The organism is Micromonospora sp. NPDC050187 (assembly GCF_044459745.1).
GTDB lineage: Bacteria > Actinomycetota > Actinomycetes > Mycobacteriales > Micromonosporaceae > Micromonospora.
Genome location: NZ_JBITJH010000015.1, coordinates 1 through 112888 on the forward strand (window position 1 = coordinate 1; position 112888 = coordinate 112888).

At 73.0% G+C, this 112888-nt stretch carries 102 protein-coding genes, 8 tRNA genes and 3 pseudogenes (1 of these 113 cut by a window edge); 47 read left to right on the plus strand and 66 right to left on the minus strand.

The features are described from left to right. Nucleotides 1-300: 300 nt before the first annotated feature. Nucleotides 301-1239: a hypothetical protein gene (locus tag ACIBJE_RS21695; protein ID WP_396751020.1), complete on the plus strand. Its 939-nt coding sequence runs from the start codon at nt 301-303 to the stop codon at nt 1237-1239. Between the two features lie 117 nt (nt 1240-1356). On the opposite strand, the gene ACIBJE_RS21700 is transcribed toward ACIBJE_RS21695, so the two are convergent. From ACIBJE_RS21700 to ACIBJE_RS21725, 6 genes and pseudogenes are all read right to left on the minus strand, one after another. Further along, complete coding sequence (locus ACIBJE_RS21700; RefSeq protein WP_396751022.1) at nt 1357-3051, minus strand: S8 family peptidase; 1695 nt, start codon at nt 3049-3051, stop codon at nt 1357-1359. Nucleotides 3052-3139: 88 nt separating this feature from the next. After that, nucleotides 3140-3829, minus strand: coding sequence for an HAD family hydrolase (locus ACIBJE_RS21705; RefSeq protein ID WP_396751024.1), 690 nt, complete (start codon nt 3827-3829; stop codon nt 3140-3142). 45 nt (nt 3830-3874) lie between these two features. Next, nucleotides 3875-4456: a GNAT family N-acetyltransferase gene (locus tag ACIBJE_RS21710; protein ID WP_396751026.1), complete on the minus strand. Its 582-nt coding sequence runs from the start codon at nt 4454-4456 to the stop codon at nt 3875-3877. A 162-nt stretch (nt 4457-4618) separates the two neighbouring features. Continuing rightward, nucleotides 4619-5014 (minus strand): pyridoxamine 5'-phosphate oxidase family protein, encoded by a 396-nt coding sequence (locus ACIBJE_RS21715; RefSeq protein WP_396751028.1) that lies wholly within the window; start codon nt 5012-5014, stop codon nt 4619-4621. A 1-nt stretch (nt 5015) separates the two neighbouring features. Further along, complete coding sequence (locus ACIBJE_RS21720) at nt 5016-5198, minus strand: DUF397 domain-containing protein (RefSeq protein ID WP_396751030.1); 183 nt, start codon at nt 5196-5198, stop codon at nt 5016-5018. After that, nucleotides 5189-5611 (minus strand): annotated as a pseudogene (locus tag ACIBJE_RS21725) (DUF5753 domain-containing protein); the annotation flags it as partial. The pseudogene ACIBJE_RS21725 and the gene ACIBJE_RS21720, both read right to left, overlap by 10 nt. Before the next feature lie 152 nt (nt 5612-5763). On the opposite strand from ACIBJE_RS21725, the gene ACIBJE_RS21730 reads away from it, so the two are divergent. After that, on the plus strand, nt 5764-5907 hold the full coding sequence (locus ACIBJE_RS21730) for a hypothetical protein (protein ID WP_396751032.1): 144 nt from the start codon (nt 5764-5766) through the stop codon (nt 5905-5907). On the opposite strand, the gene ACIBJE_RS21735 is transcribed toward ACIBJE_RS21730, so the two are convergent. Beyond that, nucleotides 5888-7288, minus strand: a complete 1401-nt coding sequence (locus ACIBJE_RS21735; RefSeq protein ID WP_396751034.1) for a class II fumarate hydratase — start codon at nt 7286-7288, stop codon at nt 5888-5890. The genes ACIBJE_RS21730 and ACIBJE_RS21735 overlap by 20 nt on opposite strands. A gap of 215 nt (nt 7289-7503) precedes the next feature. Between ACIBJE_RS21735 and ACIBJE_RS21740 the strand changes: the two genes are divergently transcribed. From ACIBJE_RS21740 to ACIBJE_RS21790, 11 genes are all read left to right on the plus strand, one after another. Further along, nucleotides 7504-7635, plus strand: coding sequence for a hypothetical protein (locus tag ACIBJE_RS21740; RefSeq protein ID WP_396751036.1), 132 nt, complete (start codon nt 7504-7506; stop codon nt 7633-7635). A gap of 74 nt (nt 7636-7709) precedes the next feature. Then, nucleotides 7710-7782, plus strand: a tRNA-Trp gene (locus tag ACIBJE_RS21745). A gap of 149 nt (nt 7783-7931) precedes the next feature. Continuing rightward, nucleotides 7932-8375: an HNH endonuclease gene (locus ACIBJE_RS21750; RefSeq protein ID WP_396751038.1), complete on the plus strand. Its 444-nt coding sequence runs from the start codon at nt 7932-7934 to the stop codon at nt 8373-8375. A gap of 36 nt (nt 8376-8411) precedes the next feature. Beyond that, nucleotides 8412-8484: transfer RNA gene (locus ACIBJE_RS21755), tRNA-Gln, on the plus strand. Between the two features lie 6 nt (nt 8485-8490). Further along, nucleotides 8491-8564, plus strand: a tRNA-Leu gene (locus tag ACIBJE_RS21760). A gap of 128 nt (nt 8565-8692) precedes the next feature. Further along, nucleotides 8693-8768, plus strand: a tRNA-Met gene (locus ACIBJE_RS21765). 1 nt (nt 8769) lies between these two features. After that, nucleotides 8770-8853 (plus strand) — tRNA-Leu (locus ACIBJE_RS21770). Between the two features lie 5 nt (nt 8854-8858). Further along, nucleotides 8859-8934, plus strand: a tRNA-Ala gene (locus tag ACIBJE_RS21775). Nucleotides 8935-8936: 2 nt separating this feature from the next. After that, nucleotides 8937-9007: transfer RNA gene (locus ACIBJE_RS21780), tRNA-Asp, on the plus strand. A gap of 15 nt (nt 9008-9022) precedes the next feature. After that, nucleotides 9023-9096: transfer RNA gene (locus ACIBJE_RS21785), tRNA-Arg, on the plus strand. A 322-nt stretch (nt 9097-9418) separates the two neighbouring features. After that, complete coding sequence (locus ACIBJE_RS21790) at nt 9419-11236, plus strand: hypothetical protein (RefSeq protein ID WP_396751040.1); 1818 nt, start codon at nt 9419-9421, stop codon at nt 11234-11236. A gap of 68 nt (nt 11237-11304) precedes the next feature. Here the strand turns inward: ACIBJE_RS21790 and ACIBJE_RS21795 are convergent, their stop codons facing one another. The 3 genes from ACIBJE_RS21795 to ACIBJE_RS21805 form a co-directional block, all read right to left on the minus strand. Next, on the minus strand, nt 11305-12972 hold the full coding sequence (locus ACIBJE_RS21795; RefSeq protein WP_396751042.1) for a fumarate hydratase: 1668 nt from the start codon (nt 12970-12972) through the stop codon (nt 11305-11307). Between the two features lie 112 nt (nt 12973-13084). Further along, nucleotides 13085-14482, minus strand: coding sequence for a PQQ-binding-like beta-propeller repeat protein (locus tag ACIBJE_RS21800; RefSeq protein WP_396751283.1), 1398 nt, complete (start codon nt 14480-14482; stop codon nt 13085-13087). A 112-nt stretch (nt 14483-14594) separates the two neighbouring features. Further along, nucleotides 14595-15923 carry an MFS transporter gene (locus ACIBJE_RS21805; protein ID WP_396751044.1) on the minus strand — a complete coding sequence of 443 codons (1329 nt, stop codon included), beginning with the start codon at nt 15921-15923 and terminating at the stop codon, nt 14595-14597. A gap of 71 nt (nt 15924-15994) precedes the next feature. Between ACIBJE_RS21805 and ACIBJE_RS21810 the strand changes: the two genes are divergently transcribed. Next, a complete protein-coding gene (locus ACIBJE_RS21810) occupies nt 15995-16993 on the plus strand; it encodes a helix-turn-helix domain-containing protein (RefSeq protein WP_396751285.1) in 999 nt (332 codons plus the stop codon). An 11-nt stretch (nt 16994-17004) separates the two neighbouring features. Here the strand turns inward: ACIBJE_RS21810 and ACIBJE_RS21815 are convergent. Beyond that, nucleotides 17005-17496: pseudogene (locus tag ACIBJE_RS21815) on the minus strand (Lrp/AsnC family transcriptional regulator); the annotation flags it as partial. 156 nt (nt 17497-17652) lie between these two features. On the opposite strand from ACIBJE_RS21815, the gene hppD reads away from it, so the two are divergent. The 3 genes from hppD (at nt 17653) to hisC (ending at nt 21090) form a co-directional block, all read left to right on the plus strand. After that, nucleotides 17653-18858: a 4-hydroxyphenylpyruvate dioxygenase gene (gene hppD / locus ACIBJE_RS21820; RefSeq protein ID WP_396751046.1), complete on the plus strand. Its 1206-nt coding sequence runs from the start codon at nt 17653-17655 to the stop codon at nt 18856-18858. A 103-nt stretch (nt 18859-18961) separates the two neighbouring features. Next, nucleotides 18962-19990 (plus strand): RDD family protein, encoded by a 1029-nt coding sequence (locus ACIBJE_RS21825; RefSeq protein ID WP_396751048.1) that lies wholly within the window; start codon nt 18962-18964, stop codon nt 19988-19990. Next, complete coding sequence (gene hisC / locus ACIBJE_RS21830; RefSeq protein WP_396751050.1) at nt 19987-21090, plus strand: histidinol-phosphate transaminase; 1104 nt, start codon at nt 19987-19989, stop codon at nt 21088-21090. Before ACIBJE_RS21825 ends, hisC begins: the two co-directional genes overlap by 4 nt. Nucleotides 21091-21159: 69 nt before the next feature. Here hisC and ACIBJE_RS21835 read toward each other — a convergent pair whose 3' ends face one another. From ACIBJE_RS21835 to ACIBJE_RS21865, 7 genes are all read right to left on the minus strand, one after another. Beyond that, a complete protein-coding gene (locus ACIBJE_RS21835) occupies nt 21160-21561 on the minus strand; it encodes a hypothetical protein (protein WP_396751052.1) in 402 nt (133 codons plus the stop codon). Further along, nucleotides 21558-21980 carry a hypothetical protein gene (locus tag ACIBJE_RS21840; protein WP_396751054.1) on the minus strand — a complete coding sequence of 141 codons (423 nt, stop codon included), beginning with the start codon at nt 21978-21980 and terminating at the stop codon, nt 21558-21560. The genes ACIBJE_RS21835 and ACIBJE_RS21840 overlap by 4 nt, the downstream gene beginning before the upstream one ends. A 199-nt stretch (nt 21981-22179) precedes the next feature. Beyond that, entirely contained in the window at nt 22180-22725 is a 546-nt protein-coding gene (locus ACIBJE_RS21845; protein ID WP_396751056.1) for a hypothetical protein, read from the minus strand. Nucleotides 22726-22756: 31 nt separating this feature from the next. After that, complete coding sequence (locus tag ACIBJE_RS21850) at nt 22757-24061, minus strand: PQQ-binding-like beta-propeller repeat protein (RefSeq protein ID WP_396751058.1); 1305 nt, start codon at nt 24059-24061, stop codon at nt 22757-22759. A 170-nt stretch (nt 24062-24231) separates the two neighbouring features. After that, on the minus strand, nt 24232-24441 hold the full coding sequence (locus tag ACIBJE_RS21855) for a DUF397 domain-containing protein (protein WP_396751060.1): 210 nt from the start codon (nt 24439-24441) through the stop codon (nt 24232-24234). 130 nt (nt 24442-24571) lie between these two features. Continuing rightward, on the minus strand, nt 24572-25768 hold the full coding sequence (gene fahA / locus ACIBJE_RS21860; protein ID WP_396751062.1) for a fumarylacetoacetase: 1197 nt from the start codon (nt 25766-25768) through the stop codon (nt 24572-24574). Then, entirely contained in the window at nt 25769-26737 is a 969-nt protein-coding gene (locus tag ACIBJE_RS21865) for a hypothetical protein (protein ID WP_396751064.1), read from the minus strand. Nucleotides 26738-26831: 94 nt separating this feature from the next. Here ACIBJE_RS21865 and ACIBJE_RS21870 point away from each other — a divergent pair, with 94 nt between their 5' ends. Next, on the plus strand, nt 26832-28028 hold the full coding sequence (locus ACIBJE_RS21870) for a homogentisate 1,2-dioxygenase (RefSeq protein ID WP_396751066.1): 1197 nt from the start codon (nt 26832-26834) through the stop codon (nt 28026-28028). 31 nt (nt 28029-28059) lie between these two features. Here the strand turns inward: ACIBJE_RS21870 and ACIBJE_RS21875 are convergent, their stop codons facing one another. The 4 genes and pseudogenes from ACIBJE_RS21875 to ACIBJE_RS21890 form a co-directional block, all read right to left on the minus strand. Continuing rightward, nucleotides 28060-29073: a tetratricopeptide repeat protein gene (locus tag ACIBJE_RS21875; protein ID WP_396751068.1), complete on the minus strand. Its 1014-nt coding sequence runs from the start codon at nt 29071-29073 to the stop codon at nt 28060-28062. Between the two features lie 140 nt (nt 29074-29213). Continuing rightward, nucleotides 29214-29678 (minus strand): annotated as a pseudogene (gene ispF, locus ACIBJE_RS21880) (2-C-methyl-D-erythritol 2,4-cyclodiphosphate synthase); the annotation flags it as partial. 16 nt (nt 29679-29694) lie between these two features. After that, a complete protein-coding gene (gene ispD, locus ACIBJE_RS21885) occupies nt 29695-30390 on the minus strand; it encodes a 2-C-methyl-D-erythritol 4-phosphate cytidylyltransferase (RefSeq protein ID WP_396751069.1) in 696 nt (231 codons plus the stop codon). Between the two features lie 54 nt (nt 30391-30444). Further along, nucleotides 30445-30930, minus strand: a complete 486-nt coding sequence (locus ACIBJE_RS21890) for a CarD family transcriptional regulator (RefSeq protein ID WP_007073334.1) — start codon at nt 30928-30930, stop codon at nt 30445-30447. A 355-nt stretch (nt 30931-31285) separates the two neighbouring features. On the opposite strand from ACIBJE_RS21890, the gene ACIBJE_RS21895 reads away from it, so the two are divergent. Next, the gene (locus tag ACIBJE_RS21895; RefSeq protein ID WP_396751071.1) at nt 31286-31993 is read left to right on the plus strand and encodes a hypothetical protein; all 708 of its coding nucleotides are present in this window, start codon (nt 31286-31288) and stop codon (nt 31991-31993) included. A gap of 120 nt (nt 31994-32113) precedes the next feature. On the opposite strand, the gene ACIBJE_RS21900 is transcribed toward ACIBJE_RS21895, so the two are convergent. From ACIBJE_RS21900 to ACIBJE_RS21910, 3 genes are all read right to left on the minus strand, one after another. Beyond that, entirely contained in the window at nt 32114-32776 is a 663-nt protein-coding gene (locus ACIBJE_RS21900; protein WP_396751073.1) for a hypothetical protein, read from the minus strand. 71 nt (nt 32777-32847) lie between these two features. Beyond that, a complete protein-coding gene (locus ACIBJE_RS21905; RefSeq protein ID WP_396751075.1) occupies nt 32848-33897 on the minus strand; it encodes a type III polyketide synthase in 1050 nt (349 codons plus the stop codon). Nucleotides 33898-34001: 104 nt separating this feature from the next. Further along, nucleotides 34002-34772 (minus strand): methyltransferase domain-containing protein, encoded by a 771-nt coding sequence (locus tag ACIBJE_RS21910; RefSeq protein ID WP_396751077.1) that lies wholly within the window; start codon nt 34770-34772, stop codon nt 34002-34004. A 45-nt stretch (nt 34773-34817) separates the two neighbouring features. Here ACIBJE_RS21910 and ACIBJE_RS21915 point away from each other — a divergent pair, with 45 nt between their 5' ends. From ACIBJE_RS21915 to disA, 4 genes are all read left to right on the plus strand, one after another. Continuing rightward, nucleotides 34818-35657 (plus strand): UbiA family prenyltransferase, encoded by an 840-nt coding sequence (locus ACIBJE_RS21915; protein WP_396751079.1) that lies wholly within the window; start codon nt 34818-34820, stop codon nt 35655-35657. A 139-nt stretch (nt 35658-35796) separates the two neighbouring features. Beyond that, complete coding sequence (locus ACIBJE_RS21920) at nt 35797-36537, plus strand: hypothetical protein (protein ID WP_396751081.1); 741 nt, start codon at nt 35797-35799, stop codon at nt 36535-36537. Between the two features lie 92 nt (nt 36538-36629). Next, nucleotides 36630-38081 carry a DNA repair protein RadA gene (radA, locus tag ACIBJE_RS21925; protein ID WP_396751083.1) on the plus strand — a complete coding sequence of 484 codons (1452 nt, stop codon included), beginning with the start codon at nt 36630-36632 and terminating at the stop codon, nt 38079-38081. 119 nt (nt 38082-38200) lie between these two features. Next, nucleotides 38201-39391: a DNA integrity scanning diadenylate cyclase DisA gene (gene disA / locus ACIBJE_RS21930; RefSeq protein WP_377661663.1), complete on the plus strand. Its 1191-nt coding sequence runs from the start codon at nt 38201-38203 to the stop codon at nt 39389-39391. Between the two features lie 145 nt (nt 39392-39536). On the opposite strand, the gene ACIBJE_RS21935 is transcribed toward disA, so the two are convergent. The 3 genes from ACIBJE_RS21935 to ACIBJE_RS21945 all read right to left on the minus strand — a co-directional run bounded on the left by ACIBJE_RS21935 (nt 39537) and on the right by ACIBJE_RS21945 (nt 41439). After that, nucleotides 39537-40280, minus strand: coding sequence for a hypothetical protein (locus tag ACIBJE_RS21935; RefSeq protein WP_396751085.1), 744 nt, complete (start codon nt 40278-40280; stop codon nt 39537-39539). Between the two features lie 89 nt (nt 40281-40369). Then, entirely contained in the window at nt 40370-40930 is a 561-nt protein-coding gene (locus tag ACIBJE_RS21940) for a peptide deformylase (protein ID WP_396751087.1), read from the minus strand. After that, entirely contained in the window at nt 40927-41439 is a 513-nt protein-coding gene (locus tag ACIBJE_RS21945) for a glycine cleavage system protein R (RefSeq protein ID WP_396751089.1), read from the minus strand. Before ACIBJE_RS21945 ends, ACIBJE_RS21940 begins: the two co-directional genes overlap by 4 nt. A gap of 97 nt (nt 41440-41536) precedes the next feature. Between ACIBJE_RS21945 and ACIBJE_RS21950 the strand changes: the two genes are divergently transcribed. Then, on the plus strand, nt 41537-42445 hold the full coding sequence (locus ACIBJE_RS21950) for an A/G-specific adenine glycosylase (RefSeq protein WP_396751091.1): 909 nt from the start codon (nt 41537-41539) through the stop codon (nt 42443-42445). 275 nt (nt 42446-42720) lie between these two features. Here ACIBJE_RS21950 and ACIBJE_RS21955 read toward each other — a convergent pair whose 3' ends face one another. The 3 genes from ACIBJE_RS21955 to lysS all read right to left on the minus strand — a co-directional run bounded on the left by ACIBJE_RS21955 (nt 42721) and on the right by lysS (nt 47870). Further along, a complete protein-coding gene (locus ACIBJE_RS21955) occupies nt 42721-45258 on the minus strand; it encodes an ATP-dependent Clp protease ATP-binding subunit (protein ID WP_396751287.1) in 2538 nt (845 codons plus the stop codon). 649 nt (nt 45259-45907) lie between these two features. Further along, nucleotides 45908-46258, minus strand: a complete 351-nt coding sequence (locus tag ACIBJE_RS21960) for an Lsr2 family protein (RefSeq protein ID WP_088981769.1) — start codon at nt 46256-46258, stop codon at nt 45908-45910. Between the two features lie 103 nt (nt 46259-46361). Next, a complete protein-coding gene (gene lysS, locus ACIBJE_RS21965; protein WP_396751093.1) occupies nt 46362-47870 on the minus strand; it encodes a lysine--tRNA ligase in 1509 nt (502 codons plus the stop codon). A gap of 91 nt (nt 47871-47961) precedes the next feature. Between lysS and ACIBJE_RS21970 the strand changes: the two genes are divergently transcribed. Next, nucleotides 47962-48702: a class I SAM-dependent methyltransferase gene (locus ACIBJE_RS21970; protein ID WP_396751095.1), complete on the plus strand. Its 741-nt coding sequence runs from the start codon at nt 47962-47964 to the stop codon at nt 48700-48702. A gap of 45 nt (nt 48703-48747) precedes the next feature. On the opposite strand, the gene ACIBJE_RS21975 is transcribed toward ACIBJE_RS21970, so the two are convergent. From ACIBJE_RS21975 to ACIBJE_RS22005, 7 genes are all read right to left on the minus strand, one after another. Continuing rightward, entirely contained in the window at nt 48748-49506 is a 759-nt protein-coding gene (locus ACIBJE_RS21975; RefSeq protein ID WP_396751097.1) for a type III pantothenate kinase, read from the minus strand. 29 nt (nt 49507-49535) lie between these two features. Further along, nucleotides 49536-50432, minus strand: a complete 897-nt coding sequence (nadC, locus tag ACIBJE_RS21980; protein WP_396751099.1) for a carboxylating nicotinate-nucleotide diphosphorylase — start codon at nt 50430-50432, stop codon at nt 49536-49538. Between the two features lie 91 nt (nt 50433-50523). Next, complete coding sequence (locus ACIBJE_RS21985) at nt 50524-52218, minus strand: L-aspartate oxidase (protein ID WP_396751100.1); 1695 nt, start codon at nt 52216-52218, stop codon at nt 50524-50526. Nucleotides 52219-52426: 208 nt separating this feature from the next. Beyond that, complete coding sequence (locus ACIBJE_RS21990; protein WP_396751102.1) at nt 52427-53323, minus strand: septum formation family protein; 897 nt, start codon at nt 53321-53323, stop codon at nt 52427-52429. 138 nt (nt 53324-53461) lie between these two features. Then, nucleotides 53462-53887: an aspartate 1-decarboxylase gene (gene panD / locus ACIBJE_RS21995; protein ID WP_396751104.1), complete on the minus strand. Its 426-nt coding sequence runs from the start codon at nt 53885-53887 to the stop codon at nt 53462-53464. A gap of 59 nt (nt 53888-53946) precedes the next feature. Beyond that, complete coding sequence (gene panC / locus ACIBJE_RS22000; protein ID WP_396751106.1) at nt 53947-54789, minus strand: pantoate--beta-alanine ligase; 843 nt, start codon at nt 54787-54789, stop codon at nt 53947-53949. Next, nucleotides 54786-55751, minus strand: coding sequence for a Rossmann-like and DUF2520 domain-containing protein (locus ACIBJE_RS22005; RefSeq protein WP_396751108.1), 966 nt, complete (start codon nt 55749-55751; stop codon nt 54786-54788). Before ACIBJE_RS22005 ends, panC begins: the two co-directional genes overlap by 4 nt. 206 nt (nt 55752-55957) lie before the next feature. Here ACIBJE_RS22005 and ACIBJE_RS22010 point away from each other — a divergent pair, with 206 nt between their 5' ends. Further along, nucleotides 55958-57046: an SAM-dependent methyltransferase gene (locus ACIBJE_RS22010; RefSeq protein ID WP_396751289.1), complete on the plus strand. Its 1089-nt coding sequence runs from the start codon at nt 55958-55960 to the stop codon at nt 57044-57046. A 17-nt stretch (nt 57047-57063) separates the two neighbouring features. Then, nucleotides 57064-58227: an NADH-quinone oxidoreductase subunit D gene (locus ACIBJE_RS22015; protein ID WP_396751110.1), complete on the plus strand. Its 1164-nt coding sequence runs from the start codon at nt 57064-57066 to the stop codon at nt 58225-58227. A 20-nt stretch (nt 58228-58247) separates the two neighbouring features. Here the strand turns inward: ACIBJE_RS22015 and ACIBJE_RS22020 are convergent, their stop codons facing one another. From ACIBJE_RS22020 to ACIBJE_RS22035, 4 genes are all read right to left on the minus strand, one after another. Beyond that, a complete protein-coding gene (locus ACIBJE_RS22020; protein WP_396751112.1) occupies nt 58248-60224 on the minus strand; it encodes a hypothetical protein in 1977 nt (658 codons plus the stop codon). Nucleotides 60225-60341: 117 nt separating this feature from the next. After that, complete coding sequence (locus ACIBJE_RS22025) at nt 60342-61349, minus strand: glycine betaine ABC transporter substrate-binding protein (protein ID WP_396751114.1); 1008 nt, start codon at nt 61347-61349, stop codon at nt 60342-60344. 282 nt (nt 61350-61631) lie between these two features. Further along, a complete protein-coding gene (locus tag ACIBJE_RS22030; RefSeq protein WP_396751116.1) occupies nt 61632-62354 on the minus strand; it encodes an ABC transporter permease in 723 nt (240 codons plus the stop codon). After that, nucleotides 62351-63037 carry an ABC transporter permease gene (locus ACIBJE_RS22035; RefSeq protein ID WP_396751117.1) on the minus strand — a complete coding sequence of 229 codons (687 nt, stop codon included), beginning with the start codon at nt 63035-63037 and terminating at the stop codon, nt 62351-62353. The genes ACIBJE_RS22030 and ACIBJE_RS22035 overlap by 4 nt, the downstream gene beginning before the upstream one ends. 2 nt (nt 63038-63039) lie before the next feature. Here ACIBJE_RS22035 and ACIBJE_RS22040 point away from each other — a divergent pair, with 2 nt between their 5' ends. Beyond that, complete coding sequence (locus ACIBJE_RS22040) at nt 63040-64059, plus strand: ABC transporter ATP-binding protein (protein WP_396751119.1); 1020 nt, start codon at nt 63040-63042, stop codon at nt 64057-64059. A gap of 136 nt (nt 64060-64195) precedes the next feature. Here ACIBJE_RS22040 and ACIBJE_RS22045 read toward each other — a convergent pair whose 3' ends face one another. The 7 genes from ACIBJE_RS22045 to folP form a co-directional block, all read right to left on the minus strand. After that, entirely contained in the window at nt 64196-64696 is a 501-nt protein-coding gene (locus tag ACIBJE_RS22045) for a hypothetical protein (protein ID WP_396751121.1), read from the minus strand. A gap of 70 nt (nt 64697-64766) precedes the next feature. Further along, the gene (locus ACIBJE_RS22050; protein ID WP_396751123.1) at nt 64767-65072 is read right to left on the minus strand and encodes a hypothetical protein; all 306 of its coding nucleotides are present in this window, start codon (nt 65070-65072) and stop codon (nt 64767-64769) included. 41 nt (nt 65073-65113) lie between these two features. Beyond that, nucleotides 65114-66325 (minus strand): ABC transporter permease, encoded by a 1212-nt coding sequence (locus tag ACIBJE_RS22055; RefSeq protein WP_396751125.1) that lies wholly within the window; start codon nt 66323-66325, stop codon nt 65114-65116. Between the two features lie 134 nt (nt 66326-66459). Beyond that, nucleotides 66460-66993, minus strand: coding sequence for a DUF3180 domain-containing protein (locus ACIBJE_RS22060; protein WP_396751127.1), 534 nt, complete (start codon nt 66991-66993; stop codon nt 66460-66462). Between the two features lie 19 nt (nt 66994-67012). Next, entirely contained in the window at nt 67013-67540 is a 528-nt protein-coding gene (gene folK / locus ACIBJE_RS22065) for a 2-amino-4-hydroxy-6-hydroxymethyldihydropteridine diphosphokinase (RefSeq protein WP_396751128.1), read from the minus strand. After that, nucleotides 67537-67902 carry a dihydroneopterin aldolase gene (gene folB, locus ACIBJE_RS22070; RefSeq protein WP_396751130.1) on the minus strand — a complete coding sequence of 122 codons (366 nt, stop codon included), beginning with the start codon at nt 67900-67902 and terminating at the stop codon, nt 67537-67539. Before folB ends, folK begins: the two co-directional genes overlap by 4 nt. Then, a complete protein-coding gene (gene folP / locus ACIBJE_RS22075) occupies nt 67899-68801 on the minus strand; it encodes a dihydropteroate synthase (protein WP_396751132.1) in 903 nt (300 codons plus the stop codon). The genes folB and folP overlap by 4 nt, the downstream gene beginning before the upstream one ends. A gap of 399 nt (nt 68802-69200) precedes the next feature. Here folP and ACIBJE_RS22080 point away from each other — a divergent pair, with 399 nt between their 5' ends. Genes ACIBJE_RS22080 through ACIBJE_RS22110 form a run of 7 tightly spaced genes read left to right on the plus strand, consistent with a single transcriptional unit; the run spans nt 69201 to nt 77574 of the window. Continuing rightward, complete coding sequence (locus ACIBJE_RS22080; protein ID WP_396751291.1) at nt 69201-69467, plus strand: hypothetical protein; 267 nt, start codon at nt 69201-69203, stop codon at nt 69465-69467. A 13-nt stretch (nt 69468-69480) separates the two neighbouring features. Then, a complete protein-coding gene (locus tag ACIBJE_RS22085; RefSeq protein WP_091649219.1) occupies nt 69481-69843 on the plus strand; it encodes a hypothetical protein in 363 nt (120 codons plus the stop codon). Between the two features lie 49 nt (nt 69844-69892). Next, nucleotides 69893-73267, plus strand: coding sequence for an ATP-binding protein (locus ACIBJE_RS22090; protein ID WP_396751134.1), 3375 nt, complete (start codon nt 69893-69895; stop codon nt 73265-73267). A gap of 4 nt (nt 73268-73271) precedes the next feature. After that, nucleotides 73272-75236: an MFS transporter gene (locus ACIBJE_RS22095; RefSeq protein WP_396751293.1), complete on the plus strand. Its 1965-nt coding sequence runs from the start codon at nt 73272-73274 to the stop codon at nt 75234-75236. A 4-nt stretch (nt 75237-75240) separates the two neighbouring features. Continuing rightward, nucleotides 75241-75789 (plus strand): hypothetical protein, encoded by a 549-nt coding sequence (locus ACIBJE_RS22100; protein ID WP_396751136.1) that lies wholly within the window; start codon nt 75241-75243, stop codon nt 75787-75789. After that, the gene (locus ACIBJE_RS22105) at nt 75786-76961 is read left to right on the plus strand and encodes a M23 family metallopeptidase (protein WP_396751138.1); all 1176 of its coding nucleotides are present in this window, start codon (nt 75786-75788) and stop codon (nt 76959-76961) included. The genes ACIBJE_RS22100 and ACIBJE_RS22105 overlap by 4 nt, the downstream gene beginning before the upstream one ends. Before the next feature lie 13 nt (nt 76962-76974). After that, a complete protein-coding gene (locus ACIBJE_RS22110) occupies nt 76975-77574 on the plus strand; it encodes a hypothetical protein (RefSeq protein WP_396751140.1) in 600 nt (199 codons plus the stop codon). 5 nt (nt 77575-77579) lie between these two features. Here the strand turns inward: ACIBJE_RS22110 and ACIBJE_RS22115 are convergent, their stop codons facing one another. Further along, nucleotides 77580-78140: a hypothetical protein gene (locus tag ACIBJE_RS22115; RefSeq protein WP_396751295.1), complete on the minus strand. Its 561-nt coding sequence runs from the start codon at nt 78138-78140 to the stop codon at nt 77580-77582. 506 nt (nt 78141-78646) lie between these two features. Here ACIBJE_RS22115 and ACIBJE_RS22120 point away from each other — a divergent pair. Together ACIBJE_RS22120 and ACIBJE_RS22125 are read left to right on the plus strand one after the other, a co-directional pair. After that, the gene (locus ACIBJE_RS22120; RefSeq protein ID WP_396751297.1) at nt 78647-81376 is read left to right on the plus strand and encodes an FtsK/SpoIIIE domain-containing protein; all 2730 of its coding nucleotides are present in this window, start codon (nt 78647-78649) and stop codon (nt 81374-81376) included. Between the two features lie 51 nt (nt 81377-81427). After that, on the plus strand, nt 81428-82150 hold the full coding sequence (locus tag ACIBJE_RS22125; RefSeq protein ID WP_396751142.1) for a hypothetical protein: 723 nt from the start codon (nt 81428-81430) through the stop codon (nt 82148-82150). A 19-nt stretch (nt 82151-82169) separates the two neighbouring features. Here ACIBJE_RS22125 and folE read toward each other — a convergent pair whose 3' ends face one another. The 4 genes from folE to ACIBJE_RS22145 form a co-directional block, all read right to left on the minus strand. Then, nucleotides 82170-82835 carry a GTP cyclohydrolase I FolE gene (gene folE / locus ACIBJE_RS22130; protein WP_088981739.1) on the minus strand — a complete coding sequence of 222 codons (666 nt, stop codon included), beginning with the start codon at nt 82833-82835 and terminating at the stop codon, nt 82170-82172. Nucleotides 82836-82873: 38 nt separating this feature from the next. Next, nucleotides 82874-84934: an ATP-dependent zinc metalloprotease FtsH gene (gene ftsH / locus ACIBJE_RS22135; protein WP_396751144.1), complete on the minus strand. Its 2061-nt coding sequence runs from the start codon at nt 84932-84934 to the stop codon at nt 82874-82876. 452 nt (nt 84935-85386) lie between these two features. Further along, entirely contained in the window at nt 85387-85962 is a 576-nt protein-coding gene (gene hpt, locus ACIBJE_RS22140; RefSeq protein ID WP_088981737.1) for a hypoxanthine phosphoribosyltransferase, read from the minus strand. A 117-nt stretch (nt 85963-86079) separates the two neighbouring features. Then, a complete protein-coding gene (locus ACIBJE_RS22145) occupies nt 86080-86217 on the minus strand; it encodes a hypothetical protein (protein WP_170107860.1) in 138 nt (45 codons plus the stop codon). A 149-nt stretch (nt 86218-86366) separates the two neighbouring features. On the opposite strand from ACIBJE_RS22145, the gene ACIBJE_RS22150 reads away from it, so the two are divergent. Then, nucleotides 86367-87329: a GlxA family transcriptional regulator gene (locus ACIBJE_RS22150; RefSeq protein WP_396751147.1), complete on the plus strand. Its 963-nt coding sequence runs from the start codon at nt 86367-86369 to the stop codon at nt 87327-87329. A 7-nt stretch (nt 87330-87336) separates the two neighbouring features. Here ACIBJE_RS22150 and ACIBJE_RS22155 read toward each other — a convergent pair whose 3' ends face one another. The 4 genes from ACIBJE_RS22155 to dacB all read right to left on the minus strand — a co-directional run bounded on the left by ACIBJE_RS22155 (nt 87337) and on the right by dacB (nt 92750). Next, a complete protein-coding gene (locus tag ACIBJE_RS22155) occupies nt 87337-88980 on the minus strand; it encodes a gamma-glutamyltransferase family protein (RefSeq protein ID WP_396751148.1) in 1644 nt (547 codons plus the stop codon). A gap of 61 nt (nt 88981-89041) precedes the next feature. Then, nucleotides 89042-90073, minus strand: a complete 1032-nt coding sequence (gene tilS / locus ACIBJE_RS22160; protein WP_396751150.1) for a tRNA lysidine(34) synthetase TilS — start codon at nt 90071-90073, stop codon at nt 89042-89044. Nucleotides 90074-90083: 10 nt separating this feature from the next. Next, nucleotides 90084-91151, minus strand: a complete 1068-nt coding sequence (locus tag ACIBJE_RS22165) for a zinc-dependent metalloprotease (protein WP_396751152.1) — start codon at nt 91149-91151, stop codon at nt 90084-90086. 114 nt (nt 91152-91265) lie between these two features. Further along, on the minus strand, nt 91266-92750 hold the full coding sequence (gene dacB / locus ACIBJE_RS22170) for a D-alanyl-D-alanine carboxypeptidase/D-alanyl-D-alanine-endopeptidase (protein WP_396751300.1): 1485 nt from the start codon (nt 92748-92750) through the stop codon (nt 91266-91268). A gap of 465 nt (nt 92751-93215) precedes the next feature. Between dacB and ACIBJE_RS22175 the strand changes: the two genes are divergently transcribed. Continuing rightward, nucleotides 93216-93722 carry an inorganic diphosphatase gene (locus tag ACIBJE_RS22175; RefSeq protein WP_088981731.1) on the plus strand — a complete coding sequence of 169 codons (507 nt, stop codon included), beginning with the start codon at nt 93216-93218 and terminating at the stop codon, nt 93720-93722. 41 nt (nt 93723-93763) lie between these two features. On the opposite strand, the gene eccD is transcribed toward ACIBJE_RS22175, so the two are convergent. Next, a complete protein-coding gene (eccD, locus tag ACIBJE_RS22180; protein ID WP_396751155.1) occupies nt 93764-95164 on the minus strand; it encodes a type VII secretion integral membrane protein EccD in 1401 nt (466 codons plus the stop codon). A 95-nt stretch (nt 95165-95259) separates the two neighbouring features. On the opposite strand from eccD, the gene eccCa reads away from it, so the two are divergent. The 3 genes from eccCa to ACIBJE_RS22195 all read left to right on the plus strand — a co-directional run bounded on the left by eccCa (nt 95260) and on the right by ACIBJE_RS22195 (nt 101843). Next, complete coding sequence (gene eccCa, locus ACIBJE_RS22185) at nt 95260-99231, plus strand: type VII secretion protein EccCa (protein WP_396751157.1); 3972 nt, start codon at nt 95260-95262, stop codon at nt 99229-99231. 100 nt (nt 99232-99331) lie between these two features. Further along, nucleotides 99332-100702: a type VII secretion-associated serine protease mycosin gene (mycP, locus tag ACIBJE_RS22190; protein WP_396751159.1), complete on the plus strand. Its 1371-nt coding sequence runs from the start codon at nt 99332-99334 to the stop codon at nt 100700-100702. 208 nt (nt 100703-100910) lie between these two features. Beyond that, a complete protein-coding gene (locus tag ACIBJE_RS22195) occupies nt 100911-101843 on the plus strand; it encodes a hypothetical protein (RefSeq protein ID WP_396751161.1) in 933 nt (310 codons plus the stop codon). Nucleotides 101844-101919: 76 nt separating this feature from the next. Here ACIBJE_RS22195 and ACIBJE_RS22200 read toward each other — a convergent pair whose 3' ends face one another. From ACIBJE_RS22200 to ACIBJE_RS22225, 6 genes are all read right to left on the minus strand, one after another. Further along, on the minus strand, nt 101920-103098 hold the full coding sequence (locus tag ACIBJE_RS22200; protein ID WP_396751163.1) for a MarP family serine protease: 1179 nt from the start codon (nt 103096-103098) through the stop codon (nt 101920-101922). A gap of 63 nt (nt 103099-103161) precedes the next feature. Further along, nucleotides 103162-103854 carry an NUDIX hydrolase gene (locus tag ACIBJE_RS22205; RefSeq protein WP_396751165.1) on the minus strand — a complete coding sequence of 231 codons (693 nt, stop codon included), beginning with the start codon at nt 103852-103854 and terminating at the stop codon, nt 103162-103164. Beyond that, nucleotides 103851-104525 carry a TlpA family protein disulfide reductase gene (locus ACIBJE_RS22210; protein ID WP_396751167.1) on the minus strand — a complete coding sequence of 225 codons (675 nt, stop codon included), beginning with the start codon at nt 104523-104525 and terminating at the stop codon, nt 103851-103853. The genes ACIBJE_RS22205 and ACIBJE_RS22210 overlap by 4 nt, the downstream gene beginning before the upstream one ends. Next, the gene (nth, locus tag ACIBJE_RS22215; RefSeq protein ID WP_396751169.1) at nt 104522-105310 is read right to left on the minus strand and encodes an endonuclease III; all 789 of its coding nucleotides are present in this window, start codon (nt 105308-105310) and stop codon (nt 104522-104524) included. Before nth ends, ACIBJE_RS22210 begins: the two co-directional genes overlap by 4 nt. Before the next feature lie 41 nt (nt 105311-105351). After that, nucleotides 105352-106515 carry a CapA family protein gene (locus ACIBJE_RS22220; protein ID WP_396751171.1) on the minus strand — a complete coding sequence of 388 codons (1164 nt, stop codon included), beginning with the start codon at nt 106513-106515 and terminating at the stop codon, nt 105352-105354. A gap of 11 nt (nt 106516-106526) precedes the next feature. Next, nucleotides 106527-107252 carry an adenosylcobinamide amidohydrolase gene (locus ACIBJE_RS22225; protein ID WP_396751173.1) on the minus strand — a complete coding sequence of 242 codons (726 nt, stop codon included), beginning with the start codon at nt 107250-107252 and terminating at the stop codon, nt 106527-106529. 217 nt (nt 107253-107469) lie between these two features. Between ACIBJE_RS22225 and ACIBJE_RS22230 the strand changes: the two genes are divergently transcribed. Continuing rightward, nucleotides 107470-108147, plus strand: coding sequence for a Crp/Fnr family transcriptional regulator (locus ACIBJE_RS22230; RefSeq protein ID WP_088981720.1), 678 nt, complete (start codon nt 107470-107472; stop codon nt 108145-108147). A gap of 103 nt (nt 108148-108250) precedes the next feature. Then, nucleotides 108251-109000: a metallophosphoesterase family protein gene (locus tag ACIBJE_RS22235; protein WP_396751176.1), complete on the plus strand. Its 750-nt coding sequence runs from the start codon at nt 108251-108253 to the stop codon at nt 108998-109000. 169 nt (nt 109001-109169) lie between these two features. Here ACIBJE_RS22235 and ACIBJE_RS22240 read toward each other — a convergent pair whose 3' ends face one another. Next, on the minus strand, nt 109170-109442 hold the full coding sequence (locus ACIBJE_RS22240) for a hypothetical protein (RefSeq protein WP_396751178.1): 273 nt from the start codon (nt 109440-109442) through the stop codon (nt 109170-109172). Between the two features lie 264 nt (nt 109443-109706). On the opposite strand from ACIBJE_RS22240, the gene ACIBJE_RS22245 reads away from it, so the two are divergent. The 3 genes in view from ACIBJE_RS22245 to ACIBJE_RS22255 are tightly spaced (at most 59 nt apart) and all read left to right on the plus strand, a layout consistent with a single transcriptional unit that may run on beyond the window. Then, nucleotides 109707-110312 (plus strand): TetR/AcrR family transcriptional regulator, encoded by a 606-nt coding sequence (locus tag ACIBJE_RS22245; protein ID WP_396751180.1) that lies wholly within the window; start codon nt 109707-109709, stop codon nt 110310-110312. Nucleotides 110313-110371: 59 nt separating this feature from the next. Next, nucleotides 110372-112099 (plus strand): acyclic terpene utilization AtuA family protein, encoded by a 1728-nt coding sequence (locus ACIBJE_RS22250; protein ID WP_396751182.1) that lies wholly within the window; start codon nt 110372-110374, stop codon nt 112097-112099. Then, a protein-coding gene (locus ACIBJE_RS22255; RefSeq protein ID WP_396751184.1) for an acyl-CoA carboxylase subunit beta crosses the window boundary here: on the plus strand, nt 112096-112888 show its 5' portion. The gene runs 809 nt beyond the window's last position; the window shows 793 of its 1602 coding nt (coding positions 1-793); the start codon lies at nt 112096-112098; its stop codon lies off the right edge, out of view. The genes ACIBJE_RS22250 and ACIBJE_RS22255 overlap by 4 nt, the downstream gene beginning before the upstream one ends.

Here is a 112888-nt window from a genome sequence, read left to right on the forward strand (position 1 = left end):
TGCGCCCGCTCCGCGGACGACAACCGTCTCCCTGGCATGAACCCTCATCCTCACGAGAATCCACCCCGTTGCAACAACCACTTGAACCCAAGCCGGGAAAGAGGCCGACATGCCGCAATCCGAGTCGATCACGCGGGCCGGGGCCGAGTCGATCACGCGGGCCGGGGCCGCACGGTTATGCCGCCGCCTAGCACAGTCGTCGGGCGCGGGGGAGGTTGTCCACAGGAGGCAGCCGGACGGGCGGGGCTGGTTGTCCACAGGGGTGTCGCCGAGCGCAGGCCGACCGGCACCCTGACCGACATGCCTCCACCCGCCTACCGACCGCCGGCCCTGGCCTGGCAGGTCTTCCGCGGCTCGGACGCGGTCCGCCGTGGTCTTCTTACCGCAGACCACCTCCGCAGCTCGGCCTGGGTTCGGCTGCGCCACGACGTCTACGCCGACGCCCGGCTCGACCGCGACCACGCACTCGCCTGCCGGGCGGTGGCCTGCCGACTTCCCGCTGGTGCGGCGTTCGCCGGCCCGTCGGCGGCGTACCTGCACGGCGTCGAACACGCCGCCGACTTCACCGACGACGTCCATGTCGTCGTCACCGGACCGGCCGGGCTGCGCAGTCAGCGGGGACTACGGGTGCACACGACCACCCTGGTCGCCGACGGATTCGCAGTCGGGGCTACGGCCGGCCTGGAGCCGGGCTGGACGGGTGCACCGCCGCGCTCCGACCCGACCCGATCCGCGTGGGAGACCGCAGCGTGGGTGGAACCGGTCCGGGCGGTCGGCATCATTGACGGCCTACTCGGGCGGGGCCTGACCAACCGGCATGCGCTCGCCGACATCGCCGGCCGGAACGCAGACCGGCGGGGCGGCAGGCGGGTGATCCGCGTGTTCGGCCTGGCCGATCCGGGTGCGCAGTCGCCACCGGAGTCCCACCTGCGGGTCAGACTGGTGCTGGCCGGGCTGCCCCGCCCGGTGACCCAGCATCCGGTCCGGGTGTCGTCCGGGCTGGTCCTGCACCCGGACCTGGCCTGGCCGGAGTTCAAGGTCGCCGTCGAGTACGACGGCCGGTGGCACGCCGACCCGGAGCAGTTGCACCGCGATCGCCGCCGGCTCAACCAACTCGTCGGTGCCGGCTGGCTGGTGCTGCACGTGACCGGTCGCCGCCTGCGTCACGATTTCACCGCGCTGCTCCGCGAGATCCGGGCGGCTCTGGCCGGCCGTGGCTGGCGCAGTCGACCGGTGTAGGCGGCGCATCCCCCGTCACCGCGGCGGTACCGGGGTCGGCCGTGGGGGAAGACGGAACTGCGGCACCCGGGGGACCCGGATGCCGCAGCTACGCCGATCAGGAGACGGACGCGGGCCCTACGGGCGGGCGTTCGGCTTGAGCGGGGTCTTCACGGCGGCGTAGGCGTCGACGATGCCGTAGCCGTAGAACCCGTTGAAGTTGAGACCACCGGCGCAGTAGGCGTCGTAGGTCTCGTCCCGGCCCTCGTTGCGGTACTGCTGGAGCCGGGGCTCCGGGCAGGCCCGCTCGGCGGCCGTACGGTAGAGGTGCTGCTCGACCAGGGCCGGGTCCATGCCGAAGCCACCCCGGCGCTCGTTCTTGCCGAACTTGCTGACGATCAGCGCGGTGACGCCGGCCGCGTGCGGCGCGGCCATCGAGGTGCCCTGAAGGTAGGTGTAGTAGCCGCACTCACCGTTGGTCTTGCACTCCTTGAAGACGAAGGTCTCGGCACCGGGGACGATGTTGCCGTCCGCGTCGACCGAGCCCTCCTCCTGGAGCACGTGCTTCGGGTACGCCGAGAGGATCATGTTGGCGTCGGTGCGGTGCGTGTCGGTGCCGAAGCCGTCCCGGAACCAGCCACCCGGCGCGGCGACGGAGATCTGCTCGGTGCCCCAGTTCGAGAAGTCCGACTTCTTGTACGACGGGCCGAGCGAGGAGACACCGATCACGTGCGGGCCCTCGGCCGGCAGGTCCCAGCAGCTCTCGTTGTCGATCGGCCGGGGGTACGGCTGGGTGGGGCCGTAGTTCGGGCTGCCCACGTCGGTGCGCGGGGCACCGAGGTCCTCGTTGTTGTTGCCGAGCGCGCCGACCAGGGTGACACCCTTGCGGTGCGCGTAGGTCAGGGTCCGCTTCATCGCCGCGATGGTGGCCCGCTGCGCGGCCTGGTTCTCGGGCGAGTCGGCCGGGTTGGCGGTGCAGTTGTACAGCCACGGGTCGACGTAGAACGACATGTTCACCACGTCGAGGCCGTTGTTGGCGGCGTGCACCAGCGAGTTGACCACCGGCTCGAGGAAGAAGTAGCCCGAGTCCTGGCCGCCCTTGAGCTGCACCAGGCTGACGTTCGGGGCGACCCCGGAGATGCCGAAGCCGTTGGCCGCCGCGCCGATGGTGCCGGCGACGTGGGTGCCGTGCCCGTTGTCGTCGGTGCCGACCGGGTCGAGGCAGCTCGCCACCTCGCACGGGCCGTCGACCTCGGCGATGTCGGGGGCGAAGTTGCGCGACAGCGACCAGTCGAAGTTCGGGGCGATGTCCGGGTTGCTGGCGTCGACACCGGTGTCCAGGACACCGACCTTCACCCGCCGGTCACCGGGCTCGATCTTGCGGGACTTGTCGGCCCGGATCATCTCCAGGCCCCAGAGCTTGTCGTCAAGCGGGTCCATCTTGGTCCCGCGCTTCTTGGCGGAGTCCTTCGCCGCCTTCTTCGTCGCGGCCAGCAGGTGTTCCTGCTCGATCCGGTCCAGCTTGGGCTTGCGGCCGATGGCCTTCTGCTGGGCCGCGCCGACCAGGGCGGCGGCAGCGGTGGCCCGGGCGGCGAAGTCCACCCGCTCGCTGGTGACCTGGAAGATACCGACCTCGTCGGTACGGGAGACCACCGTGCCACCGGCGGACCGGATGGCGGCGATCGCGGCGTCGACGGAGACACCCTCCTCCGCGACGACGGTGAACGTCCGGGACACGGTCGGTTCGGCATTGGCCGGACCGACCGGGCCGGTCACCGTGAGTGCCAGCGCCGTTGCGGTAGCGACGGCACCGGCGGTGAAGCGCTTGCTCACCACATCAGATCCTCTCGTTGAGGGACGTGGCAGACATCAGACAACATCAACGCTGGTTTCGCCAGAGGTGGCAGCAGATCAGAGGCGTTCACAGCGGCTGTCGCACCGACCGGTCGATGACGTCGAGCAGTTCAGCCATTGTGGACACCTCACCGTCCGGTACCACGCCGGGCCGGCATACCGCTCCGGTGCGGTTCAGCCAGATCGCCCGCAGGCCCGCGAGTTGCGGCGCGATCACGTCGTGGTCGAGGGAGTCCCCGACGTAGAGCACCTCTGTCGGCGGCACCCCGGCCGCCGCCACCACCGCCGCGTAGAACTCGGGTGCGGGTTTCTTCGGCAGCCCGTTCTCGTGGGCGTACAACTCGAAGGCGAACTCGCCGGCCAGTCCGCAGCGTTCGGTCCGACTGTTGCCGTTGGTGGCGTAGCCGAGCACGAAATGCCGGCGCAACTCGGCGAGCGCCGGGAGCACATCCGGAAACGGCCTGGTCAATGCGAACCGGTGGGCGAAGAACAGTTCGAGCATGCGGTCGAGTTCGGCATCCAGACCGGCCCTGGCCAGTGACAGGGCCAGCCCGGCGCGACGGACCTCCTGCACCGGCGCGGCACTGCGTACAGCCCAGACCGCCGCCCAGTCCGCCTCCAGGTCCGCCAGGGAGACCGTGGCCGCCGCGGGGCTCAGCCGCCGCATCTCCTCCAGTACGGCCGCCAGACTGGTGGTCACCGCCGGTCTCAGGTCCAGCAGCGTCTCGTCCGCGTCGAACACGACCACACTCACCATGAGACGAAAGCCCCCGTTGTCGATCCTGCCGGCAAAGCTCCCTTCCTAGCATCCGGGGTGGAGAATCTCGTATTCCACCTCCCCTTGTTCATATCCCGGAATCGGGTCGTCCCAGGTGAGGTGAAAGGTACGGACGTAATGCAGTCCCGTCTTCTCCAGGACCCGCCGGGATCGCACGTTGACGGCCATGGTCTCCGCCCAGATCCGGCGTAGTCCGAGCCGCGTGAAGGCGTACCGGACGAGGGCCCGGGACCCCTCTGTGGCGAGTCCGCTCCCCCAGGCGGACCGTCGGAGGCGGTAGCCCAGCTCGGCCTGCGTCGGACCGGATGCCGGAGGATCGCCGGGCGGCGGGGCGAGGGCGAACCAGCCGAGGAAGGTGCCGTCGACCCGGTCGACCGCCGCCCAGTGGCCGAGGCCCGGCCAGCGGTCGTACTGGTCGAGCAGGTGGGGCAGCAGTTCGTCCCGCACCACCGGCAGCGGCGTGGGCCGGCCGTTGGTGAGGTGGCGCATGACCTCCGGGTCGGAATCCAACTCGACGAGGTGGTCGAGGTCGGCCGGGGTCAGCCGGCGAAGCCGGAGGCGTGCGGTCTCCAGCAGGGTCGCGCTCTGCTCTGGTAGGGCGCTCATGCCCGTATGGTGCCGGGCGGCCCGCCGGCCGGGCCACGCCTTTTGACCGCCGGCCCCGGTTCTGCCGGGTCGGCTGACGCCCGGCCCGCCCCGGTCCCGCCAGGCCATCCGACGCCCGGCCATCGGACGCCAGGCCGCCACGGGTCGGGGCGGTGACGGCGGTCAGTCCGTCGGACCGGCGAGGAGCCAGCGGGAGACGGTGACCTGGAGCAACACGTTGCCGCCCTCCGGCCCGTCCGAGCCGGTGACGTCCCAGCCGTACTTGGCACGGAAGGCCGCCACGACGCCCGAGGGGAAGAACTCGCGGTGCATCGTCACCGTCCCCTCCGCGACGACCGGGGCACGCCCGTCCTCCAGAGCCAGCGAGACCCGGGGGTCGGCCGCCACGTTGCGGACCTTGCGGTTGCGGGCGGCGGTGCAGATCCACCACTGGTCGTCCAGGTAGACGAACCAGACCGGCGTCAGGTGCGGTGAGCCGTCGGGGCGGAGGGTACAGAACCAGACGTTACGTTCCCGGCCGAGCCGGGCCAGCACCTCGCCGTCGGGAACCACCGGCACGTCAGCGCGGCAGCGCTGCGAGGAAGACCCGCCAGGTGTACGGGTCGAAGGTCAGCGCCGGGCCGGAAAGGTCCTTGCTGTCGCGCACCCCGACCAGGCCGGGCAGGTTCGTCGCCACCTCGACGCACATGCCGTTCGAACCACTCCGGTTGCTTTTGCGCCAGCGCGCACCGGTCAGCTCCATGACTCTGCCACTTCCCTCATCAGCTCGATGGACTCCTGCGGGGGCAACGCCACGCCGAGGGTAATCTCCCAGATTCGTTGCAGCCGCGACAGATCCGCCGGCCGGTCCAGTTCCTGGTCGCCGATCTGCCCACCCAGGAACGCCAGGTCGGTGCCGTCGCGCAGGGTCGCCAGGACGAACGGTCCGCTGAGCCCCGGGTACTCCTCGGCGGTGCGGGGCACCGTGTGCAGCCGGACCTTGGGATGCTCGATGGCGAGCCGGGCCAGGTGCAGCGCCTGGTCGGCTACCACCTTCCGCCCGCCGACCCGCCGCCGCAGCAACGACTCGTCCAGCACCGCCGCCTCCTGCGGGGGCCGGTCACCGTAGCGGATGCCCTGGCTCTCCATCCGGTCGGCCAGCCGCCGGTCCATCTCTCCGGGTCGAGCAGGTCGTCCGCCAGGCTGCCGCCACCTGCGGGAGTGCCGATCGCAACGGCTCACCCGCAGTGCCGCCGAGCACTTCCCAACGTATCCGTCCGATCAGCACGCGCGGCTCACCCTCCTCCGGGAAGTACGCCGACGAGCGGGTGAACGTCAGCGTCCACCTCTGCGCGCTGCTGCACGAGGCGACCGCCGACCTGTACCGGCTGAACCCGGACGACGGCCCCGGTCCGGCAGCTCTCTTCGCCCGGTTCCTCGGCTGGGCACGGGTCAGGGGTGGGTCATCCTGAGCACGTCCAACGCCTCGTCGAGCTGATCCTCACTGAGCTTGCCGCTGTCCACGTGCCCCCGGGCGAGCACCACCTCCCGGATGGAGATCTCCTTCGCCAGCGCCTCCTTGGCGATCGACGCGGCCTCGTCGTACCCGAGATAGCGGTTGAGTGGGGTGACGATCGACGGCGAGCCCTCCGCGTACGCCAGACAGACATCGGCGTTCGCGGCGAGGCCGGCCACGCAGCGGTCCGCGAAGAGACGGCTGGACGCGGCGAGCAGCCGGATCGACTCCAGCAGGTTGCGGGCCATCACCGGGAGCATCACGTTCAGCTCGAAGTCGCCCTGCGAGCCGGCGAAGGCGACCGTGGCGTCGTTGCCGATCACCTGGGCGCAGACCTGCCGGACCGCCTCGGCGACCACCGGGTTCACCTTGCCCGGCATGATCGACGAACCGGGCTGGAGGTCGGGGATGCGCAGCTCGCGCAGGCCGGCGCGGGGGCCGGACCCCATCCAGCGTACGTCGTTGGCGATCTTGTAGAGGCCGACCGCGACGGTACGGAGCTGGCCGGACGTCTCCACCAGCGCGTCCCGGGCGCCCTGCGCCTCGAAGTGGTTGCGGGCCTCGGTCACCGGCAGCCCGGTGGACTCGCGCAGCTGCTCGATCACGCGGCCGGCGAAGCCGAGCGGGGTGTTGATGCCGGTGCCCACGGCCGTGCCGCCCAGCGGCAGCTCGGCCAGCCGGGGCAGCGCCGCCTCCAGCCGCTCGACGCCGTAGCGGATCTGCGCGGCGTATCCGCCGAACTCCTGACCCAGAGTGACCGGGGTGGCGTCCATCAGGTGGGTCCGCCCGGCCTTGACCACCGTCTCGAACTCGACGGCCTTGGCCTCCAGAGCCTCGGCCAGGTGGATCAGCGCGGGCAGCAGGTCGCGCGCGACCGCCTCGGTGGCGGCCAGGTGGATCGAGGACGGGAAGACGTCGTTGCTGGACTGCGAGGCGTTGACGTCGTCGTTCGGATGCACGTCCCGGCCCAGTTCCCGGCCGGCCAGAGTGGCGATCACCTCGTTGGTGTTCATGTTGGACGAGGTGCCCGAGCCGGTCTGGAAGACGTCGATCGGGAACTGGTCGTCGTACCCGCCGTCGGCCACGTGCGCGGCAGCGGTGGCGATCGCGGCGGCCACACCGGAATCGAGCACGCCCAGTTCGGCGTTGACCTGGGCGGCCGCGCCCTTGATCTGGGCCAACGCCCGGATTTGGGCGGGCTCGATCCCCCGGCCCGAGATGGGGAAGTTCTGCACGGCTCGCTGGGTCTGTGCCCGCCACAGCGCGTCGGCGGGCACCTCCACCTCACCCATCGAGTCGCGTTCGATCCGGTAGCCCACTGCCTCTGGATTCGTCACGCGTTCCATCCTGCCGCGCCCGCCGCCGGCCCGCAGATGATCGCGGGTCATCGAGGGGGTCGTACTCGGTGAACCTCACCGGCACACCGACGATCTGGTGGGCCTCACCCGCGACGCACATGATCGTATCTGGGGAATATCCATTGCCGATGACGCACCGCTGCCCTTACCTTGAACGGGCAATGCAGGACCGAGATCAACCCAAGGAGCTCCCCGTGTCGCAGTACGCCTCCACCAAAACCACGCGGTGTATGCCGCGCGGCGGTGTCGTGCTGCCCTCGATCGGGCGAGCCCACGACCTGCCGGTCAACGAGCAGAACTGGAAGCCGGGGTGGCGGCGCGAGTAGCGCCAGCGCAAGCTGCGAAGCCGCCCACCCCGCCAGGGAATGGGCGGCTTTTTCGTTGTCCGACAAAGGCTCACAGGGGCGTAGCTCAACTGGTGGAGCACCGGTCTCCAAAACCGAAGGTTGCAGGTTCAATTCCTGTCGCCCCTGCTTACTCGTCACGGCTGCGGCCGGCGGCGTCGCTAATTCTCAACTCCACAGTGGATGGCAATCAAGCAAGACCCCGGCCGGCGCCATCACGGGCCGGCCGGGGGCAACACCGCTCTCACCACCGACAGCCAAAGAGAAGGGAGGGCCCGGTGGACGCCGTTCTCGTACTCAACGCCGACCTGGGACCGCTGCACCGGGTCCCGGTCCAACACGCGATCCGGATGCTCCTGCGCCGGGTCGCCGAGATCCACGAAGCCGAACCCGACCGGCACCTCGGCGTCTTCCCGATGCCCCGCGTCCTGCGCCTGGTCCGGTACGTCGTCACGAGGTGGCGGTACACCAGCGGCCCCGGCTGGTCGAAGTCCGGCGTGCTGCGCCGCGACGGCTACCGGTGCGCGTACTGCCCGTCGGCGGCCACCACCGTCGACCACATCCTGCCCCGCTCGCGCGGTGGCCGGAACAGCTGGAAGAACACGATCGGCGCGTGCTACGCCTGCAACCAGCGCAAGGGTGACCTGACCCCCGCCGAGGCGGGGATGGAACTGCGGTTCCCGCCGTCGGTGCCCACCTGGTCGAGCATGGTGCACCGCTGATCACCGGCCGGCGGGGCCAGTGCCCGCCGGCCGCGATGGGAGCTGGTGCAACTGGCAGCACACCCGGTTCTGACCCGGGCGGTTGGAGGTTCGAGTCCTCCGCTCCCAGCTCAATGCCCTCGTAGCCCAATGGCAGAGGCGCTGTCCCGAGATGGCAGTCATGTGCGCGTTCGACTCGCGCCGAGGGCACTCACACCGGCGCGTGGGTTCCAATCGACCAGTGCGGGTCCTCGGAGGTCCGCCTTCGCATCGATAAGGCCCACGGCGGCTCGAAGTGCGCGATCAGATGGAGGCGCGACTACGGGTTGCAGTCACCCGCCGGTATAGCTCAAGTGGCAGAGCGGCCGGCTCATGACCGGCAGGCTCCCGGTTCGACACCGGGCGTCGGCACCACGCGCTCGTGGTGGAACTCAGGTAGACACGCCGGCCTCAGAAGCCGGTGCCGAGAGGCGTGGGGGTTCGACTCCCCCCGAGCGCACGCATGGGGACGTGGCCCAGGAGGTAGGGCGCTGCTTTCGCACTGCAGAGGTCAGGGGTTCGACTTCCCTCGTCTCCACCATTCCGACGTAGCTCAGGGGTAGAGCATCCGACTGTCGATCGGAGGGCCTCGGGTTCGATTCCTCTCGTCGGCACGTAGAACAATCATTGCCCCCGTGGCGCAGTTGGACAGCGCGCGACACTACGAATGTCGAGGTCGCAGGTTCGAATCCTGCCGGGGGCACACATCGGGATATGGCCCAGTTCGGTGGCGCGTGCCCCCGACTTTCAATCCGGACATATGCGGGTTCGGATCCCGTCGGCTCCACCCATTCCGGTGTCGCCCGACCGGCAGGGGGCGTTCTGCGAGACCGCAGGGGTTCGCTTCGCCGCACGGCCTCGATGCCATCCACTGTTGGGTGGGGTCCAGACCGGCCTCGATGCCGCGAACGTCAGCCGAAAACCCGGGGGTACGAGCGGCCGGAGGCAGTTACGATCATGAAACTCCTACCCTCACCTCGGAGGATCTCACCTTGCCAAATTCACACGGGGGCACCACGACCAGAGTGTTCGATCTCAGTCGATCGACATGGCGTCGTTTCCTCGGTGGCGGGCTCGCCACCCTCCTCGCCGCCGGTGGCGCTCTGCTCGCCACCGGCCAGCCCGCCACCGCAGCCCTGACCTACGTCGCACCGACCAGCGCCAGCTTCACCGACTCCGCCCGCCCCACCACCGCGTTCCCGGTGACCGACGGCACCGCGCCGGTCGGCACCTGGCAGGACGCCGACGGGAAGCACACCTCCCGGGCCTACTTCACCTTCGACCTGACCCCATACCGGCACAAGCAGGTCATCAAGGCGGTGGGGATGACCGGGGAGACGTCCGTCAGCGACTGCGACAAGCCGCGTGCGCTGGAACTTTGGCGTACCGACACCCCGGCCACCATGCCGACCTGGCAGGATGCGCCCACCGTCCGGGAAAAGGTCGGCGACGTGGCTCCGACCGCGCCCTGCGGCATCGACTACCTGGAGATGCTGCTCACTCCCGCGCTCCAGCAGGCGGTCGACGCCGGGTGGGACTCCGTCACCTACCTGGCCCGGATCGGCGGGGACCTGGAGGAGAACAAGCACCACGCTCGCCGGATCAAGACTCTCGGCATCTCCCTGGAGGCCAACGGCGCACCGAACGCGCCTGGTGCGTCGAGCATCCTCGGCATGCCCTGCACGACGGACATGTTCGTTCCGGAAGCAACCCCGTACCTCACCACCGTTCTGACGGACCCGGACCACGATTCGGCCCACGCCGAGCGGTTGACTGCGACGTTCGCCTGGTGGCCGGCGGACCGGCCAGCGGACCGGACGGAGCGGACGACCAGCTGGCAAAGCTCGGGCTTGTCCTTCCGCTACGACGTGCCCGAAGGGCTGCTGGCCGACGGCGAGACGTACGTCTTCGTGGTCCGGGCGACCGACCCGAACGGGGCCGTCTCGATCTGGTCGCCGGAGTGCCGGTTCACCGTCGACACGACCTCGCCGGTGACGCCGACGGTCAGCTCGACCGACTACCCGGACGAGAACGACTGGTATGGCGGGCCGGGCATCCCGGGCGAGTTCACCTTCGGCGCCAACGGCAGCACCGACACGGTGCGCTATCGCTACTCCCTGCCCAGCGGGGCGTTCGCCGAGGTGGCCGCCGACGAACCGGGTGGTTCGGCCACCGTTTCCATCGCGCCGCTACGTGACGGGCCGCAGTATCTCTCCGTCCAGGCTCTGGATCGGGCCGGCAACATCTCGGCGGTCACGAACCACTACTTCCGAGTACGGACCACCAGCCCGACGATCGTCGACGGCAACCCGACCGCCGGCTTCGGCGAGGCCCGCACGTTGACCTTCCAGCCACGAATGGAGAACGTCGTCGAGTACACATACCGGCTCAACGACGGGCCGGAGCAGACCGTTGCCGCCGGGACCGACGGTACGGCCACGGTCACCATCACCCCCACCAAGCCAGGCTGGAACGACGTCGACGTGCGCAGCCGCACCGTCGACAACCTCCCGTCCGGCGAGGCAAACCATCGCTTCTACCTGGCGACCAAGCCGACCGTCAGCTCCGTCGAGTACCCGCTCAACACCCCGCTGACAGGGGCACCTGCCGGAACGCCCGGCACCTTCGTCTTCCAGCCGGGCATGCCCGGTGTGACGGAGTACGTCTACTCGATCGCCTTCGGCCCCGCGCAAACGGTCGCGGCCGGACCTGACGGCTCGGCTTCGATGAGTTACACGCCGCCGACTTCCAAGATCTACCGAATCACCGTCTACGGCCGCACCGCTGACGGAATCGTCTCGGAGACCTTCACTGGAACGTTCTACGCCGGTAAGGCGAGCTGACCACGACAACGACGACGGGGCGCCCGGCTGCGGCCGGGCGCCCCGTCGTCGTTGCGGTGAGCCGGGGGTCAGCGGCGGCCGACGGTGAGGACCGGCTTGGTGACCTCGGCGAAGAAGTCGTTGCCCTTGTCGTCGACCACGATGAAGGCCGGGAAGTCCTCCACCTCGATCTTCCAGACCGCCTCCATGCCCAACTCCTGGTACTCCAGGACCTCGACGTGCTTGATGCAGTCCTGGGCGAGCCGGGCGGCGGGGCCGCCGATGGAGCCGAGGTAGAAGCCGCCGTGCTGGTGGCAGGAGCGGGTGACCTGGCCGGACCGGTTGCCCTTGGCGAGCATCACCATCGAGCCGCCGGCCGCCTGGAACTTCTCCACGTAGGCGTCCATCCGGCCGGCGGTGGTCGGGCCGAACGAGCCGGAAGCGTACCCCTCGGGGGTCTTGGCCGGGCCGGCGTAGTAGACGGCGTGGTCGCGCAGGTACTGCGGCATCGGCTCACCCGCGTCCAGCCGCTCGGCGATCTTGGCGTGGGCGATGTCCCGGGCGACGACCAGGGGACCGGTCAGCGAGAGCCGGGTCTTCACCGGGTACTTCGACAGCTCGGCGCGGATCTCGTCCATCGGCCGGTTCAGGTCGACTCGAACGACCTCCTCGGTCTCCAGGGTCTCGTCGGTGACGTCGGGCAGGTAGCGGGCCGGGTCGGTTTCGAGGCGCTCCAGCCACACGCCCGACGGGGTGATCTTGGCGACCGCCTGCCGGTCGGCCGAGCAGGAGACCGCGATCGCCACCGGGCAGGACGCGCCGTGCCGGGGCAGCCGGACCACCCGTACGTCGTGGCAGAAATAGCGTCCGCCGAACTGCGCGCCGATGCCGAAGTTGCGGGTCAGCTCCAGCACCTCGGCTTCCAGCTCCAGGTCCCGGAAGCCGTGCGCGGTCATCGAGCCCTCGGTCGGCAGCGCGTCGAGGTACTTGGCGGAGGCGTACTTGGCGGTCTTCAGCGCGTACTCGGCCGAGGTGCCACCGATCACGATCGCCAGGTGGTACGGCGGGCAGGCGGCGGTGCCGATCAGCCGCAGCTTCTCCTCCAGGAACTGCATCATCCGCGTCGGGTTCAGCAGCGCCTTGGTCTCCTGGTAGAGGTACGACTTGTTGGCCGAGCCGCCACCCTTGGCCATGAAGAGGAACTTGTACGCGTCCGGGTGGCCGTCCGGGTCCTCGGCGTAGATCTCCACCTGCGCCGGCAGGTTGCTGCCGGTGTTCCGCTCCTCCCACATGGTCAGCGGGGCGAGCTGGGAGTAGCGCAGGTTGAGTTTCGTGTACGCCTGGAAGACGCCCCGGGAGATGGCCTCCGCGTCGGTGCCGTCGGTGAGCACGTGCCGGCCCCGCTTGCCCATCACGATGGCGGTGCCGGTGTCCTGGCACATCGGCAGCACACCGCCGGCCGCGATGTTCGCGTTGCGCAGCAGGTCCAGCGCGACGAAGCGATCGTTGGGCGAGGCCGCCGGGTCGTCGATGATCGACCGGAGCTGGGCCAGGTGGGCCGGGCGCAGGAAGTGCGCGATGTCGTGCATCGCCTCGGCGGTCAGGGCGGTGAGCGCGGCCGGGTCCACGGTGAGGAACCGACGGCCACCCGGACCGTTGACGACGTCGACGCCCTCGTCGGTGACCAGCCGGTACTCGGTCTGGTCGGCACCGACCGGGAGCAAGGGGGCGTAGGTGAACGCGGCGGCACTGCTCATGAGCGGAAAGCCTAGGGCAGTCGGGCCGCGTCGTCGTACCCGCCGGGTGAGTCGTGCGACACCGCTCTCATCCGTGCCGGTCCCCGTCACGCGTCCCGGTGGTCACCCCGGCTCATCCGTCCTTGCCGCCGTCCGGCTCCGGACAGCTCTCGCCCTTCGGGCCGCAGCTCGCGGCCGGGTTCGGGCCGCGCCCCGGGCCGCCGCCCGATTCCCGGCCGGATCCGTCGTCGCCGGCCGGCGGCGCGCCGCCGGAGGCACCGGCGAACCGGACGTACCCGATCTCCCGCCCCTCGCCAATCACCATGCCACCGGGCCCGACCGCCAGCACGTTCGCCGAGGTACGCAGATTCGCCAGTTCCCGCCCGGTACGCGGGTCGAGGGCGACCGCCCGGGAGGGACCGTCCTCGCTGAGCACCGCCGCGTACGGGGTGAGCGCCCCGGCCGTCTTCTCCGCCGACCGCCGGGTCCAGCGCGGACGGTCGACGCCGAGTTCCCGTCCGACGATCGAGCGTTTGTCCGCGGAGCGGGCCAGCAGGTGGCGGTCGTCGACGGCGACGAGTTTCTCCCCGGCCGCGCCGACCCAGAGCAGCCGCCCGTCGTAGGCGTCCACGACCGTCTCCCGGGCATCCGGGGCCACCCCGACCACCACGTTCCGCGCGCCCTGCGGGTCCTCCCGCTGCACGCACCCGGCGTTGTCGGCGGTGCGCAGGTTGATCCCGGCGCGTCGCCACACCTCCCGCCCGGTGTTCGCGTCCCGGCCGGAGATGGTGAAGTAGCAGGTGCCGTCCTCCGACCTCGCCTCGATCCGCAGCAGCCGCCCACCGACGGCGACCAGCCGTTCCTCCCGGCCGGGCTCGAGGTCGCGCACCACCCGGCCGGTCGCGGTGTCCAGCACGTGCACCCGGCCGTCGACTGGGAAGCCGAGCAGGGCGGGCACCGCCTCCGGGCCGGCCACGCCGGGGTCGATCCGGAGGCCGGTCAGTCGCCGGGTGCCGAGCAGCTCAGGGTTGTCGGCGAAGAAGCCGCTCTCCACGCCGGGCAGGAAGGCCGTCCAGAGCGGACGGCTGCCCCGCACGTCCCAGGCGCTGATCGTGCAGTCGGTGGCCTGGGCGCAGCGGGCGTCCAGCACCATGTTCCGGTACGTCCAGACGGCCACCGCCTCGTTGTCCCGGCGGCGCACCGCGCCGGTCGCCGGGTCGAGCAGCTCGTACCCCTTCACCAGCAGCTTGCCGACCGCGACGACCGCGTCACGACCGTTCCCGGCGACCGCCGCCCAGTCCGCCTTGCGCTCCCACAGCGGCGCGCCGGTGGCGAGGCTGAGCCCTTCCACCCGGGTCCGCTGCTCTACGACGACGGTGTCCCCGGCGACGGTGACGCTCTTCGGGGTGCCGCCGATGCGGCGCTGCCAGGTCACGTCCGGCTCGGAGATGGGTCGGCTGCGGTTGACCGCATCCCACACCCCCGGCCAGGGATTCCACACCCCGGTCAGGGTCAGCACGACGACCGCGATCAACGCGAGGATCACGTAGCAAATGACGCACCGGCCGCCCTGCTGAGCCACAACGGACACCGTAGCCAGGTCGACGCGGCCCCGGTGCCCTCCGTACGGCCGTGTCGGTGAACTAATCCGGACGGTCGGGCGACGGCTCCGGGGTGAGGACCCGCCACAGCGCCCCGGTGGCGGCGAGCGAGGCGACCCCGGCGAGGGCCATCGCCACCGCCGGGCCGGTCACCTCGGTCACCGCGCCGCCACCGGCCGCGGCGAGTCCCTGGGCGGTCATCAACCCGGTGCTGGTCAGCCCGAACGCCTGGCCGCGCCGGGACTCGGGCACCGCGTCGAGGAACCGGCGGGCCAGTCCGAGCTGGTAGGCGAAACCGGCGGCGGCCACCGCGAAGAGCAGCGCGGCGACGACCAGGCCGGGCCGGAACAGGAACCCCAGCACCGGTACGCCGAGCAGCAGCGCGAGCCACGGGCTGAGCCGCTCCCGGGCGGCCGGCGGCACGAACCGCCCCACCACCAGGTCCCCGACGAGCATCCCGAACGCCCCGGCCATCAGCAGCACGCCCGCGCTCGCCCCAGGCCCGAGTTCGGCGGCGTACGGCACGGCGACCGCCTCGGCCCCGACCAGCATCGAGCCGGGCAGCCACTGGGCCAGCAGCAGGCCCCGGATCCGCCGGTCGGCGAGGAGTTCCCGGTTGCCCCGCCAGGTCTCCCGCACCGCGCCGAGGCGGACCGGGCCGGCGGGAGCGGTCCCGTCGAGGCCAGCCGGACCGGCGGAAGCGGCCCCGTCGGTCCGGGCCGGACCGGTGGGTTCACGCCGGGTCCGGCCGGGGCGGGCCCGCAGCCCGACCCGGACGAGCAGGGCCGAGAGGGCGCAGGTGGCGGCGGTCAGCCAGAGGGCCCCGTACGGCCCGACCACGCCGAGCAGGAGACCGCCGACGGCGAATCCGACGACCTGGGTGCCGCCGGACGCCACGGTGAGCAGGGAGCGGCCCAGCACGTACGCGTCGCCGTGCAGGATCTCCGGCAGCAGCGCGGTCCGGGCGGCGCTGCTGACCGGGCCGAACAGGCCGACGACGAAGACCAGCCCGAGCATGCCGGCCGGGGGGAGCACCCCGACCGCGAGCACCGCCACGAGGGCCAGCCGGACCAGTTCGTAGCCGACGATGACCGCGCGGGGCGGCCACCGGTCGGCGAGGGCGAGCAGGAACACCCCGCCGAACGCGTGCGGCAGGAACCCGGTGACGTACGCGAGGGCGGCGATCAGGCCGGATCCGGTGCGCTCGTACACCAGCACGGAGAGGGCGAGCATCTTGACCGTCTCGCCGATCAGGAACACGCCGTAGCTGGCGAAGATCACCCGGAACTCGGCGACGGCGAAGACGTCCCGGAAGGTGGCCGGCCGATCCGGCGCGGCAGGTGGTGCGGTGGTGGTGCGGGCTGAGGTCACGAGACGCCATCCTGTCCGGACCGCGTCGGGCGCTCTATCCTTTCGCCTGAGGACGAAAGGTGGACCGGTACGTGCGGATCCAGGTGACCCCCTCCGACATCGCGGCCAGCCGGTACGCCATCTCGCCGTTGGGCGAGGCGATGTCGGCGCTCCGGTTGTGCGCCGGTCAGCACAGCGTGCCGGGGCTCGCGCCGTGGACGGCCCGCGTCCGCCCGGCGTACCAGCGGCTGCGCCGGGAGGTGCCGGCGGTGGGGGCGCTGCTGGCCCTGTTGCGGCGGGGCGGCTACAACGCCGACTTCATCCAGCCGCCGCCGGCCGGCACCGGACGGAGCTTCGCCGACGAGATCGCCACGGTCCGGGCCACCCCGCGCGAGCGGGCCCGCTACGAACTGGCCCGTAATCTCGCCGGGCACCGCACCCCGCCGGCGTACGCGCTGCGGATCTTTCGCTCGCCGGACGTGGTGGACCGGCTCGCGGACGCGGTCGAGGCGGTCTGGGCGACCCTGGTCGAGCCGGAGTGGCCCCGACTGCGGACCATCCTGGAGCGGGACGTCGTCCAGCGCGCCGGCCGGCTGGTCACCTACGGTTGGGGTGCCGCCGTAGCCGGTCTCGACCCCCGGCTGAGCTGGGATCCGGGTGGCCCGTTCGGCGCCATCGTGGTGGCCGACCGGCAGCCGGACGTCTACTCGCTCGGCGGCAAGGGGCTGCTCTTCGTGCCGACCGTCTTCGGCATGATGATCAACTATGTCGAGCCGCCATGGCCGTTCGCGCTGGTCTACCGCGCTTCCGGCGTGGTGGACCTGCTCGGCCCGCCCGACCCGGACCGGCCGCCGGACGCCCTGGACCGGCTGCTCGGCCGTACCCGGGCGGCGGTGCTGCGGGCCCTGGCCGCACCCGCCACCACCAGTCAGCTCGTCCGGCAGCTCGACCTGACCCTGGGCGGGGTCGGCGGGCACCTGGCGGTGCTGCGGGACGCCGGGCTGGTGACCCGCACCCGCACCGGGCGGGCGGTCCGGTACGCCCGCACCACGCTCGGCGACGCCCTGGCCCGGGACGCCCGGCCCGGGTAGGCGGTGGGTCAGGGCCGGCCGGTGGCCGCCGAGCGCACCAGTGGCAGTACGCGGTACGGGATCTGCTCGGCCAGCGCGATGATGGTCGAGGCCCGGCGGATGCCCTCGTACGAGACGATCTGGTCGATGACCCGCTGGAGGTCGGCGTTCGACCGGGCCACGATCCGGCAGAGCACGTCGCTGGAACCGGTGATGGTGTGCGCCTCCAGCACCTCGGGGATCTCGGCGAGGTGGGCGGTGACCGGGTCGTGCCCCTGCCGCTGGCTGATCTCCAGGGTGACGAAGGAGGTCACCCCGAACCCGATGGCCGCCGGGCGGACGTCCGGCCCGAAGCCGGTCACCACCCCCCGGTCGACCAGCTTGTCGAGGCGGGCCTGGATGGTTCCCCGGGCCACGCCCAGGCGGCGGGAGCACTCCAGCACCCCGATCCGCGGCTCGGCGGCGAGCAGCTCGACCAGGCGCGCGTCGAGCTGGTCGAGCTGGACAATCTGACCACTGGTCATGGGTGAACACCATACCGAATGCGCAACCTGACCAGCCGATCGGCTGACTGTTGCCCACCGGTGTGCCGGCCGCGATCCTCGCCTCAGGAGCACCGCGCGGTGCGACGTCACACCGCCGCCGGGGCCACGGGCGGCACCGTACGGAGGGAGTCCACGATGACCCAGGCGATCGACCGACCCATGTCGACCGAAGAGGTCGACGTCGACGCGCTCGTCGGCGCCGTCGACCACGACATCAGCCACGACCCGTTCCCGGTGCGCGGACTCGACCACATCGGCTTCCTGGTCGGCAACGCCAAGCAGGCCGCCCACTACTACTCCACCGCGTTCGGGATGACCTGCGTGGCGTACCGGGGGCCGGAACAGGGCCACCGGGACTACGCCGAGTACGTGCTCACCAGTGGTTCGGCCCGGTTCGTCCTGCGGGGCGCGGTCCGCCCCGACGCGCCGGACGCCGCCCTGGTCGCCAGGCACAGCGACGGCGTCGCCGACATCGCCCTGGAGGTCCCGGACGTCGACGCGGCGTACGCGCACGCCACCGCCCAGGGCGCGACCGGCCTGCTGGAGCCGCACGAGGTCACCGACGAGCACGGCACCGTCCGGGTCGCCGCGATCGCCACCTACGGCGACACCCGGCACACCCTGGTCGACCGGTCCCGCTACACCGGCCCGTTCCTGCCCGGCTTCGTCGCCCGGGGGCCGATCGTCGACCGGCAGCCCATGATCGACGCCGGGGTACAGCCGAAGCGCTTCTTCCAGGCGGTCGACCACGTGGTCGGCAACGTCGAGCTGGGCCGGATGGACGAGTGGGTCGAGTTCTACCGGCGCGTGATGGGCTTCACCAACATGGCGGAGTTCATCGGCGACGACATCGCCACCGACTACTCGGCGCTGATGAGCAAGGTGGTCGCCAACGGCACCCGGAAGGTCAAGTTCCCGCTCAACGAGCCGGCCGTCGCCCGGAAGAAGTCGCAGATCGACGAGTACCTGGAGTTCTACCAGGGGCCGGGCGCCCAGCACATCGCGGTGGCCACCAACGACATCCTGGCCAGCGTCGACGCAATGCGGGCCGCCGGTGTCGAGTTCCTGGACACCCCGGACTCGTACTACGACGACCCGGAGCTGCGCGCCCGCATCGGCAACGTACGGGTGCCGATCGAGGAGCTGAAGGCCCGCAAGATCCTCGTCGACCGGGACGAGGACGGCTACCTGCTCCAGATCTTCACCAAGCCGGTGCAGGACCGGCCGACGGTCTTCTTCGAGCTGATCGAGCGGCACGGCTCGCTCGGCTTCGGCAAGGGCAACTTCAAGGCCCTCTTCGAGGCGATCGAGCGTGAGCAGGAACGGCGCGGCAACCTCTGAGTCGTCGACCGGGCCGGTCGCCGTCCACCGGGTGGACGGTGACCGGCCGAACCCCGTGCCACAGGTGGCTGGCCGCTGGCGAAGGCGTCGTTAAGGTAGCTGCGTGAGTGTGCAACCCGGCTGGTACGTCGACCCTGCCGACCCCGAGACCCAGCGCTACTGGGATGGCGAGGGGTGGATCGGCGCGCCGATATCCGCCGACGCCACCCCACCCGAGGGACCACCGCCGGCCGAACCGGCACCCGCCCCGACCCCGACCGAACCGGCACCGGCCACCCCGGCGGCCGGTCCGGGCCCAGCCGCGCCGACCTCCGCGCCGCCCCCGGCCGGTCCGGTCACCGGCCCCCCGTGGCCCGGCCCCACCGGGCAACCGACGCACCCGTCACCGGCCCCCGGGGCGCAGCCGACGGGGCCGTGGCCGCCGCCCGGGTACGCTCCCCCACCCGGCCACCACCCCCCGCCGCCGTACGTCTTCCCGCCCGGTCACGTCCCGCCGCCCGGCTGGCCGCACCCCGGGTACCCGGTACGGCCGCCCGAGCCACGCCCGCACGGCCTGGCCCTGGCCGGGTACGGTCCCCGTTTCCTCGCCCGCCTGATCGACTTCGGCATCGTGTTCCTGCTGAACGCGGTGGTGAACGGCTGGTTCGTCTGGCGGTTCATGCAGGAGATGTCGCCGGTCTGGCGGGAGTTCTGGGCCCGGGTGTCGAGCGGCTCCACGTCCACCGAACCGCTGCCCCAGCCGGGCGACCAGGCCGGTGGTCTCCAGGTGGCGATCCTGCTGCTCGCGACCGCCCTCTGGTTCGCCTACGAGGTTCCGTCGATGGCCAGCGGGGGGCAGACCTTCGGCAAGCGGGTGATGGGCATCCGCGCGGTGCCGGTCGCCGGTGACCAGCCGCTCGGCTTCGGCCGGTCCTTCCGGCGCTGGAACACCCTCGGCCTGCCCACCCTGCTCTGGTACTGCTGCGGCCTCGGTCTGCTGCTCCAGCTCCTCGACGCCCTGTCCCCTCTCTTCGACCATCCGCTGCGCCAGGCGCTGCACGACAAGCGTGCGCAGACCGTGGTCGTCCAGGTGCCTCGTCCCACCCCCACCCGTGCCGACGCGCACGACCGCCCAGAGGGAGATGCCGAATGACCGACACCGGCCGCCGCGAGCCCCCGATCCGGCTCACCCGCGCCGACCTCGACGCGCTGCCCAACTACGTCCCCGGCCGCAGCCCGGCCGACCTGGCCCGGGAGCTGGGCATCCCGGAGGCCATCAAGCTGGCGAGCAACGAGGTGCCCTACGGCCCGCTGCCCGGTGTGGTGGAGGCGATCGCCGAGGCCGCCGCCGGGTCGCACCGCTACCCCGACATGGGCGTGGTGGCGCTGCACTCCGCCCTCGCCGAGCGGTACGGCGTGGCACCGGAGCAGGTCGTCACCGGTTGCGGTTCGGTGGCGCTCGCCGAGCACCTGGTGCGGGCCACCTGCCTCCCCGGTGACGAGGTGGTCTACTCGTGGCGCTCCTTCGAGGCGTACCCGATCGTCGTGGCGACCAGCGGGGCGACCAGCGTGCCGGTGCCCAACCTGCCGGACCACGGGCACGACCTGGCCGCGATGGCGGCGGCGGTGACCGACCGGACCCGGATGGTGGTGGTCTGCAACCCGAACAACCCCACCGGCACCTTCCTGCGCCGACGCGAGTTGGAGCGCTTCCTCGACGCCGTGCCGGACGACGTGCTGGTGGTGGTCGACGAGGCGTACCGGGAGTTCGTCACCGACCCGGAGGTGCCGGACGGTCTCGGCTACGTCGACCGGCCCAACGTGGCGGTGCTGCGCACCCTGTCGAAGGCGTGGGGGCTGGCCGGGATGCGGGTGGGTTTCATGGTCGCCCAGCCGGCGGTGGCCGCCGCCGTGCGGAAGGTGGTCACCCCGTTCTCGATCAACGCGCCCGCCCAGGCCGCCGCGCTCGCCGCGCTGGCTCAGGCCGACGAGGTCGAGCGTCGGTGCGCGCTGGTCGTCGCCGAGCGGGACCGGGTCACCGAGGTGCTGCGCGCGTTCGTACCGGACCTCCCGACCAGCCAGGGCAACTTCGTCTGGCTGCCGCTGGGCGAGGGGGCGATCACGTTCGCCAAGGCCTGCGAGGCGCGCGGCGTGATCGTCCGCCCCTTCCCCGGTGACGGCGTCCGGATGACCATCGGCACCCCGGCGGAGAACGACGCCTTCCTGGCGGTGGCCCGGGCCGAGCTGGCCTGAGCATGGCGGACGGCGGGCGGCGGACGCGCCGCCCGTCGTCTCAGCCGGCGTGCCGCACCGTCCGCCGACTCAGCCTGCGTGCAACGGCGGTGTCGTCCGGTTGCGGCGGTGCACGAGCCCGAGGAAGCTGGCCAGCACCAAGGCGGAGACGACCAGCCCACCGGCGAGCACCGAGGCCGTCTGGTCCCGGTCCTGGCTGGCGTGCGCGGAGACGGGCCGCCCGGAGAAGGTGACCGTGCCGGAGGCCGTGCGCTTGGTCCAGCCGCTGGCCAGCGCCAGCGTCGCCGACCAGGGACCGTCCGGGAGGCGGTGGTCCAGCGGTATCCGCACGGTGGTGGTCCCGCCCAGCCCGAGGGTGACGGTCTCCGTCCGGACCGGGCCGGCCGACAGACCGCCGGGTCCGTCGGCGAGGGACAGTTCTCCAGCCAGGTCGAGGGCCCGTTGCCCGGTGTTGCGCACCTCGGCGGTCACCGTGGGCCGACCGTCGGCGTCCCGCCCTCCGACGAGGGCCCCACCTCGAAGGCCGAGGGAGGCTCCCCACCAGGCCCCACCGAGAGGTAGATCCGGATGCCGGCCCGGCCGACGTTGCGCACCGTCTGCTTGCCGGTGCCGGAAACCTCGGCCCAGACGACGCCGTACCGCTCTCCGGCGGATGCCTTACGGGGCACGTCGATGGTGACCCAGAGGGTCTCCTCCTCGTCGGGGTCCAGGGGGACCTCGGTGCGTTCGACGGAGATCCAACTGGTCAGCTCGTTCGGCGTCCGGCCCGGGGCGAACACGAACCCGTCCGGACCCACCTCGGCGGCGGCCGGGTAGACCGCGACCGGCCGGCGGACCTCGGCCTTGTTCTCCACCACGATGCGACGCTTGATCGTCGTCCCGGGTTTCACGTGGTCGACGATGTACCGGTGGGCCCGGCTGTCCTCACGACGGTTGACCGGGGCGTCCAACAGACGGATGCCGGCCCCCGTCACCGTTCGTGGGGAGGGCTGAGGGCTGGGGCTCCGGGTAGGGGTGGACCGGTCCGCCGTCGCCGGCGTCCCGGCGGCGGCGACGAGCGTCAGCACCAGGGCGACCACGCGGGCCGGATCACGCCACCGAATGGGTCACCGTCGCCGAGTAGGTGCCAGCCACTGCGGTCGCCGGCACGTTGATCCGGATCGTCGGGTTCCAGGTGGCCGTGTTGTTGCCGTTGCCGGCGGTCTTCTGGAAGGCAACCCGGGTCGCACCGAGGGTCACCGCCTGCGCGGCGGTCGGCTGGCCGGGCACCAGCGTGCCCCCGCCGGTGCTCCGGACCAACGGACCGGACCAGTACGCCACCTGCGAGGCGGCGATGGCCCGGCCGCTGCCGCCCGCCCCGGCGACGAAGACCGTCGCGGAGACGGTGGCCGTCCAGGTGTTCGGGTTCAACGAACCCCGGTGGTCCTCGACGACGACCGTGCCGAGCGAGCCGCTGATCGTACCGCCGGCGGTGGTGGCACCGATGTGGACCGACTCCGGCACCGTGATGTCGAGGCCCACGACCTGCGGGACCGGCGCGGTGGCCGGGGCCACCCCACCCCACGCCGGCTCGCCGGAGAACGGAACCCCGCCGACTCCGAGCAGCAGCCCCAACAGGAACGGTAATACGCGCACGTTACCTGCCATAGGGTGACATTTGCCCGTTTTACTTACCGACTCCCCGGTCGACCACCGCGAGGACCACCGGCTCGGCCATCGCGTAGTAACGCTGGTCGTCCCCGGCCGCGTCGACCGGGGTGCGCAGACGTTCCAGCCCGACGTACCCGCCGGCCGCATAGCCGAGCCCCGGCGTCCAGCCCGTCCCGTCGCGTCCGACCGTGAACCGGAAACGGGTCCGTTCGACACCGTCGGTCGGATCAAGGGTGACCAGGTCCTTCTCCCCGGTCAGCAGGTGTACGCGGCCCGGCTGCGCGGCGACCACCGTGGTCCCCGGGCCGAGGTCGCCCCGGCGCCACACCTCGTCGCCGGTGAGCGCCGACCGGGCGACCACCGTCCCGTCGACGACCGAGACGCCGACCTCCCCGACGAGCACCGTGCCGGCGCGATCGAGACCCAGGGCGGCCACGGGTGACCTGGCGTCGACCAGCCAGCCCCGGCCACCGTCCTCGTCGGCCGCGCCCCCGGCGCCCGGGTCGGCGCTCCCCGTCTCGGCGATGTGCAGGCCGCCGCAGTTCGATCGGGCGGTGGTGCATCCGGTCGGGGTCACGACCACCTCCGTACCCGCCCCCGGCGGACTCCAGCGCTCGACCACCGTGCCGGTGGTGGCATCGCGGAACTCGACGACCGGGCTGCCGGCGCACCGGTCCAGCGTGGCGAGGAAACCCGCGGCGGTGGTCCCGACATCGGCACGGCACCCCGGGTCGACGTCGACCCGCCAGAGCCGCCGCCCGCTGGTCAGGTCGGTTCCCTGCATCTGCCGGTCGCCGACGACGACCACCGTCCCGCTGCCCGAACCGGTGGCGGTGTACAGGCCGGGGGGCTGCCAGACGGTCTTCGCACCGGTACGCCGCCCGGTGTAGCCCTCCTGCGGAGTGGGGGCGTCTGCCTGCCAGGCGACCCGACCGGTGTCGGCGTCGAGGGCCACCAGCCGCCCGTCCGACCAGCGGCTCACCACGGTCGTCCCGGCGGCCACCACCCCGCTGAGCTGGGCCGGCCACCGCCGGTAGGACCAGTACGGGGTGTTCCGCTGGCGGTCGTCGACCGGCTCGTCGGCCCAGACCTGCCGGGTCGTCGCGTACACCCGCAGTCGACCGTCGACGACCAGCGGGGCGGTGGAGAAACGGCCGACCGGACCGACCTTCGGGTCGACGGTCGGCGGCCGTTCCCCACGGGCGACAGTGACGACCTCGGCCGGGGCGAGCACCCGGTACACGGTGGCGGCGGCCAGCCCGGCGACCAGCAGCGCCGCGACCGTGACGACGATCCGTCGCCGGTCCTTCGGGATCCCCATGACCCACCTCCGCCCGGCACCCTACCCAGCGGAGGTGCCCCGCACCGGCGCAGGTGGCGCTCGACCGGCCCGGCACCGGGTGTCGGAGCCGATGGGCGGCGGTCGGAGGTTCACGTCCCGCCCCGGGTGGTGGGCGACGCCGGACCTCTCGACCGCCGGGTCCACCCGGCTCAGGGCCGCAACTGCCCCTCCCGCAGCCCGGCGACGAACGCCGACCACCCCAGCGGGCTGACCGCGAGCGTGGGACCGGTCAGGTCCTTGGAGTCACGCACGCCGACCACGCCGAGGGTGCCGACCAGGTTGTCCGCCACCTCCACGCAGAGCCCCTGGTCGTTGGAGCGGCTGCTCTTGCGCCAGACGGCGCCGACGAGATCGTTCATCTCGCTTACCTCCCTGTCCGGTGGGACGTCCCACGACTGCCGCCGCCCGGCGGGCGGCGGGATCCGGACGATCAACGGAGGAGGCGGAGAGGCCGGTCGGACCGATTGTGCGACCGGGGCCGGCCGGCGGTCAGGTGGCGGGGAGGATGGTGCCCGTCACCTCGCCGAGGGCGATGACGGTGCCGTCGGGGCCGGGCGCGGTGGCCGTCACGGTGACGGTGTCCCCGTCCTCCAGGAAGGTGCGGGTGCCGTCGCCGACCCGGACCGGCTCGGTGCCACCCCAGGTCAGCTCCAGGAACGAGCCGGCCTGGCCGCGTTCCGGCCCGGAGACCGTGCCCGAGGCGTACAGGTCGCCGGTCCGCAGCGAAGCACCGTTGACGGTCAGGTGGGCGAGCTGCTGGGCCGGTGTCCAGTACATGCCGGCGAAGGGCGGCTCGCTGACCCGCTCGCCGTTCCACTCCACGGCCAGCCGCAGGTCCAGCCCCCGGTGCGGAACGTCGCGCAGGTAGTCGAGCACGGCCGGGTCCTGCTCCGGGGCCGGCACGAAGGCGTCGGCGAGCGCGTCCAGCGGGGTGACCCAGGCCGAGACCGAGGTGGCGAAGGACTTGCCGAGGAACGGGCCGAGGGGCTGGTACTCCCACGCCTGGATGTCCCGCGCCGACCAGTCGTTGACCAGCACCACGCCGAAGACGTGGTCCGCGAGGTCGTCGACGGGGACCCGGTGACCCAACGGCGACCCGACGCCCACCACGAAGCCCACCTCGGCCTCGATGTCGAGGCGTACCGAGGGGCCGAAGACCGGGCCGTCGGCGCTGGCGCGCTGCCCGCAGGGGCGGACCACCGGCGTACCGGAGACCACCACCGTGCCGGCCCGACCGTGGTACCCGACCGGCAGGTGCTTCCAGTTCGGCAGCAGTGGCGGCTGGCCGGGCCGGAAGATCTGCCCGACGTTCGACGCGTGATGCTCCGACGAGTAGAAGTCGACGTAGTCGGCGACCTCGAACGGCAGGGCCAGCTCCACCTCGGCCAGCGGCACCAGCAGTGGCTCCACCGCCGGCTGGTGCTGCGGGTCGGTGAGCAGCTCGACCAGGCGCTGCCGGACGGCCGTCCACTGTGGCCGACCGAGCGCCATGAAGTCGTTCAGCGTGGGCCGGCCGAACGCCCCGGCGGCCAGCACCAGCCCGGCCTCCTCCGCGCCGGCCAGGTCGAGCACGAGGTCGGCGACGCGTACGCCGATCCGGGGCTCCCGCCCGCCGTGCCGGAACACCCCGTACGGCAGGTTCGTCACGCCGTACGGCGACCCCTCGGCACCCGTCACCCAACTCATCTAGCTCCAGCCTCCGTCCACCAGCCCCAGCCGGATCAGGTCGGTCAGGGGTTCCTGCACGCTGCACGAGCCGAAGCCCACCCACAGCGGGCGCGCCTCGTCGCGTCCGGGCTCCACCTGCTGGAGCAGCGGACGCGGATCGGTCCTGGTCAGCACCTCGGCGACCTCCTTCACCCCGGCGCCCTCGGCCGCCGCGCCCACGGCGGCCAGCACGTTGACGAAGCCGTGGTGGGTGAACCCGGTCTCCGGGTCGAGATGGCGGGTCGCGTGGTGCAGCCCGGCGGTGAGTTTGAAGGGCAGCTTCCGGTCGCGGCAGGCGCAGACCACCGTGGCCAGCTCGCCGGGCGTGGGGAAGAGTTCGGCGGCCAGTCCGCCGGTGCGGAACTTGGCCGCGATCCGGGCTCCGGCGGACCGCTGCTCGGCGAGTTGGTCGAGAGCGTTCATCAGGCCCCAGGCCAGCGGGATCTCGGCGTACACGTCGAGGTCGGGGTGACCGGCGGCGAGTGCGGTCAGTTCGGCGAGACCGGGCAGTGGGTCCTCGCCGCGCCGGGCGACCGCCGCCTCCACCTGCCGGACCCGCAGCCGGGGGTCGGCCGCCGCACGGGCCGCACCGAGCCGGTCGAGCGGAATGTTCCCGATCACGCCGACGTCCAGCCGCACGGTGGGCGCCGACCGGGAGCCGGTTTCCTCGACGCCCGCCGGTCGGGAGCCGTTCCCGCCGGTGCCCACTGACCGGGCAGCGGGGTCGCCTGCGCCGGTGGCTGCCGCCTGCTCCGACGCGTCGAGGAGGCGGGCCAGGTCGGGCAGGGCCGAGGCCGGCACGAGCAACGGGCCGACCAGGTCGGCGTACCACGAGGCGCGGTGCCGTCGGTGGGCGGCGAGGGCGTCGGGCAGGGACGCGCTGCCGGGCGGGAAGACTGCGGCGTCGTCGACGAGTCCGGCGAGGAACCGGGGCACCTGCGTTGACACGAGACAAGAATCTACGGGACGCTACGAGTAACGGACAACAGCGTCCGACTATCGGACACACTCGGCCGGTGCCTGGGACTGATCAGGAGGCGAGATGCCGTACTACCGCAGCGTCGGAGAGGTGCCGCGCAAGCGCCACACCCAGTTCCGTCAGCCCGACGGCAGCCTGTACGCCGAGGAACTGATGGGCCAGGAGGGCTTCTCCTCCGACTCGTCCCTGCTCTACCACCGGTACGCGCCCACCGCGATCGTCGCCGCCGAGGAGTTCACCCCACCGGCCGTGACCCGGGTGCCGAACCTGCCGCTCAAGCCCCGCCACCTGCGCACCCACAAGCTCGACAGCGGCCCCGCCGACCCCGTGCTGGGCCGGCGCTACCTGCTCGCCAACGACGACGTGCGGATCGCGTACGTGGTCGCCGACCGGCCGTCGCCGCTGTTCCGGGACGCCACCGGCGACCACTGCCTCTACGTCGAGTCCGGCTCGCTGCGCGTGGAGTCGCCGTTCGGCGTGCTCGACGCGGTCGCCGGCGACTACGTCGTCATCCCCACCTCCACCATCCACCGCCTGGTGCCCACCGGCGACGAGCCGGCCCGACTGTTGGCGATCGAGGCGGCCGGACACGTCGGCCCGCCCAAGCGCTACCTCTCGGTCCGGGGGCAGTTCCTGGAGCATTCGCCGTACTGCGAACGCGACGTCCGGGGGCCGGACGCGCCGCTCCTGGTCGACGGCGAGGAGGTGGAGGTGCTGGTCCGGCACCGTTCCCGGGCCGCAGGCCCGAACGGTAGCGGCACGGCCTGGACGCGTCATGTCTATGCCCACCACCCGTTCGACGTGGTCGGCTGGGACGGGCACCTCTACCCGTGGGCGTTCTCCATCCACGACTTCGAGCCGATCACCGGCCGGATCCACCAGCCGCCCCCGGTGCACCAGACCTTCCAGGGGCCGAACTTCGTGATCTGCTCGTTCGTGCCGCGCAAGGTGGACTACCACCCCGACGCGATCCCGGTGCCGTACAACCACCACAACGTCGACTCCGACGAGATGCTCTTCTACACCGGCGGCAACTACGAGGCCCGGCGCGGTTCCGGCATCGAGCAGGGGTCGATCTCGCTGCACCCGTCCGGCTTCACGCACGGCCCCCAGCCGGGTGCGGCGGAACGCTCGATCGGCGCCGACTACTTCGACGAACTCGCCGTCATGGTCGACACCTTCCGCCCGCTGGACCTCTGCGACGCGGCGGCCGAGTGCGAGGACCCGGGTTACGCCTGGACCTGGGCTCGCCGCCCCTGACCGGGGTTTCCTGGCCTCGCCGGTAACCGCCTCAGCTCACCGGGCGGGTGAACGCGGCGAGCTCGGCGACCGCCGTCGCCACGATCGCCAGCACCAGCGGCCAGGGAGTGCCGACCAGGGCATAGAGCAGGATCAGGGCCGGGGCGGCGGCCACCGCGTACACGGCTAGGGCCAGCGTCCGGTCGGTGCGCAGCAGGCCGGGGAGGATGCTGCTGGTGAGGCTGGGGACCTTCGCGGCGTACCGCCACACCACCAGCGCCCCGCCGAACGCGGCGACCGCCGCGAAGACCCGGGATCCCCCGCCGCTGCCGGCGGCCAGGCAGGCGACCAGGACGGTGGCCACCAGCGACCAACCGGCGCCGTAGAGCACCAGCCGGCGCAACCCGTCGGAGATGGTCCGCCCCGAGTCGACCCGGCCGGGGCTGATCGCCGCCGCGTCGGCCAGGTGCTCCAGCGCCTCGGCGTAGCGCCGCTGCTCCAGTCGGATGACACCGATGTCGTGCTGCGCCTCACCCAGCTCCGGGTCGAGGCGAAGCGCCTCGGAGTACGCCCGCTCGGCCAGGTCGAACAGCTCCATCCGGGCCGCGACCAGGCCGAGCACCAGATGCGCCTGCGGCTCCTCCGGGGCCAGTTCCACCCCACGCCAGGCCGCGTTGAGCGCCGGCTGCCCGTTGCGCGCGCCGGCCAGGATCGCCGCCGCGCTGCGCTGGGCGTAGGCGTCGTCCGGCCCGAGCGCCAGGATCTCGTCGGCGGTACGGGCGGCCTCGGCGTACCGCTGGAGGTCGGACAGGGCCAGTCCCCGCGCGACCAGAGGTTCGACCACGCCGGGCGCGGCTGCCGCGGCCGACTCGGCGGCGGTGAGCGCCTCGGCGCCCCGGTCGGCCGCCAGGTGCACCCGGGCCAGCATGGTCAACGCCGGGGCGTGCGTCGGGTCCCGGGCGAGCAGGTGGGCGAGTTCGCCCGCCGCCTCGTCGTAGCGGCCCAGCTCGGCGAGGAGTTGGGCCCGCTGGAGGTAGCTGTCCGGGGACTCGGTTTCCTCGGTCATGCCGGATCGCTCTCTCCGCCGTGGCCAGCCGAGGCGGATGGGGCCGGTGGGGTGTAGGCCGGTGGAGGGGATGAGGCCGATGGGGCGTAGGCCGGTGGGGCCGGAACGGACGGGGCCGGTGGAACGGGTGGGTCGAGTGGGTACACCAGGGCCACCGCGATGCCGGTCAGCCCCTCGCCCCGACCGGTGAAGCCGAGCCCGTCGGTGGTCGCGGCGGTCAGTGACACCGGTGCGCCGACCGCCTCGGTGAGCACCCGCTGCGCCTCGTCCCGGCGGGGGCCGATCTTCGGGCGGTTGCCGACCACCTGCACCGAGACGTTGCCGATCTCGAAACCGGCAGCGCGCACCCGGCGGGCGCTCTCGGTGAGCAGCGTGATCCCGGAGGCGCCCGCCCACTCCGGTTCGGCGACGCCGTAGTTGGCGCCCAGGTCGCCGAGGCCGGCGGCGGAGAGAAGCGCGTTGCAGGCCGCGTGGGCGACCACGTCGGCGTCGGAGTGACCGGCCAGCCCCACCTCGCCGGGCCAGTGCAGCCCGGCCAGCCAGCAGGGGCGACCGGGCGCGAAGGCGTGGATGTCGGTGCCGACGGCCACCCGGGGAACGATCATGGAGTCAGGGTACGCGTCAGGCGCGTACGGTCAGCAGATGCTCGGCCAGCGCCAGGTCGAACGGCCGAGTGATCTTCATGGCGTACTCGGAACCGGGCACGCAGACCACCGGGACGCCCTGCTTCTCGACCAGTCCGGCGTCGTCGGTCAGCGGGTCGACGGCGGCGGCGTGCGCGGCGGCCAGCACCGCCCGGCGGAAGCCCTGTGGCGTCTGCACGGCCCGCAGGACGGACCGGTCGACCGTGCCCCGCACCACCTCGTCGGCGGAGACCTCCTTGACGGTGTCCACCACCGGCAGGACGGGGATGACCGCGTCGTGCCCGGAGCGGACCGCCGCAGCGACCGACTCGACGAGTTCGGCGGGGACGAGAGCACGGGCCGCGTCGTGCACGAGGACGATCCCGGGTCCGGCCGGCACGGCGGCCAGCGCGGCGGCGACCGAGTCCTGCCGCTGCGCCCCACCGGGAACGACGGTGACCTGGGCGACCGGGGCGAGCAGGTCCCGGACGGCGGGGACGTCGGCGACCGGCGCGGCGACCACGATCGTGTGCACCGACGGCGCGGCGGCGATCCGGCGTACCGCGTGCACGAGCAGGGGTTCACCGGCCAGCGGCCGGAGCGCCTTGGGAGCGCCGGGGCCGAGCCGGATCCCGGCACCGGCCGCAGGCACGAGGACCGCGACGTCACCGCACGGATTGAGCTGCGCGGTCACGTCGCGGTCCTCGTTTTTCTTTGCTACGGGGTGGGTACGACGATGCTGTGGGAACTAGGCCTCGGTCAGGACCTTGTCGAGCAGCGTCTCCGCCTCGTCCTTGGTGCTCTTCTCGGCCAGCGCGACCTCGCCGACGAGAATGTCCCGGGCCTTGGCCAGCATCCGCTTCTCGCCAGCGGAGAGGCCCCGCTCACGCTCACGCCGCCACAGGTCGCGGACGACCTCGGCCACCTTCAGCGGGTTACCGGAGGCCAGCTTCTCCAGATTCGCCTTGTAACGCCGCGACCAGTTGGTCGGCTCCTCGGTGTGCGGAGCGCGGAGGACGTCGAAGACCTTGCCCAGGCCCTCTTCGCCGACCACCTCGCGCACGCCCACGATCTCGGCGTTCTCAGCGGGCACCCGGACCGTGAGGTCACCCTGCGCAACCCTCAGGACGAGGTACTGCTTAGGCTCACCCTTGATGACCCGGGTCTCGATTGCCTCGATGAGTGCGGCCCCGTGGTGGGGGTAAACAACGGTCTCGCCGACACTGAAAACCATAGGTTCGAAACCCCTTTCGCTGTGTCTAGGGTAACACGCTCAGGCACCGATGTCTCACTGCAGTCCTGACCGTAAGCGCAGCTCAGGGGCCATGTGAGAGGCATTTCTTCGGCTTGACATGCAGTCAAACCAATGATTTGAACACGCTCCGTAACAATCGGAACACGTCCCGGTGCGGGTGTCCGGGCCATCCGCCACGGGGCTGTCCCGCGAGGGGCGGGGTCCGGGGGGATGCACTCGTTCGATGGTACCGGCCGGTACAAGGACGCGCCCGGGTGTAGCGCCGGGCGGCCCGGTTGGAGGACATTGGAGGCACCCCGCCTTCCCCACCACCACCATGGCTCCCGGAGGTCTCATGGGCATGCCTGAACCCAACGGCCACTGGTCCACCGACGGCCTGCCCGACCTGCCGCCCGAGTGGGGACGGGTGGTCGTCCCGGACGACGCCTCCGCGCTCGCCCAGGAGGCCGCACAGGTCCGTCGTGAGCTGCACGAGGCCCACCGGGACGCGCGACGGCGGTCGTTCCGGCCCACCCTGAGCCTGCCGGCGCTGATCCTGGTGGTGGCGGTGCTCGCCACCCTGGCCGGGCTGGTCACGGTCACCTGGCCCCGGGCCGCACCCTCCACGGCCCGGTCCGCCCCGGCCCCGGCGCGGGACCCACTGCCCGACCCGGCCGGACGTCCGCTGCCGGCCCTGGACCTGGTCGACGAGGCCCAGGCGCCGGTGCCACTGCGCAGCCTCCTGCCAGCGGTGATCCTGCTGGTCGACGCGTGCCCGTGCCCGGAACGGGTGACCGAGGCGACCACCGCCGTCCCGCCGGGGGTACGGGTGGTAACCGTGGTCAGCGGACGTACCGTGCCCACCGCCGAGACCGGTTCGGCACCCGGCGTCCGACGCCTAGCCGACCCGGCCGACGGGCTGCGCGCCCTGACGCACGCCAACCCCGTCCCCGGCACGGTCGACGTGATCCTGGTGGACCGGACCGGCACCGTCGTCCGGGTCGCCCCAGCGGTCGGATCGGTCGAGGAGTACCGGGCGGACCTGAACCGTCTGAACGGCTGAGGCACCGCCCGGGACGCGGTACCCGAGGGCGGACCGTACTGCTCCCGCCCGTCCCGACGCGGAGGTCACCGAACCCGACGGTACGCGGCGGGCACCGGTCCGCCCCGGACGCGGCGGAGGTCAGTCCAGGGCCACCAGCATGGCGGTGAGTTCCACCGCGCCGACCTGCGGGTGCGCGATCCGGACGGAAAGCGTGCCACCGGACGCGACGACGCCCATCGAGTACAGCGACCCGTCGCACCCGGCGGACCGCCAGCCGTCCCAGCGTCGCCCGCTGCCGATCCGGACCTGCAGGTCACCGACGTCGCCCCCGTCGCAGATCACCAGAAGTTGGTACGGGACACCCGGATTGGTGGCGGACTGCCGGCGCACCTCGCGGACGTTGTCGGTCAGCAGCCGGTGTTCCCGCCACACCACCGTGCCGAGCCGGGACGAGCCGCGCTCGGAATCGCCGGGGCCGACCCCGAGGACCCGCCCGGAGGAGGGGTCGATTGAGACCCGGGTGCCCGACGGATAACGCTCCGGCCGGAAGAGGACCGCACCGGTCGCGGGGTCGACCATGGCCGGGACGCCGTCGCCACCACGGGGCGGCTCCGAGCGGACCACGGCGGCACCGGAGACGGTGCCGGCACGCAGCACGATGTCGGCCCGGGGCGCCATCGCGGCACCCGGCGTGGCCTCGGGGTCGGCGGCGGTCCACCAGCCGGCGCTTGCCACCAGCGCGACCACGGTCAGCCCGGCCAGCCACGCGGTACGGAACCGGCCCTCGGCGTCGGAGTCCACCAATCGAGCCTAACCGTCGGCGGGACCGCGCGCCGCACCCGTCGGCGTCCGGAATGCCGACCGGTCGACGTTCAGTCCCGGCGATCCAACAGGGCGGCGTAGAGGGTCAGGCCGGGGCCGAAGGCGAGCATGACGACCCGCTGCGGCGGTACGGGCCGCCGGAGCAGCCGGTCGAGGATCAGCAGCACCGTCGGCGAGGAGCAGTTGCCGTGCCCGGCCAGGGTCTCCCGGGAGGCGGCCAGGGCCTGCTCCGGCAGCGCCAGCTCCCGCTGCACCACGTCGAGGATGCGTGGGCCGCCGGGGTGCACCGCCCAGCCGTCCACCCCGGACCGGTCGGTCCCGTGCCGGGCCAGCAGACCGTCGGCCAGCCCCCGGACGTGCTTCGAGAGCACCTGCGGGACCTTCGGGGAGAGTCCCATCCGGAACCCGGTGTCGGTGACCTCCCAGGTCATGTGGTCGGCGGTGGAGGTGTCGGTCATGGCGGTCACCTCGCGCAGCGCGTACCCCGGACCGTCGGGCACGAGCACGGCGGCGACCGCGGCATCCGAGAAGAGCGCGTGGGAGACGATCTGCTGGGTGTCCACCCGGGACGTGGCCGGCTGGATGTGCAGGCTGGTCAGCTCGGCGCAGAGCAGCAGCGCCGGTCGGCCCCGGGCGGCCACGAAGTCGCCCGCCGCGCCGAGCCCGGGCAGCGCCGCGTAGCAGCCCATGTGCCCGACGAACATGCGCTGCGTCCCGGGGGCCATGCCGAGGTCACGGGCGAGCATGATGTCCAGCCCCGGGGTGGCGTACCCGGTGCAGGAGCAGACCACGAAGAGTCCGATGTCACCGGCGGCGAGGCCGGCGGCGGTCAGCGCCCGACCGACCGCCTCCTTGCCGAGCGGCAGCGCCTCGATCTGGTAGCGGCGCATCCGGCGCTCGGTCGGCCACTCCGAAACGTCCTCCAGCAGCGGGTTGACCGCCGCCTGCCGGCGGCTCACGCCGGAGTTGGCGAAGATCCGCCGGGCCAACGCCCGGGTGGTGCCGGAGTAGTGGCCGGCGAAGAACCCCGTCCAGAGCTCGTCCTGGCCGGCGGACGACGGCTGCGCCGTACCGAGACCCGCGATCACCGGCACGGCCATGTTCCCACCTCTCGTCGCGCACCAACTGCCTCAGGACCCAACGAGGAACCCGGTCGTCCCGGTCCGGCCCGCCCGGGTTCCCCTCTACCCCTGCGCCACGCCGGCTACCCCTGGCGGACCCCCCGCCCCTGGTAGAGCACGGCGGTGGACCGGGTGGGCACGATCCGGGGCGTCCGGCCGGCGAGGGGCGCGCGGGGGGCCAGCCCGGGCACGGCCCGGCGGAGCAGCCAGGCGGCCGTGCCGGCGACCTGCGGACGGATCCCGCGTACCCGCAGCTTCACGCCGTGCCGCGCGCACTCGCGCACCAGTTCGCGGTCGTCGACGAAGAGCCGGGGGTCGTGGATGCCGCGCGGCACCGCCGGCAGCCGCTCGCCGATCCGGACCGCGACCAGGCGGCTCAACGCCGTGTCGTTCAGCGTGTCCAGCACGAGCAGCCCGCCGGGGCGCAGCAGCCGGCACGCCTCGGCCACCGCCCGCCGCCAGTCGGGCACGTGCTCCAGGACCTCGCCGGCGGCCACCACGTCCGCGCAGCCGTCCGCCAGCGGCACCGCCGTGACGTCGGCGTTGACCGCCGTGACGCCGTGCGCGGCGGCCTGCTCCAGCGCGGAGCGGGTCAGGTCCACCCCCACGTGCCGGTAGCCCTTGCCGGCCAGGTGCGGGGCGAGCAGCCCGGCCCCGCAGCCCAGGTCGACCAGGATCGCGCCGGGCCGCCGGGCGGGCGGTACCAGCGCAGCGCGGGCCTCGGCGAGCCAGTGCAGCATCGCGAACGCCCCGTCCGGCCGCCACCACTCGCCGGCCAGGTCGTCGTACTGCCGGGGGTCGTTGGGCGGCAGCGCGGGCGGGCGGGTGGACAGCGGTGCCGAACCGTCTCGCATGGAACGAGCGTGGCACGACCGGCCGGTAACGACCAGACTTCTTTTATGTGGCGAACGGTGTTAGGGCTGGTCAGAGCGTGTCATCCGGAACCGGCCGCCGTGGTGACGGTGGTGGCCGGGCTGCTCGCCTGGGGCGTCGGGCACCGACCCGCCGGCATCGCCTCGGTGGTGGCCACCGTGCTCGCCAGCCAACTCGCGGTCGGCTGGTCCAACGACCGGCTCGACGCCGACCGGGACAAGCTGGTCGGCCGGGCCGACAAGCCCGTCGTCGTCGGTACGGTCAGCCGCCGGACGCTCGGCACGGGCGCGGTGCTGGCCGCGCTGGCTGCCCCGCTGGTGGCGCTGACCACCAACCCGGTGGCGGCGCTGTGCGCGACGGTCGGTCTGGTCTCCGCCCTGCTCTACAACTGGCCGTTGAAGTCGACTCCGATCTCCGTGCTGCCGTACGCGGTCTCGTTCGGGTCGCTGCCGGCGTTCGTGGTGCTGGCGCTGCCGGGCGCGCCGGCCCCGCCGGTCTGGCAGGTGGCCGCCGGGGCGCTGCTCGGCGCGGGCGCGCACTTCGCCAACGTCCTGCCCGACCTGGCCGACGACGCCCGCACCGGGGTGCACGGCCTGCCGCACCGGCTCGGCGCCGTCGGCAGCGGGGTGGCCGCCGCCGGGCTGCTGCTCGCCGCCACCGTCGCCCTGGTCCTGGGGCCGGCCGGGCCGCCGTCCTGGGCGGGCCTGTCGGCGGTCGCGGCCGCCGCCGTGGTCCCGCCGCTGAGCTGGTACGGCGGCCGTCGCGCGGTGCGCCTCGGAGCCCGGCCGGTCGGCGCGTTCCGAGGCGTGATCCTCGTCGCCCTGATCGACGTGGCGCTGTTGGTGGCGAGCGGCCGGGTGCTCTGAACGTGTTCGGCCGGCCGGCATTGCCGGGTCGCCGTGCACGGCTCGATCAGGTCCAACTACGCTGGAGCGCGGTCTGCGCGGGTATGGCCACCACACCGGGCGTACGTCCCGGTGGGGATCGCAACGAGGAGGACGCGACGTGACGCGCTCGATCAGGGGCTCCCGACGGGCGGCCGTGCTGCTGGCCGGTGCGGCGGCGACGGGCCTGCTGGTGTCCGGCTGTGGGACCGGGCAGATCGCCGAGACCGCGGTCAAGGAGCCGTCGGTCCAGGGCGTCAACACCGGCACCCCGGACGGCACCTACCTCGTCCGCGGCCTGGTGGTCGACTTCCCGGGCGGCGAGGGCTACCCGGCCGGCGGCGACGCGCCCCTGAGCGTGGTGCTCTACAACGACACGCCGGACCCGGTCACGGTCACCGTCAGCACCGACAGCGCGCGGGAGATCGTGCTGGCCGGGGCCGGCGCGTCCCCGTCCGCGAGCCCGGCCGGCCCGAGCGAGCCGGTCACTCCCAGCCCGTCCGCCCCGGCCAGTCCCTCGGGTCCGGCGAGCCCGACGCCGGCGGACCCGGCGAGCCCGACGCCGACCGGCCAGGTCAGCCCGTCGCCGACCGAGACGGCCCCGGCCGGCGCGCCGCCCACCGTCGAGATCCCGCCGTTCGGCTACGCCCAGCTCAACCGGCAGGGCGGCCGGTTCCTCCAGCTCGTCGGTCTCAACGAGCAGCTGCGCGCCGGGCAGCAGGTCAACCTGATCTTCGACTTCGGCAACGGCAAGCGGGTCACCACCCCGGCCCCGGTCGGCGTGCCGCTGTCGCCGCAGGCCCCGCCGTCGCCGATCATCGAGCGGCACGGCGGCGAGGGCGGCGAAGAGGGCGGCCACTGAGCCTCTCCCGAGACGAACACCGACAACACCGTCGGCGTGGCGCAGACCACGCCGGCGGTGTTCTCGTCGTACGGGTTGGCTAACGTCCTGGTGTGACGACCTCCCGAGCGACCCCGCGCGGCGCGACCGGTTCCGCCCGCACCCGGGCGGCCCGTGAGCCCCGCCCGGCGTACGAGTGCGACGCCTGCGGCCACCAGCCGCCGAAGTGGGTGGGCCGCTGCCCGGAGTGCGGCGAGTGGGGCTCGGTGGTCGAGTGCACGCTCACCGGGCCGACGGTCGCCGGCCGCGTGGTCAGCTCCCGGATGCCGGCCGAGCCCGCCCGACCGATCGCCACCATCAGCGCCGCCCCCGCCAAGGCCCGCCCGACCGGGGTGGCCGAGTTGGACCGGGTGCTCGGCGGCGGCCTGGTGCCCGGTGCGGTGGTGCTGCTCGCCGGCGAGCCCGGGGTCGGCAAGTCCACCCTGCTGCTCGACGTGGCCCAGCAGTGGGCCGCCGGGGCGGGCAGCCCGTCGCTCGTCGTCAGCGGCGAGGAGTCGGTCAGTCAGGTCCGGCTGCGGGCCGAGCGGATGGACGCCCTGCACGACCAGCTCTACCTCGCCGCCGAGAGCGACCTCGGCGCGGTGCTGGGGCACCTCGACGCGGTCAAGCCGGGACTGCTGGTGCTCGACTCGGTGCAGACCATCTCCACCCCGGGCACCGACGGCGTGCCCGGCGGCGTGACCCAGGTGCGGGCGGTCACCGCCGCGCTGGTCTCGGTGGCCAAGGAACGGGGCATCGCGACCGTCCTGGTCGGTCACGTCACCAAGGACGGCCAGGTCGCCGGCCCCCGGGTGCTGGAGCACCTGGTCGACGTGGTGCTCCACTTCGAGGGCGACAAGCACTCCTCGCTGCGGCTGGTCCGGGGCGTGAAGAACCGTTTCGGCGCGGCCGACGAGGTCGGCTGCTTCGAGATGCACGAGCGGGGCATCAGCAGCCTCGCCGACCCGTCCGGGCTGTTCCTGACCCGCTACGCCGAACCCGTGCCCGGCACCTGCGTGACCGTGGCGATGGAGGGGCGGCGCGCGCTGGTCACCGAGGTCCAGGCGCTGATCGGGGCGACGGTGGCCGGCTCGCCGAGGCGTACGGTCTCCGGGTTGGACGGTGCCCGGCTGGCGATGGTGCTCGCCGTGCTCCAGCGCCGCACCGAACGGCTCACCCTGCACGACCGGGAGGTCTTCGCGGCGACCGTCGGCGGCATCCGGGTGGTCGAGCCGGCCGCCGACCTGGCGGTGGCGCTCGCGGTCGCCTCCGGCGGGCTCAACCTGGCGATCGCCCCGCACCTGGTGGCGATCGGCGAGGTCGGGCTGACCGGCGAGGTGCGCCGGGTCGGCGCGGTCCCGCGCCGGCTGGCCGAGGCGGCCCGGCTCGGGTTCCGGCTGGCCCTGGTGCCCACCGGCTGCGGGCCGGGGGCCTCGGGGGTCGGCGCCCCGGAGAACATGCAGGTGATCGAGGTGGCCGACGTCCGGGCGGCGTTGCAGTGCGCCGCTCGTGCCTCGGCCGAGTGACCACCGACCGGACCGGTGGTCCGACCGTCTTCCGGCAGGTGGGGAGGGGAATCGGACACTGTGACACATCACAGTAACCACGGCAGCACCCAACGCATGCCAGTCCGTAGACTGTCCGCGTGCCGATCGACCGCGATGCCAGCAAGCCAGCCGGCGCGACGCCCCACGCCCGTAGCGGCCCCCTGGGCTCGCCGGCACGACCGATCAGCGTCAGCGTGACCGGCGTCGCGAGCACCATCGGTGCCGGGGGTGACCCGCTCCGGGCGAACCTCGCCCTCATGGCGCCCGGCACCGCGCTCCGCGACGGGCTGGAGCGCATCCTGCGGGGCCGGACGGGCGCGTTGATCGTCCTCGGGTACGACAAGACCGTCGAGACGCTCTGCACCGGCGGCTTCCCGCTGGACGTGGAGTTCTCCGCCACCCGGATCCGGGAACTCTGCAAGATGGACGGTGCGGTCGTGCTCTCCAGCGACGGCACCCGCATCGTCCGGGCGGCCGTGCACCTGATGCCCGACCCGTCCATTCCCACCGAGGAGTCGGGCACCCGGCACCGCACCGCCGAACGGGTGGCCCGGCAGACCGGTTACCCGGTCATCTCGGTCAGTCAGTCGATGCGGATCATCAGCCTCTACGTCAACGGCCAGCGGCACGTGCTGGACGATTCGGCGGCCATCCTCTCCCGGGCCAACCAGGCGCTGGCCACGCTGGAGCGCTACAAGCTGCGGCTGGACGAGGTCTCCGGCACCCTTTCCGCGCTGGAGATCGAGGATCTGGTCACCGTCCGGGACGCGGTGGCGGTGGTCCAGCGCCTGGAGATGGTCCGCCGGATCGCCGACGAGATCGCCGGCTACGTGGTCGAGCTGGGCACCGACGGCCGGCTGCTCGCCCTCCAGCTCGACGAGCTGATGGCCGGGGTGGACGCCGACCGCACCCTGGTCATCCGGGACTACCTCCCCAGCGGGCGAAAGTCCCGCACCCTGGACGAGGCTCTGGTCGAGCTGGACCTGCTCGGGGCGACCGAGCTGATCGACCTGGTCGCGGTGGCCAAGGCCATCGGCTACCCGGGCGCGTCCGACGCGCTGGAGGCGGCGGTCAGCCCGCGCGGCTTCCGGCTGCTGGCCAAGGTGCCCCGTCTGCCGGTGGCCATCGTCGACCGGCTGGTGCTGCACTTCGGCAGCCTCCAGCGCCTGCTCGGGGCGACCGTGGAGGATCTCCAGGCGGTCGAGGGGGTCGGTGACGCCCGGGCCCGCGGCGTCCGGGAGGGCCTGTCCCGCCTGGCCGAGGCGTCGATCCTCGAGCGCTACGTCTGAGCACCCGCTCCAACCCCGCTCCACCCCCGTCAGGTGGTAGCAGGGGACCCCTGTTACTCATTTCTGGCGTGCAGGGGTCCCCTGCTACCACCTGAACGTGGGGTATCCCTCCCGCAGGGGGGAGAGGGGGGCTGAACCGGGGGGGTCAGTTGGTGATGGTGAGCTTCGCCGGGGCGCTGAGCTTGGTGTCGAGCCGGCCGAAGACCTGGTACGTCCCGGCGGGTGCCGGCTCACCGTCGGCCAGACCGTTGGCGCACCGCGTGGTGTCCTGCCCGTTCCAGGTGACCTGGTACGACCGCTCGAAGCCGGGGGTGAAGGACTGCACGTCCGAGCCCTTGGCGGTGCCACAGGTGTCGGAGGACCACACCTTCTCCGCGCCGGACTTGACGAAGAGTTCCTGGAGGTCGGCGCCGACGTCACGGGTGCACGTCCGGTCCGACGTGTTTCTGATCCTGAGTTGCAGGTCGACGGGGCGGCCGGAACGGACCGAGGTGGGCGCCACCACCGGGGTCACCGAGATCTCGGCGTCGGTGCACCCGGCGGTACCGCCGGCCGGCACGATGGGGCCCCCGGGTGCCGGCGGCGCGCCGCTGGTCGTCGCCGGACCGCCCCCGCCGGGGCCGCCGCCGGCCGGGCCACCATCACCCGGTGCGTCGGGTCCGGCGGACGCCGGCGGCTCGCCGGACTGAGGCGTCAGCACCGAACCGCTCGGGGCCGGGTCACCCGCCGACGGGGTCGGGGTGGACGACCGCTCCGGGCTCGCGGTGTTGTCGCTCGACCCGCTGCACGAGTAGAGCACGACGATGAGGAAGAGAATCCCCGCTCCGAGTACGACGGCACGACGCCGCCAGTACACGGCGGGCGACAGGGGGCCAACCGTCAGACGCATGATGCCCCCACGGTAACGGCGCGGCGGTCACCGACCGGGCGCGACGCGCCGGGGCGAGAACGGCTCACCGTACCAACTCCCTCGGACGGTCAGAGGTAGACCTTGCGTTGGTAGATCGCGTGCGCGCCAGCCACCCGGTCGAGGAAGAGCAGACCGGCACAGTGGTCGATCTCGTGTTGCAGGGCGCGTGCCTCGAAGCCGTCGGTGGCGATCCGCACGGGCCGGCCCGAGCCGGGCAGTACGCCCTCCACCACCAGCCGGCTGGCCCGCTTCACGTCACCGGTGAGGTCGGGCACCGACATGCACCCCTCCCGCCCGGCCTTCCACCGGCTGGCCTCCACCACCCGGGCGTTGCAGAGCACGAACGTGCCGTGCACGGTCACCGACTTCGGGTGGCCGGTCACGTCGACCGCGAAGACCTGGGCACCGACCCCGAGCTGCGGCGCGGCCAGCCCGACGCAGCCCGGGGAGACCCGCATCGTCGCGACCAGGTCGGCGGCGAGGCGTACCACCTCGTCGGAGGTGGCGTCGACCTCGCCACCCGTCCGGCTGAGCACCGTGTGCGGCGCGGCCACCACCGGGCGTACCTCGCCCGGCACGCCGAGCGCCTCCGGCGTCCAGCCCTCCAGGCCGGTGATCTGCGCGGTCACAGCAGATCCGGGTCGGCCGGCCGGAGTGTCACCTCGACGCCCAGCTCGGCAGCCGTACGGGCGAGCTTCTCCCGCAGCCGCTCCGCCGCGCCGCCCGGCAGGTCGACCTCGGCGACCACCACGTAGAGGTCCCCGGTCAGCCGGGTGGTCAGATCCGTGACGTTGCCGCCGACGTCGGCCAGCGCCCGCGTCGTCGCCGCGACGATGCCGAGCCGGTCCGCGCCGTGGACCGCCATCACGTACGGCTCTCCGGGGGGCGTCGTCGTACCGTCTGGGGTGACCGCCCGTACGCTCGCCAGCAGTTGGCCGTCGGCGGCGAGCGGGGCGAGTGCGGCCTCGACCTCGGCCGCGGCCGGGCCGACGCAGACCAGGGTCATCGCGAAGTGACCGCGTAGCCGCGTCATCGTCGAGTCGGTGAGGTTCGCGCCGAGCCCGGAGAGCACCTCCGCGACGTCGGCCACGATGCCCGGCCGGTCCCGACCGATGACGGTGATCGCGAGCTCGTTCATGCCGGCATTCTCCCCGACCAGCGAAAACGGACGGACGGCAACCGCCCGGACCGCCCACGCTGCGGGACATGCCGGACATGGCATCATCGGCGACGCGATGACAGAACAGAGTTTCGCCGACCGGGTCAGCCGGTGGTACGAGCAGAACGCCCGCGACCTGCCGTGGCGCGGCCCCGACGTCAGCCCCTGGGCGATCCTGGTCAGCGAGGTCATGTTGCAGCAGACCCCGGTGGTACGGGTGCTGCCGGCCTGGGAGGCGTGGCTGGCCCGGTGGCCGGTGCCGGCCGCCCTGGCCGCCGAAAGCCCTGCGGACGCGATCCGGATGTGGGGACGCCTCGGCTACCCGCGCCGGGCGGTACGCCTGCACGAGTGCGCGGTGGCCCTGGTGGACCGGCACGGTGGCGAGGTGCCGGACCGGCTGGACCAGTTGCTCGCCCTACCCGGCGTGGGGACGTACACCGCGCGGGCGGTGGCGGCCTTCGCGTTCGGGCAGCGGCACCCGGTGGTGGACACCAACGTCCGTCGGGTGGTGGCGCGCGCCGTGGCCGGGGAGCCGGACGCCGGCCCGACCACCCGTCCGTCCGACCTGGTGGCGACGGAGGAGCTGCTGCCGGTCGAACCGGCCGCCGCCGCGTTGGCGAGTGCGGCCTTCATGGAACTGGGAGCGGTGGTCTGCACCGCCCGGTCGCCGCGCTGTGCGGTCTGTCCGGTGGAGCCGGTCTGCGCCTGGCGGGCCTCCGGACAGCAGGCCCCGGCCGGGCCGACCCGCCGCCCGCAGCGGTACGCCGGCACCGACCGACAGGTACGTGGGCTGCTGCTCGCGGTGTTGCGGGAGGCGACCGGCCCGGTGCCCCGGCCCCGGTTGGACCAGGTCTGGCCCGACGACGTGCAGCGGTCCCGTGCGTTGGCCGGACTGGTCACCGACGGGCTGGTGGAACCAGCCGGCGAGGCGACCTACCGACTCGTCGGCGACGCCCCCGCACCAGCCGGCCAGCCTCTCCCCTGATCCTGCTACCCGAGGACACCATCGCAACGCGGCGTACGAGCAGGGCGGCGCGCCAGAAGGGCCGCGTGGTGGCAGGGCGGCGGGCAGCGTGGGAGAGGGCGGCGTGGTAGCAGGGGTCCCCTGCTACCACCCAACAACCCCGTGCAGGACGGCACGTTGCGCCCGCTGCGACTGGGCAGGAAACAGGGCGAGGGCCCGGCGGCTTTCGCCGCCGGGCCCTCGCTCCGGTTGTCGTCGGTTCCGCAGGTGGTGAGACCTGTCGGGAGGTCCGACCGTTACGCCGCCTCGTCCGCGCCCGTGGCGGCAGTGCCGCCGAGGTCCGCCGGTACGGCGTCCGGCACGTCGACCGGCCGGTCCGCGCCCCGGAAGACGAGCTTGGACTTGTCGATGTTCTCCGGGTCGCCCTCGCAGTCCACCACCACGATCTGACCGGGGGTCAGCTCGTTGAAGAGGATCCGCTCGGAGAGGTTGTCCTCGATGTCGCGCTGGATCGTGCGACGCAGCGGACGGGCACCGAGAACCGGGTCGAAGCCCTTGACTGCCAGGTACTTCTTGGCGCTGTCGGTCAGCTCCAGGCCCATGTCCTTGTTGCGCAGCTGGGTCTCGATCCGGGCGATCATGATGTCCACGATCGAGAGGATCTCCAGCTGGCGCAGCTGGTGGAAGACGATGGTGTCGTCGATCCGGTTGAGGAACTCGGGCCGGAAGTGCTGCTTCAGCTCGTCGTTGACCTTCTGCTTCATCCGGTCGTAGTTGGACTCGGAGTCCTCCGACGCCTGGAAGCCCAGCGAGACCGCCTTGGCCACGTCCCGGGTGCCGAGGTTGGTGGTCAGGATGATGACCGTGTTCTTGAAGTCCACGATCCGACCCTGACCGTCGGTGAGTCGACCGTCCTCCAGGATCTGGAGCAGCGTGTTGAACACGTCCGGGTGGGCCTTCTCGATCTCGTCGAAGAGGACCACCGAGAACGGCCGACGCCGCACCTTCTCGGTCAGCTGGCCGCCCTCGTCGTAGCCGACGTAGCCGGGAGGCGCACCGACCAGCCGGGAGACGGTGTACCGGTCGTGGAACTCGGACATGTCGAGCTGGATCAGCGCGTCCTCGCTGCCGAAGAGGAACTCGGCGAGCGCCTTGGACAGCTCGGTCTTACCGACACCGGACGGGCCGGCGAAGATGAACGAGCCGGACGGGCGCTTCGGGTCCTTCAGGCCGGCCCGGGTACGCCGGATCGCCTTCGAGACCGCCTTGACCGCGTCCTCCTGGCCGATGACGCGCTTGTGCAGCTCGTCCTCCATGCGCAGCAGGCGGGAGGTCTCCTCCTCGGTCAGCTTGTAGACCGGGATGCCGGTCCAGTTGCCGAGGACCTCGGCGATCTGCTCGTCGTCGACCTCGCTGACGACGTCCAGGTCGCCCGCCTTCCACTCCTTCTCCCGCTGGGCCTTCTGGCCGAGGAGCTGCTTCTCCTTGTCGCGGAGCTGGGCGGCCCGCTCGAAGTCCTGCGCGTCGATCGCGGACTCCTTGTCCCGGCGGACCTGGGCGATCCGCTCGTCGAAGTCGCGCAGGTCCGGCGGCGCGGTCATCCGGCGGATCCGCATCCGGGCCCCGGCCTCGTCGATCAGGTCGATCGCCTTGTCCGGCAGGAAGCGGTCGGAGATGTACCGGTCGGCCAGGGTGGCAGCGGCCACCAGGGCGGCGTCGGTGATGCTCACCCGGTGGTGCGCCTCGTAACGGTCGCGCAGGCCCTTGAGGATCTCGATGGTGTGGGCCAGCGAGGGCTCCCCCACCTGGATCGGCTGGAACCGACGCTCCAGGGCGGCGTCCTTCTCCAGGTGCTTGCGGTACTCATCGAGGGTGGTGGCACCGATGGTCTGGAGCTCGCCCCGGGCCAGCATCGGCTTGAGGATGCTGGCGGCGTCGATCGCCCCCTCGGCGGCACCCGCACCCACCAGGGTGTGAATCTCGTCGATGAAGAGGATGATGTCGCCGCGGGTGCGGATCTCCTTGAGCACCTTCTTGAGGCGCTCCTCGAAGTCACCGCGGTAGCGGGAGCCGGCGACCAGGGCACCGAGGTCGAGGGTGTAGAGCTGCTTGTCCTTCAGCGTCTCGGGCACCTCGCCCTTGATGATCTTCTGGGACAGCCCCTCCACCACGGCGGTCTTGCCGACGCCGGGCTCACCGATCAGGACCGGGTTGTTCTTGGTACGGCGGGACAGCACCTGCATGACCCGCTCGATTTCCTTCTCGCGCCCGATCACCGGGTCGAGCTTGCCCTCGCGGGCCGCCTGGGTCAGGTTGCGGCCGAACTGGTCCAGCACGAGGCTGGTCGACGGCGCGGCCTCGCCGGTGGCGGTGCCTGCGGCGGCGGGCTCCTTGCCCTGGTAGCCGGAGAGGAGCTGGATCACCTGCTGGCGGACCCGGTTGAGGTCGGCGCCGAGCTTGACCAGCACCTGGGCGGCGACGCCCTCGCCCTCGCGGATCAGGCCGAGCAGGATGTGCTCGGTGCCGATGTAGTTGTGGCCGAGCTGAAGCGCCTCGCGCAGCGACAGCTCCAACACCTTCTTGGCCCGGGGCGTGAACGGGATGTGCCCGCTCGGCGCCTGCTGGCCCTGGCCGATGATCTCCTCGACCTGCTGACGGACGCCCTCCAGGGAGATGCCGAGGCTCTCCAGGGCCTTGGCCGCGACGCCTTCACCCTCGTGGATCAGGCCCAGCAGGATGTGCTCCGTACCGATGTAGTTGTGGTTGAGCATCCGGGCCTCTTCTTGGGCCAGGACGACAACCCGTCGCGCTCGGTCGGTGAACCGCTCGAACATGCCCTCGTGCTCCTCACGTGCCGTGCGCACTCGATCTTGATGGTCAAGACTCTTGGCGGGGCCGGTGCGCGGACGACCGGGGTGGGCGTCCGTGCCTCCTTACTCTATCGCCGCGAACCGACTTCGCTGAGGTCGTGTGTCCCCGCTGGGCGCCGGGTTCGCGTCGTTTTACCCAACCGTCCGCGCTCAGGAGGTGTTCCGGGCACCTGTCCTGTACGCGCAGAGCGAAATTCGATGGGTCGGTGGACGGGGCTGGACGGGCCTCCGGGACTCCGGACGGCTCTCCACAGGCTGTGGACAACTCTTCCACCGGTTGTGGACAACGTCCGTTCCGCCGGATTCCTTCCCGCCGTTGCGGGTCGCCACCACGACGGCCCCGTGTACCGCCACGGGCCGCCACCCGGCGGTCCCGTCAACCGCCACGAGCCGCGTCGGCGGAGCCGTGAGCCGCCGCGGGCCGCATCGGCGGTCCCACGAACAGCCACGAGCCGTGCCGGCGGTCCGCCAACCGCACGGGCCACCCCGGTGGGCCCACCAGCCGCCACGGTCACGCCGGTCGCCCGGAAACCGCCGGCCCGATGACGAACCGACGCCGGCCCGGAGCGGGTGCTCCGGGCCGGCGTCGGTGTCGCTCGGTCGAGGGTCGGCGTCAGTGGCCGGCCTTCGCGTGGAACTCGTCGACGATCTCCTGCGGGATGCGGCCCCGGTCGGAGATCTCCCGCCCCTCCCGCTTCGCCCAGTCCCGGATCGCCTTGTTCTGCGCCCGGTCCGCGGTGGCGCCGCCCCGGCCGCGCGCGGCCCGGCCGCCGACCACCACGCCTCCTCGACCGACCTTCGAGCCGGCCGCGACGTAGGGGGCGAATAGCTCCCGCAATTTGTCGGCGTTCTTGTTGGAGAGGTCGATCTCGTACTGAACGCCGTCGAGCGCGAACTTGACGGTCTCGTCGGCGTCTCCGCCGTCCAGGTCATCGACCAGCTTGTGAATGATCTGCTTGGCCACGTGCCATTCCTTTCGAGCAGGTTCTCCTGCTAACAAGAGCACAATAGCGGGCACGATGCTGACCCCGTCAATAGGACGGCGGATTCACCCACGGGTAGCCTCGCTACTCTGGGCGCACCAAGGGGAACAGGATGGTTTCCCGAATTCCCAGGCCGGTCAGGGCCATCAAGAGCCGGTCGATTCCCATTCCCATACCCCCGGCGGGCGGCATTCCGTACTCCATGGCCCGCAGGAAGTCCTCGTCGAGGCGCATGGCCTCGTCGTCGCCACGGGCCGCCAGCGCTGCCTGGGCGACCAGCCGCTCCCGCTGGACCACCGGGTCGACCAGCTCGGAGTACGCGGTGGCCAGCTCGAAGCCGAGCACGTAGAGGTCCCACTTCTCGGCCAGGCCGGGCTCGTGCCGGTGCCCCCGGGTGAGCGGGCTGGTCTCCTCCGGGTAGTCCCGCACGAAGGTGGGTTCCTGGAGGCCCGGCACCACCAGTTCCTCGAAGAGTTCCTCGGCGAGCTTGCCCGGACCCCACTTCGGGTCGACGGAAAGACCGACCTTCTCCGCGTACTGCACCAGCCGGGCGTGCTCGGTGCGGACGGTGACCTCCTCACCGAGCGCCTCGGAAAGGACACCGAAGAGCGTCACCGAGCGCCACTCGCCACCGAGGTCGAACTCCCGGCCGTCGGCGTGGGTCACCGTGGTCGACCCGGCCACCGCGACGGCCGCCTGCTGCACCAGATTCCGGGTGAGCGCGGCCATCGTGTCGTAGTCGCCGTACGCCTCGTACGCCTCGAGCATCGCGAACTCGGGCGAGTGCGAAGAGTCGATGCCCTCATTACGGAAGTTACGGTTGATCTCGAAGACCCGGTCGACGCCGCCGACCACCGCCCGCTTGAGAAACAGTTCCGGGGCGATTCGCAGATAGAGATCCGTACCCAACGCATTGCTGTGCGTCACGAATGGGCGCGCGGCGGCCCCACCGTGCAGGAGCTGGAGCATCGGGGTCTCGACCTCGATGAATCCCTTGCCGTGCAACGAGTCGCGCACGCTGCGCACCGTCGCCGCCCGCGTCCGCACCATCTGCCGGGCCTGCGGACGGACGATCAGGTCGACGTAGCGCTGCCGGACCCGGGCCTCCTCGCTGAGCGGCTTGTGCGCCACCGGCAACGGACGCAGGGCCTTGGCGGTCACCGCCCACTGCTCGACCAGCACGGACAGCTCACCCCGCCGGCTGGTGATCACCTCGCCGGTGACCCCGACGAGGTCACCCAGGTCGACCTGGCGCTTCCAGTCCTCCAGCCGCTCGGGGCCCACCCGGTCCAGGGAGAGCATCGCCTGCAACTCGGTGCCGTCCCCGTCCCGCAGCGTGGCGAAGCAGAGCTTGCCGGTGTTCCGTACGAAGATCACCCGGCCGGTGACCGCGACCCGGTCGCCGGTGGCAGTGTCGGTGGGCAGGTCGGCGTACTTCTCGCGGACCGCAGCCAGGGTGCTGGTCCGGGGGTAGCCGATCGGGTAGGGCTCGACGCCGTCGGCGAGCATCCGGTCACGCTTCTCCCGGCGGACCTTCATCTGCTCGGGAAGGTCGTCGGCGGGATCGATCGGCACGGGGTTCTGCTCGGTCACGGCATGCGTCCTCAGCGGGAGAAATCGGGTGGGTCCAAGGCACGAGCCTACTCAAGCCCCTCCGACGGCCGGCACTCGATAACCTGCCGGCATGGTCGATCCCACCCACGCGCTGTCGTTCGGCACGGCCGCCGCCGAGTACGACCGGTTCCGGCCCCGCTATCCGGACACGGCACTGCGCTGGGCACTCGACGGGCTCGCCCCGTCCGCCCGGATCGTCGACCTGGGCGCGGGCACCGGCATCCTGACCCGGGGCCTGCTCGCGCTCGGGCACCCGGTGACCGCCGTCGAACCCGACCCCGGGATGCGGGCCCGGTTCGCGGACACCACGCCCGGCGTCGCCGCCCTGGCCGGCACCGCCGAATCGGTGCCGCTGTCGGACGACCACGCCGACGCGGTGCTCGCCGGCCAGGCGTACCACTGGTTCGACCGCGAGCGCGCGCACCCGGAGATCGCCCGGGTGCTGCGGCCCGGCGGTGTCCTCGCCCTGGTCTGGAACCTGCGCGACGACCGCACGCCGTGGGTGACCGAGCTGAACCGGATCGCCGAGATCGGCGACACCGTCGACCACCTGCTCGCGAGCCTGACCGACCTCGGCCCTGAGTTCGCCGCCCCGGAGTGGGCCGAGTTCCCGCACACCACCGTGCTCACTCCGGACGAACTGCTCGGCATGGTCCGCACCCGCTCGCACTACCTGACGGCGGAGCCGGAGCACCGGCGAAGGGTCGACCGGGAACTGCGCGAACTGCTCCGCTCCCATCCCGACCTGGCCGGTCGGGGGACCCTCGCCCTGCCGTACCGGACGTTGGTGCTCCGTGCCCGCCGGCGCTGAACCCGACCGGCCCCGCGAGAGCCGGCCCTGCGGACCCGGGCGGCCTCAGACGTTGCGTTCGTAGACCATACGGAGACCGATCAGGGTGATCATCGGTTCGTGATGGGTGATCGTGCGGCACTCGTTGATCACCAGCGAGGCCAGCCCACCGGTCGCGATCACCGCCTTGACCTCGCCCAGCTCCTCGGTCATCCGCTCGACGATCCGGTCCACCTGGCCGGCGAAGCCGAAGTAGAGACCGGACTGGAGGCACTCCACGGTGTTCTTGCCGATCACCGACCGGGGCTTCGTCGCCTCGACCTTGCGGAGTTGGGCCGCCCGGGCGGCGAGCGCGTCGAAGGAGATCTCGATGCCCGGGGCGAACGCGCCGCCCAGGAACTCGCCCCGACCGCTGATCACGTCGAAGTTGGTGGTGGTGCCGAAGTCCACCACGATCGACGGCCCGCCGTAGAGGGTGTACGCGGCGAGCGTGTTGACCACCCGGTCGGAGCCGACCTCCTTGGGGTTGTCGATGGCGAGCTGCACCCCGGTGCGCACCCCCGGCTCGACGACGACACTGGGCAGGTCGTCGTAGTAGCGCGCCAGCATGGTCCGGAGCGAGCGGAGCGCGGCGGGCACGGTGGAGCAGGCGGCGACCCCGGTGATCTCCACCGCGTCCCCGGCGAGCAGGCCACGGAACATCAGCCCCAGCTCGTCCGCGGTCGAACGGGCGTCGGTCTTGATCCGCCAGGAGTGCACCAGCCGGTCACCGTCGAAGGTCGCCAGCACGGTGTTGGTGTTTCCGATGTCGATGCAGAGCAGCACGCACGCAGCCTAGACAACGTCCGGGGCGGTCACTCCGCGCGCAGGTCCAACGCGATGTCCAGGATCGGCGAGGAGTGGGTCAACGCGCCCACCGAGAGATAGTCGACGCCGGTGCTGGCGTACTCGGCGGCGACGTCCAGCGTCAGCCCACCGGTCGCCTCCAGCTCGGCCCGGTCCCCCACCGCGGCCACCACCTCGGCCAGCGTCGCCGGGGACATGTTGTCCAGCAGCAGGAAGTCCGCGCCGGCCTCGACCGCCTCCACCGCCTCGGCCAGCGTGTCCACCTCCACCTGCACCGCCACGTCGGGGAAAGTCTCCCGCACCCGCCGGTAGGCGGCGGCGATCCCGCCGGCCGCGAACTTGTGGTTGTCCTTGATCATGGCGACGTCGTGCAGGCCCATCCGCTTGTTGGTGCCGCCGCCGGCCCGCACCGCGTACTTCTCCAGGGACCGCAGCCCCGGGGTGGTCTTCCGGGTGTCCAGCACCATGGCCTTCGTGCCGGCCAGCACGTCCGCCCAGGCCCGGGTGTGGGTGGCCACCCCGGACATCCGGCACAGCAGGTTGAGCGCCGTCCGCTCGGCGGTGAGCAGCGACCGGGTCGGGCCGGTGGCCGTGGCCAGCACGTCGCCGCGCGCCACCCGCGCGCCGTCGGCGGCCACCAGGGACACCTCGACCGTACGGCGGTCGCCGGTCACCGGACCGACCAGCTCGAACACGGCCGCCGCGACGGCCAGCCCGGCGACCACCCCGTCCGCCCGAGCCACCAGGTCGGCCGTGTCGGTCTGCTCGGCCGGGATGGTGGCGAGACTGGTGACGTCCCGGAACTCCGGGCCGAGGTCCTCACGCAGGGCGGTCTCGACGATCCGCCGCACCTCCGCCGGGTCGAGCCCGGCCTCCCGCAGCGCTTGCTCCGTCCACTCTTTCACCGAACCTCCTCGATTCGCGACTGCCGGGTTCGCAGGATCGGCTCACTCCACAAGCGGCCTCCTCCGTTCGCGACCGCGCGCCACCTCAGGCTCACGCGGACGCCGCCCACCGGTGGGTCAGCCGGCCGCCCGTTCCGATCGACCCGACCAGGTGGCCGCGCCACGTCTCGTCGGCCGTCGGGAAGTCCTCCCGCCAGTGGCAACCCCGGGTCTCCCGACGGGCGTACGCGGCGGCGACCAGCGTCGACGCCACCGTGATCAGGTTCGTCGCCTCCCAGCTCGCCGTGCGGGGTTCGCCCCGGCCCGCGCCGAGTTCGGTCAGCGTTCCCGCCGTCGCGGCCAGGGTCTCCGCCGAGCGGAGCACCCCGGCCCCCCGGGTCATCGCCCGCTGCAGCACCGGAGTCACCTCCGCCGGCACCACCCAACCGCTCCCGCCCCGCCACGCGCCGGTCGGCGCGGGCTGGGCCTGCTCAGGCAGCCCCCGGGCGATGTCCTCGGCGATCCGTCGGGAGAAGACGAGCCCCTCCAGCAGCGAGTTGCTGGCCAACCGGTTGGCCCCGTGCACACCGGTGCAGGCCACCTCGCCACAGGCGTACAGGCCGGAGATGGAGGTCTGGCCGCGCAGGTCCGTGCGGACGCCGCCGGACGCATAGTGGGCGGCCGGCGCGACCGGGATCAGGTCGGTCGCCGGGTCCACCCCGATGGCCAGACAGGAGGCCACGATGGTCGGGAACCGGCGGGCCAGGTGCGCGCCGCCCAGGTGCCGGGCGTCGAGGTAGACGTGGTCCGCCCCGGTGGCCAGCAGCACCCGGTGGATGCCCTTGGCCACCACGTCACGGGGGGCCAGCTCGGCCAGCTCGTGCTGCCCCACCATGAACCGCTTGCCGTCCGCGTCGACCAGGTACGCGCCCTCGCCCCGCAGCGCCTCGGAGACCAGCGGCTGCTGGGCGTGTCCAGCCCCGGGCACCCGGGCCCGCTCCGGGACGATCAGCGCGGTCGGGTGGAACTGCACGAACTCGACGTCCGTGACGGCCGCCCCGGCCCGCAGGGCCAGCGCGACACCGTCCCCGGTCGACACGGCCGGGTTCGTGGTCGCCGCGAAGATCTGGCCCATGCCGCCGGTGGCCAGGACGACCGCGCGGGCCAGGATCGCGCCGACGCCGTCCTCGCTCCCCTCGCCGAGCACGTGCAGGGTGATCCCGCAGGCCCGGCCGAGCCCGTCGGGGCCGTCCCCGGGAGCCCGGAGCAGATCCAACACCAGGGCGTGCTCCACCAGGCGGATCCACGGGTCGCGGCGCACCGCCGCGTGCAGCGCCCGCTGCACCTCCGCCCCGGTGGCGTCGCCTCCGGCGTGCACGATCCGGTCCGCCCGGTGTCCGCCCTCCCGGGTCAGCATCAGCGACCCGTCCGGGTGCCGGTCGAACTCGGCCCCGATCCGCATCAGCTCCCGCAGCCGGGTCGGCCCCTCCTCCACCAGCACCCGCACCGCCGCCGGGTCACAGAGCCCCACCCCGGCGACCTCGGTGTCGTACGCGTGCGCGTCCGGCGTGTCCGCCGGGTCGAGCACGGCGGCGATGCCCCCCTGCGCCCAGCGGGTCGAGCCCTCGTCGATGTTCACCTTGGTGACCACGGTGACGTGCAGCCCCGCCTCCCGCAGGTGCAGCGCGGCGGTCAGGCCGGCGACCCCGGATCCGACCACGATCACGTCGGTGGTCTCCACCCAGCCGGGCGCGGGCGCGGCCAGCAGCTCGGGAACGCCGGGCAGCGCGACGGTCGACAGCTCCATGGGCACAGTCAACCGCGTCTGCCCCGGTAGCGCAGCGGCGGGGCCGCACCGAGTGGCGCGGCCGACCCTCCAGCCAGGCTGCCGCGCTCGCCGGGGGCGGCAGCGGAGGCCGGTGGTTGCAGGGGGCCTTCCTACTCAGAAAGCGTGAGGAGGGGACCCCTGCAACCAAACCTGGGCGGGCAGCTGCAACTCCCCGGCGAGGAGGCGGTCAGCGGGTGCGGACGGGCAGGACGGTCGGGCCGGCGCCCTTGAGCGAGCGGGTCACCGTGCGGTCGCTGAGCCAGAGGTAGCAGCGGACCCCCCGGTCGCCGGCCTTCCAGCGGGCCGCGCCGGGCGGGCGTACCACCAGGTCGGTGCGGAACTGCAGGTAGCCGTCGACCGGCAGGCCGGCGTAGCGGGCGAGGACCGACCGGCAGCCGCTGTAGAGCGGGGCCCAGTCGCCGGGCTTCACCGGGTACGGGCTCTCCGGGGCCTTCCACACCCCGACGAACTCCGCGTTGTGCGCCTTCACGCAGTCGGCCGGGGTGACCGTCTGTACGCCCAGCTCCGGGCCGGTACGCGCGTTCTGGCAGCCGAGTCGCAGTGGGGAGGCCCCCTTCAGGGCGTCACGCAGGCTGCCGGTGCGCAGCACCGTCCGGGCGGCCCGTTCGACGGTGTCGACCTCGGTCAGGTCGCACCGGTACCAGCGGGCACCGGCCGCCCAGCCGACCTTGGACGGCAGCGCCACGCCGAGCCGCAACCGACCGGCCCGCCACTCGTCACCCACGTACGTCGAGGTGCGGGTGTCGCAGTCGGCGAAGGCGGCCCGCATCGACGGCGAGTCGACGGCCGGAGGGGCGGTGACCGTAGCGGGGAAGGTGCCCACGTGCGCGGTCTCGACCCGGTGCGGGACGCCGCAGTCCACCGGTTCGAAGGTGGCGGGCGTGACCACGTCGGCGAAGTCGGCCACCTGGCAGGCCCCGGCCGGTGGCACGAACGGCCCGGGGGCGGCCAGGGCGGCCCAGTCGTCGACCAGGTCACCGTCCAGCCCACCGGCGTCGGCACAGCCGGCCAGCAGGGTGGCCGTCAGCAACGCCGCAGCCAGGGTGCTCCTCGCACGGCGCATCGCGGCCTCCCCCAGCCAGCGGCCGTCGCCCCCGACGGCGCGCGGTAAGGGTAACCAGAAATGACCCTCCGGTAACAGACCGGATTCGTGGGCCGGAACCGGACGACCCGCGCCGACGGGCCGACAGCGGCCGGGTGGTCAGCGGGCGGCCAGCAGGTCCCCGCGTACCGGGTCGCCGACCATTCCAGGGGCCACCCCGGCCGGATCGGCACCCAGCTCGATGACGCGGTTGTCGGCGTCGACGTGCACCACCCGGGGCTGGTACGTCCGCGCCTCGGCGTCGTCCATCTGCCCGTACGAGATGAGGATGACCAGGTCACCGGGGTGCACCAGATGCGCTGCGGCACCGTTGATGCCGATCACGCCGCTGCCCCGCTCGCCGGGGATGACGTAGGTCTCCAGCCGCGCGCCGTTGGTGATGTCCACGATCGCCACCTGCTCGCCGGGGAGCAGGTCGGCGGCGTCAAGGAGATCCTGGTCCACCGTCACCGAGCCGACGTAGTGCAGATCGGCCTGGGTCACCGTGGCCCGGTGGATCTTCGACTTCAGCATCGTGCGGTACATCGGGGTCGCCTTTCGCGCATCGGGTGCCGGACCGGGCCGGCCAGGCCCGGGTGGGATGGTCATCGGGGGTCGAGCCGGATCGCCATGTTGTCGATGAGCCGCGTCGTGCCGACCCGGGCCGCGACCAGCAGTCGGGCCGGGCCGGTGACCGGGCCGGGTTCGAGGTCCGGGTCGGTGAGCACCAGGTAGTCCAGTTCCACGTCCGACCGGTCGTCGAAGACGGCGTTGGCGGCGACCAGCACGTCGGGGGCGGTCGCGCCGTCGGAGGCGGCCAGCGAGCCCGCGTGCAGCGCCGCCGACAGGCTCCGCGCGGTGACCCGCTCGGCCGGGGACAGGTAGCGGTTCCGGCTGGACAGGGCCACCCCGTCCGGCTCGCGGACCGTCGGTACGCCGACCACCCGAACCGGTACGTCGAGGTCGCGGACCATCCGCCGGACCAGGGTGAGCTGCTGGTAGTCCTTCTCACCGAAGAAGGCGAGGTCAGCCCGGGTGAGTTGGAGGAGCTTCAGGACCACGGTGAGCACCCCGTGGAAGAAGCCGGGGCGGCTCTCCCCCTCCAGTTCGCCGCCGAGCCGGCCCGGGTCGAGCCGCACCAGGGGCGCCCCGTCCGGGTACATCTCCGCCGCCGAGGGGGCGAAGACGAGGTCCGCCCCGGCCCGCCGGCACACCTCGAGATCCTCGTCGAGGGTGCGCGGGTACCGGTCGAAGTCCTCGTTCGGGCCGAACTGCAACGGGTTGACGAAGATCGTCACCAGCACGTGGTCGGCCTGCTCCCGGGCCGCCCGCAGCAGCGACTCGTGCCCGCTGTGCAGGGCACCCATGGTCATCACCACTCCGACCGTGCCGGTCAGGGCGGCCCGCGCCGTCGCCAGTTCCGCGCGGGTGTGCACCACCGCGGTCACGCCACCGCCTCCCTGCGCACGCCAGCCAGCACCCCGAGCAGCGACTCCGCGTCGACCGGACGCAGCCGCCCGGCGGCGATCGCCCGGTCGGCGGTCCGCCGGGCCAGGGCCAGGTACGCCCCGACCGAGTCCGGCGCGGTCGCCGCCAACCGCTCGAGATGCCGCGCGACGGTGCCCGCGTCGCCGCGCGACACCGGGCCGGTCAAGGCGTCGTCCCCGAGCCGCAGGGCGTTCTCCAGGGCCGCCCGCAGCAGCGGGCCCAGCACCCGCGCCGGTTCGTCCACCCCGGCGTCGCGCAGCCGGTCGGCCGCCTCGTTGACCAGGGTGACCAGGTGGTTCGCGCCGTGCGCCAGGGCCGCGTGGTACAGCGGCCGGTCGGGCTCGGCGATCCACTCGGGCACGCCGCCGAGGTCGGCGACCAGCCGGGCGGCCAGCGCCCGCAGCTCCGGCGGGGCGGTCACCCCGTACGAGACGCCGGGCAGGCGGTCGAGGTCGTCGGGCGTACCGGTGAAGGTCATCGCGGGGTGCAGCGCCAACGGTTGGGCCCCCACCTCGGCGGCCGGGGCGAGCGCGCCCAGCCCGTGCGCGCCGGAGGTGTGCGCGACCACCTGGCCGGGGCGGAGGACGCCGCTCTCGGCGAGCCCGGTCACCACGGCGGTGAGCGCGTCGTCCGGAACCGCGACGAGCAGCAGGTCGGTGGCGGCCCGGGCGGTCGCCAGCACCGGGCGGCGCGGGACCTCGGGCAGCAGTCGGGCGATCCGGGCGGTGGACGCGGTGGAGACACCGGCGGCGGCGACCACCCGGTGACCGGCGGCGGTGAACGCCGCGCCCAGCACGGCACCGACCCGGCCGGCACCGATCACGCCGACGGTGAGGTGGCGGGGAAAGAGAGGGACGGAGCCCGGCGGTACGGCGGCGGCGCCGGTGGGCGCGCCGGGACGCGGGCGCAGGGATGCGCTCATGGCGATGATCCAGTCCTCGAAGGTGGGGTACCGGTCAGCGCAAGTATGCGCCGTGGTCAGCGGACGGCACAGACAGGTGTGAAAACGTTCACCGGCACGGGTCGGCCCGTCCCGGGCGGAGCGGACGGCCCGCTGACCGTAGGGTCGGCACGGTGACCCCACCTCGACCCGGAACGGACCTGACGGGCGCCGGTTGGCGGGCGGCGATGACCACGGCGCTCTATGGCCCCGGTGGCTTCTTCGTGGCCGGCACCGGCCCGGCGGCGCACTTCCGGACCAGCGTGCACGCCTCCCCGGTGTTCGGTGCGGCGCTGCTGCGGCTGGTCGAGAGGGTCGACGCGGCACTCGGCCACCCCGACCGGCTGGACGTGGTCGACGTCGGCGCGGGCCGGGGTGAACTGCTCACCACCCTCGCCCGGCTCGTCAACGCCCGTACGGCGGACGAGACCGGCCGCCGCACCGACCGGGCCGGTCACCGGACACACGAGGCCGGTGGGGAACGACCGGCGGACGGCACCGGGCCGCCGCCGCTGGTCGACCGGCTCCGGCTCACCGCCGTCGAGGTGGCACCCCGGCCCGCCGGGTTGTCGCCCGCCGTCGGCTGGCGGGACCGGGTGCCGGACGGGATCACCGGCCTGCTGCTGGCCACCGAGTGGCTGGACAACGTGCCGCTGGACGTCGCGGTGGCGACCGACGACGGCTGGCGCACCGTGCTGGTCGACCCGGCCGGCGTCGAGTCGGTCGGCGGGCCGGTCGACCCCGCCGACGCCGAGTGGCTGGCGACCTGGTGGCCGGCGGCGGTCCCCGGCGGGCGGGCCGAGATCGGGCGGACCCGCGACCTGGCCTGGGCGGCGGCCGTACGCGCGGTCGGCCGGGGACTCGCCCTGGCCGTCGACTACGGTCACCTGCGCTCCGGCCGGCCGCTCGACGGGACGCTCACCGGGTACCGGGCCGGGCGACAGGTGCCGCCGGTGCCGGACGGTTCCTGCGACCTCACCGCGCACGTCGCCGTGGACGCGGTCGGCGTCGCCGGCTCGGCGGTGGCCGGTGCGCCGTACACGCTGCGGGGTCAGCGGGAGGCGCTGCGGGCGCTCGGGGCCGACGGCGGCCGACCGCCGCTGGCCCTGGCCGCCACCGACCCGGCCGGCTACGTCCGCGCGCTGGCCGCCGCGTCGGCGGTCGCCGAGTTGACCGACCCGGCCGGGCTCGGCGGGCACTGGTGGCTGCTGCAACCGGTGGGCATCCCCGCGCCACCGCTGACACCGTCCGGCTGTGCCCCGCCGCCGGCCCCCTGAGCCGTGTCCGTGGCACGATGTCGGACATGACCACCGACGCCGGGAGCCTGCGTGAGTTGACCGTCGGCACCGGGAGCGGTCTGGACACGGCCGACATGGTGCTCAACATCGGCCCGCAGCACCCCTCCACCCACGGGGTGCTCCGACTCAAGCTGGTGCTCGACGGCGAGCGGGTCGTCGCCTGCGAGCCGATCGTCGGGTACATGCACCGCGGGGCCGAGAAGCTCTTCGAGGTCCGCGACTACCGACAGATCATCGTGCTGGCCAACCGGCACGACTGGCTGTCGGCCTTCTCGAACGAGTTGGGCGTGGTGCTCGCCGTCGAACGGCTGATGGGGCTGGAGGTGCCGGAGCGGGCGGTCTGGCTGCGTACCGCGCTCGCCGAGCTGAACCGGGTGCTCAACCACCTGATGTTCCTCGGGTCGTACCCGCTGGAGATCGGGGCGATCACCCCGATGTTCTACGCCTTCCGGGAACGGGAGACGCTCCAGACGGTGCTGGAGGAGGTCTCCGGCGGCCGGATCCACTACATGTTCAACCGGGTCGGTGGGCTCAAGGAGGAGGTGCCGGCCGGCTGGACCGGCCGCGCCCGGGCCGCCATCGACGAGGTACGCCGCCGCCTGCCCGACCTGGACCACCTGATCCGGCGCAACGAGATCTTCCTGGCCCGGACGGTCGGGGTCGGGGTGCTCTCCGCCGCCGACGCCGCCGCGTTCGGCGCGTCCGGTCCGGTCGCCCGCGCCTCCGGGCTCGACCTCGACCTGCGCCGTGACGAGCCGTACCTCGCCTACGGCGAGTTGGACGTGCCGGTGGTCACCCGCACCACCGGGGACTGCCACGCCCGCTTCGAGGTGCTGCTCGACCAGGTGTACGTCTCACTCGACCTCGCCCAGCAGTGCCTGGACCGGGTGGACCGGCTCACCGGACCGGTCAACACCCGGCTGCCGAAGGTGGTCAAGGCTCCCGAGGGGCACACCTACGCCTGGACCGAGAACCCGCTCGGCATCAACGGCTACTACCTGGTCTCCCGGGGCGAGAAGACGCCGTGGCGGCTGAAGCTGCGCACCGCGTCGTACGCCAACGTGCAGGCGTTGGCCACCCTGATCCCCGGCTGCCTGGTGCCCGACCTCGTGGCGATCCTCGGCTCGATGTTCTTCGTGGTCGGCGACATCGACAAGTAGCGGTCGGGGCGGGCGTCCGGTCAGCGCCAGCGTTCCGGTGAGTCGTCGGCGCGTCCACCGTGCTCCCGGGAGGGCCGGCCGTACCGGTCCGGGTCGGGCTCCGACCGCCGGCCCCGGGACGACGGCTCCGGCCAGTCGCCGGCCTGCCTCCGGTCGCGCGGCGGCGACCACTCCGGCTCGGCGGGCGGCGTCGACCAGCCGGGTGCCGGCTCGGATCCGCGCGGCGTCGACCATCCGTCCGCTCCACGGCCGCCCCGCGCGGGTCGCCACTGCTCCGGCACCGGCACCCCGCCCGGCGGCAGGGCCCGGTCCGGGTCGGGCCGGTGGCCGTCCCGGCGGGAGTACTCCGGACCAGCGCCACGGCCCGGCTCGTCCCGGTCGTACCCGTCGTCCGGGTGCCCGCGCCGGGGCCGCCGGACGGCCGCCCAGTGGTCCTCCACCCGCAGTTCGGTGCCGTCGCCGTCGGCGTGCACCGCCGCCCGGCGTTCGCCCATCCGCAGTTCCCGGCCGTGCTCGTCGTCGCGGACGGACGCCCACCTGCCGCCGGCGGAGACCTCGGACCAGTCGTCGGCACCGGCCTCCGCCGACGGGTACGCCCGGCCGGGGACCCGATCCGCCGCGCCCCGCCGGGACCGGCTGTCACCACCGGTTGGCCCGGACCGCTCCCCGCCCGGGTGTGCGTACCGCTCGTCGGCACCGGAGGTGTACCGGCCACCGGCCGAGGTTCGCCAGTCCGGGTCCGGACCACCGCCGTGACCGGGCCAGTCTTGGGTTTCGCCCGGCCCCGACCGGTCTTCCTGGCCGGACCAGGGCCGCGCTGCGTCCGGACCCGGCCCGGTCGGCGGGGCGTCCCAGGAGCGGTCGTGCTGTCCCGGCGGGGGCCCCGGCCGTGCCGACCCGCGCGGACGGCCCGGTCGGGCATGGTCCTCCCGGGGCGGGTAGCCGTCCCACCGGTCTCGCTCCGGGCCGCCGTGCCCCGTCCAGGACTGCTCCTCCGGTGGCGTCCACCGGCCGTAGCCGTCGCCCGGCCCCCGGTCCGGGGCGGCGCCGTCGACGATGGTGTGCCGGGTGGTCACGTGGACGGTCTCGGTGTGCCGCACCACGCCGACCGGGCGGGACGGCACCTCCGGACCGGACGCGGGCCCGGGACGGGCGTCGGGTGCGTCGGAACGCGGCGGCCCGCCGTACACCCCGCCGGCCGGACGCTCGGCGGCGTACCCGGACGTGGCGCGGGGCCGGGTGGCCGGCTCCTGGTCGGCGTACCAGTCCTCGGCCGCCCCGTGGTCGCGGTACGGCTCCCCGTCCGGCTCGGGGGCCCGTCGACGCCCGGTGGCGGGCTCCGCCGAACGGCGGCGACCGTCCTCCGGGCCGTCCGCGCGACGCCGGCTGCCCGGCGGCTCCCCGATCCGGCGGCGGTCGTCCTCCGGGTCCACCGGCCGGCGGTCGTCCTCCGGGTCCCCGGCCCGACGCCGGCCCGGTGCGGACCCGGCCGACCGGTGGTCGGTCATGGCGGCCCGACGCGGGCCGTGGTCCCGCCCCGCGTCCTCCGGTTCCGGCTCGTCGGCGGCCGGTCGGATCGGATCCGTCCCGGCCACGCCGGCCACCGCCACCCGCGCCCGTCCGGCCCGGGGCTCGGCGGCCGGCACGTGCGGTCCCTCGCCGGTCCGGCCCTGGGGCGCCGCCGGTTCGGCGGGCCACCGGGCCGGCTCGACCCCCGGAGGGGCGGAGTGGGCGACGGCGGCGAGTTCGGCCCGCAACTCGTCGATCTCGTCGGCGAGCTGCCGCACCTCGGCGGCGGCATCCGGGCGGAGGGTGATCGACAGGCCGATCATGGCCATCGCGGCGATCGCCAGCACGGCGGCGACGCGCAGCAGACCGTTGCCGTTGGCGACCAGCAGCAGCAACGCCGCGAGCGCGGCGACCGCCAGACCGGCCCGGAACAGGAGGGTCAGCCGCGACGGGGCACGTTTGTCGTCCAAAGGGACCGGAACGGGCATGGGTGTGCAGCCTACCGAGCATTCCTGGGACGAAAAAGGCCGACGGCACCCGAAACCGGGCACCGTCGGCCCGACGGCACGGACCCGCGCGCCGGACGGGCCGACGCGCGGGCGGACTCAGCTCGCCGCGAGCGCCCCGTCCGAGGAGAGGACCATGCCCACGCTGGCGGCACCGGTCTTCAGGGCGTTCTTGGTCTGCGGGCCGGCCGCGTCCAGGGAGCTGAACGAGCCGGCCTTGAAGTTGTAGACCTCGACGAGGCCTGCCTGGCACTTCGGCCGCTGCGGGCACTCCGGCGGACCGGCGAGGACCGTGTCGGCCCCCGAGCACTTCTCGGCGAGCTGGGTGAGCGTGGTCACGCCGTACTTGTCGGCGAAGGCCTTGGTGACCGCGAAGGCGTTCTGGTCCTGGGCGGCCGAGGGCGTGCCGAAGGTAAGGCCGGCCTTCTCCCCGGCCGCCTTGAGCGCGGTCACGGTCTTCTCCAGGTCGGGCGAGGAGACCGGCTGGGCGTCCTTGCCGTTAGCCTTGGTGTTGAGGAACTCGGCCAGGGTCGCCGCGTACTCCGGGACCACCTGGATCTCGCCCTTCTCCAGGGCCGGCTCGTACAGCTCCCGGCTGCCGATCTGCTGCACCTTCACCTGGTATCCGGCGGCGGTGAGCACGATCCGGTACAGCTCGCCGAGGGTCTGGTTCTCGCTGAAGTTGGCCGCCCCGACCACGATCGGGCCACCGGGCCCCTTGGCGATGCCGTCGGTCAGGTTGTTCGCCGTGGCGAACTCCTCGGCGGCTGCCTTGGGGGTCTTGCGGTCCACGTCGACGGCCTTGTTCAGCGCGATCAGCTTCGGCGTGTCCAGCGCCGCCGAGACCTTGTCGAGCGCGGCCACGAGCTGCGGGTTCGCCACCTTGGCGTTGATCGCCGGAATGACGTTGTCGGTGTTCTGGAGCTTCTTGTCGTCGTCGAGGACGACCAGCTGGTCACCGGCGACCGGGGCGCAGCCCGCGCCGGAGGCCCCGGCCTCGGGAGCCTCGGTGCCGGAGGAGCCCGCGTCACCGCAGCCGGTGAGGATTCCGGCCGCGGCGAGGGCGCCCACTGCGCCGATCGCCAGTCGAGTACGTGCGCGCAGCATCAGCCCGCCTCCTGTGTCCCGGCGCGACCCGTCCGGGCCGGCCGCGTGTCCGACGGGCGATCGTCCTGCCGCCCGTGTGTCCGTTCTCCGCGTCGGTCTCTCGCGGGAACCCCACGAGACATCCTCGCGGATTCACGCGAGGCGCACTCGCAGAAGTTCCACGAAACACTTTCGGCGGCGGAGGGACAACCCGCGCGGCAAATTTTGTCGCCGGATCGTCACCCGTCGGTCGGTCCGACGTCGTTCAGGGCACCGGAACGGGGCGGAGAGCGCCGGGACGGGTCAGCCGCCGGCCACGGCGCTCGCCGCGCGGCGGCCGGCCCCGCGCCGGGCGCGGCGCAGCGGACGTGGGGTGACCAGCCGTTCGACCAGGGCCAGGAGCAGCTCGACCAGGATCGCCAGTCCGGCCACCAGCACTCCGCCGGCGAGGATCTGACCGCCGCCGGCCGCGATGTCCAGGCCGAAACCGGCCCGGATGATCTGGCCCAGCCCCCCGCCGTTGACGAAGCTGGCCAGGGCCGCAGTGGCGACCACCTGGACGGCGGCGGTACGGAACCCGGCCGCGAGGTACGGCACCGCCAACGGCAGCTCCACCCGGCGCAGCACCTGCCACCCGGAGAAGCCCATGCCCCGGGCCGCGTCGCGGGCCTCCGGATCCGCCTGCCGGATCCCGGTGTACGCGTTCGCCAGCAGCGGCGGCACGGCGAAGACGGCCAGCGCGACCACCACCGACGGCTGCCCGAAACCGAGGAAGGTCAACGGCAGGATGGTCAGCAGGGCGAGCGTCGGCACGGCGAGCGTCACGTTGGAGACGAGCACCACCAGGCCACCGCCCCGTCCGGTGTGCCCGAGCCAGAAGCCGACCGGCCAGGCCACCAGGCAGCCGAGGACGACGGCCGCCGCCGACATGGTCAGGTGCTCCCCGAGCCGGTCCAGCACGCCTCCGGAATTGGTCCAGTTCAGCGGGTCGTTGAGCCAGAGCACCGCCTGTCCGATCGCGCTCATGGGGTGGTCCTCCGCAGCCAGGGGGTGAGCAGCCGGCCGACCCCGGCCAGCACCAGGTCGAGCACGAGCGCCAGCAGCACGCAGAGCAGGGTGCCGGTCATGATCTGCGCCTTGTAGAAGTTGTTCTGGAAGCCGGCGAAGATCAGCTGGCCCAGCCCGCCGCGACCGACCACCACGCCCACCGTCACCAGCGCGACCGTGGAGACGGTGGCGAGTCGCAGTCCGGTGAGGATGCCGGGCAGCGCGAGCGGCAGCTCCACCCGGAACAGTCGACCCCAGCGGCCGTACCCCATGCCCTGGGCGGCCTCCCGGACCTCCGACGGCACCTGGTGGAGACCGGCCACCGTGTTGCGCACGATGACCAGCAGCGCGTACAACACCACCACGCTGAGTACGGTCACCGCCCCGATTCCCAGGTACGGCGCGAGGAAGGCGAACAGCGCCAGGGACGGGATCGTGTAGAGCACACCGGTCAGTGCGAGAATCGGGCCGGTGAGCGGCCGGAACCAGTACGCCGCCACCGCCAGTGGCAGGGCCACCAGCGCGGCGATCACCACCGCGCGGGCGGTCAGCGAGGCGTGCTCCCCCAGCGCGGCGGCGATGGTGTCGGAGTTGTCCCGCACGTACTGCCAGGAGAACCACGGGTTACCCGGATCGGCCCGGTAGCTCAGGCGGAAGGACATGCGTGGACGTTACCCCGGACCCCGTTCCCGTCGTCGACCGCGCGACCGGCCCGGCCGGCGGTGCCGCGTCGATCACCCTGGACGGGATCGGCAAGCGCTACCCGGGCGGCACCGAGGCGGTACGTGACCTGAGCCTGGAGGTACGGGCCGGCGAACTCGTCGTGCTGATCGGCCCCTCGGGCTGCGGGAAATCGACCGTGCTCCGGATGATCAACCGGCTGGTCGAGCCGACCTCCGGCCGGGTCCTCCTCGGCGACGACGACGTCACCCGGGTCGACCCGGTGACGCTGCGCCGCCGGATCGGCTACGTGATCCAGAACGTCGGTCTCTTCCCGCATCAGACCGTACGCACCAACGTCGGCACCGTGCCCCGGCTGCTCGGCTGGTCGAAGGAGCGCAGCCGGCGTCGGGTCGACGAACTGCTGGAGCTGGTCGGGCTCGACCCGGCGCAGTTCGGCGGTCGCTACCCGCACGAGCTCTCCGGTGGGCAGCGGCAACGGGTCGGGGTGGCCCGCGCGCTCGCCGCCGACCCGGTGGTGCTGCTGATGGACGAGCCGTTCTCCGCCGTGGACCCGATCGTGCGGACCCGGTTGCAGGAGGAGTTCCTCCGGTTGCAGGCCGAGGTACGCAAGACCATCGTGCTGGTCACCCACGACCTGGACGAGGCGGTCCGGCTCGGCGACCGGATAGCGGTGCTCTCCGAGGGCGGCCGGCTGGAACAGTACGACACCCCGGCCGCGGTGCTGGGCGCGCCGGCGTCGGACTTCGTCCGCGACTTCGTCGGCGCCGACCGGGGCATCCGCCGGCTGGCGGTCACCCCGGTCGCCCGTGGCACGCTGCGCCCGCTGGCCGACGCGGAGGCAGCCGACCTGCCCCGGGTCCGGTTGGGCGGCTCGGCGTACGACGCACTGGCCGTCCTGCTGACCTCGAACGCCGACCGGGCGGTCGTGGTCGACGACGACGGGCCGGTCGGCGTGCTGAGCCGGCAGCAACTGCTGGACCTGGGCCGGCCGGAGCACTGACCGGCCCACCGGCGGGGCGGGGCCTCGTCGGCTGGGAGTCGGCCTGGTCGCCCGGGGTTGCCCTTGTCGCCCCGGGTTGGCCTGGTCGGCTCGGGGGTTGCCCTTGTCGGCTCGGGGCGGGTCGCCGCCGTCCCGGTCAGGCCCGTCCGCCGAGGCTGGCGATGCCGACGATCCAGCCGGCGAAGAAGCCGTACGCGGCCCCGGTGCCGGCGGCCTGCACCGCCACGAACAGCGACGAGTCCGCCCCGAACAGGGAACTGAGCAGTGCGGCGAATCCGGCCGCGAACACGTACGCGCCCCAGCCGGAGAAGAGCTGACTGAACAGCCCCGCCGCCGGGGCGGTCTGCGGGCCGGGCAGCAGGTAGAGCAGGATCGCGGCCAGGACGACCACCAGCAGGGCGCGCAGCCCGTCGGTGAACAGCGTCTCGACCGGACGGTCCGAGTCGAACCGCCAGCTCGGCCAGGCGAGCAGGCGCAGGAACCAGCCGGAGGCCGAGTTCGGATCGGTGCCGTCCCCGGCCCACCGGACGTAGCTGGGACTCCCGCAGACAGCGACGAGGACGAGCGCGGCGAGGGTGCCGGTGCCCGTCGCGGTGCTCCGGCGACGGTCGACCCCGGCCCGGCTGGTCAACGGCATGCCACGACCAGTTCCCGGCCGGCCGGGCCGGGCAAACCTGAAGGCCGGTCGTTTCACCGTGCGGGTCGGTTCAGTGCTTCATCAGGTAGTCGATGAAGGCGGCCCGCAGCAGCGGCGCGGACTCCTCGTAACCGTGGCCGGTCAGTTCCCGCCACAGCGCCGCCGCCTCGTCGATCGTCGGCCCGACCGAGTTGGGCGCGCCGTCGAGCACCGCCGCCTCGTCGGCGTTGGGCAGGTGCCGCAGGACGGACCAGAAGAAGGCGACGTCCCGGCGCTCCCTGGCCAGGGCGAACGCCTGCTCGCGAAGCTCCTCGGTGGAGAGCGCGTCCAGCTCGGCGAAGGAACGGCCCGGATCCGGCGACGATGATTCGGTCATGCGGCGAGCCTAACCGGCGGAATCAGCGTCGGCGCGTCGAGTCACTCACGGTCACCGCGCCACCGGTCCCGCTCGCCGTCCCAGCGCCCCCACGGATCGACCGGGTCCTCGGTGGAGCGGGCCGGCAGTGCCGGGGGCCAGGGGCCGTCGTACGTGCCCGCGCCCGACAGGGTCCAGCCCGAGCTGGTCGTGGGGTCCCCGCCCGGCCCGGGATCGGGCGGCTCCCCGGTCGCCGGCCGTGGTCGGCCGTACGTCTCGACCATGCGGGTGACGACCAGGCCGACGGCGAGCGCCGACCCGGCCACCGCCCAGCGGCTGATCTCGTGGCCGGCCGCGTCGACGTACGCGAAGAAGAGACCGGCCAGGACGACCACCAGCATCGTTCCGCTCACGCCACCGCGCCGGCCGAAGGCACTCGTCCCGCCGAGCAGGGCCATGCCGAGGCCGAGCGCCGTCCAGTCCAGACCGGGTTCGGGTACGACCCGGTCGGAGCCGTTCGCGGCGAGCAGCACACCGGCCAGCATCGCCAGCACCGTGGAGCCGATCAGCGCGCCGCCGGTGACCAGGGCGGCCACCGTCCCCCGCCGGCGTGCCGGATCATCGACCGGCCGGAACCGGCCCACCAGTCCACGCACCGGTCGGATCGCGCCGAACAGGCCACCGAGGACGGCGACCGCCAGGAGACCGGCGAAGAGCTGGTAGGCGTTGTGGCGGGGGTCGTAGTGGGCCTGGACCAGCACCGGCACCTGCCGACGCTCGATGTACACCGCCAGCCCGGCCGCGGCGGCCAGGCTGGCCGCCCAGGCGGGCACGTGCAGCAGCACCACGAACATCGCCAGGACCAGCCCACCGAGGACGGCCGCCACCACGGCCGGCACGACCGCCTCGGTCGTCCCCCGGTCGCCCTGCTCGGCGAAGTGCAGGGCGGCGGCAACCGCGACCGGACCGATCGCCAGGTTCGGGGCGGCGGTCCGCAGGCTCAGCCCGGCCGCGAGCGCGAGCAGGCCGAGCCCGACCACGCCGACGAGGAGTTCCCGCAGTCCGTCGCCGCGCAGAACCCGTGGTTCCTGGAGCCAGAGCAGCAGGCCGAGGACGCCCACCGTGCCCGCGAGGACGGCCTCCCAGGCGACGTGCACGGCGACCCGGTCGGGACCGGGTTCGGCTACCGGCGGCAGTTCGGGCACGACGGTTGTGGCCGGTCCGGACTGGTGCCGATCGACGGACTCACCCCGGCCCGGCTGGTCGTACCCCATTGACGCACGCCTCCCACGGTCGCCGACCGGCCCGGCCCGGCGCAGGGCGGACCGGAGCGCGTGGACCGGGGTCGGCCTTGACTACCCGGTCGCAGGCACCGTACCCGCGCCCGGGCGAAGGCGTAACCCCGTGATCAATGGATGTGCCGGTTCTCCCGGTCGTCGGGCTCGCGTTCGTCGTCCGGCCGTTGAGGCACCCGGCAGGAGCGTTCCAGCCAGAGAGCCGCCGCGACCAGCGCCAACGAGGCGACCAACCCGGCCAGGGCCGCCGGGCGGTCCTCGGTCGCCGCCCGGGTGCTCTCCACGAAGAGCCAACCGGCCAGTCCGGCGTAGAAACCGGCGAAGATCGCACCGGCCAACGCGGACGCCTTCGCCAGCACCACGAACCGGGCCACCAGGAGCGGGTTGACCGGGTCCCGGCCGGGCTTGCGCTCGATCCGTCCCCTGGTGTTGACCGCCGCGTACCCCTCGAGCACGGCGAGCCCGGCCAGGGTGATCACCGGCAACCAGGGAAGATCCGGCAGGTCTCCGTAGAGGAAGCTGATCAGCAGCCAGGCCAGCGCCGCGGCAGCGAGCCCGGCCACCAGGAGGGTGGCCGGTCGGGTCGGGCCCATCCGGTCACGGTCGGGTGCCGGCCCGCGCGGGGGTGGGGACTGTGGCACGGTCATGCCGCCCGGCTCCGCTGGGTCATGCCGTCGACTCTAACGTCAGATCCGGTCGGGCACGCAGTTCCAGGGCGTCCCCGGCCACCGGCTCGGCGGTGAGCAGGTCGGTGAGCCAGCCGTGCCCCGGCAGCTGCCCGTACGGCTGGATGTCGATCCACGGGCGCAGCACGAACGCGCGCAGATGGGCGCGGGGGTGGGGCAGGGTCAGGTCGGGGTCGTCGCTGAGCACCGGCTCGCCCGCGTCGTCCCAGACGGCCACCACGTCGACGTCCAGGGTGCGGGGCCCGAACCGACGCCGCGGGTCACGGAGACGCCCGGCCGACCGCTCGGCGTCCCGGGCCCGGTCCAGCCAGTCGCGCGCGGTGGCGGTCGGGTCCTCCGCCAGCAGCACCGCGTTCAGGTACATCGGCTGGTCGGTGTCGCCCCAGGGCGGGGTCTCGTACACCCCGGACACCACCCGGACCGCCTCGCCGAGACAGGCCACGGCGGTCCGCAGGTTGGTCAGCCGGTCGTCGAGGTTGCTGCCCAGGGAGAGCACGGCCCGGGTCACCGGGAACGCGTCCGGGTCATGGTCACCGCCACGTCGGTGAAGGCGTGCGGTACCGGTGCCTCGGGCTTGTGCACGGTCACCGTGGCGGCGGCGACCCGGGGATCGGCCAGGCAGACGTCGAGCAGCCGGTCGGCGAGGGTCTCGATCAGGTTGACCGGCTCGCCGGTGACCACGGCGACCAGCCGGCCGGCCAGTTCGCCGTAGTGGACGGTGTCGGTCACCTCGTCGGAGCGGGCCGCCGGGGCGAGGTCGAGTTCGAGAACGGTGTCGACCACGAACTCCTGTCCCTGCTCCCGCTCGAAGTCGTAGACGCCGTGCCGGCCCCGGGCCCGCAGTCCGGTCAGCGTGATCCGGTCGCTCATGCCGCTCCTTCTTCCCCGCGATCCGTGGTGACTGTGCCGCCCGACCCGTTGCGCGCCGGTGGGGCCAGTCGGGGCCGGCCGCTGGCCCGCCAGACGGCGAGCGCGTCGACCGTGCCCCGTACGTCGTGCACCCGCACCCCCCAGGCGCCGGCGGCCACCGCGAGCACGCTGGTGGCGATGGTCGCCGCCTCCCGGCCGTCGGTCGGCCGGGGTTCGCCGTCCGGCGCGGCGAGCAGCCGACCGAGGTACGACTTCCGGCTCGCGCCGAAGAGCAGCGGGAAGCCGAGGGTCAGCAGCTCGGACAGGCGGGCGGTGAGTTCCCAGTTGTGGGCGGCCGTCTTGGCGAAACCGAGGCCGGGGTCGACGACGATCCGGTCCTCCGCCACCCCGGCCCGCAGCGCGTCCTCGACGCGTCCGGCCAGTTCGGCCCGGACGTCGGCCACCACGTCCGTGTAGGTGGCCAGGGCGCCCATGCCCCGGGAGTGGCCGCGCCAGTGCATCAGCACCCAGGGGCAGCCGGCGTCGCGGACCACGCGTGCCATGTCCGGGTCGGCCAGGCCGCCGGAGACGTCGTTGACCACGGCCGCGCCGGCGGCCAGCACGGCCTCGGCGACCCGGGCCCGGGTGGTGTCGATACTGACCGGCACCCCGGCGGCGGCGAGTTCCCGGACGACCGGCAGCACCCGGGCCGTCTCGCTCGCCGCGTCGACCCGGTCCGCGCCGGGACGGGTCGACTCGCCGCCCACGTCGACCAGGTGCGCACCGGTGGCGTGCAGTCGCACCCCGTGCCGGACGGCGGCGTCGACGTCGGCGTACCGGCCGCCGTCGGAGAAGGAGTCGGGCGTGACGTTGAGGACGCCCATCACGACCGGGCCGTCCGCCCTTACCAGATCGGTCACCGCTGCACCGTACCCGCCACGCCGGGAGCCAAGGCCCGGCCGGGGGCGATTCCGCACGCCCCTGACGAGCGAATTGGAACAGGTGTACGATCGGTCGCCGGGGGCGAAGCGGGCATACTCTTCGCCGCTTGTTCCAAAGAGGGGCGGCCCGTACGCTTTGGAATTGCTTCGGCACTGAGCGACCGAAGCCCGGAGGGAGGGCCAAAGCGGGGAAATCCGCCCAAAGCCTGCCACCTAGCGTGGTGGGGCACGGACGCAGCGTCAGCGACGACGCGCCCGGAACGCGCAGTCCCATCAGGTTCACCCGAGTACCGCAGCGGCTCCGCCGGCCGCGCCATGGGGAGGTTTCCAGTGATCGCCACAGAGCTCGTGGACACGGTGTCGACAGCTGTCGCCCCGATGTTCCACGCCCTGGCGTCGACCCCGCTCGCCGAGCCGGCCCCCAAGGGGATCAACACCGACGGTGTCGTCTCCTTCTTCGCCAGCAAGATCGCGCCCATCCTCCTCGCGGTGCTGGGCGTCATCTTCATCGGCCGAGCCAGCCGGGGCGAGATCTCGAAGGTGCTGACCAGCTCGGCCATCGCCATCGTCGGGCTCGCCTTCATCGCCGGCGCCGCTACGCTCTTCTTCGTCGGTGACTACCTGATCGAACTGATCTTCGAATAGGCGCGGGCACGAGATGCGGCTGCGCACCGACGACGACATCTACCGGGCCCGCCTGGTCTACCTCGGCCCGCCCGGGTACACCCTCCCCGTTCACCTGCCGTACGCGCAGTACGGCCTGTTCATGCTGCTCGTCCCCCTCTACATGTTCATCCACTGGTTGTTCACGCTGAAGGTCGAGCTCTTCCCGGCCTGGGAGATCGCGCTCGCCATCGTGACGACCTCGTTCATCTTCCGGTACGTCGATCCGGACCGGCCGGCGCGCATGGTGATCCGCACCGCGCTGACCGACTGGCGGCGTACCCGGGAGCCGGCGGCCGAACTACGCGACCCGCGCCTGGTCGGCAGCCGGATCAGGATCCGGGAGGAGCTGGCATGACCGGGCGTACGCCGATCAGACGGTCGAGTGATCCGGGCGAGGCGATCGAATGAACCGTCCATCGACGCCGGGGCAGTCGTACCCGGCAGGACATCAGACCGCCCCGCACGGTCACCGTGCGCGCTCGTTCGACTACCCGCCGGAGGAGCAGTCCGGCGAGGTGAGCCTCGACCCGGCGCTGGCCACCAGCCCCGGGCACGGCGGGGTCGGGGTCTTCCAGGCACCCCGGCCGGTCCGGGGCCGGCCGACGCCACCCACCGGGGAGAGCGCCCCGCCGCGCCCCGCCCCGGAGAGTCCGGACATCGACTCCCCCTTCCTGGACCTCTTCGGCGGCACCCGACCGGGGGGCGCCCGGCAGCCCCTGACGCCGCTGCGGCGTCCCGGGCGCGATCCGCTGCCGATCCCGCACCAGCCCGCCGCCCCGCCCGTGGAGCCGGCGGCGTCCCGGGCGACCTCACCGGCCGTGGAGCCGCCTCGGGCGGCCACCCCCGTCGTGGAGCCGCCCCGGGCCGTTCCGGTGCCGCCCCGCACCCGGGCCGTTCCCGTCGACGAGACGCCCGTTCCGGCTCCGCCAGCCGCGCCGGTGCCCGAGCCCGTACCGCCCGCCCCGGTGGCGGCGCTGACCGAACCCGAGCCGCCCGCGGTGTTGCCGCGCGTACCGGAACAGCCGACCGAGCGCCTGCCCGTCGCCCGGCCACCGGCGGAGCCGGCCCCGGCCACCGCACCCGTGGACGGCGCCGACGGGGAGCCGTCGTCGAGCCACCGTCGCATGCCGCCCCGGCAGCGATCCGCCGAGGGCCGACGGGAGAAGCGCGAGAAGTCGCCCAAGCCGGTCAAGCCGACCCGGATCCGGCCTCCAAAGATCAAGTTCGGGGACCGGGATCCCTCGGTCGAGCTGGCCATCACCGAGATCGCCGGACACCTGACCTTCACTCCGAACACGGTCACCGCGTGGTACTGGCTCCCCGAGGTGCGTTGGGCGTTCCGTCCCGACGCCGAACGGGAGGCCCTGCTCTCGGCGATCTCCGAGCAGTACGCCGGCCTCGCCGGGTTCCGGCTGCACCTGCGTCGCACCACCCGGCCGTTCCCGGCCGACGAGTGGGCCCGCACCATCGACTCGTACACGCCGGCCCCGCTGCCGGACGTGTCCGGCACCCCGGGTTGGGCCGACCACCTGGTCGCCGCGCAGCGGCACCTGCTCTCGGTCAACCACGCCGAGGGGCAGACGTATCTCGGCGTGACCTTCGCCCGCCGGTCGCTGGGCGACTCGCTGACCGAACGCCTGCTGCGCACCTTCGGCCGCGGCACCGCCGACGGCGAGCGGCGCAAGCTGGGCCGGACGGTGGAGCAATTCGACGAGGTGCTCGCCGCGTTCGGCATGCGCGGCCGGCGGGTCACCGCCCAGGAACTGGAGTGGCTCCTCTACCGCTCGGTGGCGCTCTGCATGGCACCGCCCGGGGCACTCTCCCCGGTGACCAACGGACACTGGGAACGCGGTGACCTGCTCGCCCTGACCGAGCAGGTGGAGCGGTACCGCACCCCGTACGGGTCCACGGTCAAGCTGGTCAACCGGATGACCGGCGAGGAACGGCACGTCGCCGTGCTCGCCGTCGGCCGGATGGAACCGCTGGAGATCCCCGAGAAGCACGAGCCGTGGCTGCACTTCCACGAGCGGCTGCCCTGGCCGATGGAGATCTCCACCCGGGTCGACATCCTCGGCTCCGGCGACTCCTTCCGGAACCTCGAACACCGGCTGCGGATGATCCGCTCCCAACAGCTCGACTACGCCGAGCACGGCATCGACGCCCCGCCCGAGTTGGAACGCCTCGCCAAGCGGGCCCTGGTGATCGGCGACGAGATGACCACCGGCCTGCCGGTGGACTCGGCCCGCGCGCACGGCTGGCACCGGATCGCCGTCGGTGGCCGGACCCGGGAGGAGTGCCTGGAGCGGGCGCGCCGGCTGATCCAGCTCTACTCGCGCGAGCTGCGCATCTCGCTCCAGCATCCGAAGAACCAGGACTGGCTGGCGCGGGAGTTCATCCCCGGCGAGCCGATCGCCAACACCGGATACGTCCGCCGGATGCCGGTCAACCTGCTCGCCGCCGCCCTGCCGCAGGCCGCCTCCACGGTCGGCGACCGACGCGGCGACCTGATCGGACGGACCGCCGGCACCTGCCGCCGACCGGTCTTCCTCGACATGCACTTCCCGATGGAGGTACGGGAACGCTCCGGTCTGGCCGTCTTCGTCGCCGAGCCGGGCGGTGGCAAGTCGACCCTGCTGGGCGCGCTCGGCTACCTCGCCGCCCGGCGGGGCGTCCAGGTGACCCTGCTCGACCCGTCCGGTCCGCTGGCCCGGCTCTGCAACATGCCCGAGCTGCGGCCGTACTCCCGGGTGCTCAACCTGACCGGGTCGGAGCACGGCACGCTCGCGCCGTACTCGCTCATCCCGACGCCGCTGCGGACGGAGTTCGCCAGCGGCCCGGCGGGGGACCGGGAGTTCGAGATCGCGGTCTCCAACGCCCGGGCCGAACGGCGCATGCTGGTGCAGGACATCTGCATGATGCTGGTGCCGCCCCAGGTTGCCCGGGAGGCGTCCACCGCCACCCTGTTCCGGCACGCGGTCCGCCAGGTGCCGGCCGAGGAGACGTCCACCCTGGACGACGTAGTCGCCTGTCTCGGCCAACTCGACGACGACGCCGGCAAGGAGCTGGCGAACCTCCTCCTGGACACCGCCGAGATGCCGCTGGCGCTGCTCTTCTTCGGCCGTCCGCCGGAGGGGTTACTCGGTGCCGACGCCGCGCTCACCGTGATCACCATGGCCGGGCTGCGTCTCCCCGACCTCAAGATCGAGCGTGAGTACTGGTCGGCCGAGGAGTCGCTGGCCCTGCCGATGCTGCACACCGCTCACCGGCTCGCGGTACGCCGCTGCTACGGCGGCTCGATGTCCTCCCGCAAGCTGGTCGGCCTGGACGAGGCCCACTTCATGGAGGGCTGGCGTTCCGGCCGGTCGTTCCTGGTCCGACTCGCCCGTGACTCCCGTAAGTGGAACCTCGCCGCGCTGGTCGCATCGCAGAATCCGCGCGACATCCTCGGGCTGGACGTGCAGAACCTCGTCTCCACGGTCTTCGTGGGCCGGATCGCCGAGGACGCCGAGATCGCCTCCGAGGCACTCCGGCTGCTCCGGGTGCCGGTCGACGACGGCTACGAGGCGACCCTGGCCTCCCTGTCGGCCGCCGACGCGTCGTCGGCCACCCGGCTCGGGTTCCGGGAGTTCGTCATGCGGGACGTCGACGGCCGGGTGCAGAAGGTCCGGGTGGACGTCTCGTACGTCGACGGGCTGCTGGAGCACCTCGACACCACCCCCGCAGCGGTCGCGACAAACGCTGTGAACCTACCGAGCATCCTGTCGGACCTGGAGGCGTGACATGGTGGCGAGGGCCCCGGCACGGATCGCGGCACTCCTCCTCGCCGTCGGCGTACTCGCGGTGGCCACGATCGTCTGGCCCGCGATCGGCGCGGCGGCGGCACCACCCCCGGCGACCCAGGCCCGAGCCGACCTCTGCACCACGCAGGAGTGGCAGGCCGACTTCCGCGCCTGCGTGGCGAAGCTGGAGAACGTCAGCGAGGACACGGTCAAGTGCCGTAATGCCCCGACCCCCGGCACGCCGGACTCGGGACTGGCCGGCTGGTTCGCCGCCCGACCGGAATCCTCCACGCAACCCGGCCCGAAGGGGCTCTACAGCGACTACGGATACGCCGGCTACAGCTTCAACACGTACGACATCGACACGGGCTGCGCGTCGTCCGTGCTCCACCCGGACTACCGGTTCACCACGATGGTGGCGAACGGTGAGTTCATGCTGGCCAACGCGATCATCGGCGCCTCGAACGCGCTGCGCGAACGGGCCTGGGAACCCCGGTCGATGTGGGGTTGGGCCGACCCGCTGGTGGAACAGGCCACCAAGGCCGTCTACCAGAAGGTGTTCAGCGTCTTCGGCATCATCACCCTGTGTGTGGTCGGGCTCTACCTGCTCTGGCGGTCCCGACAGTCAGACATGAGCAACGCGATGACCACGGCCGGTTGGGCACTGCTGGTGATGGTCGCGGTGACCGCACTGGCCGCCTGGCCGGTGAAGTCGGCCAACATCGCCGACGGCACCCTGGTCACCACCCTCGGGGTGGTCCACGACGCCGTCGGCCCCACCGCGAAGGACATCCCTCCGGACAAATGCGTCCTGCCCAACCCGGATGCCTGTAAGGACAATCGTCCGCCTGCGGTGCGGGCCAGCGACACGGCCACCGAGTCGCTCCTCTACCGCAACTGGTTGCGGGGCGTGCTCGGGTCGGCCGACAGCGAGACCGCCAAGAAGTACGGACAGGCGCTCTACGACGCGAAGTCGCTCTCCTGGGAAGAGGCGGAGAAGCTCCGACAGAACCCGGCAACGCGGGACGCCACCATCGACGCCAAGCAACAGCAGTGGGCCCGGGTCGCCGAGCAGATCAAGAAGGAGGACCCGGAGGCGTACGAGTACCTCCAAGGGGTCCGTGACATGGACCGGGTGGGTGCGGGCTTCATCGCGGTGCTCGCCGCCGTCCTCTTCGCCATGTTCGACCTGATCGCCTCCCTGCTGGTTCTTCTCGGCTTCCTGCTCTTCCGGTGGGCGGTGATCGCGGCGCCGATCCTCGGCACCATCGGTTTGATGCGTCCGGCGAGCGCGGGCCTGCGACGGCTCGGCAACGCGGTCGTCGCGGCGGTGTTCAACATCGCCATCTTCGGCACCGGCGCGGCCATCTACCTCTTCGCGGTCGATCTGATCATGAACACACCCACTCTTCCGGGCTGGCTCCAGGTGGTGCTCGTCTGGCTATGCGGCGTGGTCGGTTGGCTGTTGCTGCGGCCGTACCGACGGATCACCCAACTCGGCGGGAAGGAAAGCGGCGAGTCGTCCGGTTCGGGTGGTTCCTGGCACCGCCGGTTCTTCCGGGACATGCGGACGGCCGCCCGGCTGGAGGAGGCCGAAGCCGGACAGCGGGCAGAGCCGGCGACGGGCCGGAAACGGGGAGCGGTGGCCGAGCAGACCCGGCTCCGGCCGGAGTCACGTCGGGAGGACCCGACGCACGCCCCGGCGCGCGCCGAGACCCTGACGGTTCCCGGGACGGAACCCCGGCAACGCCCGGACGGTCGTGAACGCGCGGACGAGACAGTGGTTCCGGACGAACAGCGCCGCACCGGCCGACCAACGACGCCGCGTCCACGTCGCCAGCCGACGACCTGGACGGATCCGGACGTGCCGGAGGAGAACCCCTCCTTCGTGATCTACCGGCCCGGCTCGGCGGAGCGCACCTCCGCTCCTACCCCGCAGGCCCCCCGGGTGCGTACCGAGGCGAGGTGAGAACGTGCGACGGGCGATCGAGTTCCTCCTCACCCGGGTCCTCCGGTCCCGGCTCGGCGTGGCGCTGGGCATCGGCATCCTGGTCCTCGGAGTCATCGGAGCGGCACGGCTGGTCTCCGGTCCGGTGGACCCGTCCGCCGGCCTCAGCAACCGGCCGGACCGACCGATCACGACGGTGGACCCGAACGCGGGGGACGACGGTGTGATCGCCACGGCCGCACCGCCCTCCCCGGTCACCCGCCCCGGCGCTCCGAAGCCGGAGAAGATCGCGGATCGTTTCGTCGGCGCCTGGCTCGGCGGTCGCGGGATGACCAGCGACGAATGGCTGGCGACCATCCGGCCGCTCGCCACACCCGTCCTGGTCGAGAAAATGACCGGCGCGGACCCGGCCGGAGTACCGGCGGAGCGGACCACCGGTCCGGCCACCCTCCGGCCACGGACCGAGTCGTTCGTCGAGGTACTGGTCCCCCTGGACACCGGGCAGCTACGGCTGGAACTCGTGGCACCGGAGGGACGCTGGCTGGTTGACGTGGTGGACTGGGAGCGGGCATGAGCGACACGACCCGGAAGGCCCTACCCGGACGGCAGGTGCGCGTCGGGGCACTGGCAGCGGCGTTGACCGCAGCGATGGCGTTGCTCTGCTGCACTGGTGGGGCCGGCGCGTTTCTCCTCACCGAACTCGGCGGCGACACCGATGAGATGATCAATGCGGCGGCCTTGAACTGCGGCACGGAGAACACCGTCGACGTGACCGGGGACATGCCCCGGTTCAGCGAGTACGGCGAACGCCAACTCCGCAACGCGGCCATCATCATCAAGGTCGGGCAGGACATGGAGCTGCCCCCGCGAGCCTGGGTGATCGCCGTCGCCACTGCCATGCAGGAGTCCGGCCTGCGCAACCTGGCCAACAGTACGGTGGCGGCTTCCAAGGACATCCCTCATGAGGGAATTGGCTGGGACCACGACTCGGTGGGTCTGTTCCAGCAGCGCCCCGGGTGGGGCACGGTCCGGCAGCGGATGGATCCCGCCTACGCGGCCCGGAAGTTCTACCAGAAGTTGGTCAAGGTCGACAACTGGGAGCAGCTCCCGTTGACGGTGGCAGCCCAGAAGGTGCAGATCAGCGCCTTCCCGGATGCCTACGCCAAACATGAGGAGCTGGCCAGCAGAATCGTGGACGCGCTGGCCGGCGGAGCCGCCCGGACGGTCCAGATCTCCGGGAGGAAGGTCTGCGACGCGGCAGCCGGCGGTGAGATCGCCGCGTCGGGTTGGACGGCTCCCATCCCCGGCGGGGTCGGGTCGGGATTCCGCACGGCGCAACGTCCCAAGCACAACGGCGTGGACATCGCCGCCCCCAAGGAGACCAAGATCCGCGCCGCCGCCAGCGGCCGGATTCTGATCGCCAAGTGCGACCCCGACAACCGGGAGCGGCTCAGCTGCGACGAGGACGGCTGGCCGAACAAGGGCGGCTGCGGCTGGTTCGTCGACATGCTGCACGCCGGCGGCTACATCACCCGCTACTGCCACATGCTCTACAAGCCCCTTGTCGTTCCCGGTCAGATGGTCGAGGCAGGCGAGGTCATCGGAGTGGTAGGCAGCAGCGGTAACTCCTCCGGCCCGCACCTGCACTACGAGGTGCACGTCAACGAGGACCGCAGCAGCAACGGAGCCATCAATCCGGTGCCTTTCATGAAGGAGCGGGGCGCCCCGCTGAAAGGCGCGGCGTGAAGCATTCGAACCGATGACCAATCCACTTCCGGACCCGTTCGCCGGTCAACCCGACTGGGCACCACTTCCACCCCGGCCGATCCGGCTGGCGTCCGCGACCGGCCTGGTCGACCTGCGGGGACGGCGGGTCGTCATCGGGCTGCCCGGCACCGGCTGGCGCGGGGACCTGCGGGCCGATCAGCGTGTGGTGCAGAACAGCCGGACGTACGTTCCGGTGATCCCCGAGAACGAGTGGTACCGGGCCGAGTCCGAGCAGGTGGAGGTGTTCGCGCCGCTGGTTCCGGTGGAACGGGTCTGGGTGGAGACTCTGGGGGCCCGCCCCATCGCCGGCATCCCGCACGACTCGACGCCGCGACTCGTTTCCCTGGACGCGCCGTCGCACCGGCCACCGACTCCGGTCTTCGAGGCCGATGCGGCGACCGGTCGGCGGGTCGTCCACGTGGTCGGTCCGACGGAACACCGTGACCTGCGCGCCGTCACCGAGCCATACTCCGGCCCCGACGGGGACATCTGCGTGCGGGTGGCCGCCGAACTGGACTGGTACCGCTGGGCCTGGCGCGGCCAACCCCCGACCACCCTCGAGGTGCCTGTCCACCTGCTCTGGATCGAATAGCCCAATCAGCCGATCTTCGCGGCCTCACACACCCGCCAGTCGTCCTCCTCCCGGATAGTGAACTGCCAGGACTGCCGATCGCTCTGGCTGATCCCTTCGACGAAAGCAGAGATGGTCAGGTCCGCGACGACCTCCGCCTGTTTCCCGTTCTCCTGGACCGTAAGCCCGCCCCACTTCACCGAGAAGTTGACCCCGAAGCGCTTCTCCCGGGTTTCCAGGTCGGTCCGAAGTGCTCGCAGTTCAGCTACCCCGTCCGACTCTTGATCACAGGTGAAGAGATCGGCTCGCGCGTCGTTGCGGTCCACCAGAAAGGCACGCAGATAGTTGTCCACCACGACGTCGGGAGCACTGCGGTCGGGGGCGCTGGCGCGGCTGTAGAGGATGTAGACGGTGACGGCACCGCTGAGACAGAGCACGGAGAGTACGACACCCGCCACCGTCAGAACCGTCCGCAGCCGGCGACGCGGCGGCATCGGGGCCGGCGGGGCGGGAGGTGGTGCCAGGTCCTCCTGCGGGGTCCGCTGTGCCGGTACGCGAGACACCTGGGAACCGGCGGGGGGCTGCACTGATTCCACCCCCTGAGGTTATCGGCTGGACGCCCCGTACCCAATGCCCCGGAAGCCGCCGATCTTCACCTGGATCGTCCCGCTTCGCCGGATCGGCACGGTTGGCGATCTCTCTGCGCGCACCGCCGTCACACCTCCCGGATCGACGCCTCGACCTGGGATACCGTCTTGCTCGGGAAGGTTCTACCGGCCTCGGGAAGAGAGGTGGACGGGTGGCCGACATCAAGGGGCCTGCCGGCCGTGCCGCCGCCCTGCACCGCCGGGCCGCCGCGACCGCGACCGCCGCCGCCACCCTCCTGGACGGCACCCGGCCGATTCCGGCCGACCAACGTCGACAGTACGAGCTGACCGACCGGCTCCGCCGGGCGGCCGAGGCGTTGGCGCCGGGCTGGGCGGGCGACGCACTGGATTCGCTCACCCCGGACGTGCCGTCCGGTGACGGGGTACCCGCCTTCGTCCGGGTCGGTACCGCCGCCCCGCTGGACGACGCGCGCTTTCCCGCTCTGGTGCCCCTGCCCGGCACCGGCCACCTGGTCATCGACACCGACGTCCGGGACCGACGGGTCGCGGGTCTCCTCCGTGCCGTACTGCTCCGGCTGCTGGCTGCCTCGCCCGCCGGGTCTCTGCTGGTACGCGCGGTGGACGGCGCCGCCGGAACGACGTCTCACGGGTCGGCTGCGGCACCGCCCACAGCAGTACCGGCTGTGTCCGCCCCTGGAACGGCCGGAGCGACGTCCGGCCGGTCCGTCAGGGGGCGGGCCGACGAATTGCATCTCACCGGGATGGCCGGAACGGCGGCCGACGTACCCGCCGGCCACGATGCCCCGGCCCCTGCCGAGCCCACCGGCAGCACCCAGGCGTCGTCGACGGGGTCCTCCGCCGGCAGTACCCGAGCGCCTACCGAGTCGGTCGGCGACAGTGCCGGGGAACCGACCGGAACCGGCACCCGGGTGGCCCTGGCCGGTTCCGGTGCAGGCGCAACGGTCGCGGAGCGGAGCAGCGGAACTTTCGCCGGGTTCGCCCCGCTCGCCGACGCCGGTCTGCTGCCCCCACCCGCCACTGATCTCGCCGGCCTGCGGGCGGTGCTCAGCGACGCCGAGCAGTGGGTGGCCTCCGGTACCGCTCGACAACGCCGGCACGACCGCACCATGCTGCTGGTGATCGCCGCGCTACCAGCCGGGTTCGGGCCGAACGACCTGGCGCGGATCGAGGCCCTGGCGCGGTGCGGCCACCAGGCCGGCCTACACCTGGTCGTCGCCGGTTGGCCGCCGCTGACAGCCGACCGGCCACCGCCGGCAAGTGCCACCAACCTAAACGGGGACGGTACGGCGCGGTCCCGCGCGAACGACCCGAACACCCCCTCCTCCCCGGTACGGGATACGGCCCGGACCGGTGCACCGGCACTGCCGTACGCGACGGAGATCGCGATCCGCAACGCGTACGCCCTGCTGGGCGACCCGCCCGGCACCTCGTTCGCCAGCCCCGGCGCGGAGCCGCCGACGGGTCTGAACTCCCCGGTCCTCGTCGAGGACGATCCGCCGGTCGGGTTGGTCGAGGCGGTCTGCCGCCGGCTGGCCCGGCGGGTGGCCGCCGGTGCCCAGCTCACGCTCGCCACCCTCCTGCCCACCGCCGACGCGCCCCGCTGGGCGACGAGTTCCGCGACCGGCCTCGCCACGGTGGTCGGGGACGCGGACGGGCGGGCGGTGAACCTCGGCCTCACCGAACTGACCCCGCACTGGCTGATCAGCGGGCGGGCGGGCAGTGGACGGGCGGACTTCCTGACCAACGTACTGTTCGGCCTGGCCGCCCGGTACGGACCGGACGAGTTGCTCCTGCACCTGGTGGACCTGGCTGATGGCGAGTCGTTCACCGAGTTCCTCCAGACGCGGCGGGACCGGTCGTGGGTGCCACAGGTCGCGACGGCCGCGCTCGCGGCCGACCGGGAGTACGTGCAGGCCCTCTTCGGTCATCTGGAGACGGAGCTGCGCCGCCGCGAGGAGGCGGGCCACCGCGCCGGTGGACAGCGCTTCGCCGAACTGCGTCAGCATCGACCCCTGCCCCGGATCGTCTGCGTGATCGACAACGTTTCGCTGCTGTTCCGGGACGGCAACCCCGGACAGCGGCCGGGTCAACGTGACCGGCTCGGCGCCGACCTGGCCGGCCGGTTGGAGACCCTGGCCCGCGCCGGTCGGGCGTACGGAATCCACCTGGTCCTGGCCGGGGAGGGTGACCTCGGTCTCGGCGCCGGGGCCGCCTCCCGGGACTCGGTGCTCGGCCAGTTCCCGGTGCGGGTGGCGTTGCCGGGCGGCGGCGCGGTGCTGGAGCCGACCAACGACGCCGCCGCCGGTCTGGCAGTGGGCAGCGCGGTGGTCAACACCGCCGGCGGGCTCGGCGGCCCACGCGGCGCCACCCGGGGGCACGAGCGGATGGTGCGTTTCCCGGATCCGCTCGACGATCCGGCCGCGCTCGCCGAGCTGCGGCGCGACCTCTGGGCAGCCCGTCCCGCCGGGTCGTCCCCGCCCGTGGTCTTCGCCGGGTACGCCCGGCCGGTGCTGGGTAACGACCCGTGTTACCGGGCCGCCGAGGCCGGCCAGGCCCGGACCCCGGCCGCACTGCTCGGCCGGGCGGTGGATGTGTCCCGGACGACGGTGTCGGTGCCGCTCGTCCCGGCGGCCGGCCGGAACCTGGTGGTACTCGGCACCGGTAAGGATTCCGCCTCGCTGCTGTCCAGCGCCGTCCGGAGCGTCGCCGCGCACCATCGGTCGGGCAGTGCCCGGTTCGTCGTCGCCACTCTGACCAGGAGCGCGGAGGACGTCGCCGCCGCTCTCGCCGCCGACTTGGCCACCCGGCACACGGTCGAGACGGTCGACCTCTCCGGTCTGCTCGCCATCCTGGACGACGACCGCCCCGGCTACCTGGTGCTGTTCGGCGCGGACGGTCCGGGCGGCGTGCCGGACGGGCCGCTGCGTGCCCTGCTGCGGGACGGCCCGCCGAGCGGACGGCACGTGCTGGGCTGGTGGCGTTCGGCGTCGGCGTTCGGCGCGCTGCTCGACCCGGAGGACGGGGTGAGCAAGGTCGCGTCGGTGGTGGTGACCGACGTGCCCGCCAGCCAACTGACGCCGATCGTCGGACGGACGGTGCAGTGGTCGCCCCGGCCCGGACGGGCGCTGCTCTGGGACGGGCCGGACGGGCCGGGCACGGTCCTGGTGCCGTTCGCCACCGACGAGGACGGTTAGCCGCGATGACCGAGGACGGCGAGGCGGCATGACCGGGAACGGGGAGCCGCGATGACCGGGGTCGGGAGCGCGCCGACGCAGCGGGTCGCACCGGAGGAGACACCGTCCGACCCGGTCACCGACGCGTGGACCGAGTACCTCGCCGCCGCCCGGCAGCTCGACGGGATACGCCGTGGCGCGGCCACCGCCGCAGGCGCGCAGGCCCGGTCGGTCCAGGATGCCCGGGAGGAACTGACCGCGGTACGGGCCCGCCTGGCGGCACAGCAGTCCCGCCTCCGTGAGCGGGGCGTGCCGGCGATGACGCTGGTGCCGTCCCCGCCGGAGGTGACGGCGGCGGCCCGGTCGATGGCGGCCGGTCCGGCGGCGGTGCTGGCGGCGCTGTGGGCCGCCCGGGAGGGCGCAGACACGGCCGACAGCGTGCTCGACGCGCGCGGGTGGGCGGCTGTGGCCGGGGTCTGGCGCGCGTCCCGGTCCGAGGGCTGGCCGGCCCGGCTGCGGAATCTCCTGGTTTACGGACCGGTGGCACTGATGGCGCCGGTGCTCCAGATCGTCCTCGTGCTGACCGGTTCCGAGGCCCGGACGGCGCTGGCGTTGCTGCTCGGCCTGTTGCTGCCGGTGGTGGCGTTCGTGGTGGGCTGGGCCGGCGTGGGCCGGCTCTTCCCGCCGGGCCCGGACGGACGGTTGGACCGCACCCCGCGCTTCGGCGTGCTGGTGTGCGGAGCCCCGGCGGCGCTGGGCACCGCCGGGGTCCTGTTGGTCGGGCTGGTCGGCTGAGTCGTACCGCCGCCCTCGGTCAGCGCGGGATGATCAGGGCCATCGCCTCGGCGCGGGACTTCGCGTCGCGCTGGAGCGTGCCGCGTACCGCCGAGGTGATCGTCTTGGCGCCGGACTTCTGGATGCCCCGCATGGCCATGCACATGTGCTCGCACTCGAGCACCACGATGACGCCGCGCGGGTTGAGCCGCTCCATCAGTAGGTCGGCGATCTGCGAGGTGAGCCGTTCCTGCACCTGGGGCCGGCGGGCGAAGACCTCGACCAGCCTGGCCAGCTTCGACAGCCCGGTGATCCGGCCGTCCGGTCCGGGGATGTATCCGATGTGCGCGCTGCCCCGGAAGGGGAGCAGGTGGTGCTCGCACAGGCTCATCACGTCGATGTCCCGGACGAGCACCAACTCCTCGTGGTTGGCCTCGAAGGTGGTGGTGAGTACCTGCTTCGGGTCGACCCGGAGGCCGGCGAAGAGTTCCGCGTAGGCGCGGGCGACGCGGGCCGGGGTCTGGAGCAGTCCGTCGCGGTCAGGGTCCTCTCCGACCGCGATCAGGATCTCGCGTACCGCCCGCTCTATCCGGCCGAGGTCGACGGCGTTCTCCACCGGGCGACCGGTGAGCTTGCCGTTGATCAGCCGGGCGGCGAGGTAGTCCAGGGCCTCGTCGCCGTCGGGTTCGGTCGACGAGGCGGCCAGCGCAGGATCGCCCTGGCTGGCCGCCTTTTCACGCGGGTTCAGTGGGTACCGTCCGAGCTGTTCGCGGTGCCACCGAGGTTGTTCGGGGAGGCGCCGAGGTTGTTCGAGGACGCGCCGCCGCCGACTGCGGCGTGGACGCCGTCCGCCTCGGCCTGCGCCTTCAGCGCCTCCTGCTCGGCGGGGGTGAGCACGGGCGGCTCGGTGGAGGGCTGCCGCTTGCCGAAGCCGTTGTACGGGGCCATCGGCGGGCGCTTCACCACCCGGTGACAGATCCGGGCCATGTCGGCGGTGGAGAGGGTCTCCTTCTCGATCAACTCGAGGACCAGGTTGTCCAGGACGTCCCGGTACTCGACCAGGATCTCCCAGGCCTCGTCGTGCGCCAGCTCGATCAGTGCCCGCATCTCGCTGTCGATCTCGGCGGCCACCGCGTCCGAGTAGTCCCGCTCGTGGCCCATGTTGCGGCCGAGGAACGGCTCGTCACCACTGGTGCCGTACTTGATGGCGCCGAGCTTCGAGCTCATGCCGTACTGCGTGATCATCGCGCGGGCGAGCTGGGTGGCCTTCTCGATGTCGTTGCCGGCACCGGTGGTCGGCTCGTGGAAGACCAGCTCCTCGGCGGCCCGGCCGCCGAGCGCGTAGGCGAGCGTGTCGATCATCTCGGCCCGGGTCTGGGTGTACTTGTCCTCCGTGGGCAGCACCAGGGTGTGCCCCAGCGTCCGGGCACGGGACAGGATGGTCACCTTGTGCACCGGGGCGGCGTGCGGCAGCGCCCAGGCGACCAGCGCGTGCCCACCCTCGTGGTACGCAGTGATCTTCTTCTCCTGGTCACCCATCACCCGCGTCCGCCGCTGCGGACCCGCGACGACCCGGTCGATCGACTCCTCGAGCGAGTCGTTGGTGATCGCCCGCTGCTCCTTGCGTGCGGTGAGCAGGGCGGCCTCGTTGATGACGTTGGCCAGGTCGGCGCCGCTGAAGCCGGGGGTCCGGCGGGCGACCGAGTCGAGGTCGACGTCGGGCGTGAACGGCTTGCCCTTGGCGTGCACCCGCAGGATCGCCTTGCGGCCCTCCATGTCGGGCGCGTCCACCGGGATCTGCCGGTCGAACCGGCCCGGACGCAGCAGCGCCGGGTCGAGGATGTCCGGCCGGTTGGTGGCGGCGATCAGGATGACGCCGCCCTTGGTGTCGAAGCCGTCCATCTCCACGAGGAGCTGGTTCAGCGTCTGCTCGCGCTCGTCGTGGCCGCCGCCCATACCGGCGCCCCGGTGTCGGCCGACCGCGTCGATCTCGTCGACGAAGACGATCGCCGGAGCGTTCGCCTTGGCCTGCTCGAAGAGGTCACGGACCCGGCTGGCACCGACACCGACGAACATCTCGACGAAGTCGGAGCCGGAGATCGAGTAGAACGGCACCCCGGCCTCACCGGCGACGGCGCGGGCGAGCAGCGTCTTGCCCGTACCGGGCGGCCCGAAGAGGAGCACGCCCTTGGGGATCTTGGCACCGAGGGCCTGGTACTTCGCCGGGTTCTGCAGGAAGTCCTTGATCTCGTGCAGCTCCTCGACGGCCTCCTCGGCCCCGGCCACGTCCGCGAAGGTGGTCTTCGGGGTGTCCTTGGTGATCATCTTCGCCTTGGACTTGCCGAAGTTGAGCACCCGGGAGCCGCCGCCCTGCATCTGCGACATGAAGAAGAGCAGCAGAAGCACGAGCAGGGCGATCGGGAGCAGGTTCACCAGCAGCGTGACGAGGACGCTGTCCGACGACACCTCGGTGTCGGCCGGACCGGTGACCCGGTTGGCCGCCTTGGCCGCGAGGACCTGCTCCCAGACCCGGTCGCCGACCTCGTACGGGAACTGCGCCTCGATCTTGTCGGTGGTGGTGTCACCGAACTTGGCCTTGTCCTTCAGGTCGATCTGGAGCGTCTGCTCCTTGTCCTGGAAGACGACCTTGTCGATCTGCGCGGTGTTGAGCCGGTCGAGTGCGACCGACGTGTCGACCTTGTGGTAGCTCGGTCCACCTGTGAACAACTGACTGAGCAGAATCGCGCCGGCGATCACCAGGATGATCCAGACCACCGGGCGGCGGAAGAAACGCGTACGTTCCATACTGTTGTCGAGCGCCGAGGCGCCCGGACCCTCCTGATCGACGTCCTGACCGTCTGATGGCTGTTCGCCGCCGAGGCGGCGGCCGGAGCCGCCGTTCTTCGGGCTGGCCTCGACCCCGAAACGCGTAATCGCCGCGTCGCGGTCATTCGACGGTACACCGTGCGGACGACGAGCGAGCTCGCGAGGGCCGCAGTCGTGCATCGCCGGTATGACACGGCGTGACCGTCGGCTCCACCAGCCCCTCACCACCCACCCGGGTTCCGGGCGAGAGCCGGCGTGACGTCGGCGCCGCCACCGGTCGCCGACCGGTGGTCGACGGGCCCGGTCGCGGGACTACTCCCACGTCACCGAACCACCACCGTAGTCCGGATACCTGAGAGCGCGCTGTACGTCCGCTCGATGTCGGCCGACACTACCTGCTCAGGGCGCCGGCGGTAGCGGCCGGAGGGCGGTCAGGACCGGGCGTACACCTGCGGTTTCAGCACGCCCACGTAGGGGAGCTCGCGGTAACGCTCGCCGAAGTCGAGGCCGTAGCCGACGACGAACTCGGTCGGGATGTCGAACCCGACGTACTTCACCGGGACCTCGACCTTGACCGCGTCGGGCTTGCGGAACAGGGCCACCACCTCGACGCTCGCGGCCGACCGCGACTCCAGGTAGCGCAGCAGCCAGGAGAGGGTCAGCCCGGAGTCGACGATGTCCTCCACCACCACCACGTGCCGTCCGGCGATGTCGCGGTCGAGGTCCTTGAGGATCCGCACCACCCCGGACGACGTGGTGCCCTGGCCGTACGAGGAGACGGCCATGAACTCGAGCTCGGCGGGAGGACCGTGCCGTCCGAGCGCCCGGGCGAAGTCGGCCATGAACATGACCGCGCCCTTGAGCACGCAGACCAGCAGCAGCCCGTCCTCGACGTCGGCGTAGTCCGCCGAGACCTGCTTGGCCAGCTCTGCGGTCTTCTCGCGGATCTGTGCCTCGGAAATGATCACGTGGTCGATGTCGGCGTCGTACCAGGAGCCGTCAGCCATGCCCCTTAGCCTGCCGTACGCCGCTCGGTCGCCGTCGGCGGGGCCGCCCTTTCCACGCGTCCCGGCCGACGCCCGCCCCGGCACCCGCTCACCCGTCCGGTCGGACGGGTCAGCGACTCAGCAGGGCCGGGACCGCCAGCGGCGGCCGTCCTCGGTCGGCTTCCAGTCGGCGGAGTCCCGGCTGTCGGCCGTGAGCCCGAGTACCGAGCCGGCCGCGAGGGCGAGGAGGAAGAGCAGGAACAGGAGGAATTCCATGGCGGCGCTCGCTTTCCGTGGGTGTCCGTCGTTCTCGCCGCCGGTGCGCACCGGACCGATCCAGTCTGCGACCGTCCGGGAGAGCGGAACAGTGGCAGGAATGCCACCAGACCTCGAATTCCTGCCACCTGTGCCGTTACCCTGGTCACATGCTCCGTACCGTCGCCGTGCTCGCGCTGGACCGGGTCGCCCCGTTCGAGCTGGGCGTGCTCTGTGAGGTCTTCGGCACCGACCGGACGGCCGACGGGTTCCCCGGATACCGGTTCTCCGTGTGCGGAGTCGACGGGGCTCCGGTGCGTACCTCGTCGGGGTTCACCCTGCTGCCGTCGGCCGACCTGACCCCGGTCGACGAGGCCGACCTGGTCGCGGTGCCGGCCCACGGCAGCGACACCGAGGTCCCACCGGCGGTGCTGGCCGCGCTGCGTCGGGCCGCCGACCGGGGCGCGTACGTGTTCAGCGTCTGCTCCGGGGCCTTCCTGCTCGGCCAGGCCGGACTGCTGGACGGCCGCGACTGCACGACCCACTGGCGGTACGTCGACGACCTGCAGGAACGCCATCCCCGGGCCCGGGTCCGGTGCAACGCGCTCTACGTCCAGGACGGTCCGCTGCTGACCAGCGCGGGCACCGCCGCCGGCCTCGACGCCTGCCTGCACCTGGTCCGGCAGGAGCACGGTTCGGCGGTGGCCACCCGGCTCGCCCGCCGGATGGTCGTCCCGCCACACCGGGACGGGGGGCAGGCGCAGTACGTCGAGGCGCCGATCCCCCGGGCACCCGAGGCGCCGACCCTGGAGCCGGTGCTCACCTGGTTGATGGGGCACCTGGACCGACCGCTGACCGTGGAGGAGCTTGCCGGTCGCGCCGGCATGAGTCCGCGTACCTTCGCCCGGCGGTTCCGCGCCGAGACCGGCACCACCCCGCACGACTGGCTGACCAACCAGCGGGTGCTGCTGGCCCGACGGCTGCTCGAGGAGACCCGGCTCAGCGTGGAGGCGGTGGCCGGGCAGGTCGGTTTCGGCGACGCCGCCGCGCTACGGCACCACTTCACCCGCCGGGTCGGCGCCACCCCGGCGGCATACCGGACGACCTTCCGGGAGCGGGTCCCCATCGCCTGAGAAGCGCTCACCAGCCCATCGCCGCACCGTCCACCCGGGGCTCCGAGCCGACCACGTACCCACCGTCGTCGTGCCGCCAGATCGCCTGTCCGTACCCGAAGACGCCCGGCTCCTCGGCGACGGCGATCTCGTGGCCGCGCCCGCGCAACGTCTCCACCGCCGCCCGGCCCTCGGCGGTCGCCGTCAGCTCCGGCTCGACCAGCACCGACCGGCCGGCGTGCCAGTACCAGCGCGGCGCACCGAGGGCGGCCTGTGGGTCCAGGCCGGCGTCCAGGGTGGCGGAGACCAACTGGACGTGCCCCTGTGGCTGCATGTGTCCGCCCATCACCCCGAACGGCCCCACCGGGACGCCGTCCCGGGTCAGAAAACCGGGGATGATCGTGTGGAACGGCCGCCGGGACGGCCCGACCGCGTTCGGGTGGGCCGGGTCGAGGCGGAAGCCGGTGCCCCGGTTCTGTAGCCCGAAGCCGTGGCCGGGCAGCACCACGTGCGACCCGAAGCCCAGGTAGGTGGACTGGATCAGGCTCACCATCCGACCGGCGGAGTCGGCCGCGCAGAGGTACACCGTGCCGCCCCGCTCCGGGTCGCCGGCGGCGGGTGTGGCGGCCCGGTCGGTCACCAGCGCCCGCCGGGCCGCCGCGTACGCCGGGTCGAGCAGGGCCGCCGTCGGCACCGACGCGTGCTCCGGATCGGCCACGTACGCGTGCGCGTCGGCGAAGCCGAGCTTCACCGCCTCGATCTGCCAGTGCAGCCGCTCGGCCGGCGGGAGCGCCGCGAGGTCCACCCCGTCGAGGATGTTCAGGGCGAGCAGCGCGGCGATCCCCTGACCGTTCGGCGGCAACTCCCACACCTCGTGCCCCCGGTAGCGGGCGGACACCGGGTCCACCCACTCCGACCGGTGCGCGGCCAGGTCGTCGGCGGTGAGCAGGCCACCGGTACGGGCGGCGTAGGCGGCCATCGCCTCGGCGATCCCGCCCCGGTAGAAGTCGCCCGCCCCGGTGGCGGCGATCCGGCGCAGGGTCCGGGCCGCGTCCGGGTTGCGCCACCGCTGCCCGGCCCGGGGTGCCCGCCCGTCGACCGTGAACACCCGGGGCCACTCGGCGAACTCCGGTCCGACCAGCCCCTCGTGCAGGGCGGCGGCCCGGGCCCAGCCGGCCGCCACGCTGGTGGAGACCGGGTACCCGTGCTCGGCGTACCGGACGGCGTCGGCGAAGAGGTCCGTGAACGGTAACGAGCCGAACCGGTCGTGCAGGTCCCGCCAACCGGCGGGCGCGCCGGGCACGGTCACCGGAAGCCAGCCCCGGGCGGGCATCGCCGGGCCGCGCGCCTGGGCACCGCCGAGGGCGGCCACCGGGTCGGCGCCCCGGCCGCCGGTCGCGGCGAGGACCACGTCCCGGGTCAGGGCCGCCGGGGATCGGCCGGAGGCGTTCAAACCGTGCAGCCGTTCGCCGTCCCAGACGATGGCGAACAGGTCACCGCCGATGTCGTTGGAGCCCGGCTGGACCACGGTGAGGGTGATCGCGGTGGCCAGCGCGGCGTCGACGGCGTTGCCGCCGCGCCGCAGCACGGCCAGCCCGGCCGCCGCGGCGAGCGGCTGGCTGGTGGCGACAGCACCGTGCGGGGCGAAGAGGGGCGGTCGGGGGTGCGACATCCGCCATGTCTACCGCACCGGGGACCGGCCGGGGGCACGCCAGAAGGCCGATCGGGGTAGGTCAGGCGGGCACGAGGTGACCGTCGCGGCGGGTGACCCGCAGCGCGCCGGGCAGGTGCACCGCGCCCTGCCCGCGCCAGTCGGTGACCAGCGCGTCGAGCGCGGCGACGTGCCGGTGCGACAGCGCCGCCGCCGGGGCGCCCAGTTCGCGGGCCCAGGCGTGCAGCACCCGGGTACGCACCGCGAGCGCGAGCCCGGCCAGCACCGGCACGACCAGCCCGCCGGGAACCGGACGGTCCCCGGTCGCCCCGCCCGCTCCCGCGCGGCCGTCGGTCGGCACCCGGGCCTCGGCCAGCGCGGCGGCGGCGAGGTCGTCGAGAGCGGCAGTGTCGGCGGCCACCAGTCGGGCCGTCCGGGCGAGGTTCTCCAGCACCGCCGGGCCCAGCGCCGCGACCAGCACCGGCAACACGTCGGCACGGACCCGGGCGCGGGCGTACGACGGGTCGACGTTGTGCGGGTCCTCCCACGGCGTGAACCCGAGCACCGCGCACGCCCGACGCGTCTGCTCCCGGCTCACGTCGAGGAACGGTCGCAGCAGCGGCACCCCGGACAGGTCCCGGCGGGGCGGCATCCCGGCCAGGCCGCGTGGCCCGGAACCCCGGGCCAGGGCGAGCAGCACCGTCTCCGCCTGGTCGTCCCGGGTGTGACCGGTGAGCAGGGCACTCGCGCCGTACCGCCGGGCGGCCTCGGCCAACGCCTGGTAGCGGGCGTCACGCGCGGCACCCTCCGGGCCACCGGGCCGGCCCGCGACACGTACCCGGACGGATTCCACCGGGGCGAACCCGGTCTTCTCCGCCCACCGGGCCACGGCGGCGGCCCGTTCGGCGGAGCCGGCCTGGAGGCCGTGGTCGACGGTGACCAGCCCGGCCGGGCGACCCAGCCGGGGCGCGACGAAGGCGGTAGCCGCGGCGAGGGCGAGCGAGTCGGCACCCCCCGAGCAGGCCACCAGGACCGGACCGGCGGCCGGCAACCCGACCAGTGCCCGGCGGACGGCGACCCGGATCGCGGCTACCGCCGGTGCGAGCGCGGCCACGGCCCTACGGTCAGCCGGCCGTCGGCAGCGGCCCGGCCGGACCGTGCACCCGGGCCACCCAGGCGTCCGGGTCGCCCAACTCCTCCAGGCGGGGCAGGGTCAACGGGGAGCTGAAGATCCGGTTGAAGCCGGCCATGCCGACCCGTTCCACCACGCCGTGCACGAACTTGCGCCCCTCGGCGTACTGACGCATCTTGACCTCCACCCCGAGCAGGCGGCGGATCGCCTTCTCCAGCGGGTTGCCCGCCTCCCGACGCCGGTTGAACCCGGCCCGGATCCGCTCCACGCTCGGGATGACCTCCGGGCCGACGCCGTCCATGACGAACTCGGCGTGCCCCTCGAGCAGGGTCATCAGCGCCGTCAACCGGTCGAGCACCGCCCGCTGGCCCGGCGTCTGGACGATGTCCAGCACGCTGGCCCGGCTCTCCGGGTCCTTGATCGCGTCGGAGAGGGTGGCGACCCCGCGCCGCAGCCGCTCCAGCAGGTGCTCGCCGCCCTGTGAGGCGTCGACGAAGGCCTGCACCTCCCCGAGGAAGTACGCCCGCATCCACGGCACGGCGGTGAACTGGGTCCGGTGGGTCACCTCGTGCAGGCAGACCCAGAGGCGGAAGTCGCGCGGGTCGGCCTCCAGCTTCCGTTCCACCTCGACGATGTTCGGGGCGACCAGGAGCAGCTGGCCCGGGTCGGCGGAGAAGACCTCGTACTGGCCGAGCACCCGGCCGGAGAGGTAGGCCAGCACGGTGCCGGCCTGCACCCCGGTGAGTCGGGAGCCGATCGCCTCGGTCAGCGCGCCCGGCTGCTTGTCGCCGGAGAGCCGGCTGACCAGCGGCGTGATCACCTCACGCAGCCCGGCGATGTTGGTGGCCGCCCAGTCGCGACGGTCCACCACCCGTACCGGCGGGTGCGTGACCTGCGCACGCAGGCCGGTGTACTCGGCCACGTGCTCGGCCGCCTCGTCGGTCAGCCGCCGCAGGTCGCCCACCACCTCGGTCGCCTCTGCGTACGAGACCCGGGGCCCCGACTTGCCCAGTGCCCCCGCGGTGGCGGCGGCCAGATCCCAGTCCACGAACTGCGCCATGCACCCCACCGTACCCGCGCCGGCACACCCCCACCCCGGCTCGCGTCGTGGGGGCCGGGGTGGGGCCCCGCCGGGCGGGCACCCGGTCGGGGCAGCTGGTGGTTCCGGGCGGGGTCAGCGGCAGCCGCAGCCGGCCAGCGCCGCCCCGATCCGGTCGAGGGCCAGCCGGGTGGCGTCCGGGGTGGTCGGCGGGGTGCGGTCGGTGAGGATGGCGAAGCTCAGCAGGCGACCGTCGGCGGTGGTGACCAGTCCGGCGATCGCGTGCACCCCGGTCAGCGTCCCGGTCTTGGCCCGCACCACGCCGGCACCGGCGCGGGTGCTCTCCGTGGCGAACCGGTCGTCGAGGGTGCCGGACCAACCGCCCACCGGCAGGCCACCGAAGATCCCCGCCAGCTCGGGCCGGGTGCCGTTGCCGGCGAGCGCGATCAGGTCGGTGAGCAGGGACGGACTGATCCGGTTGGTGCGCGACAGCCCGCTGCCGTCGGCCAGTGCGAGCTCGTCGGCGGGAAGCCCGAGCTCGGTTGCCACCTGGTCCATCGCGGTGGCCGCCCCGACGAACGAGGCCGGCTGGTCCCGGGCGAGGGCGACCTGGCGGGCCAACGCCTCGGCCACCACGTTGTCACTGTTGGTGATCATGATGTCCACCAGCCGGATCATCGGCGGTGACTCGACCTTGCCCAGCTCGGTGCCGGGAGCGGGCGTTCCGGCGGTACCGGCCTCGCCGCCACCGGTCGGGGCCTTCCCCCGCTCGATCTCCGTTCCGGCCGGCACGCCGAGGAGCTTCGCGAAGGCCTGTGCGGCGGCGAGGTCCGGATCGCGGTAGCGCTCGGCGCCCTTCGGGCCGGCGTCCGGGTCGCGGCGCGCTCCGTCGGTCATCAGCGCGGTGATCGCACTGCCGTACCCACCGGTGGGGATGTCGGCGTCCCAACCCGGCTCATGGACAGGGCCGGGATAGAGCGTCGAGTCGACCGTCACCTTGCTGGGGGGCGTCCCGCCCAGGGCCTGTTTCACCTGTTCGGCGAGGCGGTCCAGGCGGGCCGCCCCAGGGTAGAACCCGTTGGCGTCGATGGCGAGCGTCGGATCGCCCCCGCCCACGATCACCACCTCGCCGGGCGCCGCACCGGCCACGGCCCGGGTGCCGATCCGGTAGGCGGAACCGCGTGCGGCCAGCACGGTCACGCCGGTGACCAGCTTGGTGACCGAGGCGGGCACGGTGCCGTCGTCCGGGCCCCGGCCGTAGAGCTCCTGGCCGGTGACGACGTCGGCGACCGAGATGTTGACCCGGCTGCCCAGCGCGGTCGCCCCGACCAGCGGGTCGAGCGCGGCCCGCAACCCCTCCACGGTCGGGACGGGGGCGGTGCCGGCCGGCAGCGCCAGCACGGGAACGGGGGCGGCCTCCGGCGCGCGGGCCTCCAGGGTCGGTTCGGCGTCGTCGCCGAGCCAGCCGGCCACCGGGCCGGGCCGGACCACGACCAGTCCGACCCCGGCCACAACCAGCAGCAGTACGGTCGCCAGCACCGTCAACAGGGCGCCTCGGCGACGCGGGGTCGTCCCGCCACCGTCCGGCGACGGGCCTCGCTCGGCCACCGGCGGCGGCACGGGCGGGCCGGGCGGCGCGGCTCCGGTCGTGGCCGGCGCGCCGAACGGTGCGCCGGGGGACACCGGGAAGGCGGTGCCGGAGTTCGGGAGGGTGCCGGAGTTCGGGGTGGCGCCGACGGGTCGGGCCGGCGGCCGGTAGACCGGGGGCGGCGGCTGCCCGGTGCCGGGGGCGTCCGGCCGGGGATGGCCGCCCGTCGGGGCGGGCGACACCTGCGCGGGACCGTGCGCCCCGGGTACCACCACCCGCCCGGTGGCCCGGTCCGGTCGACCCGGAGCACGGTCACCCCCCAGGCGGTAGTGTGAGTCTTCCCTCCCCACAGCCCCCTCCTCCCCCACGAAAAACGGCTTGGGCGACACTACTTCGGTCCGAAGACTATGCGGCGCCCGACGCCGGCGGGTGCGCATCGCCCCGTCCGGGGGTGTCGCTGTTCGTTAGCCAGCGTCGGCAAACGTAGGGAGCGTGAGATGGATTTCGACGTCACGGTTGAGATCCCCAAGGGTCACCGCAACAAGTACGAGGTGGACCACGCGACCGGCCGGATCAGGCTGGACCGCACGCTCTTCACGTCCACCCAGTACCCGGCCGACTACGGTTTCATCGAGGGCACCCTGGGCGAGGACGGCGACCCGCTGGACGCCCTGGTGCTGGTGCCCGAGCCGACCTTCCCGGGCTGCCTGATCCGCTGCCGCACCATCGGCATGTTCCGGATGACCGACGAGAAGGGCGGCGACGACAAGGTCCTCTGCGTACCCTACGAGGACCCGCGCCAGGAGCACCTGCGCGACATCCACCACCTGGGCGAGTTCGACCGGCTGGAGATCCAGCACTTCTTCGAGGTGTACAAGGACCTGGAGCCGGGCAAGTCGGTCGAGGGCGCGACGTGGGTGGGACGGACCGAGGCCGAGGCGGAGATCCGGGCGTCGTACCGGCGGCACCAGGAGGCGGTGGCGCGCGGCGAGGCCACGCACTGACGGTAACCGGACACTTCCGAACGCATCGGCCCGGGGGCCGCTCAGCCGAGCAGCCCCCGGGCCCGGTCGTACAGGTCGAGCACCGCGCAGGCCACCGGGACCACCGCCACCACCAGCAGCGTGTCGGTCAGGTCGGCCGCCCGGCCGAGGTACGGCGAGACCGGGCGCTGCGCGTACGTGGTGCCGGCCGCCACGGTGATCAGCGCGAGCACCACCCCGGTGGCGACCAGCCCGAGCAAGGCCACCGGGCCGGCCCGGTCGACCAGGGCGACGCCCAGCACGGCGAGGGCCGCCAGTCCGGCGGACAGGGCCGGCACCCGCTGCCGCAGCGCCACGAAGAGGCGAGCCCGCAGCAGTAGCACCGCCGCGGCGACGGCGACCAGGATCCGGCCGGCGAGCCCCCCGGTCGCGGTGAGCACGAGCGCGGCGGCCACCGCCAGCACCGCGTGCCCGAGCAGCATCCCGGTCAGCATCTCCTCGGTGCGGGCCACCGCCGCGTGCACCCGGCCGGTGTCCGGCAGGTCGCGGACGCCGGGACGCCCACTGTCGGTGCCGACCGGCAGCGTGATCGGTGGTAGTGGCACCTTGCCGAGGCGGATGGCGAGCAGGGGCAGCACGCCGACCGCGAAGACCAGGACGCTGAGCAGGACGGCGGCGGCACCGGCGGGGGCGAGGACCAGGCCGAGCAGGGCGGTGGCCGCGCCGAGCAGCCCGACCGTCGTGCCGGCGGCGAAGACCCGCAGCCGGGCGGCGACGCCGAACAGGCCGAGCACCGCGACGAGGAGCAGGACCACCGAGCCGGCCAGCAGTTCGGGCGCCCCGAGCCAGCGCAGCGGACCGAACGGGGAAACCGGGTCACCGGAGCTGACCAGCAGCGCGCCGGCAGCGAAGGCGTACGGCAGGGCGTACCCGCCCAGGGTGGCGCCGGCCCGGACGTCCCCGTACGCCCGGGAGGCGACGCCGCCGGCCATCACGAGCAGGACGGCCACCGCCGCCGCGACCAGCCAGTCCGCCGGGTGGTCGGGACCGCCGGCGGTGAGCGCGACCAGCCCGACGGCCAGCGGCACGGCGGCCCCGGCCAGCGCGGCGGCCCGGGTGGCGGCCGGCGACCAGGCGGCACCCCGGCGACGCGCACCGTCGGCGATGACCTCCACCACGTCGTCGTACTCGAGTTCGGGCCAGTGCGCGTGGGCCGGGACGAGGTGCAGCACCTCGCCGTCGCGGACGCCCTGGGCGTGCAGGGCCTGACCGGTCGCCAGCACGGCGCCGTCGGTGCGGCGCAGCACCCAACCGCCGTGCCGTTCGCCGTCGTCGGCGAGCCCCTCACCGGCGTGCCGGAGCACCTCGGGGAGGAGTTCGGCGAGCGGCAGTTGCTCCGGCAGCGCCACGTCCAACCGCCGCTGCGGCGCGCTGATCGTGACGCGGGCGAGCCCGGATGGCATCGACGTCTCACTCCCTGTCAGGCGGCGTGCGCGGACGGCAGCACTTTACCTACCATGAGCCAGGCTCGGGTTACCGAGCGCACGGGGGAGGGTGAGTGTCCACTGTCGTCATCAAGCGACCGCCTCGACGCCCGGCTCCGGAGATCCCGGTCGGCGAGCTCCCGGTCGAGGCGCCCCCGGAGATCCCCGAGGTCACCGGCGGTCGGTGGCAGCAGTTGCTGATGCTCCTGCCGATGCTCGGCGGGACGGTGGCCATGGCGATGATGTTCGGCCGGGGTGGCGGGGCGTACTCGTACGTGGTCGGTGCCATGTTCGGGCTCTCCTCGCTGGCCATGCTGGTCACCTCCTGGGGCAGTGCCGCCGGCACCCCGAAGAAGTCCGAGATGATGGCCGCCCGGCGGGAGTATCTGCGCCACCTCTCCGTGCTGCGCCGCCAGGTCCGCCAGAACGCCGGACGGCAGCGCGCCGGACTGTTCTACCGGCACCCCGACCCGACCCGGCTCTGGTCCACCGTCGACAGCCACCGGGTCTGGGAGCGCCGGCTGACCGACCCGGACTTCGCGGTCGTGCGGGTCGCGCTCGGGCCGCAGACCCTGGCCACCCCGCTGGTGCCACCGACCACCCGGCCGTTGGAGGAGCTGGAACCGATGACCGCCGGCGCGCTCCGCCGGTTCCTCGACGCCTACTCGGTGGTGCCGGACCTGCCGGTGGCGCTCTCGCTGCGCAGCTTCGCCCGGGTGTACCTGCGCGGCGACGTCGGCACCCCGACGGCCCGGACGGCCGGCTCGCCGTCGGCGCAGGCGCTGGCCCGAACGATGCTGATCCAGCTCGCCGTCTTCCACGCCCCGGACGAGCTGCTCGTCGCGGTCTGCGCCGGTCCGGAGCGGCGGACCGCCTGGGAGTGGGTCAAGTGGCTGCCGCACGCCCACCACCCGGGGCGGACCGACGCGCTCGGCCCCGTCCGCCTGGTCACCAGCGCGGCGGCCGACCTGGAACAGCTCCTCGGCGAGGTGCTGGCCAGCCGCTCGCGGTTCAGCCCGGTCGGTCCGGCCACCGACGGACCGCACGTGGTGGTGGTGCTCGACGGCGCCGACCTGACCGGTGCCACCCAGCTCACCTCCGACGGCGGCATCGACGCGGTCACCGTGGTCGACCTGGACACGCCGCCGCCGCGCCTGCTCGACCGGACCACTCTCGTGCTGGAGGTACGCGACGGGCGGCTGCACTCGTACGCGGCCGACACGCACGCCGAGGTGGGCACCGCCGACCAGCTTCCGATCGCCGACGCCGAGGCGGTGGCCCGACGACTCGCCCCGCTGCGGCTGGCGACCACGGTCAAGGGTTCCGACGCGCCGACCCGGACCGAGCTGGGCCTGCCCGAGCTGCTCGGCCTGGGCGACCCGGAGAACTTCTCGGTCGAGCAGGGCTGGACGCCCCGCGCGCCGCGCGACCGGCTGCGGGTGCCCATCGGCGTCGGCACCGACGGCGGCGCGATCGAGCTGGACCTGAAGGAGTCCGCACAGGACGGCATGGGTCCGCACGGCCTGCTCATCGGGGCCACCGGATCCGGCAAGTCGGAGCTGCTGCGCACCCTGGTGCTGGGGCTGGCCGCCACGCACAGCTCGGAGGTGCTCAACTTCGTCCTGATCGACTTCAAGGGCGGGGCCACCTTCGCCTCGTTCGACCGGCTGCCGCACACCGCCGCCGTGATCACCAACCTGGAGGACGCGCTTCCGCTGGTGGACCGGATGGCCGACGCGCTCAACGGCGAGCTGACCCGCCGCCAGGAGCTGCTGCGTCGGGCCGGGAACTTCGCCAGCCTGCGCGACTACGAACGGGCCCGGGCGGCGGGCACCCCGCTCGCCCCGCTGCCGTCCCTGCTGGTGATCTGCGACGAGTTCTCCGAGCTGCTGTTCCACAAGCCGGACTTCATCGACCTGTTCGTGCAGATCGGCCGGCTGGGCCGGTCCCTCGGGGTGCACCTGCTGCTCGCCTCGCAGCGACTCGAGGAGGGCCGGCTGCGTGGGCTGGACACCCACCTGTCGTACCGGATCGGGTTGCGGACCTTCTCCGCGCTGGAGTCCCGGACGGTGCTCGGCGTGCCGGACGCGCACGAGCTGCCCCGCTCTCCCGGCCACGGATACCTCCGCTTCGGCACCGAACCGCTGGTCCGGTTCCGGGCCGCGTACGTCTCCGGGGCGGCCCGTCGACGCGGTGACGGCACGGGTGTCGGCAGCGCCGACCCGGCCCGACTGCTCACCTTCTCCACCCACCTCGTGCCGGTGCCGGCGCCGGCCGTTCCGTCGCCCCGACCGGCCGAGGAGGAGCGGGACGGCGGCGGGACCCTGCTGGACGTGCTGGTCGGGCGGATCGCCGGTCAGGGGCCGCCGGCCCACCAGGTGTGGCTGCCCCCGCTGGACTCCTCACCGGCCCTGGACGACCTGCTCGGCCCGGTCGGCGTCGACCCGGCGCGCGGCCTGACCTTCGGCAACCCGGAGCTGCACGGCGCGCTCCAGGTGCCGGTGGCCCTGGTCGACAGGCCGTACGACCAGCGCCGTGACCTGCTCTGGCTGGCTCTGGACGGCGCGACCGGGCACGTCGCCGTGGTCGGCGCGCCGCAGAGCGGCAAGTCCGGCCTGCTGCGCACGCTGATCTGCACGCTCGCGCTCACCCACACCCCGCACGAGGTGCAGGTGTACTGCCTGGACTTCGGCGGCGGCGGACTGGGCCCGCTCCGCGACCTGCCGCACGTCGGCGGGGTCGCCGGGCGCGCCGACCCGACCTCGGTGCGCCGTACCGTCGGGGAGGTCGCCACCCTGCTGGCCGAGCGGGAGCAGCGCTTCGCCGAGCTGGGCGTGGAGTCGATGGCCGCGTACCGGCAGCGGCGGGCCGCCCTGGCCTCCGCCGGGCAGCCGGTGACCGACCCGTTCGGCGACGTCTTCCTCGTGGTGGACGGCTGGGCCACGCTGCGCGGCGAGTACGACGACCTGGAGGGGCCGGTGACCGACCTGGCCGGCCGGGGCCTGGCGTACGGCGTGCACGTGGTGGCGACCGCGCTGCGCTGGCTGGACTTCCGGCCGGCGATCCGGGACCTGTTCGGTTCCCGCCTGGAACTGCGCCTCGGCGACCCGTCCGACTCGGGCGTCGCCCGGCAGGCGGCGGTGAACGTTCCGGAGAACACCCCGGGGCGGGGCATCACCGCGGAGCGGCTGCACTTCCTCGGCGCGGTACCGCGACTGGCCGCCCCGGGCGGGGACACCGGCGACCTGGTGAAGGCGGTCGCCGGAGCATGGCCGGGTCCGGCCGCCCCGGCGGTGCGCCTGCTCCCGCCGGTGCTGTCCTATGCGGAGCTGGACCTGTCCCGGTCGACCGGACTGCGGCTGCCGGTCGGTATCGCCGAGGCGGACCTGCGTCCGGTGGTGCTCGACTTCGCCGTCGAACCGCACTTCGTGGTCTTCGGGGACGCCGAGTGCGGCAAGTCGTCGTTCCTGCGCGCACTGGCCACGTCCATCACGCGGCGGTTCACCCCGGAGCAGGCCCGGGTGATCGTGGTCGACTACCGCCGCAGCCTGCTCGGCGCGATCGGGACCGACCACCTGATCGGCTACGGCACCGCGGCGGCCGGCACCGCCGAACTGATCGAGTCCGTCGCCGGCTACATGCAGCGCCGGATGCCCGGCCCGGAGGTCACCGCCGCGCAGTTGCGGGACCGGTCCTGGTGGTCCGGGCCGGAGCTGTTCGTCCTGGTCGACGACTACGACCTGGTCGCCACCGGCCCGGCGAACCCGCTGCGCGCGTTGGAGGAGTACCTCCCGCAGGCCCGGGACGTGGGGCTGCACCTGGTGCTGGTCCGGCGGTCGGGCGGCGCGGCCCGGGCCCAGTACGAGCCGATCGTCCAGCGGCTGCGGGAGCTCTCCACGGCCGGCCTGGTGATGACCGGCAGCCCGGAGGAGGGCGCGCTGGTCGGACCGGTCCGGCCCGGTCCGTTGCCGCCCGGGCGGGGCCGACTGGTGACCCGGCGGGAGGGGGTGCGGCTCGTGCAGCTCGCGTACCTCCCTCCGATGTGACGTCGGAGGCGGCTGATTACGGCGAAGAGGAGCCGGAGTGGACCGGAGAACGGGTAACCTCCGAGCATCATGTGTCCGGCGCGACGAATGGGCTGAGGCGGTGACTGCGGTGCGGCGGCGATGCGTTACCGGGGCCCGGAGGCTCGCCGGTCGCGCGCTGCTCGCCGTGGCCGCGACGGCCGTCCCGCTCGCCGTGGTGTCCGTGCCACCCGCGTACGCCGCCCCGCTCGCCGCGTCGGCCGCGTACGCCGCCCCGCTTCCACCGGCCGGGCAGGTCGCCGCGGTCGGGACGCCGCTGCGGCCCGGGCCGGTCGCCGTCGACCCGGTGCACGCCCCCACCCGCGCCGACCAGGTGCGCGACGACCAGTGGCAGCTTGACGCGCTCGACGCGGAGACCGCCTGGCGGACGTCCACCGGGCGCGGGGTGACGGTCGCGGTGATCGACTCCGGCGTGGACGCCACGCACCCGGACCTCGTGGGCCAGGTGCTTCCCGGTCTCGACCTGGTCACTCCGAACGGGACGGCCGAGCCCGACCCGGTGGGGCACGGCACCACGGTCGCGGGCCTGATCGCCGGCCGGCGGGACGACCGCCGTGGGGTGGTCGGCCTCGCGCCGGACGCGAGGATCCTGCCGGTCCGGGTGCTCGACGAGGAGAACCGCTACGACGACGCGCTGGTCGTGGCCAAGGGGGTCCGGTGGGCGGTCGACAACGGGGCCCGGGTGATCAACCTGTCACTGGGCGGGGGCGGGGACAGCGCGGCCCTGGCGGCGGCGCTGGACTACGCCTTCGCGCGGGACGTGGTGGTGATCGCCTGCACCGGCAACGTGGCGGTCTCCTCCGGCGCCCGGGTCTGGTATCCGGCCCGGGAACCCGGGGTGATCGCGGTGGCTGGTCTGGAGCGCAACAGCGACGACCTCTGGTCCGGCTCCATCAGCGGCCCGGAGACCGTGCTGACCGCCCCGGCGACCGGGCTGGTGGGCGCCCGCCCCGGCGGCTACTGGCGGGTGCAGGGGACGAGCTTCGCCGCGCCGCTGGTGACCGCCGCCGCTGCGCTGCTGCGCGCCCGGTGGCCGCAGATGTCCGCCGGTGACGTGGTGAACCGCCTGATCACCACCGCCCGGGACATCGGCCCCGCCGGTCGCGACGACCGGTTCGGGTTCGGCCGGCTCGACCCGGTCGCCGCGCTCACCCGGGACGTCCTCGCGGTGCCCCGCAACCCGCTCGACGACAACTCGTCCCCCGGCGAGGTGGGTTTCGGTCGCGCCCCGGGCGTGGCCGAGACGACCGACACCGACGCCGACCGGCTCGGTCTCGTCGGCACGCGGCGGGACGGGTGGACGGCCCGGGCCGCCGGTGACCCCGAGGCGGCGGCCCCGGAACGGCTGTGGGGTGGCGTGGCCCTCGGTGTCATCCTGGTCACCGGCACGGCCCTGGTGGCCCGCCGGTGCCGGCGACCGGAGCGGCGCTGAGCCCACCGGACGAGGGCCCGAGTGACGTGATCATGACTGTGGGCCACTGACAGAGCCACTCGGCCCACTTTCTACTTAACGGTCGCTAAGCCCGTCCTTTCGGCTACCCGATTACAGGAGATGCCGGTGAGCAGGCAATTTGCATCGCTGTTTATCGTGATCAGTGATCCGGGTGCCAGGGCACCGTCGACAGCGATAAGGGCCAAAGATGAGCGACAGTCACCCTCCGTACGGAGGACCGTCCGATCCGAACGCCGGGCAGCCGTGGGGACCGCCTCCGGGCCAGCCGGTCTCCGGGCAGCCGTGGGGGCCGCCGCCCGGTCAGCCGATCTCCGGTCAGCCGGACCCGTACGGGTACGGCCAGCCCGGCTACCAGCAGCAGCAGCCTGGATTCCCGCCGCCGCAGTACGCCACCCCGGTGCAGCCGCCGAAGAAGAACCGGGGCCTGATGATCGGCCTCGGCGTCGGCGCCGCGACCGTGGCGCTGCTGGCGCTCTGCGGCGTGGGCGTCGGCGTCATCGTGGCGAACGGTGACGAGGACGACCCCACCCCCCCGCCGGTGGCCTCCACCTCGGCCCCCGGCGGGAACGACCCGAGCGCCGCCCCGTCGGAGACCGGGACCCCGGACACCGACACACCGAACAACAACAACGCGGTGACCGCCCGGTACTCCAGCGACTTCGACGCGGTCTGCGAGGGCAATCCGATCCTCAACGCCGCGGCCTACTCCGCGCCGGCCGGCTCCAAGGCGTACACCTTCTACAACTCGCCCTCGCGGCCGGAGAGCTGGTCGCTCCGCTCGACCGGCTACGGCAAGTCGTACTACGCCAAGAGCGACGAGTTCGACAAGGTCAGCGTCGTGGGCTGCCTGAAGTACCAGGACGGCAGCGAGGGCGAAGGCCGTAAGTGCCAGCTCAAGGACAGCTCGGACAAGATCATCACGATCGACTACGTGTCGTCCCGGTACACCCTCACCTTCTACGCCGCGAAGACCGCGCAGAAGATCGGCGACGGCGGCACCGTCAACGCGCCGGCCGTCCGCTGCCCGTCCTTCGTCACCTACAACAAGGCCACGATGAAGGCGTACGCCTCGCCGGACACCGGTGCCATCGAGGCCGCCCTGGACAAGTTCCTGGGCTGACCGACCCGTACACCCGGCGCCGGGGAGGGGTGGACACCACCGCTCCCCCGGCCCGGGTGGCGCGGAAGGCGCCGGTTCAGGTGCAGTCGCCGGTGTCGACCGCGCGGGTCCGCTCCGCACCGGCCAGGGCCACCGGGCGGGCCTCCTCGGCGGTGACCGCGAACCCGGTGTTCGGGTCGTCCGCCGCCGCCGCGAAGATCACCCCGAGCACCAGACCGTTCGGCGCGACCAACGGGCCGCCGGAGTTGCCGCTGCGCACCAGTGCGCGGATCGTGTAGACCTCCCGGGTGACGTCCCCCGAGGAGTAGATGTCCGGGCCGGTGATCCGGTCGACGTCCCGCACCCGGGCCGACTGCGCGTCGTACGGCCCGTCCAGCGGGAAGCCGAGGACGATCGCGTCCGCCCCGCTCACCGCCCGATCGCCGGCGAACCGCATGGCCGGGCCGGGCAGGTCCGGTACGTGGATCACGGCCAGGTCGCGGTCGGGGTCGTAGACCACCACGCGACCGTCGTACCGCTCGCCGTTCTGTTCCACCGAGACGTCGCGGGTGCCGGCGACCACGTGCGCGTTGGTCATCACCCGGTCCTCGGCGTAGATGAAACCGGAGCCCTCGATCCGGCGGCTGCAACTCGGCGCGTGGCCACGCACCTTGACCACCGAACGCTGGCCGTTGGCGACCACCTGGGAGCCGGCGAGCGCCGGATCGGGGGGCGACACCTGTCGGGCCCGGGTGGGCGCCAGGTCGCCGAAGACGTCCGGGAAGCCGTTGGTGTCCACGGTGTCCCGCAGCGCGGTGGAGAGTTGCTGGGCCTGGTCCGGCATCACCCGGTCGACCACGGTGAGCAGGGCACTGTTCCGGACCGAGGAGGCCAGCCAGGGGAACGACGACGACCCGAGCGGGACGGCGACGAGCCAGGCCACCAGGATCACCGCGAAGAGCGAGACGAACGCGCCCCCGATGTCGTCGGCGCGGCGGCCGATCCGACTGGTGATCGCGTGCCGCAGGTGCGAGCCGATCCAGCCGGCGAGGGTCTGTCCCAGCACCGCCAGTCCGAAGACCGCGACCAGCGCGACGATCACCCGGGCGGCGCTGTCGGCGAGCCGCTCCGCGAGCAGGGGGCCGATCTGGAGGCCGAGCAGGGCCCCGAGGAAGAAGCCGGTGAAGGAGAGCGCCCCGATGACGAACCCCTGGCGATATCCGCTGATCGCGAACACGAGCATGAGCAGCAGCAGGACGAGATCAACAGCCGACACCCGTCCAGCGTACGGGCACCCGGGAGCGGCGACGACGCTCGTCGCGGAAGCCGACCACCGCCGTCAGCGGTCGGCCATCTCGTCTGCGGAGTCGGTGCCGGCGGAGGGGGCCGGGGTGGCGTCCGTCGGTGGCAGGTCGAGCACCCGCTCCCGGGGCCAGGGGCGGGCCCAGCCGCCCATCTCCAGCAGGGCGGCGAGCACGCCTGCGGTGAACCCCCAGATCAGCATGCCGCGCGCGGAGAAGGCTGGTCCGATCCAGCCGCTCGGATGGCGTACCCGCATCCGGTTCTCCGGGTCGACCAGCTCGGCGACCGGGAGCCGGGCGACGTGCGCGACCTCGGCCGGTTCCCGGGGGTGCACCGGGTGCGGGCGATGCCACCAGCCGAGGACCGGAGTGACCACGAAGTCGCTGACCGGGATCCAGAGTTTCGGCAGCTCGGCCAGGACGGTGACGGTGGCCGGGTCGAGGCCGACCTCCTCGTTCGCCTCGCGCAGCGCGGTCGCGGCGAGGTCGGCGTCGTCCGGGTCGGCGGCCCCACCGGGGAACGCCGGCTGACCGGCGTGGTTGCGCAGGGTGGCGGCCCGTTGCAGGACGAGGACGTCCGGCCCGGCGTCCGGTTCCTCGCCGAGCAGCACCAGCACCGCGCTCTCCCGGCCGCCGCTGGTCGGCGTGGACAGGGTGGTGAAGTCCTCGACCCGGGCGGTGCCGAGCCGGGCGAGCAGCGGGTCCATCCACGCGGGCAGGGGGCGGGTCATGCGGGTACGTCCAGGCCGAGGTGACGGCGGACCAGATCGGCGAGGCGGGCGTCGTCGATCGCGCCGGAGACGTCCTGGTGCCGGACCCGGCCCTGCGCGTCCACCAAGAGCGTGATCGGCAGGACGTTCGGCGCCAGTGCGCGCTGCAACCGCTGGTCGGTGTCGACCAGGGTCGGGAAGGTCACGCCGAAGTCCTCACCGACGGAGACCGCCCGGGGCCGGTCGTCGCGGGTGTTCACCCCGATCACGTGCACCTGCCCGGCCATCCGCTCGTGCAGGCGCTGGAACGAGGGGAGTTCCTTCCGGCAGGGCGGGCACCAGGAGGCCCACAGGTTGATCACCGCTGGTCCGCGTACCGCCCGCAGGGAGACCTCGGTCCCTCCGGTGAAGCACGCGAAGCTCAGGTCGGGCAGGTCCCGGCCCACCCCCGGCGTGCCGGCGGTCGGGGCCGGCGAGCCCACGGGTGCGGTGTCCGGATCGGACGGCCGGACCGACGGTCCGGGTGACGCGGCGGGCGGAGTCGCGGGGGGTGCGGTCAGCGCGGCGCAGTCGGCGAAGGGTGAGTTCTCGGTCGCGGCCGACGGCGCGGCGCTCCGGTCGGGCTCCTCGGCGGTACAGCCGGTGACCGCCAGCAGCGGGGCGAGGAGAGCGGCGGCCATCCGTCGGTTCACGGCACCTCCACGGCGACGGCCTGGGCGGGGACCAACTCGGGGTCGAGCCCGGCGGCGACCGCCAGCTCCCGGGCCCGGGGACCCTTGAGCAGCTTCGCGGCCGCGGCCGGCTCGGTCGGCCCGGCCCCGTACGACGGGCAGAGCTTCGTCAGCGTGCAGGCACCGCAGGCGGGCTTGCGGGCGTGACAGACCCGCCGCCCGTGGAAGATCACCCGGTGCGACAGCATGGTCCAGTCGCGCTTCTCGAAGAGCGCCCCGACCGCGTGCTCGATCTTCACCGGGTCGGTCTCGGTGGTCAGCCCCCAGCGGTGCACCAGCCGCTGGAAGTGCGTGTCGACGGTGATCCCGGGAACGCCGAAGGCGTTGCCGAGGATGACGTTGGCGGTCTTGCGGCCGATCCCGGGCAGGGTCACCAGGTCGGCCAGTCTGTCGGGGACCTGCCCGTCGTACCGCTCGACGAGAGCCTGGCCCAGCCTGATCAGCGAGTCGGTCTTGTTCCGGAAGAAGCCGGTCGGTCGGATCAGCTCCTCCAGCTCGGTCCGGTCGGCGCCGGCGTAGTCCGCCGCGCCCGGATACCGGGCGAAGAGCCTCGGGGTGACCTCGTTGACCCGCTTGTCCGTGCACTGCGCGGAGAGGATCGTCGCCACGGCGAGTTCGAGCGCGTTGGAATGGTCGAGTTCGCAGTGCGCATCGGGGTGGGCGTCGGTGAGTGCGCGGCCGATCCGCCGGGCCCGCCGCTTACGGCCCAGGTCGGTCTCCGCCACGCTGGGAGAGCTGGTGGTCACGCCGGCCAGCCTACGTCGCCGGGCGGACAGCCCGGTCCTGCCTACCCGGCGTCCGGGGCGGAGATCGTCCCGTCGGCGGCGAACCCGGCCCCGGTCTTCGGGAAGTCCTGGCGGGTGAGCGTCTTGACCAGGCCGAGGCCCCGGTCGTCCGGGTCCGCGACCGGCTTGCCGACGCCGTTCATGTACGTCGAGGCGAACGATCCCTCGACATAGGTGCCGTCCGCCTTCAGCGACACCTTGAGCACGCCACCCCAGCCCAGCCGGCCGTTGTTGCTCAGCGAGTTGCCGCCCCCGGCGAAGTTGCCGAGGCTGTAGGCGATCAGCCGGCCCTGGTAGAACTCCATGGCCCGGAGTACGTGCGGGCCGTGTCCGACGATCAGGTCCGCCCCGGCGTCGATCATCGCTCGGGAGAACTTGACCGGGTCGCCCCGGTTCTCGCCGAGGAACATCTCCGTCCCCGGCCGGACCCGGGTCTTGTCCGAGCCCTCGGCCCCCATGTGCACCTGCACGACGACCAGGTCGGCCATGGTCGCCGCCTTCTCGACCACCTTCTCTGCGGCGTCGATGTCGACCAGGCTGTTGGACCAGACGTACGACGAGAAGCCGGCGACGGCGACCTTGACGCCCTTGACGTCGACCACGGTGATCTGGTCGGGTGCGCCGGTGTGCTCCAGGCCGTACTTCTCCAGCGCCTTCTGGGTGTTCTTGTAGCCGGCCGGACCGAAGTCGTACCCGTGGTTGTTCGCCTGGTTGAGCAGGTGGAACCCGGCGTCTTTGAGGTGGGCGGCGTACTCCGGCGGGGCCCGGAACTGGAAGCAGCGGGTGGAGTTCGGCCCGCACTTGCCGGTACCGGTGTCGACCGTGAGCGGCTCCTCCAGGTTGCCCATCACCAGGTCGGCCTCGAGCGCGGTCTTGACCCCGTCGAAGAAGCCCTTGCCGCCGTTGGGGGGCAGCCGGTTCGGCGCGTTGCCGATGATGATGTCGCCGGTGGCGGAGAGCGAGATGACCTTCTCCTCCCCCGCCGGGGGCGCGCTCGGGCTCGCCGAGGTGGGCGCGGCGGTCGGCTCGTCCGCAGGCTGCCATGCGGGGCTCTCCGTGGCCGGACCACATCCGGTGGCGACCAGCAGGGCGAGGACCACGCCCAGCGCGGCTGCCGAGCGGCGGCGGAGGCGGGGGTGGCGGGCGTCTCGGGAGGCGGCGTACATCGTCCGCGACCCTACCGGTCGGCAGACCCCCCGGGGACGGCCGATCGGATGAAAGACACCGATCCGTGAGCCTCCTTCAGCCGCAGCCGATCCGACCACGGCACCACCTCCTGGGCACCGCCGGCCAGGACGGCCGCATGCACTGCGCGGGCGAGCGGGGCACCCCAACGCGAGCGTGGCCCACCGTACGGATCGACCGGACCGTCCGTCGGGCAAAGCACGGTCACCGCGTCGGTCGGGGTGCCGGTGGCCGGCAACCCCAGTTCGACGATGGCCTGGGTCTTCGCCTCGGTCGCGGTCGCCACGGCGTTGACCAGCGCGGCGTCGCCGAGCCGGACGGGCACCAGGACCACGATGTTGACCGTGCCGACCGGTTCCACGACGGCCGGGGCCGCCGGGGCGGCGGCCTGGACCGGGGTGCCCAGCCCGACCGTCGCCCAGACCCGCACCCCGTCGTCGGCGCGGGCCACCACCTCGGTCACGTCCACGCCGGTCAGCAGGCCGACCCCAGGCCCGTCGAGGCCGAGCTGGTCGGCCAGGCCGGCGAGGTGGTCCGCCGGGTCGTCCCGGTGGTACGACATCGGCACGGTCGCGTTGACCACCCAGTGCCGGACCCCGATGCCGCCGCCGAGCGGGGCGGAACTGATCCCGTACAGCGGCCGGTCGGCATGCCAGTACAGCAGTGGGACCTCCCGGCCGTCCTCGGGCCGGGTGGTCAGGAAGGGCTCGCTCAACACGCCGGTGACCCTACGACCGACGCCCGGCGGCGCGCTCCCCGGCCGGCCGCGGCGGCGGATCATAGCCGTTGATCAGGTCCGTTTCGTTACGTCCAACGATCACGTTCCAGGGGTGCACCTCTGATTACCGCTCACGTGCGCCTAGACTGGCCTCGCGCGAGGGATCAGCGGACGGCGGACCCAGCCGACGGACGGCACGCGCAGGCGGAGGTGCGCGATGGACGAGGTACTGGCCCGTAGTGGGATCTTCCAGGGCGTCGACCCGGAGGCGGCCGAGGCGCTCGCCAAGGAGATGGAGACGCTCGAGGTCCGCAAGGGCGAGGTGGTCTTCAACGAGGGCGAGCCCGGCGACAGCCTTTACATCCTGCTTTCCGGCAAGATCAAGGTGGGGCGACGGGCCGCCGACGGCCGGCAGAACCTCATCGCGGTGATGGGCCCGTCGGACATGGTCGGCGAGTTGTCGCTCTTCGACCCGGGCCCGCGCACGGCGACGGCCACCGCGGTCACCGACACCCGGCTGGTCCGTCTGCGCAAGCAGGCGCTGCGGCCGTGGCTGAACAACCGGCCCGAGATCGCCGAGCAGCTCCTTCGGGTGCTGGCCCGCCGGCTCCGGCGGACGAACGACTCGCTGGCCGACCTGATCTTCACGGACGTGCCTGGCCGGGTCGCCAAGAACCTGCTCCAGATGGCCGGCCGGTTCGGCACCCGCGACGGCGGGGTCCTGCGGGTGACGCACGACCTGACCCAGGAGGAGATCGCGCAGCTCGTCGGCGCGTCCCGGGAGACCGTCAACAAGGCGCTGGCCGACTTCGCGTCCCGGGGCTGGCTGCGCCTGGACGGCAAGAGCATCATCATCCTCGACCCGGAGCGGCTCGCCCGCCGCGCGCGGGTCTGACCCCGCTCTTTCACGGGAGGGCCACCCTCGGGTGTGCCCTCCCGTGTTCTGCCCGACGCAGAATCCATCGACCGGACCGCTGGTCGGCTGACACCCTGACCTGATGCTGGAACGCGTCGCCGTCCTCTCCGACATCCACGGTGTCCTGCCCGCGCTGGAGGCCGTACTGGCCGAACCGGACGTCGTCGCGGCCGACCTGGTGGTGCTCACCGGGGACATCGCCGCCGGGCCCCAGCCGGTCGAGGTGCTGGACCTGCTGGTCACCCTCGGCGACCGGGCCGTCTGGGTGGGCGGAAACGCGGACCGCGAGCTGGTCCGGCTGCGTGGCGGTCACCAGTTCCCGGTCCCGGACGAGGTGACGCCGTGGGCCGCCAGCCAGCTCCGCGACGACCAGGTAACCCGGCTGGCCGCGCTGCCGCTCAGCGTCACGCTGCCGGTCGCCGGGCTGGGTGAGGTGCTGTTCTGCCACGCCACCCCGCGCGACGACGAGGAGGTCGTGCTGGTCGACTCCCGGCTCGACCGGTGGGCCGAGGTCTTCGCCACGCTGCCGGCGGAGGTGGGCACGGTGGTCTGCGGCCACACCCACATGCCGTTCGTCCGGCTCGCCCACCGCCGCCTGGTGGTCAATCCCGGCAGCGTCGGCATGCCGTACGGCGGGGCGGGAGCGCACTGGGCGCTGCTCGGCCCCGGTGTGCAGCTGCGCCGCAGCGGGTTCGACCTGGACGCCGCCTGCGCCCGCGTGGCCGCCGAGTCGGCGTATCCGGAGGCAGCCGCCTGGGCCGACGAGTACGTGCACTCCCGGCACGACGACGCCGAGGCGCTGACCGTCTTCGGCCCACGCGACGGCCGCTGATCCACACCGCCGTTCGGCTGCCTCGGCACACCAGCCGGGCGCGGCAGGTTCGCACCGCCGCGCCACGGGTCACGTCCGACCGGCCGAGGCACGAGGGCGGGTCAGCTACGTCGGATGGGGTCCGTCACGAAGACACCGACCGGCTCCAGGCCCCCGGCGAGGACCACCTTCACGTCGAGCCGGGTGTAGTACGGCACGCCGAACTGCAGGGGGTGTCGGTGGTGACCGAGCACGACGGACGGGGGTTGCCGACGGACAGGCACGCCTGCCCCTTGATCATCGTGCCGGAGTCCCACGTGTACTCGCCCTGGTAGATACGTACCTCCAGGGTCGCGCCGCCGATGTCCGGTGCGGGCCGGCTCGGGTTGGCGAGACTGCGGCAGTCGAGCGACCAGGTGGCGGTCGCCCTGCCGTCCGGGAGGATGGCGGCGGGCCAGCTCACGCCCACGTAGCAGAGGCCGTGTGCCGCTACGGCGCGGGCCGGGGAGCGGATAGCCCGGAGAGCAACCCCAGGAGGGCGGGCCGTCGTGGTCGGACCATAGTCCGTCGCACCTTTGGAGCTGCCCCGTTCGTGCGGGCAGCTCCAAAGCTACGGCCAGCATCACCTTTCCTTCCGGCCCTCGTGGGCGATGTCTGCGACCGGGAAACGACCAACCTGGAAAAAGTCAGTCTTGACTGTTTGTTTCTCCGACGGCACGCTGGCGGGGTGCCTGCACAACCGAGCCGCGTGCCGCAGCAGGAGCGCAGCCGCGCCACCCGCACCCGGCTGCTGGAGGCGACCGTCGACTGCCTGGTCGAACATGGCTGGTCCAGCACCACCACCACGGTCGTCGCCACCCGGGCCGGGGTCTCCCGGGGCGCGCAACTGCACCACTACCCCACCAGGGCGGCCCTGGTCACCGCAGCCGTGGTCCACCTGGCCGAGCGTCGCGCGGCGGAGCTGCGTGCCGAGGCCGAGGCGCTGCCGGCCGGTCCCCAGCGGTTCGACCGGGTGATCGACATGCTCGCCGCCGCCTTCACCGGGCCGCTCTTCGTCGCCGCCCTCGAACTCTGGGTGGCCGCCCGCACCGACCCGGAACTACGCGCGGCCCTGGTGCCCCTGGAGGCCCGGGTCGGCCGGGAGATGCACCGGCTCACCGTCACGCTGCTCGACGCCGACGAACGGCGTCCCGGGGTTCGCGAGGCGGTGCAGGCCACCCTCGACCTGCTCCGTGGGCTCGGGGTGGCCAACCTGCTCACCGACGACTCGACCCGTCGCACCGCCCTGCTGAACACCTGGAAGCGCCAGCTCGCCACCCTGCTCACCCCGTGACCGGAGGCACCCATGGTCGTCCTGTCGGACCTGCCCGTTCGTCCCGCGACGGTGACCGCGTGATCCGGATCGGCAACGCCTCCGGCTTCTACGGCGACCGGTCCACCGCCTGGCGGGAAATGCTCGACGGCGGTGAGCTGGACGTCCTCACCGGCGACTACCTCGCCGAGCTGACCATGCTGATCCTCGGCCGGGACCGGCTCCGCGACCCTTCCCTCGGCTACGCGAAGACGTTCCTCCGGCAACTGGAGGGCACCCTCGGCACCGCGCTGGAGCGGGGCGTACAGATCGTCACCAATGCCGGGGGCGTCAACCCCGCCGGGCTGGCCGCCGCGATCGGGTCGCTCGCCGACCGGCTCGGCCTCACCGTCCGGATCGGGTACGTCGAGGGCGACGCCGTGCCCCGGCCGGACGCGCTCACCGCGAACGCGTACCTGGGGGCGTTCGGTATCGCGGCCTGCCTGGAGGCGGGCGCGGACGTGGTGGTGACCGGTCGGGTCACCGACGCCTCCCTGGTGGTCGGTCCGGGGATCGCCCGGTTCGGCTGGCGGCACGACGACCTCGACGCGCTGGCCGGGGCCACCGTCGCCGGGCACCTGATCGAGTGCGGGGCGCAGGTGACCGGCGGAAACTTCAGCTTCTTCACCGAGCTGCCCGACGGCGGACGGCGTCCCGGCTTCCCCGTCGCCGAGCTGCATCCGGACGGCTCGTCGGTGATAACCAAGCACCCGGGCACCGGCGGGGCGGTCACCGTGGAGACGGTCACCGCGCAGCTCCTCTACGAGATCGGCGGGCCGGACTACCTCGGCCCGGACGTGGTGACCCGGCTCGACACGGTGGCCCTGCGCCAGGACGGTCCCGACCGGGTACGTGTCAGCGGCACCCGGGGCGCCCCGCCGCCGGACACCCTGAAGGTCGGCGTCAACAACCTCGGCGGGTTCCGCAACTCGATGACCTTCGTCCTCTGCGGACTGGACGTCCCGGCCAAGGCGGCGCTGGTCCGCGACCAGATCGAGGCCGCGATCGGCCCGGAGGGGCTGGAGTTCCGCCTCGCCCGTACCGACCAGGTCGACGCGGGCGACACCGAGACGGCGAGCGCGCTGCTGCACGTACACCTGAAGGACGGTGACAAGGCGCGGGCCGGACGGGCCTTCTCGGGCGCCGCAGTGGAGCTGGCGCTGGCCTCCTATCCGGGCTGCACGCTGACCACCCTGCCCGGCGACGCGACGCCGTACGGGGTCTTCACCTCCGACACGGTGCCGCAGGACGCGGTCACGCACGTCGCCGTGCTCCCCTCCGGCGAACGCGTGCCGATCCCACCCCCACCGCTGACGTGCGAGCAGGGGTCCCCTGCAGAGCAGAAATCACCTGTAGGGGGCCCCTCCTACCACCCGACGAGGCGGGGTGCGCTCGGGGAGCTGGTGGGGGCACGCTCGGGCGACAAGGGCGGCGACGCGAACCTCGGGATCTGGGCGCGCACCGAAGCGGCGTATGTCTGGCTGCGCGGCTGGCTGACCGTCGAGCGCCTCGGCGAGCTGCTGCCGGAGACCGTCGGGCTGACCGTCGAGCGGTACGAGCTGCCGAACCTGCGTGCGGTGAACTTCGTGATCCGGGGCCTGCTCGGCCAGGGGGTGGCCGCCTCCACCCGGTTCGACCCGCAGGCCAAGGCGCTCGGGGAGCTGCTCCGGGCCCGGATCGTGGACCTGCCGGCGGAGCTGCTCCCGACCGGCCGGACGACGGGGTCGGCGACGCCGGGCGTCCCCGGCGGGGCGGGGGTGCCGTCGTGACCGTCCTGCGCAGCACCGTCGATCCCACCTCGGAGGTCCACCGGGCCAACCGGGAGGCACTGCTCGCCCGGCTGGCCGAGTTGGACGAGGCGCTGGACGCCGCCCGGGCCGGCGGCGGCGAGAAGTACGTCGCCCGGCACCACCGGCGCGGCCGGCTTCTGCCCCGGGAGCGGATCGAGCTGCTGCTCGACCCGGACAGTCCGTTCCTGGAGCTGTCGCCGGTGGCCGCGTACGGCACGGACTTCCCGGTCGGGGCGAGCGTGGTCACCGGGATCGGGGTGGTCGAGGGGGTGGAGTGCCTGGTCCTCGCCAACGACCCGACGGTACGCGGCGGCGCGGTCAACCCGTGGGCGCTCGCCAAGACCCGGCGGGCCGGGGAGATCGCGCTCGCCAACCGGCTGCCGATGGTGAACCTGGTCGAGTCGGCCGGTGCGGACCTGCCCACCCAGGCGGAGATCTTCATCCCGGGCGGTCGGGTGTTCCGGGACCTGACCCGGCTCTCCGCCGCGCGGATCCCCACGGTCAGCGTGGTCTTCGGCAACGCCACCGCCGGTGGCGCCTACATCCCGGGCATGTCCGACCAGACGATCATGATTCGGGACCGGTCGCAGGTCTACCTGGCCGGACCGCCGCTGGTGCGGATGGCGACCGGTGAGGACGCCGACGACGAGTCCCTGGGCGGGGCGGCGATGCACGCCACCCGCTCCGGGCTGGCCGACTTCCTCGCCGAGGACGAACACGACGGCATCCGGCTGGCCCGGCGGTGCGTACGCCGGCTCAACTGGCGCA

What these genes read in the sequence shown, in the direction of transcription:
- ACIBJE_RS21850 (WP_396751058.1), bottom strand. Translation starts at nt 24,061, where the DNA reads ATGGGGATCCCGAAGGACCGGCGACGGATCGTCGTCACGGTCGCGGCG.
- ACIBJE_RS21870 (WP_396751066.1), top strand. Translation starts at nt 26,832, where the DNA reads ATGCCGTACTACCGCAGCGTCGGAGAGGTGCCGCGCAAGCGCCACACC.
- ACIBJE_RS22195 (WP_396751161.1), top strand. Translation starts at nt 100,911, where the DNA reads ATGAGCGACAGTCACCCTCCGTACGGAGGACCGTCCGATCCGAACGCC.
- ACIBJE_RS21720 (WP_396751030.1), bottom strand. Translation starts at nt 5,198, where the DNA reads ATGGAGCTGACCGGTGCGCGCTGGCGCAAAAGCAACCGGAGTGGTTCG.
- ACIBJE_RS22230 (WP_088981720.1), top strand. Translation starts at nt 107,470, where the DNA reads ATGGACGAGGTACTGGCCCGTAGTGGGATCTTCCAGGGCGTCGACCCG.
- ACIBJE_RS22155 (WP_396751148.1), bottom strand. Translation starts at nt 88,980, where the DNA reads ATGTCGCACCCCCGACCGCCCCTCTTCGCCCCGCACGGTGCTGTCGCC.
- ACIBJE_RS22020 (WP_396751112.1), bottom strand. Translation starts at nt 60,224, where the DNA reads ATGCCCGTTCCGGTCCCTTTGGACGACAAACGTGCCCCGTCGCGGCTG.
- eccD (WP_396751155.1), bottom strand. Translation starts at nt 95,164, where the DNA reads ATGCCATCCGGGCTCGCCCGCGTCACGATCAGCGCGCCGCAGCGGCGG.
- ACIBJE_RS21705 (WP_396751024.1), bottom strand. Translation starts at nt 3,829, where the DNA reads ATGGTGAGTGTGGTCGTGTTCGACGCGGACGAGACGCTGCTGGACCTG.
- hpt (WP_088981737.1), bottom strand. Translation starts at nt 85,962, where the DNA reads ATGGCTGACGGCTCCTGGTACGACGCCGACATCGACCACGTGATCATT.
- ACIBJE_RS21915 (WP_396751079.1), top strand. Translation starts at nt 34,818, where the DNA reads ATGTGGCGAACGGTGTTAGGGCTGGTCAGAGCGTGTCATCCGGAACCG.
- ACIBJE_RS21795 (WP_396751042.1), bottom strand. Translation starts at nt 12,972, where the DNA reads ATGAGCAGTGCCGCCGCGTTCACCTACGCCCCCTTGCTCCCGGTCGGT.
- ACIBJE_RS22025 (WP_396751114.1), bottom strand. Translation starts at nt 61,349, where the DNA reads ATGCTGCGCGCACGTACTCGACTGGCGATCGGCGCAGTGGGCGCCCTC.
- ACIBJE_RS21985 (WP_396751100.1), bottom strand. Translation starts at nt 52,218, where the DNA reads ATGGAGCTGTCGACCGTCGCGCTGCCCGGCGTTCCCGAGCTGCTGGCC.
- ACIBJE_RS22125 (WP_396751142.1), top strand. Translation starts at nt 81,428, where the DNA reads ATGACCGGGGTCGGGAGCGCGCCGACGCAGCGGGTCGCACCGGAGGAG.
- fahA (WP_396751062.1), bottom strand. Translation starts at nt 25,768, where the DNA reads ATGAGTTGGGTGACGGGTGCCGAGGGGTCGCCGTACGGCGTGACGAAC.
- ACIBJE_RS21895 (WP_396751071.1), top strand. Translation starts at nt 31,286, where the DNA reads ATGGGCATGCCTGAACCCAACGGCCACTGGTCCACCGACGGCCTGCCC.
- hisC (WP_396751050.1), top strand. Translation starts at nt 19,987, where the DNA reads ATGACCGACACCGGCCGCCGCGAGCCCCCGATCCGGCTCACCCGCGCC.
- panD (WP_396751104.1), bottom strand. Translation starts at nt 53,887, where the DNA reads ATGTACCGCACGATGCTGAAGTCGAAGATCCACCGGGCCACGGTGACC.
- ftsH (WP_396751144.1), bottom strand. Translation starts at nt 84,934, where the DNA reads ATGGAACGTACGCGTTTCTTCCGCCGCCCGGTGGTCTGGATCATCCTG.
- hppD (WP_396751046.1), top strand. Translation starts at nt 17,653, where the DNA reads ATGACCCAGGCGATCGACCGACCCATGTCGACCGAAGAGGTCGACGTC.
- ACIBJE_RS22105 (WP_396751138.1), top strand. Translation starts at nt 75,786, where the DNA reads ATGAGCGACACGACCCGGAAGGCCCTACCCGGACGGCAGGTGCGCGTC.
- ACIBJE_RS21695 (WP_396751020.1), top strand. Translation starts at nt 301, where the DNA reads ATGCCTCCACCCGCCTACCGACCGCCGGCCCTGGCCTGGCAGGTCTTC.
- ACIBJE_RS22235 (WP_396751176.1), top strand. Translation starts at nt 108,251, where the DNA reads ATGCTGGAACGCGTCGCCGTCCTCTCCGACATCCACGGTGTCCTGCCC.
- ACIBJE_RS21875 (WP_396751068.1), bottom strand. Translation starts at nt 29,073, where the DNA reads ATGACCGAGGAAACCGAGTCCCCGGACAGCTACCTCCAGCGGGCCCAA.
- ACIBJE_RS22145 (WP_170107860.1), bottom strand. Translation starts at nt 86,217, where the DNA reads ATGGAATTCCTCCTGTTCCTGCTCTTCCTCCTCGCCCTCGCGGCCGGC.
- ACIBJE_RS21710 (WP_396751026.1), bottom strand. Translation starts at nt 4,456, where the DNA reads ATGAGCGCCCTACCAGAGCAGAGCGCGACCCTGCTGGAGACCGCACGC.
- ACIBJE_RS22110 (WP_396751140.1), top strand. Translation starts at nt 76,975, where the DNA reads ATGACCAATCCACTTCCGGACCCGTTCGCCGGTCAACCCGACTGGGCA.
- ACIBJE_RS22150 (WP_396751147.1), top strand. Translation starts at nt 86,367, where the DNA reads ATGCTCCGTACCGTCGCCGTGCTCGCGCTGGACCGGGTCGCCCCGTTC.
- ACIBJE_RS22030 (WP_396751116.1), bottom strand. Translation starts at nt 62,354, where the DNA reads ATGAGCGCGATCGGACAGGCGGTGCTCTGGCTCAACGACCCGCTGAAC.
- ACIBJE_RS22035 (WP_396751117.1), bottom strand. Translation starts at nt 63,037, where the DNA reads ATGTCCTTCCGCCTGAGCTACCGGGCCGATCCGGGTAACCCGTGGTTC.
- ACIBJE_RS22090 (WP_396751134.1), top strand. Translation starts at nt 69,893, where the DNA reads ATGAACCGTCCATCGACGCCGGGGCAGTCGTACCCGGCAGGACATCAG.
- ACIBJE_RS22165 (WP_396751152.1), bottom strand. Translation starts at nt 91,151, where the DNA reads ATGGCGCAGTTCGTGGACTGGGATCTGGCCGCCGCCACCGCGGGGGCA.
- ACIBJE_RS22060 (WP_396751127.1), bottom strand. Translation starts at nt 66,993, where the DNA reads ATGACCGTGCCACAGTCCCCACCCCCGCGCGGGCCGGCACCCGACCGT.
- ACIBJE_RS22045 (WP_396751121.1), bottom strand. Translation starts at nt 64,696, where the DNA reads ATGCCGTTGACCAGCCGGGCCGGGGTCGACCGTCGCCGGAGCACCGCG.
- ACIBJE_RS21990 (WP_396751102.1), bottom strand. Translation starts at nt 53,323, where the DNA reads ATGCGCCGTGCGAGGAGCACCCTGGCTGCGGCGTTGCTGACGGCCACC.
- ACIBJE_RS22175 (WP_088981731.1), top strand. Translation starts at nt 93,216, where the DNA reads ATGGATTTCGACGTCACGGTTGAGATCCCCAAGGGTCACCGCAACAAG.
- ACIBJE_RS22050 (WP_396751123.1), bottom strand. Translation starts at nt 65,072, where the DNA reads ATGACCGAATCATCGTCGCCGGATCCGGGCCGTTCCTTCGCCGAGCTG.
- ACIBJE_RS22015 (WP_396751110.1), top strand. Translation starts at nt 57,064, where the DNA reads ATGTCGGACATGACCACCGACGCCGGGAGCCTGCGTGAGTTGACCGTC.
- ACIBJE_RS22205 (WP_396751165.1), bottom strand. Translation starts at nt 103,854, where the DNA reads ATGACCCGCCCCCTGCCCGCGTGGATGGACCCGCTGCTCGCCCGGCTC.
- ACIBJE_RS21910 (WP_396751077.1), bottom strand. Translation starts at nt 34,772, where the DNA reads ATGCGAGACGGTTCGGCACCGCTGTCCACCCGCCCGCCCGCGCTGCCG.
- ACIBJE_RS22005 (WP_396751108.1), bottom strand. Translation starts at nt 55,751, where the DNA reads ATGAGCGCATCCCTGCGCCCGCGTCCCGGCGCGCCCACCGGCGCCGCC.
- ACIBJE_RS21855 (WP_396751060.1), bottom strand. Translation starts at nt 24,441, where the DNA reads ATGAACGATCTCGTCGGCGCCGTCTGGCGCAAGAGCAGCCGCTCCAAC.
- folB (WP_396751130.1), bottom strand. Translation starts at nt 67,902, where the DNA reads ATGAGCGACCGGATCACGCTGACCGGACTGCGGGCCCGGGGCCGGCAC.
- ACIBJE_RS21950 (WP_396751091.1), top strand. Translation starts at nt 41,537, where the DNA reads ATGACAGAACAGAGTTTCGCCGACCGGGTCAGCCGGTGGTACGAGCAG.
- ACIBJE_RS21905 (WP_396751075.1), bottom strand. Translation starts at nt 33,897, where the DNA reads ATGGCCGTGCCGGTGATCGCGGGTCTCGGTACGGCGCAGCCGTCGTCC.
- ACIBJE_RS22220 (WP_396751171.1), bottom strand. Translation starts at nt 106,515, where the DNA reads ATGTACGCCGCCTCCCGAGACGCCCGCCACCCCCGCCTCCGCCGCCGC.
- ACIBJE_RS21955 (WP_396751287.1), bottom strand. Translation starts at nt 45,258, where the DNA reads ATGTTCGAGCGGTTCACCGACCGAGCGCGACGGGTTGTCGTCCTGGCC.
- ACIBJE_RS21935 (WP_396751085.1), bottom strand. Translation starts at nt 40,280, where the DNA reads ATGCGTCTGACGGTTGGCCCCCTGTCGCCCGCCGTGTACTGGCGGCGT.
- ACIBJE_RS22055 (WP_396751125.1), bottom strand. Translation starts at nt 66,325, where the DNA reads ATGGGGTACGACCAGCCGGGCCGGGGTGAGTCCGTCGATCGGCACCAG.
- ACIBJE_RS21945 (WP_396751089.1), bottom strand. Translation starts at nt 41,439, where the DNA reads ATGAACGAGCTCGCGATCACCGTCATCGGTCGGGACCGGCCGGGCATC.
- ACIBJE_RS22010 (WP_396751289.1), top strand. Translation starts at nt 55,958, where the DNA reads ATGACCACGGCGCTCTATGGCCCCGGTGGCTTCTTCGTGGCCGGCACC.
- ACIBJE_RS22085 (WP_091649219.1), top strand. Translation starts at nt 69,481, where the DNA reads ATGCGGCTGCGCACCGACGACGACATCTACCGGGCCCGCCTGGTCTAC.
- ACIBJE_RS21970 (WP_396751095.1), top strand. Translation starts at nt 47,962, where the DNA reads ATGGTCGATCCCACCCACGCGCTGTCGTTCGGCACGGCCGCCGCCGAG.
- ACIBJE_RS22080 (WP_396751291.1), top strand. Translation starts at nt 69,201, where the DNA reads ATGTTCCACGCCCTGGCGTCGACCCCGCTCGCCGAGCCGGCCCCCAAG.
- ACIBJE_RS21890 (WP_007073334.1), bottom strand. Translation starts at nt 30,930, where the DNA reads ATGGTTTTCAGTGTCGGCGAGACCGTTGTTTACCCCCACCACGGGGCC.